The organism is Halomonas sp. Y3, from assembly GCF_024137965.1.
Lineage (GTDB): Bacteria > Pseudomonadota > Gammaproteobacteria > Pseudomonadales > Halomonadaceae > Halomonas > Halomonas mongoliensis.
Window position 1 is genome coordinate 1516186 of sequence record NZ_CP099975.1, and the last position, 111959, is coordinate 1628144.

The window sequence follows — 111959 nt, forward strand, 5'->3', positions numbered from 1 at the left end:
CGCCCAGCCGCACCAGGTAGCCGTCGGCGCCCTGGGTGAGGGCCAGGCGCTCGAAGTCATCCGGTTGGTTGAAGCTGCGCGGCAGGCGCACGATGAACTGACGCTCTTGGGACTCGATGGAGCCGGCCGGGAGCTCGACGTTCTCGGCACGCAGGGCGCCCTCCACGTCGCTCACCGTGAGGTTGCGAGCGGCCAGGGCGTTGCGGTCGATCCACACCCGCATGGCGTACTCGCGACCGCCGCCGATGCGCACCCGGGCCACCCCGGGCTGCACCGAGAAGCCGTCCACCAGGTAGCGGTCGGCGTAGTCGGTGAGCTCGGGGATGGTGTAGCCGTCGCCGGTCAGCGAGAGCCACAGGATCACCTCCTCGCTGGAGTCGGCCTTCTGCACCTCGGGCGGGTCGGCCTCGTCGGGCAGGTTGCGCAGGGCCCCGGAGATGCGGTCGCGGATGTCGTTGGCGGCGGCATCGATATCCATGTCGAGGCGAAACTCGATATTGATGCGCGAGCGGCCATCCTCGCTTGAGGAGGTGATCAGCTCGATGCCCTCGACCCCGGCGATGCGGTCCTCCAGCACCTGGGTGATGCGGGTCTCCACCACGCTGGCGGAGGCGCCGGGATAGCGGGTGTCGATGCTGACCACCGGCGGGTCGATGGAGGGGTACTCCTGCAGCGGCAGGCGCTGCAGGGCCAGCAGGCCGAAGGCGACGATCAGCAGTGCCAGCACGGTGGCCAGCACCGGGCGCTGTACGGAGAGATCGGAGAGGCGCATCAGTCACGCTCCCCGCGGCTCGCCTCGAGGATCTCGGGCACCGAGGTGTCGGCATCCGCGACCCCGAGCAGGGTCACCTGGTCCCGCGGTTGGACGCGCTGGACGCCATGGGCCACCAGCAGCTCCTCCGCCTCGAGGCCCTCGAGGATCTCCACCTGGCCGGTGCGCCGCTCGCCCACCTTCACCTCCCGGCGCTCGACGCGATTCTGGTCATCCTCGTCGATCACCAGGACGTACTGGCGATCGCCGCTGGGGATCAGCACGCTCTCCGGCACCACCACGGCCTCCCGCGGGCTGCGCTGGACGATGACCTCCATCAGCATGCCGGGGCGCAGGCGCCGCTCGGGGTTGGCCAGCTCGGCGCGCACGCTGACGCTGCGGCTCACCGGGTCGACCCGGGAGCCGACGCTCTCCACATGGCCCTCGAAGCGCTCGTCGGGGAAGGCCACGCTGCGCGCCGTCAGGGGCAGGCCGGGCTCGAGCAGGGCCAGGAACACCTCGGGCACGCTGAAATCGAGCTTCATCACGTCGACCTTGTCGAGGGTCACAAGCTCGGTGCCCGGGGTGACCAGGCTGCCGAGGCTGATATTGCGAAAGCCCACCACGCCGTCGAAGGGAGCGCGCAGCCGGTAGTTGCGCAGCCGCGCCTCCAGCCCCTGGATCTCCGCCTCCACCTGACGCAGCCTGGCCCGGGCGTCCTCCACGTCGGCCCGCGGGGCCAGGTTGCGGCTCTGCAGCTGGGCCAGGCGATCCACCGTGGCACGGCGCTCGTCGCGCAGGGCCTGGGCGGCGCGCAGCTGCGCCTGCTGCTCGGCATCCTCCAGGCGAATCAGCAGCTGGCCCGCCTCCACCACCTGGCCGTCGCGGAAGTTCACCTCGGCGACGATGTCGGTGACCGTGGCCGAGAGCGTCACGCTCTCGTCGGCGCGCAGGGTCCCCAGCGCCTCCAGGGGGTCGGACCAGGGGGCCAGGGTGGCCCGGGCGCCGATCACCGGCGTGCGCTCCTGGGCAGCGGCGGGTGGACTGGAGAGTAGGGTGGCCAGCAGCAGCACCACCAGCAGGGCGGCCAGCAGGCGTGGGGTCAGGCGAGACGAAGAGGGGGTCATGAGAGCTCGGGTCTGGTCCAGGGTGGCGGAGGCGCGATTCTGCGGGCGTCCAGCCCGGCAGGGGTGCCTATCAGGCTACCCATGATACGCCGCGCGAGTGTGACAACAATTCACAATCTTGAGGAGAACACCGGTTAGTGTACAAATATTGTACATTTGTTCAATGCGCGTTCAGGGAGGGCGTCATCAACAGTCGGGCTCGGGCCTGCTAGAATGCGCCTCCCTTTCACAAGCGGCCCGACCTGACCATGACCTATGACACGGTGATTCTCGGCGCCGGCGCCGCCGGCCTGATGTGTGCCCTGACCGCGGGCTATGCCGGTCGGCGGGTGCTGGTGATCGACCATGCCAAGCGGCCCGGGCGCAAGATCCTGATGTCCGGGGGCGGGCGCTGCAACTTCACCAACCTCAACTCCACGCCGGCCAACTTCTTCTCCGCCAATCCGCACTTCTGCATCTCGGCGCTGAAGCGCTATCGCCCCGAGCACTTCGTGGAGCTGGTGGAGCGCCACGGGGTGGAGTATGTGGAGAAGGCGCCGGGCCAGCTCTTCTGCGCCGACTCCGCCAAGGAGATCGTCCGGGTGCTGCTCACCGAGTGCGAGTGGGCCGGAGTGGAGCTGCGCCTCAACACCTCGGTGGAGCGCCTCGAGCGCCATGGCGAGGGCATGCGAGTGGTGACCTCCCGGGGCGCCATCGACTGCGGGGCGGCGGTGGTGGCCACCGGTGGTCTCTCCATTCCCACCATGGGGGCCACCGGCTTCGGCTTCGAGCTGGCCCGCCAGTTCGGCCTCGAGGTCACCGAGACGCGCCCGGCGCTGGTGCCCTTCACCCTGACCTCCCAGTGGAAGGCCCGGGCCGAGGCGCTCTCCGGGGTCGCCTGCGAGGTGGCGGTGCGCGTCCTCCAGGCGGGCCGGCCTCGCGGCCACTACCGCGAGCCCATGCTCTTCACCCACCGTGGCCTTTCGGGGCCCGCCATGCTGCAGATCTCCAGCCACTGGCGGCCCGGCGACGAGCTGGCCATCGACCTGCTGCCGGGCATCCAGGCCTTCGAGGCGCTCTGTGTCGCCCGGCGGGAGACGCCGAAGCGTCGGCTCTCTTCCTGGCTGGGGGAGCAGCTGCCCCGGCGCCTGGCCCAGGCGCTGATCGAGTGGCACGGCGGCGATGGCGTGCTGGCCGAGCGCAGCAACGCCGAGCTTGCAGCCTGGGCCGAGCGCCTCGGCGACTGGCGGCTCAAGCCCGCCGGCACCGAGGGGTGGCGCACCGCCGAGGTGACCCTCGGGGGCGTGGATACCCGGCGGATCTCGTCGCAGAGCTTCGCGGTGGAAGGGCTGCCCCAGCTGCGCTTTATCGGCGAGGTGCTCGACGTCACCGGCGAGCTTGGCGGCCACAACTTCCAGTGGGCCTGGGCGAGCGGGGTGGCCTGCGGCAGCGCTCTCTAGCCGGGGCCCGGCCCCTCTGCCTACTGCAGGCGCTGGGCGATCTCCTGCCACAGCGCCCGGTAGGCGCCGGCGGCAGGGGAGGTGCGGGCAAACTGGCCTAGGGGGGCGCGCTCGACCCCCATGCGCTCCACCACGCTGGCGCTGGGAATGGTGGTGGAGAGGCGCAGCGGCCACTGCCTGGGGAGTTCGGCGATGGTGTCCCGGTGCAGGTGGCGGCGACGGTCCGCCAGGGTCACGAAGGGCCATACCTGGCAGGGGATGTCGTGCCGGTCGAGGAAGTCGCGCAGCTGCTCCAGGGTGCGCAGGGAGAGCACCGTGGGTACGATGGGTACCAGCAGGGCGTCGACGCTGGCAAAGACGCTCTCGGAGAGGGTCGAGAGCGTCGGCGGGCAGTCGAGGATCACCAGGTCATAGTCGTGACGAACCGGTTTCAGGATGCGCCGGAGCTGGTTCTCCTGCTGTTCGGCCAGCAGCTGGTCCATCTCCCGGGAGGCCAGCGCGGCGGGCAGCAGATCGAGGTTCTCTACCTCGGTGGCCCGAATCACCTTGTCGAAGGCGGCCTTGCCCTTCACCAGCCTGGCCACGCCGCCGCGTATCTTGGGCTTGATGCGCAGGTAGAAGGTGGTGGCCGCCTGGGGGTCGAGATCCCAGAGCAGCACCCGCCTGCCCTGGGCGGCGGCCTCTGCCGCCAGGTTGACCGCCGAGGCGGTCTTGCCCACCCCGCCCTTGATGCTGTAGAGCGCCAGCATGCGCATGGCGTGCCTCCCTTCTTCCCTGGTGACGACCTCTTGCCGCACCTCATGGCGCCGTCAAGGCGTCGCCCGGCGGCGACGCCGTACCTTACCAGCTTAGGCCGTCTCTTCAGGTGACGGTTTCGTGACAGTCGCGGCGTCCCGCGTCCAGGGTCTATTCTGCTGGCAGAGTGCTTGCGCACGAATCCTCAGCCTGCCCCGGAGGTGCCCCATGACCCTGATTGCCGTTCATCACGAGCCCGGCGCCGATGAGACGTTGCTGCGCGACCGCGTCGTCGATGCGTCCCTGGGTGAGGCCGAGCGGCACGGCTGGGAGGCGGTCAGGCTCACCGAGGTCGCCGCGCGCCTGGAGGTGCCCATGGCGGCGGTGCTGGCGGAGTTTCGCGATCTGGACGCGGTGGCCAATGCCTGGTTCCAGCGCGGCCTGGAGGCGATGCTGGCCGAGAAGCCCGAGGGCTTCGAGCACTGGCCGGAGGTCCAGCGACTGGCGCACTGCCTGCTCGCCTGGTTGGATGCGCTGGCGCCCCATCGCCGGGTCACCGTGGAGATGCTGCGCACCAAGGCCCATCTTCCCCACCTGCATACCTGGGTGCCCATGCTCTTCGATCTGTCGCGCACCGTGCAGTGGTGGCGGGAGGCGGCGCGGCTGCCGGCACCCTACGGCACCCGGCGCGCTCAGCTGGAGGAGGTGGCCCTGACCGGGCTCTTCCTGTCCGCCCTGGGAGTCTGGGCTCGGGACGACAGCCACCGGCAGGAGCGGACCCGGCGCTTTATCGAGAGGCGCCTGGCCCGGGGCGAGCGCTGCCTGCGCTGGGTGCCCGACGGCAGGTCAGAGCCCCGGGAGGCACCCGCTCAGAGATAGCGGCCACCGGAGGCGATGGCGGTGGTGAGCAGGCCGAGGATCAGGTTGATGCCGACCAGGCGGCGAATCTGCGCCAGCTGCCGGCCGCCTTCGGGCCAGTCGCTGGCCTCCACGGCGCGGCAGAGCCGGCGGTAGGGAGCGAACCAGAGGTGCAGGTAGATGGCCATCATGGCAAGGCCCGAAAGCAGCATCAGGTGGATGTGCCAGCGCGCGCCGGCCATGCCGCCGAAGACCGCGAACAGCATCCACAGCCCGGTGACCAGCAGCACCGCCACCGCGGCCCACACCCAGGGGAAGAAGCGGTCGAAGACGCCGCGCCACAGGGTGAGGCGGGCCGGTGGCTCCAGCTGGCCGGCGGCCACCGGGCGCAGGATCATCCAGGCGAAGAACATGCCGCCCACCCAGAGGACGGCGGCGATCACGTGCAGGGTAATGGCGATGGCCATGGGGGCTCCTCGCGTCGGGGAAGGGTCAGCGCAGCAGGCGGCGGGCCCGGCGCAGCAGCAGGGCGCCGGCAGCCAGGCGCTTGCTGACGCGCAATAGCGAGCTGGGGTGGCGGGCGCTCTTCATCAGCAGCACGCCGCCCAGGGCGTAGAGCGGCGCCTTGAAGCGCATCAGCGCCCGCCAGCCGTCATCGATGGGGCGGCTCGCCTCCCGGTAGCGGCTCGCCTCCACCAGGATATCGATGCGCTGCTGCTCGATGCGGGCGTTCAGCTGCGCCTTGCGCTCGGCATGGGACGGCGGTGGGCGCCGTGCGGGAAGATCAGCGCTCATGGTGCTCCTCCCGGCGCTCGCGCTCCATCAGGTCGCGGTCGGTGGCCAGATGCTTGAGGGTGCTGACCAGCAGGGTGCGGCGTTTAGCCAGCTGCAGGGCCCGCAGCGCCAGCAGGGCGCCGCCGCCCAGTAGCACCCCGGCGCTGACGGCAATGGCGGTGAGCCGGTAGCTGTCCCAGAAGGCGACGATCACCAGGGTGGTCAGCACCCCGATGCCGAGCATCAGCAGGATCAGGCTCAGCCCCACGATCAGCAGCAGGCCCACCAGCCGAACGCGCTCCTCCTCCAGCTCCAGAATGGCGAGACGCAGGCGCGTCTCGCCGGTGGCCAGCAGGCTGCCGAGCAGGCGCTTGGCGGCGGAAAACAGGCGCTGCGCCGGTCCCTGGCTCTCCTGCATCAGCGACGCCCGATCAGCATGCCGACGACTACGCCCACGGCGGCGCCGATGCCGATGCTGGTCCAGGGGTTCTCGTGGACGTAGCGGTCGCAGGCGTCGGCCTGGTGCTCCATGCTGTCGCGGGCCTCGCCATAGAAGCGCTCGCCGCGGCTCTCGAGGCGGTCGCGGGTCTCCTTGAGGCGCTTCTCGGCCCGGTCACGCAGCTCCTTGATATTGCTGCGGGAGTCGTCGGCGGTAGCGCTGACCAGCTCCTCGATGGTCTGGGTGAGGTGGTGCAGGTCTTCCTTGAGCTGCTGGGTGGTCTCGTGGGACTGGGGGGCACGGTTTGCCATCGGGTCTTCCTCTGACGGTGAATGACAGCCACAGCATAGCAGCCAGGGCAGCGCTTGCCACGGCGGCGGCCGTCACGCTGCCTGCTGCATGGAAGGTGCGTCAGGGTCAGCGGGTCATGCTGCCGCCGCTGAACAGCGGATTGAGGCTGAAGCCCAGGCTGAGACGGTGATTGCGGTGGTCGTAGTCGATCATGCTCTCGCCGTAGCCGTAGTAGTACTGCACGTGGCCGCGCACGTTACCGTTGAAAAGCGGCCAGGAGTAGTCGACCTGGGTGCCCATGTTGCCGGCGCTGGGATTGCCCCGCCACAGCAGGCTGAGCTCGTTGTCGCCCAGGCGGCGAGCCAGGGTGACGTCGCCGTAGCCCATGTAGCGGTCGATATCGGGGTTGTCGTCCTCGCTCTTGGACTCCGGGATGCGCCAGTGGGGGGCCAGGCTGAAGGCCCAGTCGCCGCGCTGGAAGATGCTCTCCACGTAGACCCGGTTCCAGCTGCGCGACAGCGGGTCGGAGCGGCCGTTGGAGAGATGGTTCAGCGCCAGGCGGTTGCGCACGTTGGTCCAGCCGAGCGTCCGCCAGGCGTTGTCGAAGGTCATGAAGACCTCGGGCTCGTAGTTGGTCTCCCGGAAGGGCGAGGAGGAGTCGGTGTTGTAGGCCTGCCACCAGCTGCGCTGGGTGTAGGCAAAATAGAGGTCGCCGGTATCGCCGAACACTCCCTCGAGCAGATTGACCTTGGCGCTGAACTGGAACTTGACCTCGGCATCTCGAGGGCCGTTATCCGGAGTGATCTCGCGAAAGGCGTCGCGATTGGGGTTGGCGGTATAGCTGACCGGAAACAGATAGTTGCGCCGGTAGGTGGTGATGGCAAAGGGGTTATGGTTGGACTCCAGCTCCAGCTGGCGGCGCTCGGTGGCCTCGAGTGCCGCCTGAAGGTCCGGGGCGATGGGCGCTTGCTCCTCGTCGGCGGGCAGCTCGGCAAGCTCGCTCTGCAGCGACTCGAGCTCCGCATTGAGGGCCCGGATGCGGGCTTCGAGGGCGCGGCGTTGTGCAGCCGAGGCATCGGCGACTTCCCCATGGCGAGCCCCGCTGCTCGGCTCGGAGTGTGGCGTATCCGCCTGGAGGGCGGCGCCATGCAGCAGCAGGGCCAGGGCGGCGCCGGTGAGGGCGGCAGGGCGGGAGAGGCACGTCATGGCGAGATCCGGAGGTGAGGAGGTACAGACCGCCGTTCTACCATGCCGGGGGCCCAAGTCAACCGCCAGCGGCGTTGTTCCTTGGTGATTGCCTTGGCGGCGCGAGGGGCCGAGAATCGAACCCTGGGCATTTCCCTGCGAAGCGAGGTAGTCGGTGAAGAGAGAGGCGGGTGCCAGGGCGAGAATCGCGACTGCGACGAAGTGTCAGGGCGGGGGCCAGGCCTGGTACCGGCTGCCCCTGATCCTGCTCCTGCTGCTGGTGCTGCTGCCGGCCCAGGCGGAGGAGAACCTCCCCGATCGCGACGCTGTCGAGGCGCGCCTGGAGGCTCTGACCCCGGCGGAGGGGGAGAGCCTGAGTGCGGCTGAGCGTCGGGAAGCGGAAGCCCTGGAAGCGACGCTGGCGGGCCTGGAGGGCCTCTCGGAAGTGAGGGAGCGCCTGGATGCCCTGGAGGTCCGGGTCGAGCAGGCCCCCGCCGAGCTGCTGCGTCTGGAGCGGGAGCTGGTGGCCGAGGAGGAGGCGGCGCTGTCGCTGTCGGCCACCGACCTCGACGGCCTGGAGGTGGATGAGCTAGAGCAGCGCCAGCAGGAGGCGGTCCTGGAGCTGCAGCGCCTCCAGGACCGCCTCGCCGAGGTCAACGCCCAGCTGCTGGCCGCCCAGACCCTGCCCGAGCGCGCCCAGCAGGCGATCTCCGAGGCGATGCAGGCGGTGGAGCGTGCCCGGCGCAGTCAGGATGAGCTCGAGGCCCGGGGCCTGCCCGGCGATGATGCGCGGCGCCTGCAGAGCCAGGTGGAGCGGCGCCTGGCCGAAGTGACCCTGCTTTTCCATCAGCGCGAGCTGGGCACCAACACTCGGCTGCGCGAGCTCGACCAGCAGCGCCGCGACCTGCTCAACCAGCAGCAGGTGCGTCAGGAGGCGGAGCTCTCGCTGCTGCAGGACGTCATCGACCGCAAGCGGCGCCTGGCATCGGAGCAGGCCATCGCCGACGCCGCCCGGGACGACCCCCTGCTGGAGGCGGGGCATCCGGTGCTGGAGCGCGCCCAGCAGGTCAACCGCGACCTCAGCCTGGAGCTGCTGCGCGCCAACGACCGCAACAACGCCCTGGTGCGCGAGAGCCTGGCGGTGCGTAGCCAACTCGACCATGTCCGCCAGCTGCAGCGCAGCCTCAACGAGCAGATCGAGGCGATCCGCGGCTCCATGCTGCTGTCGCGTATCCTGCGCGAGCAGCGCCGCTCGCTGCCCCAGGTGGCCCCGCGCCGGGATCTTCAGGACGAGATCGCCGATTTGCGCCTGCGCCAGTTCGACCTGGTGCGCCAGCGCGACGCCCTGCGCCAGAGCGAGCGGCTGGCCAACCAGCGTCTGGAGGAGGCCGGTGTGGAGGTCAGCGATGCCCTGGTGGAGTCGTTGCAGCGGCTCTACCAGTCCCGCCGCGAACTGGTCGATCGCCTGGAGCAGACCTATGGCAGCCTGCTCAGCACTGCCGTGGAGCTGCAGCTCAACCAGCAGCAGCTACTGGAGACCTCCCGGGAGCTGCGTGGAACCATCGACGAACAGCTCTTCTGGGTGGCCAACACTCGACCGCTGGATATCGGCTGGGCACGCCAGCTGCCGGCCAACCTGGTGCTGGAGTGGCAGGAGGGGGAGTGGCGGCAGGTTCTCCCCGGGCAGTGGCGCCTGCCCTCCACGGCAGCGCTGGCGGGGCTGCCCCTGCTGCTGCTGGCCGCCGGCCTGGTGTGGGGGCGGCGGCGCATCAAGACGCGCCTGGCGGTGATTCATGAGCAGATCGGTCGCCTGCGCAGCGATACCCAGCTGCATACCCCAAGGGCGGTGCTGCTCAATGCGCTGCTCGCCTCGCCTGGGCCGCTGAGCCTGGCGGCCCTCGGCGCCGCCCTGCTGGCCGAAAGCGACGGCATCGCCCATGGCCTGGGGCTGGCGGCCCTGCAGCTCGCCCTGGCCTGGGGCGTGATCGCCTGGGGGCGGCGCCTGCTGGTGCGCGACGGCGTGGCCACCAAGCACTTCTACTGGCCGGCTGACTATGTGGCTCGCCTGCGCTGGCTGTTGGGCTGGCTGGCCCTGGCCCTGGTGCCGGTAGTGTTCATCGCGACCCTGGCTCGGGACGCCGAGCTCGGGCTGACTCATCGGCCGGTGGCCCTGGGGCTGCTGGTGGCCGGGCTACTGGGCATGAGCCTGGGGCTGGCGCGCCTGATCCTGGCCCATACTCCCTTCTTTGGCGTCAAGCTCTTCCGGCTGGCGCTGGGACTGGCCATGGCGGCGGTGCCCCTGGTGCTGCTGGGGCTGATCGCGGCGGGCTACGAGTACACGGCGCTGAGCCTGGTGGGGCGCTTCGCCGCCACCCTCTATCTGCTCGGCCTCTGGATCCTGGTGGAGGCCAGCGTGGTGCGGGGGCTGGCCGTGGCCGCCCGGCGACTGGCCTTCAAGCGGGCCCTGGCCCGGCGACGCGCCGAGGTCAAGGAGGGCGCCGAGGGTGGCATCGAGGTGGTCGAGGAGCCCCCCCTGGACATGGAGCAGATCAACCAGCAGTCGCTGCGGCTCTCCAAGCTGATCCTGATGGTGGGCTTCGTACTGCTGCTCTATCTGGTGTGGGCCGATCTGCTCACCTTGCTGGGCTACCTGGAGCGGGTGGCGATCTGGGAAGCCGAGGGCGATGTGGGCAGCGAGCTTGTGACCGGTGCGCTCTCGGTGGCCGATATCATCACGGCGCTGTTGATCTTCGGCTTCACCCTGATGATGGCGCGCAACCTGCCTGGCCTGCTGGAAGTGATGGTGCTGTCACGCCTGGAGCTCAAGCAGGGCAGCGCCTATGCCATCGCCTCGCTGCTCTCCTATGCCATCGTGGGCAGCGGCCTGGTGGCCTCCCTGGCCACCCTGGGCGTGGCCTGGAGTCAGCTGCAGTGGCTGGTGGCGGCGCTGGGCGTGGGCCTGGGCTTCGGCCTCCAGGCGATCTTCGCCAACTTCGTCTCGGGCCTGATCATCCTCTTCGAGCGGCCGGTGCGCATCGGCGACACCATCACCCTGGGGTCTCTGACCGGCACGGTCAGCCGCATCCGCATTCGCGCCACCACGGTGACCGACTTCGACCGCAAGGAGATCATCATTCCCAACCAGACCTTTATCACCGACCAGCTGATCAACTGGTCGCTCTCCGATACGGTCACTCGGGTGGTGCTCAACTACCGGGTCGCCTACGGTTCCGACCAGGCGCTGGTGCATCGGCTGCTCTACCGGGCCGCCCATGAGAACGAACGGGTGCTGGCCGACCCCGAGCCCCAGGTATTCTTCATGGCCTACGGGGAGAGCACCCTGGAGTTCGAGCTGCGGGTCTTCGTCAACGCCCTGGGGGACCGCCTCTTCGCCACCGACGAGCTCAACTGCCGGGTGGGGGAGCTATTTGCCGAGCATGGGGTCGATATCGCCTTCAATCAGCTGGAGATCTGGCTCAAGCGCCCGGGTGAGACGCGCAAGGTAGTGGAGACCGGCGGCAAGGGCAGGCTGCGCCAGCATCCGCCGCCGGGCAGCCACGGCGACCCGGGTGAGATCGACGTCGGGGATGGGGGCGACAGCGGTCGCTGAACGGCCGGCGCAGGGGGCTGGCTAGGCCTGGCGCACGGCGTGGAGCAGGAATTCGCGGTTGCCGTCGCCGCCCAGCAGCGGGCTCTCCTGCCAGTGGCGCACCGCGAGCCCGTGCTCGGCGCAGCAGGCACGGATCTTCGCCTCCACCTCGCGGTAGCGGGCGGGGTCGGTGACCAGCCCCCGGGCGTTGACGCTGCCGGGGCCCACTTCGAACTGCGGCTTGACCAGGCTGGCGAGCTCGGCCCCCGGCGCCAGCAGGGCGGCGATCTCGGGTAGGATCAGGCTCTGGGAGATAAAGGAGACGTCCATCACCGCGACATCCGGCCCCGCGGCGCCCTGGGCGGCCAGGGCCTCCCGCAGGCGGGGCTCGCGGGCCATGGCCCGGGCGTTGAGTCCCTCCAGGCAGGTGACCCGCGGATCCTCGCGCAGGCTCGGGTCGAGCTGGTCGTGGCCCACCTCCACGCCGATCACGTGGCGTGCGCCGCAGCGCAGGGCACAGTCGGTGAAGCCGCCGGTGGACTGCCCCACGTCGAGCACCAGCCGGCCCTCGAGGTCCAGCCCCAGCGTTTCGATCAATGCCTCGAGCTTGAGCCCCGCCCGGGAGACATAGCGCTCCTCGGGGTCCTCCGCCACCGTCAGCCGGGTATCGTCCGGCAGCTTCTCGCCGGGCTTGGTGAGCACCCGGCCGCTATCGGCCAGGGCGACCCGCCCATGACGGATCAGCCGCTGGGCGCGGGTGCGGGAGCGGGCCAGGCCCTGGGTGACAAGAAGCTGGTCGAGACGCGTCATGGCGGCTCCCGGGGCAAGAGAAGGGGGCTAAGGGGCTGGCAGTATAGCGTCGCGAGGCGCGTCGTGCAGCGCTCATCCTGATATGCTATCGGGCGAGATAACGCCATGGCAGACATGGCCTTGATGGACAGAGTGCGCCCGCCGGGCGACCAGGGAAAACGGTAATGCTGGAACAGGCGCTGGTACAGATGCTGCTGCTCTTGGGGGCCACGGTGGCCGTGGTGCTGGTCTTCCAGCGCTTCAGGATTCCCCCGAGCCTGGGCTATCTGCTGGTGGGGGTGCTGCTGGGCGCCCATACCGCCGGGCCCGTGGTGGCCGATGAGTATATTCGGGTGATCGCCGAGTTCGGCATCGTCTTTCTGCTCTTCACCATCGGGCTCAGCTTCTCGATGCCCCAGATCTATGCGCTGCGCCACACCATTCTCGGCCTGGGCACCGCCCAGGTGGCCCTGACCACGGCGGTGGTGGGCGGCCTGGCCTGGGCCATGGGGCTGCCCGGTCCGGCGGCCTTCGTGGTGGGGGCGGTGTTTGCCCAGTCCTCTACCACCGTCATCACCAAGCAGCTGATGGAGCAGGGCGAGAGCCAGACTCGCCACGGGCGGCTCGGCACCACCATGTCGGTGTTTCAGGACATCACCGCGGTGCCCTTCGTGGTGGTGATTCCGGTGCTGGGAGTGGCGGCGGCCCAGGAGGTGGCCGGGGCGCTGGGGCTGGCGCTGGCCAAGGCGCTGCTCGCCTTCGTGATCGTGCTGATCTCCGGGCGCCTGCTGCTGCGCCCGCTCTTTCAGCTGGTGGCGGAGCGGCGCTCCGCGGAGCTCTTCACCCTGACGGTGCTCTTCGTCTCCCTGGTGGCGGCCTGGACCACCAAGACCCTGGGGCTCTCCATGGCCTTCGGGGCCTTCCTGGCCGGCATGGTGCTGGCCGACACCGAATTCCGCCACCAGGTGGAGTCGACCATTCGCCCCTTCCGGGACGTGCTGCTGGGGCTCTTCTTCGTCAGCATCGGCATGCTGGTGGAGCCGGCGCTGCTGCCCGAGATCTGGTGGGAGGCGCTGCTCGGCGCCGTGGCGCTGCTGGGTATCAAGCTGCTCCTGGTCACCCTGATTGTGCGCCTCTCCGGCGTGGAGCTGCAGACGGCCTTCCGTACCGGCCTGCTGCTGGCGGTGGGTGGCGAGTTCGGCTTCGCCCTGCTGGCCATCGGCCTGGAGGGCGGGGTAATCGCCAGCCAGCCGGCCCAGGTAGTGCTCACCTCGGTGCTCTTCTCGATCATCCTGGCCCCCTTCCTGATCCGCTTCAACCAGCCCCTGGCAAGCTGGCTGTTCGGGCGTCCGGCGCGGCGACCGGATGAGTCGCTGCCGGCGCCTCGCGAGCTCGACGAGCAGGGGCACGTGGTGATCTGCGGGTTCGGCCGCACCGGCCAGACGGTGGCGCGCTTCCTGGAGAGCGAGGGCGTCGAGTACATCGCCCTGGACCTGGATCCCGCCATCGTGCGCGAGGCGCGCCTGGCGGGCCAGCCGGTCTACTTCGGTGACTCCTCGGATGCCGCCGTGCTGGAGAACGTGGGGCTGGCTCGGGCCAGGCTGTTGATCATCAGCCATGAGGATCGCCCTGCCGCGCTCAAGACCCTGCGCCATGCCGCCCAGCTGAAGGCCGGTATTCCCGCCGTGGTCCGCACCCGGGACGACTCCACGGTGGTAGAGCTCTGTGAGGCGGGGGCGACAGAGGTCATTCCCGAGACCCTGGAGGCGAGCATGATCCTGACCTCCCATGCGCTGCAGGCCCTGGGAGTGCCTCTCCATCGGGTGACCCGCCACCTCCAGGAGCAGCGCGCCGGCCACTACCAGATGCTGCGCGAGCTCTTCCGGGGCTCCCTGGACAACATCCAGGATCCGCGCCCGGCGGGGGAGCAGGAGCGACTGCACTCGGTGGTGCTGCATGAGGGGAGTCCGGCCATCGGCCAGCGCCTGGCGGAGTTGAATACGGAGCGAGATCAGGTGTCCGTGACGGCGCTGGTGCGCAACGAACAGCGTCGGCGCTACCCCGAGGCGGATACCGAGGTTCGGGCCGACGATGTGCTGGTGCTGCTCGGCACCCAGGATAGCCTCGAGAAGGTGGAACGCCGGCTGACAGGGGCCGGGCGCCCCACCACCGAGGACTAGCCGCCTGTCAGCGGGTGTTCGCGGCTGAGCGTCCTGATGTGCTCGCTGAGGCCCACCGCCTGACTGACGTCGAGCTCCAGGGCGATGCCGGTATTCAGGCTCTCGTCTAGCTCTCCGGCCAGGCTCACCGCATTCAGCACCTCGCTGGAGCGGCGCGCCTCCACCAGAATCAGGATCACGCTGCGGGAGGCCATGAACTCCAGGCCGAAGAAGGTCAGATGGGGCTTGAGCCCCTGGCCCTGGGCGTTGTTGATGATGGTGGCACCGGTGGCGCCGGCATTGCGGGCGGCGTCCAGCACCTTGTCGGTCCTGTCCTGGTCCACGAAGACCATCAGCAGCTTGAAGTCCATGCGTATCTCCCTGTATCGCCTGAGTGGCGAGCCGGTGGCTCTCAGCTCTCCATTCTGGCAGAGCCGGCCAGGGAAGTCCTGACCGGCATCAAGGCGCGCCGGTGGGGCCCGCGTCGGCCTGGAGGTCGGTGGGCGGAATGCGGTCGGCGCCCCAGCTGCGGTGAATATAGCCGATCACCCGATCCAGCTCCGCCTGGGTGATCTGGGCCAGCTCGCCGCGCTCCAGCGGGTCGTAGTGGAAGATATAGAGCCTCGAGGCGAACTGTTCGAAGGGCAGGGAGGCCTCGCCGGCGCGCTCGCCGCAGCCGGCGGTGCTGACTTTCACCCCGTCGCCCCAGTCCTGGCCGCTGTCGTTGTTGGGGTTGTAGAAGTAGACCCGCATCACGTCCGAAGGGTCCAGGGAGACGCGCAGCACGGTGATGGCGTGCCAGCCGATGAAGCGCGCCGCGCTGTCGGTGACGGCGATGCCCGCCGGCTGGGGGTGGATCAGCGGCTGGTTGCCGTTGTAGTAGGGGTGGTAGCTGGCGTAGAAGTGGCGCAGGAAGGTGTCCAGCTCTTGGAGCTGGCCGCTGGCCACGTCGACGTTGATGCGAAAACCGCGCCCGGACCACCAGCCGTGGAACTCCGGATTGACCCAGCGGTGGGGGTCGCCCTCGCGGCCGATGCAGCGCCGCCCCATCTCCGCATAGATACGGTCCAGATGAGGCACCACGATCAGCGAGACGGGGTCGAGGTCCATGCGCAGGGCCTGGGCCACGCCGCCGCTGCTCGCCATGGAGGAGATCGGCTGCCCCTCGAAGTGCATGATGATCTCGTCGTCCCGGGCCGCCCAGGCGACCATCTGCAGCAGGTAGTCCGGGTCGTTGTAGGCCCACATGGAGAGCGCCCGGGCCGACTGGCAGGTGGGGTTATTGCCCTGGCCCACGCCCAGCGGCTGGCCGAGCATGCAGAGCACCCCCTCCAGCAGCCGCGCCCGGGGCGAGATCGCCTCGCCGAAGGCCAGGTTGAGCCGCGCCTGGGACCACTCGGAGAGCGTCAGGCCCAGCTGGCGCCACATGGCCGGGGCCACCGGCGGCTGGTAGAGGATGCCGCGCTCCAGCAGCAGCGCCAGGCCATAGACCGCCTGAGGGGTGGCGGGGTGGACGCCGCCGCGGATCAGGGCCGAGACCAGCTCGCGGTAGCAGAGCAGGCAGTCGCGGCCGGTGGCGGAGAGCCCCAGCGCCTCGGCCAGCAGGTGATCGCCATAATCCAGCAGGTGGCGCAGCAGCACCGGGTGGTAGGGCGAGACCAGGCCGGTATCGTGCATGGCCCGGGCGAAACCGGTGGCCTCACCCTGCAGGGCGGCGCTGTCCATGCTGGCCAGCCGCTCCCGGTAGGCCTCGACGCCTGGGTCCTCCCGGCAGGCCCGGGTGGGGCCGTAGAGGGAGCTGACCAGGCGATCCGCCCCCTGGCCGCTGGCGCCCAGGTCGATCTCCGGGTTGGCCTGGCAGATGGCGATCTGGGTGATCATCGCCTTGACCGGCTCCACCTGGATGGGACGCTGCTGCAGGATCCGCCAGATCTCGTCGATCAGCCGGTCGATGATGTGCTCGTAGCCGATGCGCTCGGCCAGGTGGCGAAACAGGTGGCGAGGAATCTGTGCCAGGCGCCCCTGGGTCTCGCGCTCGGCTTCGCTTGGGGCGCCGAAGAGCAGCCAGAGGTTGATCGCCATCACCTGGGTCAAGTAGTGGTGGGCCTGCTCCGCGGAGATCTGGGGATGGAGGTACTCGCCCTTGGCTACGGCCAGCAGGCGCAGCTCGCTGAGCGCTTCGATCACCACCATGCTGGGGTCGGGGCTCTTGAGGGCGTGGGTGGTCAGCGACGGCACCAGGTACTGGGGGGTCTCCCAATCGGAGCCGAGAAAGACCCCGGCCTCCTCGAAGACCTGAGAGCGACGCTCCACCTCCGCCGCGCCGCCCTCCTGGAGCAGCACCCGGCGGGCAGTATCGAGTACCCGGGGCAGCTTGCCTGGCTTGGCAAACTCCCTGGCATCGGCCAGCAGGGTGATGGCGTCGTCCAGTTTGCTGCACAGGCCAGCGAGCTTTTCGCTGGCCGCGGGCAGGGCGCTTGTGTCTTGCGTCTGTCGGTGCGTGGTCACGCCGACTCCTTGTCGTCAGGCTGTCACCTTTCCATGACGCCTGTCTCAGACATAGAAATCAAGCTCTTCCATATGCTTGAGCAGTTCCTTCATGCGCGCCGCCTCATCGCCCTTGAAGTAGACCAGGCCCCAGTGGGTACCGAAGGCGGTGCGCTTGGTGACGGTCTCCTCGACCGGCGGGGTGAGCTCGTGGGACTCGAAGTAGGGGTCGTCTTCGACCTCCTCGGGGATCTCCAGCTTGCTCACCACGCGGCGGCGCGGGTAGACGCCGAAGCAGCCGGCGAAGCCGTCGGCATCGACGATCTCCTGCGGGAAGAAGGCGGCGACCTCCTCCGGGGTGCTCTTGGGGTCGAAGACCAGCATGGAGGCCTGGTAGGCGTTGAAGCCGTAGACCCGCTCGAGCAGCTCGAACACCTTGAAGCCCGGCGGACGGTAGGCTACCTCGCCGAAGTACATCTCGCCGTCGCTGGTGACGAAGTACTCGGGGTGGATCAGGCCGAACTCGATATCGAAGGCCTTGATCAGCTTCTCGATCTGGGCGGTGATCTGGGGGCGATACTGCTCGAGTTCCGGGGAGGCGGGCACGAACACCGAATAGCCCAGGGTCACGTACTCGGAGATATTGAGGAAGGCGATCTTGCCGTCGTGGATCCACGCCTCCACGGCGAACTCCCAGCCGTCCAGGTGCGACTCCATCAGCACCGGGAACTCCTCGTCGGGGATGGTATCGACCTCGTCCGGGGTGCGAATCACCCGGTGACCCAGGCAGCCGGCCTTGTCGAAGGCCTTGAGATGGATGGGATCGTTGGGGTCGCCGTCGAGCTTGAGCAGGGTCTGGTTGACCCGCTTGAGGAAGCGCACGACGTCCTCCTTGTCGTGGGCCTCCTCGAAGATGCCCACCCGGATGCCGCCGAGCTGGGCGCGGCGCTTCATCAGCGCCTTGTCGCGCAGCAGCAGCGACTGGCCGTAGAGGCGGGGGTTGTCGAGCAGCACCGAATTGATGGCGCCGGCCCACTCCACGGTCTCCTCGAACAGCGGGATGGCGACGTCGACCTTCATCTCCTGGAGGGTATGGGCGATCTCCAGGGAGCGGTCGTTGAGGCGTTCGAAGTTCCAGGGTACATAGGGGATGTCGTGCTTCTGGCAGTACTCCTCGGCCCACTCCGGGGCAACCACCACGTAGCGTCGGTCGAAGTTCTCGGCGGCTTCGATGGCGTTCAGGCTCCAGCCCAGCAGGGCGATGTAGCCCTTGTTCGGATCCTTCTTCATGGTGCGCCTCCCGATGTGGCGTGATGGATGAGTCTGCATTGACGTTCAATCCACGATACAGCAACGCCGGGCCCGTAGCATCCTGCCGCCGTCGGGCGATGCCCCTTGCCGGCCGGCTCCGGCGTTGATATAGTGCTCACGCACTCGGCAAGTCATTGATCGCTCGCCGGGTTTGACGCCCAGCGCGTCATGTCGTGGTGGCCCCGTCGGTCCTCCCGCAACGCTAAACCGCAAACCCCGCCAGGCCCGGAAGGGAGCAACGGTAGTGGTGGACGCGTGTGCCGGGATGTGGCTGTCGGGGCCGCCTCCATTTGCGGCCTGCCTTTTTCGCTCTACCTTTCCTCTGCCTTCCTCCCGCTGCCCCGGGGCAGCGGGTTTTCGCGCTGGAGCTAGTCTCGTTCCTGCTCGCCCTGAGGGCGCATGCTGCGCTGACGCTGCTGTACCTGCAGGGCATCCATCCGTGACTTGAGCGCCGCCTGAGTGGCCTGCAGCGCCTCGGCGCGGATCTCCGCCTTGGAGGCGCGCTGGGAGGCCTCCTGGGCCTGCTTCTGGGCTTCCTGGCGGGCGCGCTCGGCGGCATCCAGCCGCTCCTTGTGTTCGGCTCGCAGCTCCGCGACCTCCTGCCGCTGGCGGGCGCGTTCGGCCTGCAGTTCCTTCTGCAGCGCGGCCTGCTGCTCGGCCTTCTCGCGCACCTGCGCCAGGGCGCTGTCGCGCTGGGTCTCGGCCACCGCCTGGCTGCGCTCCGCCTTGACGCGTTCGGCCTCGGCTCCCCGGGCCTGGCGCTCGGCGGCCGCCCTGGCCTGGGCCGCCTCCTCGAGCTGTTCGCGCAGCATCTCCACCTGCTGGCGGGCCTGCAGCAGGGCCTCCCGGTGTTCCCGGGACTCCCGCTGCTCGCTCTCCAGGCGTTCGCGCAGCTGGTTCAGTTCGCCCTGCAGCTGGTCCCGGTGGCTGCGGGCCTCCTCGGCGGCCTTCTCGGCGGCTTCCAGTCGAGCCGCCTGCTCGAGCACCCGCTGCTCCAGGGCCTCGCCCAGCTCCGCCAGGGAGGCGGCATCGGCGCGGGCCTCCTCGGCCAGCTGCTGTCCCCGGGCCAGGGCGCTGTCGGCATGCTGGGCAAGCTCGCGCTCCAGGGCCTCGATCAGCGCCCCGGGCAGGCGTGGGGCAGGCAGCGGCGCCGGCTCTCGGGCGGCACGCCAGGCGCTGAGATGGCGCTGGATGCGGTTGGGGGAGCCGGCCCCCAGGTGCTCGCAGACCCGCGGTAGGGTGGGCTCGGCTCCGCGCCCCTCGAGGTTCTCGGCGGCGGCGGCGACCTGTTCGAAGGTGATCTCCGCCGGAGGCGGCGCAGTGGGGTGTCGGCTCATTCGGATATCGTCCCTGGCTGGCATGGCACTTGGATGGGTGCGAGCCTAACATAGCCGTCGGACGGGAGTGAGCCACCCGGCGCTTTTCCGGGCCGTCACCGCCTTGCTTTCCGCCGCGGGCCCCAATCGCTAGAATGAGGGGTTCTGTCGGCCGTGCGCCGATTCAATTCCGGGCGCCGGCACCGCGCCGACATCCGACCAACGCAAGGACTCCGCGCTGCATGAGCTATCAGGTTCTGGCCCGCAAGTGGCGGCCGCGTACCTTCCATGAGCTGGTGGGCCAGGAGCACGTTCAGCGTGCCCTGGTCAACGCCCTGGACCAGGGGCGCCTGCACCACGCCTACCTGTTTACCGGCACCCGCGGGGTCGGCAAGACCACCTTGGCGCGAATTCTCGCCAAGTGCCTCAACTGCACCGCCGGGGGGCAGGGCGACGAAGGGGTGACCTCCACGCCCTGCGGCCAGTGCCCCAGCTGCGTGGCCATCGACGAGGGGCGCTTCGTCGACCTGATCGAGGTGGACGCCGCCTCGCGCACCAAGGTGGAGGACACCCGCGAGCTGCTCGACAACGTGCAGTACGCGCCGACCCAGGGGCGCTACAAGGTCTACCTCATCGACGAGGTGCACATGCTCTCCACCAGCAGCTTCAATGCGCTGCTCAAGACCCTGGAAGAGCCGCCGCCCCACGTGAAGTTTCTGCTCGCCACCACCGATCCGCAGAAGCTGCCGGCCACGGTGCTGTCGCGCTGCCTGCAGTTTACCCTCAAGCACATGCCCCCGGAGCGTATCGTCGAGCACCTCGCCAAGGTGCTGGGCGCCGAGGGGGTGCCCTTCGAGGAGAGTGCACTCTGGCTGCTGGGGCGTGCCGCCGAGGGCTCCATGCGCGACGCCATGAGCCTCACCGACCAGGCCATCGCCTTCGGCCAGGGGCGGGTCGAGCATGGCGACGTCGCCGCCATGCTCGGTACCCTGGACCAGCGCCAGGTGCTCTCCCTGGTGGAGGCCCTGGCCGAGGTGGACGCCGCCCGGGTGCTGGCCGAGGTGGCCGCCCTGGCCGAGCGAGGCCCCGACTTCGGCGGCGTGCTCGACGAGCTCACCGGGGTGCTGCACCGCCTGGCCATCGCCCAGATGGTGCCGGATGCCCTGGATAACGGCCACGGCGACCGCGACGCTCTGCTGGCGCTCGCCGGCCGCCTCACCGCCGAGGACGTCCAGCTCTACTACCAGATCGGCATCCAGGGGCGCAGCGACATGGAGCACGCCCCGGACCTGCGCACCGCCCTGGAGATGACTCTGCTGCGCATGCTGGCCTTCCGCCCCCAGGGGGTGCCGGCACCGGCGAAGACGCCGTTGCCGCTGCGCGGGGCGGGGGAGGGTGGTGCCGGGCCAGGGGCCGGCACGGTCGCTCCGCCTGCGGCGCCGTCCGCTCCCGCCCAGGCGAGCGGACGGCCCGAGGTCGAGAGGCAAGCGCCCGCCGTCGAGCCCCCCGCCGCTGCCCGATCGCCTGAGCCGCCGCCCCCGGCGGCGCCGGTTTCCCCTGCCGCTGCCGAGGCGCCGCCGCTGCCCCAGGAGCCGCCGCCACCCTGGGAGGAGGCCGCCCCGGCGCCCTCTGTCCATGCCCCCAAGGGCGCACCTGCGCCCGAGCCGTTTCAAGAAGCAGGGCCGGCAGCGGAGTCTTCGGCGGAGCCGCCGCCTGAGCCTGCCCAGGCCGAGCCGTCGCCTGAAACGCCTTCCGAGCCCGGCATGGCCGGCCTCTTCGGCCACGCCGACTGGCTCGCCTGCTTCGAGTCCCTGGGGCTCGGCGGCCTGACCCGCAACCTGGCGGCCAACTGCGTGGTGGAGCACGATGATGGTCAGGTGCTCCGGCTGCGCCTGGACCCGGCGCTCTCCGCCATGCGGGCCGAGATCCATATCGAACGCACTCGGCAGGCCCTGGCCGAGCACGGCGTGGTGCGGCGCCTGGTGGTCGAGGAGGGGCCGCTGCCCGAGCGGGTCGAGACGCCCCGCCAGCAGGCCGAACGCCTGGCCGCCGAGCGCCACGCCGAGGCGGTGGCGGCGCTCAGGCGCGACCCCAACGTGCAGAAGCTCGAACAGGCCTTCGGGGCACGGCTGATCGAATCCACGGTGAAGCCCGCCGAGACCGGGGCCGGCTCCTGACCGGCCCTGCGTTCGGTCTACCGAACCGGGAGCTCACCGCGACGTCATACTCAGGACTTATCACATCACCATAGAGAGGACTCACCATGTTCAAGGGTGGAATGGGCAACATCATGAAGCAGGCCCAGGAGATGCAGGAGAAGATGCAGCGCGTCCAGGAGGAGATCGCCCGCGCCGAGGTGCAGGGCGAGGCGGGCGCGGGCATGGTCAAGGTGACCATGAACGGCCGTCATGACGTCAGCAAGGTCGATATCGACCCGAGCGTCATGGAGGAGGACAAGGAGCTGCTCGAGGATCTGCTGGCCGCGGCGGTCAATGACGCCGTGCGCAAGGTGGAGGCCAACTCCAAGGCGAGGATGGAAGAGGTGACCTCGGGCATGAATCTGCCGCCGGGCTTCAAGATGCCGTTCTGACGATGAGTTTTTCCCCCCTCGTCGAGAAGTTGATAACGTCGCTGCGGGTGCTGCCCGGCGTCGGGCCCAAGACCGCCCAGCGCATGGCCATGCACCTGCTCGAGCGCGACCGCGACGGCGGCCGGCGCCTGGCCGCGGTGCTCGATGAGGCGCTGGAGCGGGTAGGCTACTGCCGGCGCTGCCGCACCCTCACCGAGGAGGAGGTCTGTGCGCTGTGCGAGAGCGCGCGGCGCGACGACACCCTGCTCTGCGTGGTGGAGTCCCCCGCCGACCAGCTCGCCATCGAGGAGGCCGGCGGCTACCGCGGGCGCTACTTCGTGCTCCACGGCCACCTCTCGCCGCTGGATGGCATCGGCCCGGAGGACATCGGCCTCGACCAGCTGGAGGCGCGAGTGGCCGAGGGAGGCATCGAGGAGGTGATCCTCGCCACCAATCCCACGGTGGAGGGGGAGGCCACCGCCCACTATATCGCCGCCCAGCTCTCGCCCCACGGCGTGGGGCTGTCGCGGCTCGCCTACGGCGTGCCCATGGGCGGCGAACTCGAATACGTGGACGGCGGCACCCTGAGCCGCGCCTTCAACGGCCGCCTGCCCTTCCGGGGCGACTGAGCCTCGGCCACTTCCCCTTTCCCGACGACCCTTCATTTGCCGGAACCCCAATGCCCCTGAATCCCGAGATACGCTGGATCGATACCCCCGAGGCCCTGGATGCCGCCTGCGCCGAGGTGGCCCAGGCGGAGGTCATTGCGCTGGACACCGAGTTCTTCCGTGAGAACACCTTCCTTCCGGTCCCGGCCCTGATCCAGTTCTCCGCCGGCGGCCCGGCCTGGCTGGTCGACCCCCAGGCGGTGGCCTGCACCGACGCCTTCCGGCGGCTGCTCGCCGAGGGGCCGCTGAAGCTTTTGCACGCCGCCAGTGAGGACCTGGAGGTGTTTGCCGCCTGGGCCGGCGTGGTGCCCAGCCCCCTGGTCGATACCCAGCTGGCCCAGGGCCTGCTCGGCGAGACCCCCTCCATGGGCTACCAGAAGCTCGTCGAGCACTGGACCGGCCACACCCTGCCCAAGGACGAGACCCGCTCCGACTGGCTGGTGCGCCCGCTCAGCGAGGCCCAGCAGACCTATGCGGCCCTGGACGTCATCTACCTGGTGGAGGTGTGGCAGCAGCAGCGTGAGGCCCTGGCGCGCCTGGATCGCCTGGCCTGGCTCCAGGCGGACTGTGCCGAGGTGGTGGCCCAGGCCGGCCGCAACGGTGAGGACGACGCCCAGTGGTACCTGCGTCAGCGCCAGCTGTGGCGGCTTACCCCGCGGCAGATCGAGGCCTACCGCCGTCTTACCACCTGGCGGGAGGGCGAGACCCGGGCGCGCAACCTGCCCCGGGGCTGGCTGGTCCACGACCGGGTGCTCTACGCCATCGCCGAGGCGATGCCGGAGAACCGCTTCGAGCTCTCCCGGGTGGAGGAGGTCAAGCCGAGCCTGATCAAGCGCGACGGCGACACCCTGCTGGCCCTGGTGGCCGAGGCGCGCCACCTGGACGAGGATGCGCTGCCCCCGGCGCTGCCGTCTCCCATGGCGCCGGAGTTCAAGCGCGTGCTCAAGGCCCTCAAGAAGGTGGTCAACGCCGAGGCCGAGACCCTGGGGCTGGCCCCGGAGGTGCTGCTGCGCCGCCGCGACCTGGAGGCGCTGGTGACCGCCCACCTGGATGATGAACCGCTGCCCTTGCCCACCGGCTGGCGCGGCGAGCGACTGAATGCGGGCCTGGTCAAGGCCCTGGAGGAGTGCCCCCGATGAGCGATGACCGGATGCGCGGTAACAAGCTGCTGTGCGAAGTGTTCAAGAGCCCCCGCAAGGAGGAGATGTACCTCTACGTGGACAAGCGCGAGGGACTCGCCCGGGTGCCGGAGGTGCTGCTCGAGCGCTTCGGCAAGCCGGTCTCGACCATGACCCTGATCCTCTCCGCCGAGAAGCGCCTGGGTCGCGCCGAGGCCGGCGACGTCATGGCCGCGATCCGCGAGAAGGGGTTCTACCTGCAGATGCCCCCGGCCAAGGAGGAGTACCTCCTCGACCTCTACCGCACCCCCACCGAGGCGCGCTATTGATGCGTGAACGCTTCTGGGAGCAGTACCCCCTGGAGGAGCTGACCGCCGAGGAGTGGGAGGCGCTCTGCGACGGCTGCGGCCAGTGCTGCCTGCTCAAGTTCCAGGACGAGGAGAGTGGCGAGCTGGCGGTGCTCAACCTGGCCTGCGAGCTGCTCGACGTTCACAGCTGCCGCTGCAGCGACTACGAGCACCGCCTCGAGCGGGTGCCGGAGTGCACCCGGCTGACGCCCGAGCGTGTGGGGGAGTTCCGCTGGCTGCCTCACTCCTGCGCCTACCGCCGGGTGGCCGAAGGGCGCAAGCTGGCCCGCTGGCACCCGCTGCTCTCCGGGGACCCGGAGAGGGTCCACCGCAAGGGGATCAGCGTGCGCAGCTTTGCGGTCACCAGCCGCGGGGTCCCCGAGGAGCAGTACGAGGACCATATCATCGCGGTGATTCCCATCGATTGACGGCCCTTGCGGGTGGTAAGGGCTACGCCTCGCGGTTTTCCACCCCCAGCGCCCAGAGGATAAAGGCGTCCTGGCGGGCGCCGTCGTGCCAGGCCTTGAAGCGTCCCGAGGCGCCGCCGTGGCCGGCGGCCATGTCGGTGCGCAGCAGCAGCGGTCCCCGGGCCGTGCCGAGCTCGCTCAGCCGGGCATAGAGCTTGGCCGGCTCCCAGTAGGGCACTCGGGTGTCGTGCCAGCTGCCCTGCAGGAAGAGGGTCGGGTAGGGGGCCTTCGCCAGGTTGTCCAGCGGCGAGTAGGCGCGGATGCGCTTGCGGGCGTCGGGCTCGTCGGGATTGCCCCACTCGGTGTATTCGGCGGTGGTCAGCGGCAGGTCGGGGTTCTCCATGGTGCGCAGCACGTCCACGAAGGGGACGTCGAGCACCGCGGCGCAGAAGGCCTCCGGGTCCAGATTGAGGCTGGCGCCCACCAGCAGCCCGCCGGCGCTGGCGCCGTAGGCGGCGATGCGCTCGCCGTCGCTGATGCCGTGCTCCACCAGACACTCCCGGGCGGCCAGGAAGTCGCGGAAGCTGTTGGCCTTGTGCTCGAGCTTGCCGGCCAGGTACCAGGGCTCGCCGCGGTCGCCGCCGCCGCGCACGTGGGCCACGGCGAAGGCCGCGCCCCGGGCCAGCAGCTCCAGGCGCGCCACCGAGAACCAGGGGTCGAGCACCTCGCCATAGGCCCCATAGCCGTAGAGCAGGGTGGGCAGGGGATGGCCGACGAGATCGGCTCGCATCACGACCGAGACCGGGATGCGCTCGCCGTCGTGGGCGGTGGCCCAGAGCCGCTCGCAGGCGAGCTGTTCGGGCCTGAGGTCGCCATGGATCGGCTGCTGCTTGATCAGGGTGCGCTCGCCGCTGTCCAAGTCGTGTTCGATCCAGCTCACCGGCAGCACGAAGGACTCCTCCCGCAGCCGCAGGCACCGGGCATCGAAGTGGGGAGCGTCGCCCAGGGCGAGGCTGCAGGGGGTCTCCGGCAGCGGCAGGCGCTCGTCCCGGGTGACGCTATGCTCGGCATCGAACTCCAGCACCCGCAGCCGCACCTGGGCCTCGTCATGGTCGCGCTCGGTGAGCACCAGCCCCCAGGCGAAGGCGTCGACCCCCTCCAGGGTATCGTTGTCCCGGTGGGGCACCAGTGGCTGCCAGGCGTCGGCATCCGCGGCCCGATCAAGTCGTGCCTCCTCGATCACGTCGAGGCAAAAGTGGGTCGCGCCGCGGTTGTGGAGCAGGTAGAAGTGGCCGGGGCGATGGTCCAGGGAGAGCTCCACGCCGCTCTCCCGGGGACGGAAGCAGCGGGGCGGCGTGGCCGGAGCCCGAGCCGGGATCAGGTGGCACTCGCTGGTGTCCTTGGAGGCGCTCTCCAGCACCAGCCACTCCCGGGAGCGGGTCTTGCCCAGCCCCAGCCAGAACTCCGGGTCCTCCTCCCGCAGCACCAGGTCGGGCTCCCCGGCCACGCCCTCGGCCAGGGGCAGGCGCCAGACGCTCTCGGGGCGCTGGGTGGCGTCGTAGCGGGTGAAGAGCAGGGTGGCGTTGTCCTCGGCCCAGGTCAGTTCCGGGCCGATGCCCTCGAGCAGCCGCACCGCCTTGCCGTCGGGCAGCGCCTTGAGGAAGAGGTCGAACTGCTCGTCGCCGCTGGTGTCCTCGGTCCAGGCCAGCCAGCGCTCGTCAGGCGAGAGCGCCATGTCGCCGAGCTCCAGGAAGTCGTGGTCGGCGGCGCGGGCCTCCAGGTCGAGGAAGGGAGCGGCACGGTCCGGCTTGCCGTTGGGGTGGCGCCACCAGACCGGATAGTCCGCCTCGGCGGCGGTCTCGCTCCAGTAGGTGTAGTGGTCCAGGGGCGTGCGCAGGCCGTGCACGGCCAGCTCGCGGCGTGCCAGGTGGCCGTGGTAGAGCCGCTCGACCAGCCCCTCCAGGGGGGTGAACCACCGGTCGAACTCGGCGTTGGCGGCCTCCAGAAAGGCGGTGACCTCGGGGTCGTCGCGGTTCTCGAGCCAGTGCCACTCGGGATCATCGGCGCGGCGGAAGCGGTTGACCGGTGGGGCGTCGGGCTGCTCGGGAGTGCGGGGCGGCTGTGCTTTCATGGCGCGGGATGTACCATACTCCAGATTGTGAAATGAGAGGTGGCAATGCCAATTACCGAATCGATGACCCTACTATGGCTGGTCTACGGCTTCCTGTCGCTGGTGGTGCTGCTTACCGGCTACCTGGGACTGGCCTTCCTGCCGCGACTGCTGCGGCTCACCCTGACCTGGCTGGTGGCCGGCGTGATGTGGACGCCGACCCGCTTCCAGATGCCGCTGCTGGAGGAGGGGGAATTCTACACCGGCCTGGCGCCGGCGGTGGTGGTGGCGCTGGTGGGCTTTCTCGAGCGCAGCAGCGAGGTGATGATGCCGGCCCTGCTGCTGACCCTGGTCGGGGCCGTGGCGGGGGTGGCCTTCGGGCTGCTGCTCTGGTGGCGCGGCCGCCACGATGACGACTATGTCGACATGGATGACCCTGAGGATGACGTGGCGCCGCGGCGTGGCGCCGAGCGTCGGGAGCCGGTAATCGGCTGATTCAGAAGCCGGCAATCGGCTAAGGAGCCGCAATGGCCTGGTGGCGAAGCAAGGGGCAGGAAGGCGGCCCGCCGGGCCGTCCTGGAGCGTGGCTGGGACTGCTGCTGCCGGCCCTCGCCCTGGCCCAGCCCCACCCCCCTGCGGCCTCGCCCGAGGTGCGGGTGATCGTCGATGTCTCCGGCAGCATGCGCAGCAACGACCCGGAGCAGCTCGCCGCCAGCGCCGTGGAGCTGCTTGCCGCGCTACTGCCCGACGGGGTGACGGCGGGGGTCTGGACCTTCGGTGAAACGGTGGCGGCGCCCCTGTCCCTGGCCGAGGTCGACGACGCCTGGCGCGAACAGGCCATGGCGCTGCGCCCGGCCCTGGTGGAGTACCAGCCCTTCACCGACATCGAGGCGGCGGTGGCCGCCGCCGCCGAGCCGTCGGCCGTCGGCGAGCCTCACCTGCTGCTGCTCACCGACGGCGTCGTCGACCTCCCTCCCGCCCGAGGCCCCAAGCCTGCCATCGATGACGCCTCCCGCCGCCGCCTGCTCGAGGCGCTGGCCCCCGACCTCGCCCGCCAGGGGGTGGTGGCCCACGCCATCGCCTTCTCCGAGGAGGCTGACCTGGCGCTGGTGGCCCAGCTTTCCCGGCTGACCGGTGGCCTGCCGCTCCAGGTGGCATCGCCGGAGCAACTGCCGGGCGCCTTTCTGGATATCGTCGAACGGATCTTTCCCACCGACCAGATCCCGCTGGTCGACGGCCGCTTCCTGATCGAGGCCGGCGTCGAGTCCTTCTCGGCCCTGCTGTTTCCGGGGGAGGGCGGCGAGCCGCTGGCCCTGGTGGCCCCTGATGGCACCCGCTACGCGCCGGACAGTCCGCCTGCCGGCGCTCGCTGGCAGGTGGAGTCCCTGTTCAGCCTGCTGCGGGTGGCCGAACCCGCCCGGGGCGAATGGCGCCTGGAGGGAGCGCTGGGGGCGCAGAGCCGTATCGGCGTGCAGGGCGCCGTCGGCCTGCATGTCGGCCCCCTGCCCGCGACCCTCTACCCCGAGGTGGGGGTGCCCCTGGAGGCCTGGCTGGTGCGGGGCGGGGAGCCCTGGGAGGGGGCACCGGAGGATCTTGCCATCGATGCGACCCTGCTGGACGACGCGGGGCGTGTGCTGGCCGAAGCTCCCCTGCAGAGGGACGGCGAGCGCTTTGTCGGGGAGCTGGTGCCTCCGGCATGGCTCGGGCCGGCCCGCCTGCGCCTGCGCGCCGAGGGTGAGGGCATCCTTCGCCAGCGGCTCCAGGCCGTCAGCGTACAGCCGCTGCTGGGGCTGCTGCCGGAGGCCGAGGAGGGCGCCGGGGCGGTGGCGCCCGGTCGGCCGAAGGGGGAGCGCTTTCACGAGGACCTGGCCACCGGCCGCGACGGCGGGGAGCTTGTCGACAGCCCCGCCGACCGCTTTATCGATTTCATTCACGACCTGCCGTCCCGCGCCGCGGCCCTGGGGCGGGAGGCGCTGCCCTGGCTGGAGCAGCGCCGCCGGGCGCTGGTCGCCTCGCCCGGCCAGCAGGCGGTGGCCGGCGGGCTGGCCATACTGCTGCTGGTAGCGCTGATGCTGCTGCGCCGGACGCTACGACGGCAGCGGCGGCGGGTCGTTCACCGGGAGGATCCCCATGTGTGAACTGCTGGGCATGAGCGCCAACGTGCCGACGGATATCTGCTTCAGCTTTACCGGCTTTCTCCACCGCGGCGGTGGCACCGGCCCCCACCGCGACGGCTGGGGCATCGCCTTCTACGAGGAGGGGGGCTATCGCGACTTCCGTGACCCCCACCCCTCGGTGCACTCGCCCATCGCCCGTCTGATCACCGACTACCCCATCAAGTCGAATATCGTCATCAGCCATATTCGCCAGGCCAACGTGGGCCAGGTGCGCCTGGCCAATACCCACCCCTTCGTGCGCGAGATGTGGGGGCGGCCCTGGTGCTATGCCCACAACGGCCAGCTCGCGGGGTGGCAGACGCTGCCGCTCAGCTTCTATCGCCCGGTGGGGGATACCGACAGCGAGCACGCCTTCTGCTGGCTGCTTGGCGAGCTGCGCGGCCGCTTTCCCGAGCGCCCGGCCAGCGACGCCGAGCGCCAGGGGATGTGGCGGCTGCTGCACCAGCTCTGCGAGCGGCTGCGCGGCCTCGGGGTCTTCAACCTGCTGCTGGCCGATGGCGACTACCTCTACACCTTCTGCTCCACCAAGCTGGCCCATATCACGCGCCGGGCCCCCTTCGGCCGGGCGAGCCTGTCGGACGCCGAGCTCACGGTGAACTTCGCCGAGCACACCACCTCCGACGATATCGTCTCGGTCATCGCCACCGAGCCCCTCACCGACAACGAGGCCTGGGAGCGCATGGCACCCGGGGAGCTGCTGGTGTGGCGCGACGGCAGGATCCTGGCGCGCTACGGCCGCTGCCCTGCGTGAAAGGAGCCGGCTCGCAGGGGGAGGCCGAATAGGGCAGGCTGGCGAGCAGAGGCTGGGGTGCGTTCAGGCGCAAACGATAGTTTCAATCGATCGTTTTACAGCCTGGGCCGGTCGGTTTAAGGTAGGACCCCGGGAAAACAACAAGCGCCGATGGCAGATCGGCAACGTCGTGGAGATACGTCATGAGTGAGCACGCCAACGCCCCGGTTCTTTCAGGTCCCGAGCTCACGGGGCTGGACGAGTACCAGTCGGTTACCGATGTCTTTCACAAGGCGGTCAAGCGCTACGCCGACCGGCCGGCCTTCAGCTGCATGGGGCAGACGCTGAGCTTTGCCGACCTGGACCGCCTCTCCGGTGATTTCGCGGCCTGGCTGCAGCACGAGACCACCCTGCAGCCGGGCGACCGCATCGCCATCCAGCTGCCCAACGTGCTGCAGTTTCCGGTGGCGGTATTTGGCGCCATGCGCGCTGGCCTGGTGGTGGTCAACACCAACCCGCTCTACACCGAGCGGGAGATGGCCCACCAGTTCAAGGACTCCGGCGCCAAGGCGATCGTGATCCTGGCCAACATGGCCGACAAGCTGGAGAAGATCCTCGATCGCACCGATATCCAGCACCTGGTGGTGACGGAGCTTGCCGACCTGCACGGCTTCCCCAAGCGCCAGCTGATCAACCTGGTGGTCAAGCACGTCAAGAAGATGGTGCCCGCCTACCGGCTGCCCGGTCATACGCCGTTCCGCCAGGCGCTCAAGGAGGGGGCCGCCCGCCAGCACAGCGACGTGTGGCGCGGGCTGGACGACATCGCCGCCCTGCAGTACACCGGCGGCACCACGGGCCTGGCCAAGGGGACCATGCTCACCCATCGCAACCTGGTCGCCAACATGCTCCAGGCCGGTGAGGCAATCGGCAAGGGGCTCAACAACGGCGAGGAGGTGGTGATCGCGCCGCTGCCGGTCTACCACATCTACACCTTCACGGTGAACTGCCTGTTCCTGATGGAGACCGGCAACCACTCCATCCTGATCACCAACCCCCGGGACCTGCCCAACTTCGTCAAAGAGCTCAAGGGGCTCCAGTTCACCGCCTTTATCGGGCTCAATACCCTGTTCAACGCCCTCTGCAACCGCGAGGATTTCCGCGCCCTGGACTTCTCGAAGCTGCACCTGACCATCTCCGGGGGCATGGCGCTCACCAAGGCGGCGGCAGAGCGCTGGAAGGAGGTCACCGGCTGCGACATCGCCGAGGGCTACGGTCTTACCGAGACCTCGCCGGTGGTCAGCTTCAACCCGGTGGACGCCATCCAGCTCGGCACCATCGGCATGCCCGTGGCCGGCACCCGGGTCAAGGTGGTGGACGGCGATGGCAACGACCTGCCCTACGGCGAGCCGGGTGAGCTCTGCGTCCAGGGCCCCCAGGTGATGAAGGGCTACTGGAACCGCGATGACGAGACCATCAAGGTGATCGACGACGACGGCTGGTTCCATACCGGCGATATCGCCGTGCTCCAGGAGGATGGCTATATCCGCATCGTCGACCGCAAGAAGGACATGATTCTGGTCTCCGGCTTCAACGTCTATCCCAACGAGGTGGAGGATGTCGTCGCCACCCACCCAGGCGTGCTGGAGTCCGCCGCGGTCGGCGTGGAGGACGAGAACAGCGGCGAGGCGATCAAGCTCTTTGTGGTGCCCCGTGGCGACGACCTGGATCCCGAGGAGCTGCGCGCCTGGTGCAAGAAGGAGCTGACCGGCTACAAGGTGCCCAAGTACGTGGAGCTGCGCGACGAGCTCCCGAAAACCAACGTGGGCAAGGTGCTGCGTCGCCAGCTGCGCGACGAGGAGCGCGAGAAGGCCAAGGCCGACGCCTGACCCGGCGATAGCCGCATTCTCTTTGGGTCATAGCCAGCCTCAATGGCCCGGATTAGGCGCCGCCCCCGGGGCGGCGGTACAATGAGCTGCCCGCACCGATTCCGGTGCGGGCAGTTTTCCGTCTCTTGCCCCTTCCCTCTCTACCGGAGCCGCCGTGTCCCACGCGATCCCCGACGCTGTCCCCGCCCATGCTCGAACCGACTCCCAGCGCCTGAGCGCCCTGCGCCAGGGGCTGGACGGCGTGCTGCTGCGCGACCGGCCGGCCCTGGAGAAGCGCCTCGGGGGCCTCGCCCGGCGGCTGAAGGAGGGCAAGCCGGTGGATCGCGGCCTGGGTGAGGTGGAGCAGGCCGTCGCGCGCTCCCGGGAGGCGGTGGCGCGCCGCGCGGCCCGCCCGGTGACCCTCAACTATCCCCCCGAGCTGCCCGTGGTGGAGCGCCGGGAGGATATCCTCGCGGCCCTGCGCGACCACCAGGTGGTGGTGGTGGCCGGCGAGACCGGCTCCGGCAAGACTACCCAGCTGCCCAAGCTCTGCCTGGAGCTGGGGCTGGGGCGCCGCGGGCTGATCGGCCATACCCAGCCGCGGCGGCTGGCGGCGCGCTCCGTGGCCGCGCGGCTGGCCGAGGAGCTCCAGACGCCGCTTGGGGAGCAGGTGGGCTATCAGGTGCGCTTCACCGACCAGAGCAGCGACGAGACCCTGGTCAAGCTGATGACCGACGGCATCCTGCTGGCCGAGACCCGCCACGACCCCGAGCTGCGGCGCTACGAGGCGATCATCATCGACGAGGCCCACGAGCGCAGCCTCAACATCGACTTCCTGCTCGGCTACCTGAAGCGGCTGCTGCCGCGGCGCCCCGACCTCAAGGTGATCATCACCTCGGCCACCATCGATGTGGAGCGCTTCGCCGCCCACTTCGCCCGGCCCGCCGCCGGCGGCGACGAGGCCAGGCCGGCCCCGGTGGTGGAGGTCTCTGGGCGCACCTATCCGGTGGAGGTGCACTACCGCCCCCTGGTGCGCGACGCCGAGGACGAGGAGGATCGCACCCTTCAGGAGGGGATTCTCCACGCCGTGGAGGAGATCGAGCAGATCGAGCGCGCCAAGGGCTGGCGCCACGGCCCCCGGGATATCCTGGTCTTCCTGCCCGGGGAGCGGGAGATTCGCGAGACCGCCGACACCCTGCGTCGGGCCGACCTGCGCGGCACCGAGATCCTGCCCCTCTACGCCCGGCTCTCCAACGCCGAGCAGAACCGGGTCTTCGCCCCCCACCGGGGGCGGCGCATCGTGCTGGCCACCAACGTGGCCGAGACCTCGCTCACCGTGCCCGGCATCCGCTACGTGATCGACCCGGGCCTGGTGCGCATCAGCCGCTACAGCTACCGGACCAAGATCCAACGCCTGCCGGTGGAGGCGGTGAGCCAGGCCAGCGCCAACCAGCGCATGGGGCGCTGCGGCCGGGTGGCCGAGGGGGTCTGCATCCGCCTCTACGACGAGGAGGGCTTCCTCGCCCGGCCGGCCTTCACCGACCCCGAGATCCGCCGCACCAACCTCGCCTCGGTGATCCTCTCCATGCTGTCGCTCAGGCTCGGCGACATCGAGGCCTTCCCCTTCGTGGATCCGCCGGACTCGCGCTTTATCACCGACGGCTTCAAGCTGCTCTTCGAGCTGGGGGCGGTGGACGAGGCCCAGCGGCTCACTCCCGTGGGACGCAAGCTGGCCCGGCTGCCCATCGACCCGCGCCTGGCGCGCATGGTGCTGGCCGGCGCCGAGCAGGGCGGGCTTCGCGAGGTGCTGATCGTGGTGGCGGGCCTCGCCGTCCAGGACCCCCGGGAGCGCCCGGCGGAGAAGCGCCAGGCCGCCGACCAGGCCCACCGCCGCTGGCAGGACCCCGACTCCGATTTCCTGGCGCTGCTCAACCTCTGGGACGGTGTCGAGGCGGCCCGGGAGGCGCTCTCCGGCAACCAGCTTCGCCGCTGGTGCAAGGAGCACTACATCAACTACCTGCGCATGCGGGAGTGGCACGATACCTTCCGCCAGCTGCGCCAGCTGCTGCGCGACATGCAGGTCGAGGTGCCGCCGCCGGCGCCCTGGCCGTCTCCCGAGGCGGGTAGCGCCGAGGAGGGCGATGCCGAGACGGCGCGCAAGGAGGCCCGTCGCCGCCAGGCGGCCACCCTGCACCGGGCGCTCTTGCCCGGGCTGCTCTCCCACCTGGGGCTTCTCACCGAGAATCGCGAGTACCTGGGGGCGCGCAACCGCAAGTTCGTGATCCACCCGGGTTCGGGACTCGCCAAGAAGTCGCCCAAGTGGCTGATGGCCTTCGAGCTGGTGGAGACGACGAAGCTCTTCGCCCGCACCGTGGCGAAGATCGATCCCCAGTGGATCGAGCCCATGGCGGAACACCTGGTCAAGCGCAGCTATGCCGAGCCCCACTGGGAGATGAAGCGCGCCCAGGTGGTCGCCAAGGAGCAGGTGACCCTCTTCGGCCTGCCCATCGTGACGGGGCGGCGAGTGCACTATGGCCCCATCGCGCCCGCCGAGGCCCGCGAGCTCTTTATCCGCCGCGCCCTGGTGGAGGGGGAGTTCCGTACCCGGGGCGACTTCTTCGCCCATAACCGGGCGCTGGTCGAGGAGGTCGAGGACCTGGAGGACCGCGCCCGGCGCCGGGATATCCTGGTGGACGAGGAGACCCTCTTCGCCTTCTACGACGAGCGCCTCCCCGAGGGCATCCACAACGGCAAGGGGTTCGAGGCGTGGCGCAAGAGCGCCGAGGCCGAGAATCCCGCTATTCTCAAGTTCGACCGCGCCGCCCTGCTGGCCCGGGAGGCCAGTGAGGTCACCGAGGCGGACTACCCGGACGAGCTGGTGCTCGGCGGCGTGCGCTATCCGCTCGCCTACCACTTCGAGCCCGGCGCCGAGGATGACGGCGTCACCCTCACCGTGCCCGCCGCCATGCTGCCCCAGCTGCCGGCGGCGCGCCTGGAGTGGCTGGTGCCGGGGCTTCTGCGCGAGAAGTGCATCGCCCTGATGAAGTCGCTGCCCAAGGCGATCCGTCGTCAAGTCGTGCCGATCCCCGACTGGGTGGATGCGGCCCTGGAGACGATCGTCCCCGACGATATCCCCCTCACCGAGGCCCTGGGCGAGTTCCTGCGCCGCCGCACCGGGGTGCGCGTGCACCCCGACGACTGGCAGCGGGACCAGCTCGAGCCCCACCTGGTGATGAACCTCAGGGTGGTGGACCACGAGGGGAGGATGATCGGCCAGGGGCGTGATGTCCGCGAACTGGAGCGGCGCTTCGAGAAGGCGGCGGGGCAGGGGGCCCGAGCCCTGGCCGCCGAGGCGCGGCTGGAGGCGCCGGTGGCGGGGCTACCCGAGGAGGGGCTGCCCGAGTCCCGGGTGACCAGCCAGGCGGGCATCCGCGTCGAGGCCTTCCCGGCCCTGGTGCCCGAGGGCAATGCCTTCCGGGTGGAGCTCTTCGACCATCCGGACAAGGCCCGGGAGGCCCACCGGGATGGCGTGGTAAGCCTGGCCATGCGCCGGCTGCCGGACCAGGTGCGCGCCATCGAGCGCCTGGGGGGGCTCAACACCTGTGCGCTGCTCTTCGCCAAGGTGGGCAGCAAGCGCCAGCTGATCGACGACGTGGTGCGGGCGGTCTTCCTCCAGGTGGCGGCGGTGGACCCGCTGCCCCGCTCCGCCGCCGAGCTGGAGGCGCGCCTGGCCGAGACCGGCGCCGCCCTGGTGCCCCGGGCCGAAGCCCTGGTCGTGACCCTGGAGGCCGCGCTCAAGGGCCACCTGGCGATCACCAAGGCGTTGAAGGGCAACCTGAACCTGGCCCTGGCCCTGGTATACAGTGACCTCAAGGCCCAGATGGCACGTCTGGTGCATCCCGGCTTCGTCAGCGAGGCGGGGGAGTGGCTGGAGGAGTATCCTCGCTACATGGAGGCGGCCCTGATCCGCCTGGAGAAGGCCCCCCGGGAGCGCCTGCGCGACCAGATGCATATGCAGGAGGTCCAGGCCCTGGAGGCCAGGCTGGCGGCCCGCCTCGAGAGCGAGCGCCGCGGCGGCATGGCCCCGCCGGCGCTGGAAGCCTTCCGCTGGTGGATCGAGGAGCTGCGCGTCTCGCTCTTCGCCCAGCAGCTGGGCACCAAATTTGCGGTCTCCGCCAAGCGCCTCGAGAGGCGCTGGGCGGAGATCACCGGGCGCCCCTGAGCGCCCCGAACAGCAAGCGGTCGCCGCGGCGGCCAGGGCGGCCCGGACGCCGCGAAAGGGAGATACCGATGACCAACGTCGTGATTACCGGCACAGGACTCTTCACGCCGGAGCACACCATCGACAACGATGCTCTGGTGGCCTCGTTCAATGCCTGGGTGGATACCGAGAACGCGCGCCGCGCCGAGGCCGGCATCGAGGCGCGCCTGGCGCACTCCAGCAGCGAGTTCATCGTCAAGGCCTCGGGCATCCACAGCCGCCACGTGCTCGATGCCGAGGGCATCCTCGACCCTGAGCGCATGCGGCCCCGGCTGCGCGAGCGGAGCAACGACGAGCCCTCCATCCAGTGCGAGATGGGCGCCGTGGCCGCCCGCCAGGCCCTGGAGGCCGCCGGGGTGGCGGCCGCCGATATCGACCTGGTGATCGTCGGCTGCTCCAACCTGGAGCGCCCCTACCCGGCGGTGGCGGTGGAGCTGCAGGCGGAGCTGGGCGCCGGCGGCTACGCCTTCGACATGAACGTGGCCTGCAGCTCGGCCACCTTCGCCATCGAGACCGCCGCCAACGCCATCCGCTCCGGCAGCGCGCGGCGGGCGCTGGTGGTCAACCCCGAGATCTGCTCGGCCCACCTCAACTTCCGCGACCGGGACAGCCACTTCATCTTCGGCGACGCCTGCACCGCCGTGGTGCTGGAGCGCGACGACCTGGCCACCAGCGAGGCGCGCTTCGAGATCCTCGGCACCCGCCTGGTGACCCGCTTCTCCAATGCCATCCGCAACAACGCGGGTTTCCTCAATCGGGTCACCGACGCCGATCCCCAGGCCCTGGACAAGCTCTTCGTCCAGGAGGGGCGCCGGGTCTTCAAGGAGGTGTGCCCCCTGGTGGCGGCACTGATCGGGGAGCATCTGCAGGCGCTGGGCTTCGCCGGCGACGATCTGGCGCGGATGTGGCTGCATCAGGCCAACCGCCACATGAACGACCTGATCGCGCGGCGGGTGCTGGGCCGCGACCCCAGCGAGCAGGAGGCGCCGATCATCCTCGACCGCTATGCCAACACCAGCTCGGCGGGCTCCATCATCGCCTTCCACCTGCACCGCGACGACCTGGCCGTCGGGGCCCTGGGGGTGATCTGCTCCTTCGGGGCGGGCTACAGCGCCGGCAGCGTGGTGGTGAAGCGTGTCTGAGCACCAGCCCACCGAGTGCACGGAGGAAGGGACCATGCAGCAAGCGAAGGGAACTCGTGCCGGCGTCCGGGGGGCCGGGCTCGCGGCCCTGATGGCGGCAGCGCTGCTGGCGGGCTGCGCCAGCACCTCCGCCATCGAGGAGCGCCACCCCGATGACCCCTGGGAGGGCTTCAACCGCCAGGTGTTCGCCTTCAACGACGCCGTGGATCGCGCCGTGCTCAAGCCGGTGGCCCGGGGCTATCGGACGGTGACGCCCCAGCCGGTGCAGACCGGGGTCGGCAACTTCTTCTCCAACCTGGGGGAGCCGCGCACGGCGCTCAATAGCCTGCTGCAGGGCAAGCCGGGCAATGCCGGCATCGCCCTGTCACGCTTCGCGATCAACACCACCATCGGCATCGGCGGGCTCTGGGATTTCGCCACCCATATGGAGATCACCGGCCGGGACGAGGACTTCGGCCAGACCCTGGCGGTCTGGGGCTGGGAGGAGTCGCGCTACCTGGTGCTGCCCTTCCTGGGACCGAGCACACTGCGCGATACCAGCGGCCTGCCGGTCGATGCCGAGACCTACCCGCTCTACTACTTTGGCGACGTCGAGCTGGAGGTGGCGCTGACGGCCCTGAGGATCGTGGATATGCGTGCCGGCCTGCTCGATCAGGAGGCGCTGATCACCGGCGATCGCTACAGCTTCATCCGCGATGCCTGGCTGCAGCGTCGCCGCTTCGAGATCAGCGACGGCGAGATGGGCGACGACCCCTTCGCCATGGATGATTTCGACTTCGATGATGCCGACTTCGACGACGCCTTCTCTGACTGAGGCCAGTGCCATGGACAGTCCCAAGCAGCTGATCGGTGTGATTGACGAGCCGGGCCCGGCCCGCAATGCCCTGGCCGAGACCATCGCCAGGGACGGCCTGGCGGTGATCGCCGTCGACACCCCCGAGGCCCTGCCGGCGGAGGTCTCGCTGGTGGTGGCCCATGTCCGGGCGGTGCCCGGCGAGCAGTGGGCGGCGCTCTGCGAGCGGCTGCCGACCCTGGTGGTCAGCGACAGCCGTGCCGCCCCGGGGCTGCTGGAGGCGGTGGATGCCGGCCTGGTCGACTACATCGTCGAGCCCCTGCGCCATGGCCAGCTGCTGCGGCGCATGATCCGCAAGGTGATCAAGCTGCGTCAGCTGGAGGAGGCGCGCCGTCAGGATCAGGAGCGCCTGGAGGAGCTCAACGAGAGCCTGGAGACCCACCTGGCCATGCTGCGCCTGGACCAGCAGGCCGGCGGTCAGATCCAGCGCAAGCTGCTGCCGGCGCGGCCCCAGACCTCCGGGGGCGTCAGCTGCGACTACTGGTTCGCCCCCTGGCTCTACCTCTCCGGCGACTTTCTGGACTTCCAGCGCCTCGACGAGCGCCACCTGCTGTTCTACTTTGCCGATGTCTCCGGCCACGGGGCCTCCTCGGCCTTCGTCACCGTGCTGCTGAAGTACCTCACCAATCGCTGGCAGGGGGAGTGGGACGGCAGCGCCCCGGAGGCGCTGCCGCCGCGCTGGCTGGCGGACCTCAACCGCGAGCTGCTCGACACCGGCATCGGCAAGCATGCGACCCTCTTCGTCGGGGTCATTGACCTGGAGCGTCGCTATCTGCACTATTCGCTGGGCGCACAGCTGCCCATGCCGCTGCTGGTGGCCGACGGGGAGGTCACGCCTCTCGCCGGCCAGGGCATGCCGGTGGGGCTGTTTCCCGGGGCGGAGTACCCCTCCCTGGGCTGCTTCCTGCCCGAGAACTTCCGCCTCTGGCTGTGTTCGGATGGAGTATTGGAGTGCCTGCCGGGCGATACGCTCGACATGCGGCTCAGGGAACTCGAGCGGCGGGTCCTGGCCAGCGAGACGCTGGAGGACCTGCGGGCCAGCCTGGCCCTTGGCCAGCTGGCCAGTGGGGACGAGGCTGGCTCCGACGCGGGCATCGAGGCGCTGCCCGACGACCTGACCATCATGCTGTTGAGTGGATTTGGCAATGTTGATTCATGAAGGACGCATCAAGGCGGCATTCGAGGCGGGCGTCTTCGTCCTCAAGCTCTGTGGCGATGTGCGTCTCACCCTCTGTGCGACCCTGGATCGTCAGGCCCAGCAGCTGGCCGAGACCCCCGGGCTTGCCAGCCTGATCATCGATCTTCGCGACGCCACCAACGTCGACTCCACGGCGCTTGGCTTTCTGGCCAAGGTCGCCATGGCGGTAGAGGGGCGCCTGCCCGAACGTCCTACCATCGTGGCCGACAGCCCCGACATTCGCCAGATGCTCGACGTCATGGGATTCGCCCGCTTCTTCACCCTGGTGGAGGCGCCCATTACCGAGGTCTGCGAGCTCTGCGACCTGCCCGAGATTCCCTGTGACGTAGAGGAGACGCGCCAGCGCATCCTCGAGGCTCATCGTATCCTGATGCGGATGAACGAGCACAACCGGGAGGAGTTCCAGCCCCTGGTGGAGATGCTCGAGGGCCAGGAGGCCGTTCCCCACCAGCAGTGATTCGAGTTCCCCTGGGGCCGGGCAGCGCCCGGCCCGCCCCTTGCCTTACCTCTGGCGCAGCTCGCCCAGCAGCGCCTCCAGCCTGCGCTGATCCTCCATGAACTTGCGGATCCCCTCGGCCAGCTTCTCGGTGGCCATGGCGTCCTCGTTCATGTGCCAGCGGTATTCCGCCTCGTCGAGGGGCTCGAGGGCGCCGGTCTCCGCATCCTCGGGGCTGAGGCGGCGTTCGAGGGCGCCACGGCTCTCGGCCAGCTCGCCGAGCAGGGCAGGGGAGATGGTCAGGCGGTCGCAGCCGGCCAGCGCCAGGATCTCGCCGGCGTTGCGGAAGCTCGCTCCCATCACGACGGTGTCATAGCCGTGCCCCTTGTAGTGCTCGTAGATGCGCCTGACCGACTGCACGCCGGGGTCGCGCTCGCCGCTGAAGTCGGCCTCCGGCGCCTGGGCCCTGTGCCAGTCGAGGATCCGCCCCACGAAGGGGGAGATCAGGGTGACGCCGGCATCGGCGCAGGCCCGGGCCTGGGCGAAGCTGAAGAGCAGGGTCAGGTTGGTGCGGATGCCCTCGCGCTCGAGCTGCTGGGCGGCGCGAATGCCCTCCCAGGTGGCGGCGACCTTGATCAGGATGCGCTCGGGGCCCACCCCGTGGCGGCCGTAGCGCTCGATCAGCGAGCGAGCCCGGGCCAGGGTGGCGTCGGTGTCGAAGGAGAGCCGGGCGCTCACCTCGGTGGAGACGTAGCCCGGCACCAGCTCGCTGATCTCGCTGCCGATCTCCACGGCCACGGCGTCCAGGGCGTCGTCCAGGTCCCCGGCGCGGCGGGCGATCTCGGCCAGACGCTCCCGGCGCGCCGGCTGCTGGGCCGCCTGCAGGATCAGCGAGGGGTTGGTGGTGGCGTCGGTGGGCTGGAAGCGGCGAATCGCCTCCAGGTCGCCGGTGTCGGCCACGACGGTGGTCATGTCGCGCAGCTGCGTCAGCAGGTCCTTGGCCATGATGAGGGCTCCCTGTCTAGGTGGTAGATGGTGTTGCCCCTCAGTATGACAGGGAATCATGGCCGGCAGGGACCGCGACGATCGGCTATGATTAGCCGCCTATCGAAGATCCTCGCAAGGAGTCGCCTTGACCCTGAGTACCCGACGCCTGGCGCTGCTGGTGGCCGCCAATACCGCCCTGGCCCCCTTCGCCATCGACGCCTACCTCCCCGCCATGGCGGCCCTGGCCGCTGCCGTGGGGGCCAGCATCCACCATGCCGAGCTGTCGCTCTCCGCCTTCCTGGCCGGCTTCGCCCTGGGCCAACTGCTGTTCGGGCCGCTCTCCGACCGCATCGGTCGCAAGCCGGTGCTGCTCGGCGGCCTGGTGGTCTTCCTGTTGGCGAGCCTTGCCATCACCACGGTGGGCTCCCTGCCGGAGCTGCTGGCCTGGCGCTTCGTCCAGGCCCTGGGCGGCGGGGCCACGGTGGTCAACTCGGCGGCCATCGTGCGCGACTGCTTCAGCGGCCGGGAGGCGGCCAAGGTGATGTCGACCATGGCGATCATCATGCTGCTGGCCCCGCTGGTGGCGCCCGTGGTGGGCAGCGGCCTGCTCTATCTGGGCGACTGGTGGCTGATCTTCGTCTTTCTGGCCGGCTATGCGGCCTTCCTGCTCTGGCTGCTGGGCACCCGGCTGCCGGAAACCCGGGCGCCGGGCTCGCCGACGGCCTCGCTGCGCCAGGTGTTGGCCAACTACGCGAGCGTGCTGCGCCACCGCGAGGCGATGGGCTATATCTGCGCCGCCTCCATGTCCTTCGCGGGGCTCTTCGCCTTCATTACCGCCTCGCCCTTCCTCTATCTGGAGCACTACGGGCTGGGTCCCGAGCTTTATCCGCTGGTGTTCGGTCTCAACGTGATCACCATGGCGGCCTCCAACCGGCTCAATATTCGCCTGCTGGGGTGGCGCTCGCCCCAGCAGAACCTGCGCCTGGGGCTCGCCATCCAGCTGGGGGTGGCACTTGGCCTGGTGCTGGTGCTGGTCAGCGGCATGGAGTCGCTGTGGACCATGGTGCCGCTGATCATGGTGTTCGCCGGCACCATCGGCCTGGTGGCCCCCAACGCCATCTCCGCACTGCTCGACCACTTTCACCACATGAGCGCCACCGCGGCGGCCCTGCAGGGCAGCATCCAGTTCTCCTGCGGGGCGCTGGCCGGCGTGCTGGTGGGTGCCTTCGAGGTGGATAGCGCCTGGCCCATGGTGGGCACCATGCTCGGGGCGGCCCTGCTGGGCAACCTGGGGCTGCGCCTGCTGGCGGGGCGGGCCGGCCATGCCTGAGGCGCTGCTGGCTTGGCTCGATATGGGCCTCGGCACCTGGCTCGGCTGCGCCGTCACCTTAGCGCTGGGGGCCTGTCATGCCTGAGGCGCTGCTGGTCTGGTTCGACATGAGCCTTGCCGTCTGGCTGGGCTGCGCGGCAACGCTGGCCCTGGGGGCCTTTGTGCAGCGGGCCACCGGCTTCGGGCTGGCCGTGGTGGGGGCGCCGCTCTTGCTGATGCTGGAGCCGCGCCTGGTGCCGGTGGTGCTGGTGCTGTTCGGCTTCACCGTGGCGCTTACCACCCTGCGCCACTACTGGCGCGAGGTGCAGTTTGGCGAGATCGCCACGGCCCTGGTGGGGCGGATTCCCGGCAACGCCCTGGGACTCTGGCTGCTGCTGGCCGCGCCCATGGCGGTGCTGGAAAAGCTCATCGCCGGCAGCGTGCTCTTCGCGGTAGCGGTGACCCTGTTCCGCTTCCGGCTGCCGGTCAATCGCACCACCCTGTTCGGCGCCGGGGTCTTCTCGGGCATCTTCGGCACCATCGCCGCGCTGAGCGGCCCGCCCCTGGTGCTGCTGCTCCACGGCTTCTCCCCGGACCGCCTGCGCGGCACCCTCTCGGCCTTCTTCGTGGTCACCGCCCTGATGACGCTCGTCACCCTGGGCCTTGGCGGGCTGCTCCGCGCCTGGCACTTCGGCCTGGCGCTGACCTTCGCACCGGGGGTGCTGGCCGGCAGCTGGCTGGCCGGGCGCGTCGCTCACCGCCTCGACCGCCGCCTGCTCCAGGGGGCGTCGCTTGCCCTCTGCACCCTGGCGGCGCTGGGGCTGCTGGTCTGAGCCCCGGATGACACGCAACCGACATCTTGCCGTCACAGAACTGCAATCCATGACGCGCAAACTCCTCCCTGCAAACGGCCGTTAGTGCCGAACCAGAGCCCCTGGACCTACCGTCCCGGGGCCCCATGCAGAGAGGATCCTCAAGATGAACGTCAGCAAGCGTACCCTGGGCTTCGCCCTGGCCACCGGTCTGGCCGTCGGCTTCTCCACCGCCGCCATGGCGCGTGACACCATCCAGATCGCCGGCTCATCCACCGTCCTGCCCTTCGCCAGCATCGTGGCCGAGGAGTTCGGCAACAACTTCCCGCAGTTCAATACCCCGGTGGTGGGTTCCGGCGGCTCCGGCGGCGGCCTGCGTCAGTTCTGCCAGGGCGTGGGCGAGAACACCATCGACATTGCCAACTCCTCACGGGCCATTCGCAGCGGCGAGCTCGAGAACTGCCAGTCCAACGGCGTCAACGAGGTGCTCGAGGTGATGTTCGGCTACGACGGCATCGTCTTCGCCTCTCGCGCCGATCGGGGCGCCTTCGCCCTGACCCCGGCCCATGTCTTTGCCGCCGCGGCCCAGCAGGTGCGCGTCGACGGCGAGCTGGTCGACAACCCCTATACCCGCTGGTCCGAGATCGATGGCGACCTGCCGGATCAGGAGATCGTGCTGGTGATCCCGGCCTCCAACCACGGCACCCGCGAGGTGTTCGAGGAGAAGGTGCTGCACATCGGCTGCGACAGCTACGAGATGGAAGGCGACGCCTGTGACGCCCTGCGCGGCGATGGCCGGATCATCGAGATCGCCGGCGACTACACCGAGACCCTGGCCCGCCTGGATGCCCAGTCCGACGCCGTGGGTGTCTTCGGTCTGAGCTTCTACGACCAGAACCGCGACCGGCTCCAGGTGGCCACCGTGGATGGCGTGACTCCCTCCCTCGAGACCATCGGCTCCGGCGAGTACCCGGTCTCCCGTCCGCTGTTCTTCTACGTCAAGGGCGAGCACCTGGATGTGATTCCCGGCCTTGCCGAATACACCGAGTTCTTCTTGAACGAGATGGTCTCCGGCTTCGGTAGCCCCCTGGAGGACGCCGGCCTGATCCCGCTGGACGACGAAGAGCGTGCCGAGGCCCTGGAGCAGTTCCAGGCCCGCACCCTGGTCAGCGCCGAATAAGGGTCGTGATCGCCGGGGCAGGGATCACCTGCCCCGGTTTGTCCATGCGGGGAATCCATGAATAACCTTGCCTTGATCGCCATCCTGCTGATCGTCATGGCCCTGGCCTATCAGGTCGGCCTGACGCGCAGTCGCACGGTGGCAACCGACGGAGTGCGGCTGCACTCGCGTCCCGGATACTACGGCATGCTGGTGGCCCTCTGGTGCGGCCTGCCGGCCTTTGCCCTCTTACTGCTCTGGAGTCTGGCGGGCACCTCGCTGGTGGAGCTGCTGGTGGTGCGCCAGCTGCCCCCCGAGATCGCCACGCTAGGCGAGCGGGAGCTCTCCACCTTTCTGCGCCGCGTCTCGGCGCTGGCCGCCGACCGCGCCGTCTCCGGCACGCCCAGCGAGACGGAACTGGCCGCTGCCGCCCATATGGCGAGCCTGCAGACGCTGGGGCGCATGATCACCATCGCCGCCATGGCCGTGGCCGCCGTTGCCGGCCTGGTGCTGGCCCGGGGCCGCATCTCGCCACAGCTGCGCGCCCGCAACCAGGTGGAGCGGGTGATCACCATCGCACTGGCGCTCTGTTCCGGGGTGGCCATCCTCACCACGGTGGGCATCGTGCTCTCCATGGTGGGCGAGGCGATGAACTTCTTTCGCTTTATCAGCCCGGCGGAGTTCTTCTTCGGCACCACCTGGAATCCGCGCTTCAGCACCTCCGGAGATACGGGCCAGGGGGAGTTCGGCCTGCTGCCGCTGCTGTGGGGTACCCTGATGGTCAGTGCCATCGCCCTGCTGGTGGCGGTGCCGCTGGGGCTGATGACCGCCATCTACATGGCCGAGTACGCCCCGGCCTGGCTGCGCAACGTCGCCAAGCCGGTGATCGAGGTACTGGCCGGTATCCCGACCATCGTCTACGGCTTCTTCGCCCTGATCGTGATCGGTCCCTTCCTGTCCGACCTGGGCGACCTGGTGGGCATCAGCATTCGCACCACCAGCGCGCTCACCGCGGGCCTGGTCATGGGGATCATGATCATTCCCTTCGTCTCCTCGCTCTCCGACGACATCATCACCCAGGTGCCCAAGGCCCTGCGCGACGGGGCCCTTGGCCTGGGTGCCACCAAGTCGGAGACCATTCGTCAGGTGGTGCTGCCGGCGGCCCTGCCGGGGATCGTCGGGGCCTTCCTGCTGGCCGCCAGCCGGGCCATCGGCGAGACCATGATCGTGGTACTGGCAGCCGGCAACAATCCGGTACTGCACGCCAACCCCTTCGAGGCGGTCTCCACCATCACGGTGACCATCGTCAACCAGCTGACCGGTGATATGGACTTCGCCAGCCCCCAGTCGCTGGTGGCCTTCGCCCTGGGCCTGACGCTGTTCGTCATCACCCTGGGGCTCAACGTCATCGCCCTGGTGGTGGTGCGCCGCTATCGCCAGCAATATGAGTAATCGCCTGTGACCACTGACACGCTTACCATCGAAGAACGCAGCCGCCAGCGGCTGGCGACCATCGAGGCCTCCCTGGCGGGGCGCCACGCCCGGGAGCGGCGTTTCCGTCGCATGGGCCTGGGGGCCGTGGTCACCGGCATGGGCCTGGTGCTGATTCTGTTTATCAGCATCCTGATGCGTGGGGTGCCCGCCTTCTGGCAGGCTACCTTCTATCTGGACGTTCACTTCGACCCCGAGGTGATCCAGGTGGATGAAAAGCCGGTGCGCGAGTCCGGCGAGAGCGCCAGCGCCTTCCGCGAGCGCGAGCTGGCCTGGATGAGCCGGGTCGGCCTGGTCAACTGGCAGCAGATCATCGACGAGGCGCTCAAGGCCGAACTCGGCGAGATCGAGGCGCGCCAGACCCGTGACCTGCGGGCCCTGATCACCTCCGGCGAGCGTCACGCCCTGCGCGACCGCTTCATCGAGGACCCCTCGCTGCTCGGCGAGACGGTGCGGCTCAAGATGCTCGCCTCGGCCAACGTCGACGTCTGGCTCAAGGGCAATATCGACCGCAGCCTGCCGGACCGCCAGCAGCAGCTCAGCGCCCAGACCCGTGAGTGGGCCGATGAGCTCTATGCTCGCGGCGTGATCACCAACGCCTTCAGCACGGCGCTCTTCCTCAACACCGACTCGCGCAGCTCGCTCGCCTCGGCGGGCCTGGCCGGCGCCTTCATGGGCTCGCTGTTCATGATGCTGGTGGTGATCGTGCTCTCGGTGCCGATCGGGGTGGCCAGCGCCATCTACCTGGAGGAGTTCGCGCCCAAGAATCGCATCACCGATCTGATCGAGATCAATATCAACAACCTGGCGGCGGTACCCTCCATCGTCTTCGGCCTGCTGGGGGCGGCGATCTTTATCGGCTATCTGGGGCTGCCGCTGTCGGCCCCGCTGGTGGGCGGTCTGGTGCTGACCCTGATGACGCTGCCGACCATCATCATCGCCACCCGGGCCTCGCTGCGCTCCATTCCCGGCTCCATTCGCCAGGCGGCGCTGGGTATCGGCGCGTCACGGGTGCAGACGGTCTTCCATCACGTGCTGCCGCTGGCCCTACCGGGGATCCTGACCGGCTCCATCCTGGGGGTCGCCCAGGCCCTGGGGGAGACCGCGCCGCTGCTGCTGATCGGCATGAATGCCTTCGTCGCCAACGTGCCGGGTACCCCCCTGGAGCAGTCCACGGCGCTGCCGGTGCAGATCTATCTCTGGCAGGGCAACGAACTGCGCAACTTCTTCGAGGCGCGTACCTCGGCAGCCATCATCGTGCTGCTGGGCCTGATGCTGAGCCTCAACGCGCTGGCCATCTGGCTGCGCAAACGATTCGAGACGAGGTGGTAAATGAACATGGCAACCAGCACGCCGGTGCCCACCGGCCTCGGCGAGAGCCGCACCAGCAAGGCAAGCGACCGCATCAAGATGCAGGCGCGTGACGTCAAGGTCTACTACGGCGATAACGAGGCCCTCCACGGCGTCGACGTGGATATCTTCGAGAACGAGGTGGTGGCCTTCATCGGCCCCTCGGGCTGCGGCAAGTCCACCTTCCTGCGCTGCCTCAACCGCATGAACGACACCATTCCCGGCTGCCGGGTGGAGGGGGACGTGACCCTGGAGGGGCAGGACATCTATGCGCCCAGCCTGGACGTGGTGCTGCTGCGGGCCCAGGTGGGCATCGTCTTCCAGAAGCCCAACCCCTTCCCCAAGACCATCTACGAGAACATCGCCTACGGGCCGCGGCTCCACGGCCTCGCGAGGCGCCGCGCCGAACTGGACGATATCGTCGAAGGCAGCCTGCGCAAGGCGGGCCTCTGGGACGAGGTCAAGGATCGCCTCGACCAGCCGGGCACCGGTCTCTCCGGCGGTCAGCAGCAGCGCCTCTGCATTGCCCGGACCATCGCCGTCCAGCCAGAGGTGATCCTGATGGATGAGCCCTGTTCGGCCCTCGACCCCATCGCCACGGCGAAGATCGAGCAGCTGATCGACGAGCTCTCCGAGAGCTATACCATCATCATGGTGACCCACAACATGCAGCAGGCCGCCCGCGTGGCAGATCGTACCGCCTTCTTCCACATGGGCGACCTGGTGGAGGTGGACAGCACCGACAAGATCTTTACCAACCCCGGCGACCAGCGTACCCATGACTACATCACCGGACGCTTCGGTTGAGGAGAACGTGATGGGCAGGAAGCTTCAGGTGCTGTTTCTGTGCAACGCCAACTCGGCGCGCTCGCTGATGGGGGAGGCGCTGCTCAACCACATGGCCGGGGATCTCTGCGAGGCCTTCAGCGCCGGGGTGGAGCCCGATACGCCCCACGAGCACACCCTGGCGGCGCTGCGTGAGTTCGGTATCCCGACGGAGGGCCTGGCCAGCGAGCCCATCGAGCGCTATGCCGACCGCCACTTCGATTCCGTGATGATCCTCTGCGAAAAGGCTCAGCAGCGCTGTCGCGACTGGCAGGGCAGGACGGACGAGCTGATCTACTGGGATATCCCCGATCCGCGCCTGCACGAGGGACCAACGGCCTATACCCGGGCGCTGCGCGACATTCGCGGCCGCCTGGAGCTCTGGGTGGCGGTCAAGCGCCGCCAGCAGCGGCGCGCCGAGGGCAGCGGGGTGAGCGACGGCGGAATGCCTGGGGTACCATAGCGGGCATCCCCTGCCCGATATGGTGAGCCCTCGATGATTGCACCTTCTCGCCTGTTCAAGTGCCTCGGTGACGACACCCGCCTGCTGGTGACCCTGCTGATCCGCCGGGAGGGTGAGCTCTGCGTCTGCGAGATGACCCACGCCCTGGAGGAGTCGCAGCCCAAGGTATCGCGCCACCTGGCCCAGCTGCGCGCCTGCGGCCTGCTCAACGATCGCCGCGAGGGGCAGTGGGTCTACTATCGCCTGGGCGAGGGGCTGCCGGCCTGGGTCGAGGCGGTGCTCGCCGCCGCGGAGCAGGGCGAGGCCGGGCGGCTCGCCCTGCTGCAGCAGCGCCTGGCGGGCATGGGCAACCGTCCGGAGCGGTGTGCCGCGCTCTGCTGATCACCCCTTGAGGAGCGTCTCCAGCTCCTCGGCGCTGGCCACCTTGCCCTCGGTGACCAGCTCGCCGTCGATGGCGAGGGCCGGCGTATTCATCACGCCGGCATCGATGATGGCGTTCATGTCGGTGACCTTCTCGATCTCCACCGTCATGCCCAGGGCCTCGGCGGCTTCCTGGGCGTTGGCGGTGAGCTGGTCGCACTTCCTGCAGCCCTTGCCGTAGATGCTCAGTTTCATGGCGTTCTCCTCGGGGGATGTCGGTATCACGGCCACAGCTGGCCGTAGAGATAGCCGGTGAAGGTTGCCATGACCACCACCAGGGCACAGTAGACCAGGGTCTTCTGTGTGCCCATGATGGTGCGGATCACCAGCATGTTGGGCAGCGACAGGGCGGGCCCCGCCAGCAGCAGCGCCAGCGCCGGGCCCTTGCCCATGCCGTTGCCGATCAGCCCCTGGACGATGGGCACCTCGGTCAGCGTCGAGAAGTACATGAAGCCGCCCAGCAGCGAGGCGAGGAAGGTGGAGCGGAAGCCGTTGTCGCCCACCGCCAGCACCACCCACTCCGAGGGGATCAGCCCCTCCTCGCCGGGGCGGCCCAGCAGCAAGCCGGCCACGAAGACCCCGACCAGCAGCAGCGGCATGATCTGCTTGGTGAAGTCCCAGCTCTGCTCGGCCCACTCCCGGTCGTCGTCACGCAGGGTGGCGATCAGCATCAGGCCGATGATGCCCACCGCGAAGGCGAGCTCCGGCACGCCGGGCGCCAGCAGGGCGGCCAGCACCACAGCGCCGGCGAGGATCGCGACCTGACGCAGGGGCCAGCCCCAGCGGCGCATCAGCAGCAGGGCGAAGAGGCCGGCGAGCACGGCGGTGATCTGCCACTTCCAGCCGCGAATGGCCATCCAGGTCGGGCTGTCGGCGACGGCCCAGTTGGCGAATACCAGGATGCCCACCATCAGGCCGAAGAAGGCGGCGACCTGGCCCAGGGGGCGGGAGAGCTCCCCCTCGAAGCCCCGGGCGCTGGCCCTGGCCCGGGCCTGCTCCTCGCGGCGGTAGATCAGGTGCATGATCACCCCGATCACCACGGCGAAGATGATGGCGCCGACGGCCCGGGCCAGCCCCAACTCGAACCCCAGCACCTTGGCGGTGACCACGATGGCCATGATGTTGATGGCCGGCCCCGAGTAGAGGAAGGCCACCGCCGGGCCCAGGCCCGCCCCGCGCCGGTAGATGCCGCCGAACAGCGGCAGCACGGTGCAGGAGCAGACCGCCAGCAGGGTCCCGGAGACCGAGGCCATGCCGAAGGCCACCGGCTTGGGGGCGCTGGGCCCCAGGTAGCGCATCACCGCGCCCTGGCTCAGGTAGGTGGCCATGGCGCCGGCGATCACGAAGGCCGGGAGCAGGCAGAGGATCACGTGCTCCTGGGCGTACCAGTGGGTCAGCCGGATGCCCTCCAGCACGGCGTTGTCGAAGCGCGCCGTGCCGGCGGGCATGAAGTAGATCAGCAGGAAGATCCCCACCACGGCGCCGAGCCAGCGGACCTGCTCGGGGTTCTCCCGGGCCATGGCCAGCAGGCGGCGGGGGAGGGCGGTGTTAGCGGGCTCGGGTTCCGACATGCGAGGTCTCGTGACAACCTTAGGGGGGATGTCGATCAGGGTATATGTTTATGCATATGCTTCCTAGATGGAACTGCCGGGTGCTTGAGGTTGATCAAGTTCCCGGCAGCAGAAGTAGGGCGGAGGGTGACTTGGCCGGCGGGGGCCTAGAGCATTTCCAGTGCCAGGGCGATGCCCTGGCCGCCGCCGATGCACAGGGTGACGATGCTGCGACGCTCGCCGTTGCGCTGCATGGCATGCAGCAGGCGGGTGGTCAGCACCGCGCCGGCGACAGCGGGTGATCGCTGGCCTTCAGCCGCATCCGCAGCACTCGGTAAAGCACCAGAGCGAGGAAGCAGATCAGCGCATGGGCACGGATACGATCCGGTAGTCGGTGGTAGACCGGCGCGATCTCGATGTCACTCTTCAACACCCGGAAGCCGCGCTCGATATCAGCCAACGACCGGTAGCGCTCGACGATCTCCGGCGGCTCGTGATCGGTCATGTTGGTGACCAACAGCAGCTTGCCATCCATCATACGGGCGCGATCAAGGGCCCGCTGATCGAGTACGTAGTTGAACGTCTCCGCAGTCAGATCGACCTTGAGAATATGACCGAGGTGAGCATCAGTGACCGCCTTGTAGAACCTGGCGGTGACGCCGGCATCGGAGAGCTTTCTGCCGCGATAGCGAAGCCCGACATCCTGGTTGTCCAACTTTTCGAACCATTGACGAGCATCGGCCTGTATCGCCTCAATTTTCTGGTCTCGTGCGGCTGTCTGCACCTTGGCGACTTCCGGCCGGTGCGCCGCGATCAGTCGATGCTCCTGCCAGGCCATCTCACCGTAGGCTTCGCTATCGGCGTCCTGGCAGTGCGTCTCATGGAAGGCCTTCAGCAGGTCGTCAAACTCGCCGTAACGGCGGCCCGGCACGGCCAAGATGAATTCCAGGGGGCGACCCTCGGTGCGCACAGCGGACAGGGCTTCCAGGTTGTCCAGAGACAACAAACCACGGTCGGCCACCAGCACCACGCGGCGCACGTTGAAGCGCTGGGTCACGATCTCGATGGTCGGAAGCAGCGTCCGGGTTTCCGCGACGTTACCGTCGAAGACTTCGTGATGAATGGGTAATCCTTCCGCCGTCTGGACGACGCCCAACATGAACTGTCGGCCGATGCCGCCTTCCTTCGAAGGCCCGTAATGGCGCACATCACCCTCGAGAGACGTCTTGCCTTCTGCTCGGATCGTGGTGAGGTCGTAAAAGACGATCGACAGCTCTTGATCGATCAGCGGTTTGAGCTGCTGAGCCAGCACGTCATTGAGGGCTTCGCTGCAGTCCGACAGGGTATCCATAGTGCGCAGCAGATGCTGATGACTGATCAAGGCCGTGTCGACATCGGGCACCAGCACATCCTCCAGCCAGCGCAGCACACCGAGCTTGGATTCGGGATCGCAGAGGCGGTTGAACACCATGACCCGCAGCAGCCGCTCGGCATCGAACTGCCGCTTGCTGCGCAGCACCCGGCGGAAGGCGTCATCCAAGCCAAGCTCTGTACACCTGAATCCCGAGGGGGACCCAGTGCCGGAGGCAGCAGGATTTTAAAGAACCAGAACCATTTCATGTGCCATCTATGTTGACAGGCACCGGCTGGGTGCCGTCCATGATATGCCTCCTGTCGTCGTGGAGGTCCTATCCTGGCCCAGCTCAGAGGGCGAATTCCACACCCAGCGACGAAGAACCAAATTGTTATGGGTGCAATAAAAATCTTGACTGATATTTTGTCTCTATTTTAGGATTAATTGTATTGCATCACTTTAAGAATAAGGGGGTGTTTTTGTGGACAATATATTTATACAACCTAGCTCGGTACATGGAGCCAACGCAAAATGTACTCGCCGTGACTTCTAATGCAAAACTTCATTAGTGGTAAATGAGGTTGGGTGTTGGATATTAGTCAAAGGATGGGTTAAGGGTGTGGTGATATCAGGGAGGATTTGTGAGTTCTTATCGTCTTTTAGAAGGTAAAGTGGCAGTTATATCAGGAGTTACCTCTGGCATAGGGAAGGCCTGTGCTGAACTCCTTATTGAGAAAGGCTGCAGGGTGATTGGGATAGGTCGACGTGCTGATCGCTTAGATAAATTAAAAGAAGCATGGGGTGCTGAGTCTTTTTCTGGAATTGAGTGTGATCTAGAAGATAGTGAAAGTATACGGAGATTTCTTGATCAAATACCCAGTGGGTTTAGGCCAGTTAATGTTTTACTAAATAATGCGGGTCTTATCCAAGGGGATGGTCAGCTGACAAGCTTGGATCTGAAACAGATCGAGACAATGATAAACATAAATGTCAGGGGGCTCGTCTTATTAACTCAAGCTATGGTTGATGAGCTGGAAAAAGATGGGCAAATCGTAAATATTACATCTATCGGAGCTCATTATCACTATAGTAATGGCCATGTATATGCTGCGTCGAAGGCATTTGTTGATCATTTCGGGCGTTGCATGCAAGCTGAGCTCATTGACAGTCAAATCAGGGTGACAAACATTGCTCCTGGGAAAACTCTAACTGAGTTTTCATTAGTTCAGTTCAATGGTGATCATGAAAAAGCCGAGGCGCAATACAAGAACATGTGTCCTCTGTCGCCAGATGACGTGGCCAATGCAGTGTTATGGACACTGAGTCAGCCTACACACGTCAATGTTAACAGAATTGAACTGATGCCCTCAGGACAGAACCTAAGTTTTAGGTGATTGCAATGTTTGAAGAGCTGGAGCAGTTTAGTGTCAGGGGGAAGCTGACGCCTAAAATCATCAGCAAGAATATATTGCCTCACGTCGTTTCTGGCACATCTCCCTCAAAGGTTTTAGTTGAGAAGTTGAATATCGAAAATGATATAATAAGGCTTTCTAAGATATATAGGTCATATCAAGAGCCAAGTGATATGGATGAGGGAAGCCCTAGATATCTTCCATTCTATCGTTACATAAAGACAAAATTCCCGGAATTTGGTTGGAAAGTAATGATGAGAAATGAAAAGCCGATGGTGATTCTTGACTTACCATATATAGACCATCGCGAACCATCTCTTCTGAAGCTACTAATTTCTGCAATGAATGGTAATACTGAGACAACACCAGCGTTAGCAATTCGCTACCCTCGGTTAAGTGAGCTTCCAACAGGCTTGGTGGCGGATATTGAGCTCGTATTCAAGGATCTATCTGTTTCCTATTGTGCAAAGCATTTTATTGATGCCTTTACACAGTCCATTCAGGCTGGTCTGAATGGAAAAGAAGTGACGCTAGTCTCTCCTGTTTGCCCTGATTATGGGTATGAGAAAAAGGAAGGGAAGTACCGATATACATTTGAAGAACTTGGAGATGGAATAGGATTAGTCGCACAGCGAGTGGTGCGTGCGCTACCAAAACTAATGGAAGTATTGGTGCGTCACGGAATTAAAACAAATGTGGCTGTAGCTGCAGGTGACTTCGAAGGCTTTGATTCTGCAACCCTTCAGCGAGTTAGTGAAACCCATGAAACATTTAGAGCAAAAATTGTTTCCAGCCAAAGCAGGATATTGAAAGCCTTAGGAGGGAATGCTGAATCTATTATGATCTCTGATGAAGTGGGTGGAGAAAAATCATGGGAGAGACTAGTAAACGAAGCAAAGGGAAGATTGAAGGAGGGGGACTATGGGAGTATTGAAATTGGGGATGTCAATATACATGAAATATTGGACTCTAGGATTCCATTATATAGGGAGTGGCATGTTGGAAAAGATAGAAATCAGCTCTTAGATATCTTGCTTCAGCAAGCAGCTGAATATTCAGTCATGGGGAAGTTGTTCTCCGAAAGATGGGGAAACCCAATTGTGATCGGGGCTGACCATAACATGATGCAACCATTCTATTGGCTATACAAAAAAATTCCAGTTGTATATCTCAGTCGGGTGTACTGATGAGTCTTGGTAAGAGTGAAATAGGCAATACTCGCTACTGTAATTATGGATATCAATATAATGTAAGGGAAGCTTACAAGGGGCTCCCTTTTCAATTTCTATGGACTTGGGTGACAGGAAAAGGGGTTGAGCTAAATGATAGTGAGTTGTCTATTAAAAAATCAAGATCTAGTGAAGTTTTTTTAGTGTTTCATTTGATATATACATGGGCTTTATTGGCATTGTCTTTTCTACTAGGGGCTGCTGCCCTGACAAATATCTCCCTCTTTTGGTGGGTCATTCCTATTAGCTGGGTGATTTCAGTTAATAGGCTTAGGAGCTTGCAAGCCACATTTCATTACATGACACACGGCTCTGTTGTCAAAGATGTAGGAAGGGCCAAGTTGTATTCGTTGATCTTTCTTACCACACCATTGCTGTATGTTTGTTGGGATAGGTATAGAGTAAGTCATGTGAGGGAGCATCACCACTTGCGAGTTCTATGCACTGAGACTGATCCGGACCAAGAGTTTATCGCTCAACAAGGCTTTCGATTGGGAATGCCAGAGCGTGAATATTGGCTTAAGGTGTGGTTGACTCCATTAAGGCCTGACTATCTTGTAGAAGAGTGGTGGGGGCTGATAAAAGATAATTTTATATATCCTAGTCGTACAGAGGTCGTATATAGAGCTACTTTCTGGGGCTTGATTATAGCTATTGTGAGCTTTCTTGGCATATGGTTGGAATTCTGTTTGCTATTCTTAGTGCCGAGATTGATCATGTTTCCTCATTCTATGTGGCTGCAACTGATCACAGAACACCTTTGGTTTTACCAAAAAGGAAATCATCAGACTAGAAAGGAGCTTTATGGAAATTTAACCTGGGGCAGGTTTCAAGGTAGACCTGTGCCTGAAACAGGGATATTTAAAAAATTTGAATGGGTTGTTAAGATATTTATTCTGGATGTTCCGGTAAGGCTATATATATACCCTCAGGACCTGCCAAACCATGACTTTCATCATCGCATGCCATCAGTAAGCTATAAAAATATTGCTGATGTTAGGGCCTCATATGAGCTGAAACCCAGTGATTATGGCCCAATGTTAGAGGTGTGGGGGTTTATGTCAACGCTATACATGATAAGGGATCATCTCTGTCGAGGTTTAACTACTCCATTCAGGTTAAGCATTGACGGTGCTGACGTTGTTAATGTACAAGGAGAGAGGAAATGCAGCAGTTAATTGAAAAATCAAGATTTGGCCTAGCTTCAAAAGCATTTTTTGAGATGTCAGCCAAAGACATACTGGATGATGAAGAGCTGGGTTATTTAGAACGTTCGTGTGACGAAATACCTAAGGAAATAATAGAAATAGGTGATGTTGGGGAGAGTAATCGTCTTGCCGTTGGACGGTTTATGGAGGATAAGAAGGGTGAAGTTCCTGTGTATAGGAATGACCCAGTAGGAAAGGCGGTGGTAGATATTTTATCATCTGGTAAGTGTAAAGAATTTTTCTCTGGGATTATGGGTGGCGAGTATTTCATTCGCCGTTGTCAATCCAATATCTTGGATGAAGGTTGTTTCATTGGAAAGCATATAGACACGTATAGTAATTTTGAGTATAAGTATTCCGTGGTTGTCCAGTTTGGAAAAGACTATGAAGGAGGAGAGTTCTTCGTAGACTACGAGGGGAAAGAATACGTTACCAAGACATCTTATTTGGACGTTCTGGTTAATAAGTGTGAGGTCCCCCATGGGGTTCGCGCCGTGACTGAAGGAAAGCGTACCAGTTTAGTGTTTTTTCTAAGTAAATCTCCTTTGGGTCAGGCGAACTTGATTAATAAACAAATTTGATCATTGCAATCTATTCAGCCAGCTATGGCTGGCTGAACCACTGTAAGGCATAAGAAATGTCCATATCTAATACGCAACAAATAAGTCCAGATAACAGCCAGGACGTCCAAGCTTACCTGTTAGGTTTTATCTCTGTTGCAGCTTTTGCAATGACTCTGCCGGCAGCTAAAGCGTTGGTAGGACAACTTGGGTCGATAGAGATAGGTATATTTCGTTCGGTTTTAGCTGCAATCCCAGCGGTTTTAATTCTCATATTTTCAAAGGCGAAAATCCCGAGTTTTTCTCAGATAAAACGTCTGTTCTTAACATCTCTGGGTATAGTATATGGATTTCCTATACTAACTGCACTAGGGATGCAGTATGTGCCGGTTAGCCATGGAGGCGTAATGTTGGCAGCATTGCCGCTGTCTACTGCAATATTTGGTACTCTGATTACTGGTACTCGTCCCTCTTATAAATTCTGGGTGGTTGCGGTGCTAGGGTTTTTAGTGGTCTTTTTATACTCAGTAGTATACTCTGGTGCAACTGGTGTATATCTTGGAGATATCGCTCTTCTTGGTGCTGTTGTTTTAGCTGGATTTGGGTATGCCCAGGGTGGGGCTCTTTCCTCTGAAATGTCTGGATGGAAGGTTATGTGCTGGACGCTGGTTATCAGTCTTCCAATTTTGTTACCTGTTAGTATTTATATTTACGACAATGAGGCTTTTATATCGCTCTCTGTCAACGGAATGATGGCGCTAGGATTCCTTGCATTCATCAATTCCCTTCTTGGATTTTTCTCTTGGAATAGAGCATTAGCATTAGGAGGAATACAGCGCATTAGTCAATTGCAGCTATTGCAGCCATTTATCACTTTTGTCTTCGCCATCGTCTTGATGGGGGAGTCATGGGACTGGGTTACGGCTATAGTTTGTGTAGTTGTGGTTGGATTGGTTTATATATCTAAGAGAGTTTAGTTTAAGGTATTCGGCTGGTAATTTCTTTACCACTGGCTAAATTATTTTAGTGTTATTGTGAGCCGCATATTAATACTTTATGGTTGAAAAATCACATGAGAATTGCACCAAAAGTAGACCATCTTAGTGACATATTACCAGATGAACCCCTTCTCATGATGGGAGCTGGGCCTGTACCAATTCCAAATTCGGTTTCTTCGGCAAATGGTATTGTCATCAACCATCTTGGTGATGCGATGTCACGTGTCATAGAGCAAATTAAGGTGATGGGACGATACATTTTTCAAACTGATTCTCCATGGCTGATGGGCGTCGCTGGACCTGGGTCTGCAGCAATGGAAATGGCTGTGTCTAATCTTATATGGCCAGGCACGAAAGTATTGTGTGTATGTAATGGTTTTTTTAGTAAAAGACTTGCGGAAATGTCTCGTCGTGTCGGAGGAGTGGTTGAAATAATTACAGTTCCTGAAGGGGAGGGGGTAAATCCTGATGTCATATCTAAAAAGCTAGAAATCTTTAATCCCGATATTTTGACTATAGTGCAGGGGGAAACTTCTCATACAACTCATAATACTGATTTAGGTGAGGTGTCAAAGCTGGCTGGACAGATAGGGTGTTTGGTGATAGTTGATGCAGTATGTACACTCAGTACCATGGAGCTACCCATGGATGCATGGGGAGTAGATGCGGTGATAACTGGGGGGCAAAAAGGGCTAAGCTCTATTCCTGGTGTATCATTAGTCGCTTTCTCAGAGTGTGCATGGCGACGAGTTGAATCTCGTAGAGCTCCGATGGTACACTGGACCTTAGATGCTAAGTTAGCCACTAAATTCTGGCATGATGCATCCTACCACTATACTGCGCCGGTCTCGGGATTGTTAGCATTACACGAGGCTATGCGCTTAGTATGTCATGAAACACTTGAGTTGCGTTTTGAACGTCATCGAGTTAGTAGCCAAGCATTGCAGTCAGGAATTGAAGCTCTTGGTCTTAGGCTATACGTGCCTAAAGCATATAGGCTAAACTCTGTGGTTGGAGTGAAACTTCCTCAAAATATAGAAGCGAAAACCGTTTGTGCTCATATCGCCAAGAGGCATAGAGTGGAAATTGCGGGATCCTTTGGGCCTCCTATTATTAGAATTGGTCAAATGGGTGAGCAGTGCCGTGCTCATAATTTGTTTCGTACTCTGCATGCGCTGGGCTCTACATTTAATGAGTTGGGTTGTGATTTGAATGTTCCGGAAGGAATGGCCCAACTTGAGAACTACTTACTGAAGAGCGATTTTGCTTGAACTCTTTGTGTAGGTGAAGAGTGTACAGTGACAGTATTCACCTGACACAAGCCCCGTGGGCTCTCTATAGTTAAGCAGTGTTTTCTGCCATTTTCCTGGTTCTTTCTCCGTCGCTTTGGGGAGTCCTTTCTTGAAGAAGGCATCGGGTGTCATCCCCTTCATGTTGCGGCCTTGGTGGGGGGTGGCAGGGAGGAAACATTTTACCCCACCGATGGCTGCCAGGCAGATGTGGCGGGATTTATGCAGCGTTTCCCTAGAGTAGAGAAGGCATTTGTTTCCCTCAAAGCCAAACATCTTTTCCGTCACGAAATGCACTAAGCTTTAGAGAGCTATGATCGGAGAAAAATGGGTGACAATATAAAAGTCCTTACAATGGTCGCCACGTCAGAGAGCGGGGTTCCTGCAATGTATCATGAATTATATCAAGAGCCTTCGCTAACACTTTTCTACTAGAAGCAGCGCCTAAGCTTAACCGTACGGCCTGAGGCGCTGGTTCGCTCCCCACACAGAATGGTTCCGCTCCCGTTATACGGACATTTCGCTGCTCTAAAGTTGCGGTTAATGCCGAGGCGCGCACACCATCTGGCAATGGCAGCCAGAGGTTATTGCCGTGCGAACACCCTGTAGGGAAATATTTAGACAAGCGTTCTCGTGCCATACCCTGTCGCACGGACTGCTCTAATGTTTGCCAAGAAATTAGCTTATCTGCTTCCTCTCCTTCCACCCAGCGACAAACCGCTTCTACCATCAATGGAGGAACCATCCAGTTTTGAGCGCGTACAGCTGCGCTTAAACGCTCATGCATGGCTTTGGGAACCACCAGAGCTCCAACTCGCAACCCTCCTGCTAGCACTTTTGCTGTGCTGAAGATAAATAGAGTTCGATCTGGTGCCAACTTGTATATAGGAGTTCCGCAGTCTGCTTGTGGTAGATACTGCACCCCGTCTTCGATAATCCAAAACTCGTGACGATTAGCCAGCTCCGCTAATTGTTTCCGTTTTTCTTCACTGAGTGCTATCCCTGTAGGGTTGTTTTGATCAGGAGTAACATAAACTAATCGCGGAGGCTGCTGCGTACAGAGGCGCCTCAGTGCATCAATATCCATGCCGTCAGGCTCTAATGGGACTCCCATTGTTTTTAGATGTGCTTGGCGTGCTGCACCTATAAGGCCAGGATAAGTGAGAGAGTCGGCAACGATCCTCTCCCCGGGGCGGGTTAATGCTCGCAATGCTAGATCTATTCCATGCTGCCCACCCTGTGTCATTACTAAGGCCTCAGCCTCTACAGGCATTCCGAGTCTTGCCATCCAATCAGCAAAGCGAGCGCGGTAGAGGTGCACGCTTCGCTCGGGATGATACTCCACGGCCCGTCGTAATATAGTCTCGTCGCAAGAAATTTCACTCAGAATACGACCCAGTTCTGTAGCTCTTAAAGGGTGAGGTGGAGGTAGGCTTAAGCTAAGGTCAATTAAGCCGTCTTCACTGTCTGTAGGCGCCGCTAGGAAGCTCGGCGGCTCTTTGGCATCAGAATTACAGACATACGTCCCGCTCCCCATCCGACCAGCAACCCACCCCTGTCGTTCAGCCTCAGCATATGCGCGCGTAACGGTGCCCACTGTCACCCCCAGTTGCTCTGCTAAACGACGTTGAGGTGGAAGTCTCTGTCCTGGTGACAGTTCTCCTGCTTGTACAGCCTGCGCAATAGCATCGCTGATTGCACGGTAGAGAGCTCCTTTCCCATCTAGGGCTGGAATCCAAATTGACATGGGTACAATGCTCCTTTTCCTATAGATCACAACCATGACAATGACACACTGTATTGGCCAGTACAAAGCTCTCCAGAGGCGCATCTAAGGAAACGCTGCACAAATCCTGCCGGAGCTGCCTCGCAGCGACCGGCAGGGTCCCGGAGACCGAGGCCATGCCGAAGGCCACCGGCTTGGGGGCGCTGGGCCCCAGGTAGCGCATCACCGCGCCCTGGCTCAGGTAGGTGGCCATGGCGCCGGCGATCACGAAGGCCGGGAGCAGGCAGAGGATCACGTGCTCCTGGGCGTACCAGTGGGTCAGCCGGATGCCCTCCAGCACGGCGTTGTCGAAGCGCGCCGTGCCGGCGGGCATGAAGTAGATCAGCAGGAAGATCCCCACCACGGCACCCAGCCAGCGGACCTGCTCGGGGTTCTCCCGGGCCATGGCCAGCAGGCGGCGGGGGACGGGAAGGGAGTTGGGATCTGACATGGCAGGGGTCCTGGCCAGGGGAAAATATCACGCCCAGTGTATGCGGAAATCCATATATCTTACAGGTCCCTCTTGCCGCCGGGATGACGCCGGTCAAGTCTGCTGCCGACCGGCGCCTTTATGGTCCGCCGGCGTGTCCGGGAGTTCGCGCAGGCCGCGCATGGCCCAGAGCCCGAGCAGCGGGCCCGGCAGCAGCCACCACAGCACCCAGGTGCCCTGCAGCTGCCACAGGGTGGTGGTGATCGCGATGGCGGGAATGGTCAGGGCGAAGCCCACGGCGTTCATTATCGCCAGGGTCGACCCCACCCGCTCGCGCGGCGCGCTGGCCGCCGCCAGGGCGGAGAACTGCGGCGAGTCGGCGATCACCGTCAGCCCCCAGAGCGCCAGCAGCCCCAGCAGCAGGCCGGGCGGCGCCCAGGGCAGCAGCGGATAGGCCAGGCAGAGCGTGCCGGAGATGGCGAGTGCCCGGCGCGCCACCCAGAGGCTGCCGAGCCGGCGGCTGAGGACGCCACCGCCGACGCAGCCCGCCAGGCCGAGGGCGATCACCGCAAAGGAGAGCCAGGGGATGAGGTCGCTGGAGGCGCCGAGGCGTGCCACCTCCCGTGCGACCACGAAGGGCGTCAGCATCCAGAGCGCATAGAGTTCCCAGCAGTGGCCGAAGTAGCCCGCCGCCACGGCGCGAAAGCGCCGCTCACCAAGGGCCGCCAGGCCCTCCAGCAGCCGCGCCTTGCCGCTGGCCGGGGGCAGGTGGGGGCCGTCGCCCAGGCGCAGGATCAGGGCGCCGCCCAGCAGCGCGAGGGCCGAGGCGCCGAGCAGCGGCCACTCCCAGGGCAGGCCCAGGGTGGAGCCGCGCAGCAGGTGGGGCAGGGCGGTGCCCAGGGTCAGCATGCCGACGAGCCAGGCCAGCGCCGCCCCGGTATGCCTTGGCGTCCAACCGATCACCAGCTTCATGCCCAGGGGGTAGATGCCGGCCAGGCAGAGCCCGGTGGCGAAGCGCAGCAGCAGACTCAGGGGCGGATGGGCGGCGGCGAGCACGAAGCCGGCATTGGCCAGGGCGCCGAGCAGGCAGGAGAGGGCGAAGATGCGGCTGGCGCGAAAGCGGTCGGCCAGTCCGGTGGCGGCCAGGGTCAGGGTGCCGACGATGAAGCCCGCCTGGACGCTCAGGGTCAGGCGGCCCAGGTCCGCCTCGGAGAGGCCCAGGTCCCGGGTAAGCGACAGGCCTACTCCGTTCACCGAGAACCACAGCGAGGTGCCGCAGAGCTGGGCCAGCACGATGAGCACCAGGGGGTGACGCTGCCAGAGGGAAGAGGTCATGCCTCGATCCTCGTTCGCCGGACGGGCCCAGCGCAAGCCTTGGCGGCTCAGCGCTTCAACGGTGCGCCGTCCACGTAGAGATGGCGGAAGATCCCCCAGCCCTCCAGGTCGACGGAAAGCCCCTCGTCAACGAGCTCCGGCGCGAGATAGACCCTGATGCCTTCACGCTCGAGATGCCGGTAGCCGGCGGGATCGTCGGGCTCGACGGCATCGGCCACCGCAAGGCTCGCCATGCCGCCGCAGCAGCCGTGGCGGGGGGCGAGGCGCACCGTCACCACGCCCCCCTTGCGCTGGATGAACTCCCTTGCCCGTCGGCTGATCGCGATGGCCATGCTCTTCTCCCTACCGGGTCAGGGTGCCGCCTCGGCGGCGGCCGGGAAGTGGTGGCGGGTCTTGTTGGCGATGCGCACCAGCGCGAGCATCAGCGGCACCTCGACCAGCACCCCCACCACGGTGGCCAGTGCCGCGCCGGACTGCAGGCCGAACAGGGCGATGGCGGCGGCCACGGCGAGCTCGAAGAAGTTGCTGGCGCCGATCATCGCCCCCGGGGCGGCGACGTTGTGGGGCACCTTCCAGGCCTTGGCCCAGCCGTAGGCGATAAAGAAGATCAGCACCGTCTGGATGATCAGCGGGATGGCGATCAGCACGATATGCAGCGGGTTAGCCAGTATCACGTCGCCCTGGAAGGCAAACAGCAGCACCAGGGTGATGATCAGCCCGATGGGGGTGATCGGCCCCACCTTCTTCATGAAGACGTTGTCGTACCACTCGGCGCCGTGGCGGGCGATCAGGGTGCGCCGGGTCAGGTAGCCGGCGGCGAGCGGAATCACGATGTAGAGGAAGACCGACAGCGCCACCGTGTCCCAGGGCACCTGGATATTGGAGATGCCGAGCAGGAGGACCACGATGGGGGCGAAGGCGAAGAGCATGATCAGGTCGTTGAGCGACACCTGCACCAGGGTATAGGCGGCGTCGCCCCGGGTCAGATAGCTCCAGACAAAGACCATGGCGGTACAGGGTGCGGCCCCCAGCAGGATGGCGCCGGCCAGGTACTGGCTGGCCAGGGGCTCGGGGATGAAGGGGCGGAACACCACCATCAGGAAGAACCAGGCGATGGCGAACATGGTGAAGGGCTTGATCAGCCAGTTCACCGTGGTGGTGATGACCAGCCCCTTGGGCTGGCGGCGCACCCCCAGCACGGCGGAGAAGTCGATCTGCGCCATCATCGGGAAGATCATCGCCCAGATCAGGATCGCCACCGGGATCGACACCTGGGCGACCTCGAAGCGCGACAGTGTCTCGGGCACCGCCGGGGCGAACTGGCCGAGCAGTACCCCGGCGACGATGGCCAGGGCCACCCACAGCGAGAGGTAGCGCTCGAAGCGGCCCATCCCCTCGGCGACACTGGGTGCCTGGGAATCCTTGGAGGTGGTCATGTACAAGATCCTTTGGCCGGGAACTCTATATATGGATTTCCGTATATCTTACGGACCATGGCGCTACTTGGCCAATCGATAGGGGCCAATCGAGAGCGGTGAACCGCGAGCGGTCAAGCGAGCGCTCTCTTGCGCCCGCTCAAGGCGCGTTGCGCTGGGCCGGGGCGCGTTGGAAGGCCGGGGAGATCTCGCTCGGGTCCTGCTTCTCACGCTGCTTGGCGGCGGCCTCGGCCCACCAGCTGAGTTGGCCCAGGGTGCGCCCGAAGTAGCCGGCCCAGCGGTCCGGATCGTCCTGGAAGCGGCCCTCCTCGTCGAGGGCCTCCTGGGCCTTGGGCACGTGGATCATCGCCGAGACCGGCAGGCAGCCTAGCTCCGAGAGGAAGGTGCGCATGGCCACCGCCGCCCGAGTGCCAATGAGTGCGTTGGGAGGCGCCCCCGAAAGGCCAGGGGCCGTTCGAGACCCCTGGTGGATGCGGACGCGTCAGCGACTGGCGGAGAGGAACTCGGCCACGATGGCGGCGAGCCGCTCCGGGCACTCCCGGTGGGGCACGTGACTGCAGGGCAGGATGACGGGGTCGGCGGGGCCCGGGGTGAGCGCCGCAATGCGCCGGGGCTGGGCCAGGGAACCGTACTCGTCGTGCTCGCCGTGGATGGCCAGGGCAGGGCAGGAGACCCGCGCCAGGGCGGCGTCCAGCTGCCAGCCCTCGAAGGCCTCGGAGTGCCAGTTCTCCACCCAGCTTCGCAGCACCCACTCGGCCTTGTCGCCGTGATGGCGCTCAAGCCGCCCCAGGGCACCGGGCTCGGCGAAGGCGGCCTCGGCCTCGCGGATGCCGGCCAGGGTGCGCGGCTCGATGAAGGCCTGAGCCGCCACGGTGATCAGCGCCTCGCAGCCGTCGGCGTGCTGGCCGGCCACTTCCACCGCCATTCCGCCGCCCACGCTGTGGCCTAGGGCCACGAAGCGCTCCAGGGCGAAGTGCTCGCGCACACGGGCGAAGGCGTCGCGGGGCTCATCGGCGATGAAGCTGGCCGGCTGGGGCCCCGGATACGGCGCCGAGCGCCCGTAACCGCGGCGGTCGTAGGCGATCACCTCGCGGTCGGTGGTGAGGGCGAGCAGGGTAGGGAAGTCCCGCCACAGCCCCACGCAGCCCAGCGAATCGTGCAGCAGCACGATGGGGGGCGCAGCCGGCTCGGGCGTTTCCGACCGCCAGCGGGCGACGTGAAGGTCGCCCGCCGGGGTCTCGAGGGTCACGGCCTGCATCAGTCGATCAGCTCGATGGCCACCGCGGTGGCTTCGCCGCCGCCGATGCAGAGGCTGGCGATGCCGCGCTTGCCGCCGCGGGTGCGCAGGGCGTGGATCAGGGTGGCGATGATGCGCGAGCCGGTGGAGCCGATGGGGTGGCCCTGGGCGCAGGCGCCGCCGTAGACGTTGACCTTGTCATGGGGGATGTCGAGTCCGTCCATGGCCAGCAGGGTGACCACCGCGAAGGCCTCGTTGATCTCGAACAGGTCGACGTCCTCGACCGTCCAGTCGAGCTTCTTCATCAGCTTGTCGATGGCGCCCACCGGGGCGATGGTGAACTCGCTGGGGTGCTGGGAGTGGGTGCTATGGCCAAGCATGCGCGCCAGGGGCTTGGCGCCGAGGCGATCCGCTGCTGCCTGGCTGGCCAGGATCAGCGCCGATGCGCCGTCGGAGATGGAGCTCGAGTTGGCCGCGGTGATGGTGCCCTCCTTGGCGAAGGCGGGGCGCAGCGAGCGGATCTTGTCCAGCTTGGCCTGGAATGGCTGCTCGTCATGCTCGACGACGCTCTCACCCTTGCGGGTGGTGACGGTGACCGGGGCCATCTCGGCGTCCAGGTGGCCGGCGTTGGTGGCCGCCATGGCGCGCTCCAGCGACGCGATGGCGAAGTCGTCCAGGCGCTCGCGGCTGTAGTCGCGGGCGGTGGCGATGTCCTGGGCGAAGACCCCCATCAGCTTGCCGGTCTCGGCGTCCTCGAGGCCGTCCAGGAACATATGGTCCTTGAGCTCGCCGTGGCCGAGGCGATAGCCGGTACGCGCCTTGGTGAGCACGTGGGGGGCATTGGACATGGACTCCATGCCGCCGGCCAGCATCACCTCGGCGCTGCCGGCGCGGATCAGGTCGTGGGCCAGCATGGTGGCCTTCATGCCGGAGCCGCACAGCTTGTTGATGGTGGTGGCGCCGGTGCCATCGGGGATGCCGGCCTGGCGCATGGCCTGGCGGGCCGGGCCCTGCTTGACGCCGCCGGGCAGCACGCAGCCCAGGATGCCCTCGTCGATGCTGGACGCCTCGATGCCGGCGCGCTCGATGGCGGCACGGATGGCGACGGCGGCGAGCTCCGGCGCGGTCATGCTGGAGAGGCTGCCGAGCATCCCGCCCATGGGGGTGCGAGTGGCGGCGAGGAAGACGATATCGTTGGCGTGGCTCATGGTAATTCTCCCGGTGTGGCGTCGTGCGGCGTGCGCCGCCCTGTGATTATGATTGTAGGTTGGCCCGCGCCGCGTTGACCCGCCGGCGGGGCTGTGCTTTTCTCAGGGTCAACCAAGCAAGCGCTAGTGTAAACGTTGATGAATGTAATGAATGAGTCACCGCGCCGCAAGGAGCTTACCCGACTGGCCGCCCAGCTGTTCGTCCAGGAGGGCTTCGACCGCACCACGGTGCGCATGCTGGCCCAGGAGATGGGCATCAAGTCAGGCAGCCTCTTCCACCACTTCCGCGACAAGCAGGAGATCCTCGCGGCGGTGATCGAGGAGGGGACCCACAACGCCCTGGCCATGGCCCGCCAGGCGCTGGTGGAGTGCGGCCCGGATGCGGAGTCGCGGCTGCGCGCCATGGCCCGCGCCCACCTGGAGACCCTGCTCACGGACCGCAACGCCCACGTGGTGGCCCTCTACGAGTGGCGGCGTCTCGACCCCGAGGCCCGCGCCCACCTGAGCCACCTGCGCGACGCCTACGAGGCGCTCTGGGAGGAGGTGATCGATGCCGCCCTGGCCGAGGGGCTGATCCACGGCGATCGCTTCCTGGTCTCGCGCTTCGTGATGGGCGCGCTCAACTGGACCGTGCGCTGGTATGACCCCAGGGGGCCGCGAACCCCGGACGACCTGGCCGACGAGCTGGTCGCCATGATCACCCGGCATCCCGCCTGAGGCGCCGGGCCGCTTCCGCTTCACCGCTCTTTCCGCGCTGTTGACCGGCGGGTTCTGCCCGCCGGGGCGCCTCCTGTCCGGCGTCCGCGCGGCGACTTCCAAACCGACTCTGCGCCTTGTTACCCCCAGGCCGCTTCTGCTCGATGCTACCCCCTCAGCGCGCTTCTGTGGGCCCGCTCGACCATGGTCTAGTCGCCAGGGGGCTTCCCGGGCTTGCCCTGCGGCCCCCGACTCGCTAGCTTGAACCTAGCGCTTGTTAGGTTGACGCTTACGTCAACTGAATGTCCCGAGCCCACAATAACCACAATAGTGTCAAAGAGGATTGTCATGAGCCCGCAAGCCGGCCTGCCCGAGTATCGTACCTACCTCGAAAACTTCTCCATCGATGACGTCATCGCCCGCCTGGATGACCACCGGGACGGCAAGGCCAACGCCTTCGAGTCCTGCTGCGGCCGCCATCTGCGCGCCGGCCGCGGTGAGGTGCTGGCCCTGGTCCAGGAGGACACCCAGGGCAACGTCAACACCCTGACCTACGCCGAGCTGGAGGCCGAGAGCGCCAGGCTTGCCGGCTGGTTCGCCGAGCGAGGCCTGGGCGTGGGCGACCGCATCGCCTGCATGCTGCCGCGCTCGCCGGCGCTGCTGGTCGCCATCCTGGCCACCTGGCGTATCGGCGCCGTCTACCAGCCGCTGTTCACTGCCTTCGGGCCCGATGCCGTGGACTACCGCCTGGGCCGCGCCGACACCAGGCTGGTGATCACCGATCACGCCAACCGCTTCAAGTTCGACGGCCTGACCCAGTGCCCGCCGGTGCTCGCCGTGGGCGGCCCGGATGCCGAGCACGCCGAGGATCTGGATTGGGCCGAGGCGCTGGCCCACTCGCCGATCGAGGCCACCCCGCCGCGCCTTGGTCGCGATGCCCCCTTCCTGCAGATGTTTACCTCCGGCACCGTGGGCAAGCCCAAGGGGGTGGCGGTGCCGCTCTCCGCCATGCCCGCCTTCGCCCTCTATATGGAGCTGGCCGTCGACCTGCGCGAGAGCGACCGCTTCTGGAACATGGCCGACCCGGGCTGGGCCTATGGCCTCTACTACGCCATCGCCGGCCCCCTGCTGCTGGGCGTGACTACCCACTTCTGCGAGGCGGGCTTCTCCGCCGAGGGCGCGATGGCCTTCATGAAGCGCCACCGCATCACCAACTTCGCCGCCGCCCCCACCGCCTACCGCCTGATGAAGGCCTCGGGGCTCTTCGATGACGCCCACCAGACCCTCGAGCTGCGCGCGGCGAGCTCCGCCGGCGAGCCCCTCAACACCGAGGTGGTCAGCTGGGTGGAGAAATCCCTGGGCTGCCCGGTCATGGACCACTACGGCCAGACCGAAACCGGCATGACCTGCAACAACCATCACGCCCTGGGTCATCCCAAGCACGTGGGTGCCATGGGGGTGCCGATGCCGGGCTACCGGCTGGCGATCCTCGACGCCGAGTACAAGGAGCTGCCTCCCGGCGAGCCGGGCGTGCTGGCGGTGGATATCAAGAACTCCCCGGCCTTCTTCTTCCCCGGCTACACCTGGCAGGAGAAGCACCCCTTCGCCGAGGGGTACTACCTGACCGGCGACGTGGTGATCCACAATGAGGACGGCACCTTCCAGTTCGCCGGCCGCGACGACGATATCATCACCACCGCCGGCTACCGGGTGGGCCCCACCGACGTGGAGAACAGCGTGATGACCCACCCGGCGGTGGCCGAGTCCGCCGCCGTGGGACAGCCCGACGAGATTCGCGGCGAGATCATCAAGTCCTACGTGGTGCTGCGTGAGGGCTTCGAGGCGAGCGATGCCCTGGCCGAGGAGATCCGCCAGCAGGTGCGCGAGCGGCTCTCCACCCACGCCTTCCCGCGGGTGATCGAGTTCGTCGAGGAGCTGCCCAAGACCCCGAGCGGCAAGATCCAGCGCTTCAAGCTGCGCGCCGACGCCGTCGACAAGGCCGAGACGCCGGCCTGACGCCCGACTTCAACAAGGAAATCCACGATGCACGTCAAGGACCATACCTTTCTGATCACCGGTGCCGCCTCCGGGCTGGGGGCGGCCACCGCCGAGCGCCTGGTCGCCGCGGGCGGCCGGGTGGTGCTCTGCGACCTCTCCGACGCCGTGGAGGCCCACGCCGAGCGCCTGGGCGAGGCCGCCCGAGCGGTGCGCGGGGATGTCACCTCCGGTGACGACATCCAGGCCGCCGTGACCGCCGCCGTCGAACTCGGCGGCGACCGTGGCCTGGCCGGGGTGGTGCACTGCGCCGGGGTGGTCAGCGTGGCCAAGCTGGTCGACCGCGAGGGCAACCCCGCCGATCTCGAGGCCTACGCCCGCACCATCAACATCAACCTGGTGGGCACCTTCAACGTCATGCGCCTGGCCGCGGCGGCCATGGCGAAGAACGCCCCGGGCGAGGACAACGAGCGCGGGGTGATCATCAACGTCGCCTCCATCGCCGCCATGGATGGCCAGGTGGGGCAGTGCGCCTACAGCGCCTCCAAGGCCGGCGTGGTGGGCATGAGCCTGCCGGCGGCCCGAGAGCTCTCCCGCCACGGCGTGCGGGTGATGGCGATCGCCCCCGGGGTCTTCGAGACGCCGATGATGAGCGAGATCCCCGACGAGGCCGCCCAGGCCCTGGCCGCCGCCGTGCCCTTTCCCAAGCGGCTCGGCAAGCCCAAGGAGTTCGCCCGCCTGGCCGAGCAGATCATCACCAACCCCATGCTCAACGGCGAGGTGATCCGCCTGGACGGCGGTATCCGCATGCAGTAAGGCCCTCGGCCAACCCCAAGGCAGCAAGGGGTCAAGGAGCAAGGGGAGCTTCCCTTGTGCCTTGACCCCTTGATCCTTTGTGCCTATTGAAACGAACGCTTGACTCTCGTCCTTGTGGCGGCTAATTTCAAACACATGTTTGAAAGCGGCCGCCGCCGCCTTCCTGCGCCCGACGACCGGCGACATTGATTGTGGAGAGTTGAGATGCCCGACTATCAGGCCCCCCTGCGCGATATCCGTTTCGTCATGGACGAGATGCTGGACTACCCGGCCCACTACGCCGGCCTGCCCGGCGGCGAGGAGGCCAGCCCCGACGTGGTGGCCGCTATCCTGGAGGAGGGCGCCCGCTTCGCCCGCGAGGTGCTGCTGCCCCTGAACCAGAGCGGTGACCAGGAGGGCTGCCTGCTGGAGGGCGGCGAGGTGAAGGCGCCCAAGGGCTTCAAGGCCGCCTACGCCCAGTACGTGGAGGGCGGCTGGCCGAGCCTGGCCGCCGACCCCGAGCACGGCGGCCAGGGCCTGCCCCATTCGCTTGCCATGGTGCTCAACGAGATGGTCTGCGCCACCAACCTGGCCTGGGGCATGTACCCGGGGCTCTCCCACGGCGCCGCCGACGCCCTGCGCCACCACGGCACCGAGGAGCAGAAGGCCACCTACCTGACCAAGCTGGTGGAGGGCACCTGGACCGGCACCATGTGCCTCACCGAGCCCCACTGCGGCACCGATCTCGGCCTGATCAAGACCCGTGCCGTGCCCACTGATGACGGCGCCTACGACATCACCGGCACCAAGATCTTCATCTCCGCCGGCGAGCACGACCTGGCCGAGAACATCGTCCACCTGGTGCTGGCCAAGCTGCCCGACGCCCCCGAGGGCTCCAAGGGTATCTCGCTCTTCGTGGTGCCCAAGTTCCTGCCGGATGCCGATGGCAATCCGGGCGAGCGCAACGGCGTGGTGTGCGGGTCGCTCGAGCACAAGATGGGCATCCACGGCAACGCCACCTGCGTGATGAACTTCGATGCGGCGAAAGGCTATCTGGTGGGCGCGCCCAACAAGGGCCTGGCCTGCATGTTCACCATGATGAACGCCGCCCGCATCGGCGTCGGCATCCAGGGGCTGGGCCTCACCGAGGCGAGCTTCCAGAACGCCCTGGCCTATGCTCGGGACCGCCTGCAGATGCGCGCGCTCTCCGGTCCCAAGGCACCGGAGAAGGCCGCCGACCCCATCATCGTCCACCCGGACGTGCGCCGCATGCTGCTGACCCAGAAGGCCTTCGCCGAGGGCGGCCGGATGCTGGTCCTCTATACCGCCCAGATGATCGATATCGTCGAGCACGGCAGTGACGCCGCCGAGAAGGAGCGCGCCGAGACCCTGCTGGGGCTCTTGACCCCCATCGTCAAGGCGTTCCTGACCGAGGTGGGCTTCGAGGCGACCAACGAGGGCGTTCAGGTCTTCGGCGGCCACGGCTTCATCCAGGAGTGGGGCATGGAGCAGCTGGTGCGCGACGCGCGCATCACTCGCCTCTACGAGGGCACCACCGGCATCCAGGCCCTCGACCTGCTAGGGCGCAAGGTCCTGATGAGCCAGGGCGAGAGCCTCAAGGTCTTCACCAAGGAGATCCACAAGTTCTGCCAGGCCGAGGAGGGCAACAGCGAGCTGGCCGAGTTCGTCCGTCCGCTGGCCAAGCTCAACGCCGAGTGGGGCGAGCTGACCATGAGCATCGGCATGAAGGCGATGACCGACCGCGAGGAGGTAGGGGCGGCCAGCGTCGACTACCTGATGTACGCCGGCTACGTGACCCTGGCCTACCTCTTTGCCCGTGCGGCGAAGCAGGCCCGCGCGGCGCTGGCCGAAGGCAGCAACGAGGCCGCCTTCTACCGGGCCAAGCTCGATACCGCCCGCTTCTTCTACCAGCGCCTGGTGCCGCGCACCCGCGCCCACAAGGCCGCCATCGAGGCCGGCGCCGAGCCGCTGATGGCGATCAGCGCCGAGGACTTCGGCCTCGGCTTCGAGATCTGATGGCCTAGCCTTTTGGCATAGCGAGCACTCTCTCGGTCGGGAACGATCGTGGCTTGGCGGCGGGGGTTACCCCCGCCGCTTTTTTGTGGCTCTTCGCACATCGGCGTGAATCTGATCTGCAGGAACTGACCTGTGGGAGGCCGGCTGTGCCGGGCGAATGGAGGCCGACGGCCTCCCGGGCGGCATGCGCCAACGCTCGTAACACCGCCGGGGCGCCTGCGGCGCCATTCGCCCGGGGAACCCGGCCTCCCACCATGCAACTTGCCTAACAGGTTCACGCCAAAGCGTGAAGAACCTTTTTTGTGGGCGGGCGCTGGTTCAGGCCGCGGGGGCCAGGCATCATGTTTGCCCGCTCCTGACCCGCTAGGATATCTCCCACGCATGACAGTGACTTCCCAGCTAGATGATGCCCTGGCCTCCCTGTCAGAGGATAACCGCCTGGAGACCTGCCTGGATGCGCTGTTCGGCTGGCTGCGCGCGGGCAGCCCTGACGCGGCCCCCGAGCGTCTCGAGGCGCTGGTGCGCTATCTCGACGAGAACGCAGACAGGGCCCGGCAGCTGGCCGAGGGCATTCTCGGCCGCTTTTCCGAACTGGAGGTCTACCCGGCCCTGGTGCGCCTGGGGATCCTCTCCCGGGAGGGGCTCTTCCGGGAGATGTCCACGCGGCTCTATGATCGCCTGAACCCGCCGCCGGTGGACGCCGAGGACTCCAGCGACCTGCTGGCCAGTCTGATCACTCGCCACGACAAGCCCTGGCTCGAGGCCCTGCCGGCCCACGGCTGGCTGCGGCTTGGCCGCGTGCTCATCTCGGCGCTGGATGCCGACGCCCGGCAGCAGGTTCGGATACATCTGCAGGAGGAGTGCCTCTATGCCCTGGAGATGCTGGCCATCTGGGTGGCGGCGGAGGAGCTCGACCCCGAGCTGATGCGCATCGATGAGCGGCTGACCCGTATCGACTCCCCCTTTATCGCCCTGCAGCGGGAGGTACACGCCTTCGTGGAGTTCAGGGCCACGCCGGCGGGGGAGATGCGCCGGGACGACTATCCGGCCCTGGATCACCTCTGGGTGATGCTCGACCAGTGCAACGACCAGGTGGCTCGCTTCCGGCGGCGGGGGGCGGGGAGCCTGGGCTCCTCGGTCAACGCCTCCCACCTGATCGAGCGCCTCGAGGACACCCTGAGGCGCATCGAACGGCTTATCGTGCTCACCAGCCCGACTGCCAGGATTCCCTGCGCCCGAAGCGGTCTCAGGCTCTGGCAGGAGCTGCTCCTGGCAACGGCGGAGAAGGGCAGCCTGGGGGCGGTGTGGAAGAAGAGTACCCGCATGGTGTCGCGCAGCATCACCCAGAACAAGAGCGACCATGGCGAGCACTATATCTCCCGGGATCTGCCGAGCTACCTGCGCCTGGTGGCCACGGCAGCCGGCGCCGGGGTGATCATCGCCGTGATGGCGCTGATCAAGATCACCATCGAGTCCTGGGGGCTCTCCCCGCTGCCCCAGACCCTGCTGGTGAGCTTCAACTATGGGCTGGGCTTCGTGCTGGTCCACCTGCTGCACTTCACCATCGCCACCAAGCAGCCCGCCATGACGGCCGCCAGCTTTGCCGCCGAGGTGGAGCGCAACCGCAGGGGGCGCTCCGTCAGCCGCAAGCTGGCCAGGCTGCTGCTGGACGTGAATCGCTCCCAGTGGGCCGCCGTGTGGGGCAACGTGGCTGCGGCGCTGCTGACCGCCTTTGCCATCACCTGGCTGGCACTGGCGGCGCTGGGTACGCCGCCCCTCGATGCCGAGCAGATCGCCTATCAGCTCAGGGCCATCTCTCCCGTCCAGAGCCTCGCTCTGCTTTACGCCGCCATCGCCGGCCTCTGGCTCTTCTGCTCCGGGATCATCGCCGGCTTCTTCGACAACCGGGCGGATCATGTGCAGCTGGAGCGGCGGCTGGTGAGCCATCCGGCGCTCCAGCGCATCCCGCGCCACCGGCGAGAGCGGCTGGCCCACTACCTTCACGAGAACTACGGCGCCCTGGCCGGCAACTTCCTGTTCGGCGTGCTGCTGGGCATGACCGGCTATGTGGGCTACCTGCTGGGGCTGCCCCTGGATATCCGCCACGTGGCCTTCTCCTCGGCCAACCTGGGGTTTGCCAGCTTCAGCGACTTCCAGGGCTGGCCCACCTTCCTCCTGGGCCTGCTGTTCGTGATGCTGATCGGCTTCGTCAACCTCTGGGTCAGCTTCGCCCTGGCCCTGATGGTGGCCCTGAGATCGCGGGGCTGCCGGGTCGAGCCCGGCATCCTGCTGGCCGGGGTAAAGGATGAGTTCTTCAGAAATCCGCTGAGATTCTTCATCCCGACGGTGCTCTCCAGCAGGAAGAGTGGCGCCGGCGATGGGCGACAGGAGCGCGGCTGACTGGCAGGCCGGCAGGGGGCGGACCATGCTGTTGGTGCGTCCCTGCCCAGCCGGCGGGGTCCGCTTCCTGAATGAGGAAACCGCCCATGGCCCCAACGACCCGCCCACCGCCCAGGTCCAGCCAGCCGGATGATGGCGGCCCCGCCGAGCTCATCTTCTACACCCATCCGCTCTCTCGGGGTGGCATCGTTCACTGGATGTTGGAGGAGGTCGGCGCCAGCTACCGCATGGTGACCCTGGAGTACGGCCACGCCATGAAGGCGCCCGAGTATCTCGCCATCAACCCGCTGGGCAAGGTGCCGGCCATCCGCCACGGCGAGACCGTGGTGACCGAGGCCGCCGCCATCTGCACTTACCTGGCCGATGCCTTCCCCGAAGCGGGCCTGGCGCCGCCGCCGGCGGCGCGGGGCGACTACTACCGCTGGCTGTTCCTCGTCGCCGGCCCCCTGGAGAGCGCCATCGCCCTGAATGATCTGGGTGTTGTGACCACGCCGGAGCAGACGATGCGCCTGGGCTGCGGTGACTTCGAGATCCTGGTCGATACCCTGGCCGCCGCCGTCGAGGGGAAGCCCTATATCGCCGGGGATGCCTTCAGCGCAGCGGATGTCTACGTGGGCTCGCACATCGGTTGGGGCATGCAGTTCGGCACCCTGCCGCGCCGCCCGGAGTTCGAGGCCTACTGGGCCGGGCTGCGCGAACGCCCGGCCCATCGGCGCTGCGAGGCGTATATCGCTCAGCTGCTGGCGGATGGGTAATGACTCAGTCTATCGCTATCTGCCGGTGGTCAACCGAAGCCCGCTGAGCTAGGCTGGATAAATTATAAATGGAAACAGCCTGGTGCCAGGGGCTGTACCAGGGAGCAGGGAAGGTGATATGGCAGCGAGATTTGCCGAATCGTTATCGATCGACCGGCATGATTGGCGGAAATGGCAGAGCACCATTTCCGCCAATCATGCCGGTTTTTCTATGGCCGGTTTCGACCCATAGCGGACGTGCCGGAAAAAGCAGCAGGCGCGCGAAAATTTGGATATGTTGCCTAATTTACATTAGTAGCTATGTATATCAACGACATACCATGGATTTTGTAGGCTGCATTTGTTGGATAAACGTGCAGGCACGTTTATCCAATCATAGGTTGAGCAGTCTAATACCTGTTGAACTAAACCGCTTCGCGGTAGCTGTCGTCGAATCCTGTCTCTCGCTTTACCGAACCACACTGTTCATTGACCCCCGAGGGTCACTGAACAGGAGTGACGACGATGACTGCCTTACGACAGGCGATGATTGAGGCCATGCGTCAGCATGGCTTCGCACAACGCACCCAGCATACCTACCTGATGGTGATCACTGACCTGGCGCGCTATTTCCACCGACCGCCAGACACGTTGAGCCCTGACGACCTGCAGCGCTTCTTCAACCACCTGGTTCAAGAGCGCGGTTTGTCAGCCGCCAGCTGCCGCGTCTATCTGCACGGCGTGCGATTCCTGTACCTCCAAGTGTTGCACTGGCCGTCGGTTGAGGTATCGCCCGTGGTGCCGAAGACACCGCAACGGATTCCGGAATTGCTGACTCGCGACGACGTCCGGCGGATCCTGGCCGCGTGCCAAAACCCCAAGCATCGCATGATGCTCGAACTGTGCTATGGCTGCGGGTTGCGCGTGAGTGAGGTCTGCCACCTGCGGGTCCGCGACATCGACAGCCAGCGTGGCCAGCTACGTGTCACCCAGGGCAAGGGCGCGAAGGATCGCATGGTCTTGCTCTCGGTGACCCTGCTCGATCGCCTGCGTGATTACTGGCGTGCCTACCGGCCGCCGACTTGGCTGTTTCCGAGCGCGCTGTTCCCGGATCGCGCGCTGCATCCGAGCGCGCCGCAGAAGGCCTTTACCCAGGCCAAGCGCCAGGCTGGTATAGAACGGGTCGGTGGCATTCACAGCCTGCGCCATGCCTACGCCACGCATGTCCTGGAGCAGGGTATGCCCGTCCATCAGCTTCAACGGTTGCTGGGCCACCGAAGCGTCCAGTCGACGATGCGCTACCTGCACTGGCTGCCGGGCCAGCAGGGGATGAGTCAGGGCCCCATCGACCTGGTGGCCGGCCTGGAGGTGGCCCATGACTGAGACAGCCACCCTCCAACAGGCCCTGGCTCGCTTTTTCAATCCGGCCGGCCTGGATCGTCAGCGCCAACGCGTATGCCGCCATCTACTCGCCTGTCGCACCGAGGCGATGGGCGGGACGGTCTTGCAGTGTACGGACTGCGACCACACCCAGCCGCACTACTTTGGCTGTCGCGATCGCCACTGCCCGCAGTGCCAAGGCCGCGCCATGCATCAGTGGGCCGAGCGTCAGCAGGCGAACATCCTGCCGGTGCGCTACTACCACGTCGTGTTCACCCTGCCGCACAGCCTCAACGGCTGGGTCCAGCTTCACCCCGAGGTGATTTACCGGCTGCTGTTCCAGAGTGCCTGGCACACCCTCAGATCCTTCGGTCGCGATCCCAAGCGTCTCGGCGGCGAGATGGGCATGAGCGCCGTGCTTCACACCTGGGGCCAGAACCTGAGCCAGCACGTGCACCTGCATTGCCTGGTCCCGGGCGGTGCGCTGGGCGACGATGGCGGCTGGCATGGGGCTCGCAGCCATTATCTGTTCCCGGTCCGAGCCCTGTCGCGCCACTTTCGCGGGCACTTGGTCAGTGGGTTGCGTCAGGCCGCCACGGCTGGCGAACTCCACCGAGTCACCCGGCCCGGTGACGTGGATGACCAGCTCAACGCCCTGATGGCCACCGAGTGGGTGGTTTACAGCAAGGACTGTCTCGAACACACCGACACGGTGGTGCGCTACCTGGCGCGCTACACGCGACGTATCGCTATCAGCAACGCCCGCATCCTCGCGGTGGACGACCGCCAGGTGACCCTGCGCTACAAGGACTACCGCGACCGTGATCGGCGGAAACAGCTCGTCCTCGATGGCGAGGAGTTCGTGCGCCGCTTCCTACTCCATGTCCTACCCAAGGGGCTGATGCGGGTCCGTCACTACGGCTTTCTGGCCAATCGTTGCCGGCGACGACGCCTGGCACAGATCCGCCAAGCGCTGGCAGTCGCTGAGGTGACGCCGGATGCCGATTCTGCCGCCAGCGACCCGGAGCCGACCTACACCTGCCCGCACTGCCGGCAACCGACACTGCGGGTGATCGGGACCCTCGCCCCGCGCAGACCCACATGTGGCCGACCACCGAACCACAGGGAGCAACGTTATCGAGCATGAAGTAACGCCATAACCCACAACGGACTCGACTATCCGGCCCGCTCGCGGGTTGCGACGGCGCTCGTCCCGGTGATGGATGTTGGCGAGCAGGCGCGCTACATTGGGGCAAATTGGCCCCAGAGGGGACGGTGATCATGGTCAACATCACGGCTCGAACGCGTCACCACAGGTCTGTATCTGCGCGACCGGATGCCCCAGGCCGCACTCCGAAGAATACAATACCCTATAGAAGCTGCAGAGCAGCCTGATGGGCGGCTTAGTCCAACAGGCATTTATACGCCATGCTCCGCACGGCGAAGAAATGCTGAACAGTTAGCCATAAAATGATTTTCAGGATTTAAAGGGATTGCTATGAATGATCTAGTGAAAAAGCAAGATGTGGCTTTGCCCGCCTTGCCTGAAACTGTTCTTCCGGCTATTTCACAGTTGACCACTTCTCTGGGAATCCCTAGAGAGATGCTTGCCAGTGATGAAGAGATTCAGTATGCGTGGCGGGATTTGCCCAGAGAGCTTCGAGAGATCCCTGCAATTCTGCGTGGTGAATTAGTCGCTCGAATGTGTGTAGCTGTAAGTACCGGCTTATTCGACGGCGCAATGAACTATATTTGGAACGCTGCAATACTACAGTTGAGAACTAAGGTTCGTAACTTCGGACTGGCGGTGGTTGCTCAGATCAAACAATCTGATTTTGAAGAGAAACATCTTCTTGAACTTCAAGATAGCCGGCTTCTTGAGCTATGCCTCAAGTTGAATATAGTCGATGAAGATGGATTTTTCTTTCTAGATCAGTGCCGAGAGGTTAGAAACAACTTCTCAGCAGCACACCCGACCCTTGGAAAGATCAACGATCGAGAGTTCACCACATTCTTAAATCGCTGTATCAGATATGCGCTCGCAGACTCGTCATCGCCGAAGGGTGTAGATATCGGGGCCTTTATATCCGCTGTGAAAGGTCTGAGATTTAATGCTAATCAATGCCAAATATGGGTGCAGCGGATCAATGAAACGCATGACGCGCAAAGGCAGATGCTGGTTGGAATGGTGCATGGAATCTATTGCGATCCTAACACATCGGAGCCAGCAAGGCTCAATGCATTGGACCTCTGCGGAGGGCTGAAAGATGTTTTTACCGCAGCCATAAAATCTGACCTCATTAACAGGCACTCCGAGTACGTAGCTAAAGGAGAGCAAGACAAACATACCGCCTCCCTTCAATTCTTTGAAAAACTCGGACTTCTGTCACTACTTAATGAGTCAGAGCAGCATTTTGTATTCTCTCGATCAGTAGAGCGGCTCTGGAATGTTCATAACGGGATGAACAATTTTTACAATGAGCCTCCATTTGCTGACAGACTCTTAGAGTTGTCTCAGCAGGGTGCTATCCCAGAAACCGTGCAAGAGCAGTTCGTTCAAACAGTGCTTTGCTGCCGAGTAGGGAATGGCTATGGCATATCGAATGCGGCGGTACCTGCGTACGACCAGATGATTCGTGGCTTCTCTCCAAGAGAGATTGCAACAATGATTAGGTCGGCCATGGTCAAAGATAACCCTCTGGGTAATCGCCTTGCAAACAATGCTTCTTGTAGGAGAAACTTCAAAGAAGTGCTTGGTTACATAGATCCCGCAAGCGTTGCAAGCGGGGTAAAAGCTGATTACGACAAACTCATGAGGTGAGAGCGGAGCAAAGGCTAACAAGTGCCAGCAAACGGACTTGGGTAAACTGTCACCATTTTTGCAAAAAGACGCAAAAATGCCGCCAATTCACCCAAGCCGTTGTGGCAGGCGTTGAACTAAATAGGATACGAGTAATTGGAGGTTGAATGAAAGTAGGGTTTTTCTTCGGGGCAGGAGCTGAGATAGGTTATGGACTTCCAAGTGGTGGGAAATTCGCCATCGACCTATTTCGACAGGATGTGAGCGAGCATAAGAAAAAGCTGCGTGAGCAGCTTGGGAAGATTGATCCACGAACCAATTATGCGACTAGTTGGCTTCCAGATAATTATGCCACACAACGAATTCATGCATTCGGGAAAAATGAATTTACAGCGTTAATTGAATCCTCAATTGAATACAGGAAAAACGAAATAATACGCAGGCTTAATGCTTTTGATGAAGAGGTCGAATACGCTCTTTCTCAATTAGATATAGAAAAAGGTGCTCTAATTGATAAATTCAATGAGCAGATGGATACTGATTTCGGCGAACATCTGTATTCAACGGCAATAAGAATGAATCCAATCCTCGCCAATGAGGTCAGACTTTTTGGAAGTGAGTCGTATTCCGCGATTTTAAGTGTCATTAGTGGTGGGCAAAATTCTGCTGATCTTCAGCGTTACGCAGGGGCTTTTCTTCAGCTACTTGTTGGGGCGCATGGTCAGCACTTAGTGCAACGACTAAATCAAGAGCTGTTTGAGGCGGCTCCAGATGATATTCCGATTTTTGATGATGTTACGGGCATGTTTAAGCTTGAGTTCAGCCGAGCTGGCCTGACCGCTTTGGAGTTGCTTCTTGAAAAGCGCCGTGATTATGATCTTGAAAACGGGAATGTTTCTGAAATCTTATGTGCTGTTTCTCAGCAGGTGTTGGAAAATATATTTACCACAGTCCTCGATTACCAGTCGTTAATAGATAGTCATTTCAGATACCTATTTTCACCCAGAACAGAGTGGGCAAAGTTTTCTAAAATGGTGATTTTTCTGTAACTGTTTAGCTCACGCCGCCTGATCCGTGGCTGTAGGCTGCATGAAGGATGGCACATCACCCGCAAACAGTTGCTCCAGTGCGGTATGCGCCGCCACCCCTTGCTTGACGGCGGTCGAGAGGAAGCTGCGCATCCGGCAGAAGATCTCCGCCCCCTCCCAGGAGCGGAAGCAGCCCGAGATTTTCTGCTGGACCTTGGTCATTCGCAGATCGCGTTCCCCCTGGTTGTTGGTGAAGGGAGCGGCAGGGTCGTCGAGGAAGCGCAACACGTCGTCCTCGTACGCCTGGAGGCGTTCCAGGAGGTTGCGCGACTTGGTGCGCTTGGCCCGGCCTCGCGTTCCAGGTGGCGGTTTCACCGGCGGGGGGCACTCGGCGTCCCCTTTCGCCAGGCAATCTCGATAGCGCTGCCGCCAGGCTCGGGTCTCATCGGCCGAGAGGCAGCCGTCGGCCACCTCCACGGCGCGATGCATCTCCAACAACAGGTCATGCAAGGCCTTGGCCCATGCCTGGCCATCGTTCTCCCAGGCCGCTGTCAGCTCCCGAAGGTGGTGCGCATTACAGAGCGCGTGCCGGCAATCCGGATAGCGGTAGTAGGGCTTCCAGTGATCATGCACCAGCACGCCACGCACGAAGGGCAATACGCCGATGGCGTCCATCGCTTCCTGGCCGCGCTTGGGGTGCGGGGCCAACCAGGTCAGGGCCTCGTTGGAGGCGCTGTGTAGCCAGTAGCGTTTGCCACCGACCTGCATTCCGGTTTCATCGGCATGGACGGTGGCTGCTTCACGTAGCGCCGGGATCACCCACTCGGCGAACGCCTCGGCCCGCTGGTAGGCCTCCTGGTTGAAGGCGAACAGGGTGCCGGTGCTCAGCGACAGGCCGCACTGCGAGGTGAGCAACTCGCGGATACGCGCATAGGGCAACAGCTGATACTGGGAGAGATAGACGACATGCGCCTTGAGGCGAGGGCCATACTGGATGGGGCGAGTCACGCCCTCGGGGAATGGCGCCACGTAGCGTTGCCCCTGATCATCTTCGAGGACCTCAGCCTGATATTCGGTGACCACGGCCTGGATTACGATGTCCTGCACTTGGCGCGTTTCGACGCCGACCGGGCGGTAAGAACGCCCCTTGGGGAGTTGCCGACGATCGACACGGAGCTTGACCACCTCGTCGGGGTCCGTCACCGGCGCCAACGTCTTACCCTCATGCCCTGGCTGTCCGCCGGGGCGCCGCTCGCCTTTGGCGCGCGAGCGGCGCTGGCGATTGGGATCCTGGGACGGTGGCTTGCTGCTGTTGCGGCTACTGGTGGCCAGGCGATCGGCCATGAGCTTGACCAGCAACATCAGCACATCGATGGCCGCACGCAGCGACGGAGAGACCGTCTGGTCTTCCTTGAGCTGCTGTCGGACCCGCTCCAGAGCCTCGTCGACGTTGATATCGCTGATGGTCATGTCACCGCATAGATATGCCGAAGGATTAGGCACACTATGCCAGAAAAATCAGGTGGTTGGCGACAGGCTATCCGCAACCACCTGAATAGTTACATTTTTCTTAGAGCAACTCGAGATTACATAGTTAAGCAATTAGATGAAATTGGTGACCTTCCAGAAAGTGGTTATTATCATGACCTAGAAAAATGTGAACAGCTAGAGCTTGAGATTTCGGCGATTGGAACTTCGAACTATAACAGTTTGGTTGAAAAGATATCCCAAGACCTTGATTTTGAAATACCTGTCGTCCAGCACTTGAATGGCGGTGTGACTGATTACTATAATCCATACAAGAATTCAGTGATTTCAGAAGGTGATCCTGATCAGGTTCCTGAGGATCAGATACACGTACCTTTTGTTCTTACCCAAAGCGGGTTAAAGCCGTTAACGTCTGTAGATATGTCTCGTAGGTATGTTGGGCTATACGATGAATATGTCGCGTGTGATCGTTTAGTTGTTGTCGGATATGGGTTTAATATAGACGACAGCCACATTAATGGCCTTTTCAGGAAGCTTATCGAGGAATCTGGAAAACCAATGGTCTGGGTCTGTTTAGATAAAGACGGTCCAGCAGAATCTCAGAAAAGAGCCTTGGTAAAGCGTTTACGTATAGCCCCTGAGCATCGTGAGCTAATAACGGTAATTCCTGTAGACGCAAACACTAGATCGATCGGTGATGAAGGATGGTTGAATCTCGTGGCACAGGACAGTGAGGAGATGTAACAATACATTGCACCGGACAAGCCGGTGAATGCGGCGTTATGCATACTCAATAAGGAGGTTGCATGGATTTCGATTTTGACAATTTGTCTTATCCTGAAACGGTTGTTATTGATGGTGTCGAGTACAAGGCACAGAGGGATACCTCCAAAGGGAAAATGAAAATCCCATATTCAGAAGAACCCGATGTGGGAATTGGAGATGTGATAGTTCAAAAGGCAGGAAAAAGAGAGATCCACCTCAAGGTAACTGATGTTCAGTTTCTAGAAGGCGGCAGCCTGAATGTTGGCACCAATCATCCCAATATGCTCACTCTGAATGTTCAAAACACAACAGCAGAGCCACACTTAACGAACAGAGTCTCCTCGACAATAAACATCGGCTCTGTTTCCGGCGAAATGGTGCAAATCGGCGATCAGAACGTTCAGGTCGCAAATGTCAGTATTAAGCAGCTTGTCGAGCATGTGGCTAAAAGTGACGACAGGGAAGCAAAATCAAAACTTAAAGCATTGCTCGAGAATGGCACTGTGGCTAGCTTGGTTGGCGCAGGGGCAACCGCACTCCTCGGACTACTCTAATGCATAATAATTCGCGTCACACGAATGCTCTTTACGCTGCTTCGCTCTGTAAAGGTCGCCGGTGCCTCCGCGTTATATATCAGGAAAATCTCAATGGCCGCTTTTGGCCGATAGCTGACATCCGATATGCTGCTAGTTTCTGAAGCAATCGCCCCGCCAGGGTCCTGGTGGGGCGACGTTACAAAATGAGACGGTTTACCCCAAGGCGTCGAATGACTCCGGCAAGATCTGCCCGCCATCCACGATCAGCGTCTGTCCGGTGATAAAGCGCGCCTCGGGGGAGGCCAGGAAGCAGGCGGCATGGCCAATGTCGCTGGGTTCACCCAGGGTGCGCGTCGGGATCGACTCGGCCATCTGGCGAAGGTAGTCGTCGCCCTGGGCCTGCAGGCCTTCGGTGAGGATATTGCCGGGCATCACCGCATTGATGGTGATGCCATCCCGTGCAACTTCCAGCGCCGCCGAGCGCATGAAGCCCAGCTGTCCGGCCTTGCTGGCACCGTAGTGCGCCCAGCCGGGGAAGCCGGTAACGGGCCCGGTAATGGAGGAGGTCAGCACGATCCGGCCATAGCGCTGCTGGCGCATGGTGGCCAGAGAGGCCTGCACCATGAAGAAGGCACCGCGCAGGTTGACGGCCATCATGCCTTCCCAGTCGCTCTCGCTCATGGTGTCGAGAGCGGCCTGGGGAAAGATGCCGGTATTCGAGCAGAGGATGTCCAGCCGGCCGTGCCGTGCAACGACGGCGTCGACCACTGCCTGGCAGCGGGTCTTCGAGGTGACATCCAGTGCTTCGAACTCGGCGCCCAGCGCTTCGGCTGTCTCACGCCCTGCCGCTTTATTGATATCGGCAATGACGACGTTTGCGCCTGCTGCGCCCAGTACCTCGGCAATGCCCTTGCCGATTCCCTTGGCACCCCCTGTGACAATGGCAACCTGCCCGTCGAGTGTGAACATTGTGCCTCCTTGGAAGCCTGCGAATGAATGGCTGAGAGTGGCCCGTGCGTCTCCATGGCAGCATACCATCGGTGGGCCGTTTCTTGGCGGGTTGCAGGGGGCGGCATCAACCTCAGTCGGGGGCGATGGGGCCCCAGTCCCGGAGCACGTCGGCGCCGATGTCAAAGGCGCACGCGGTCGATCTCGCGGCGGAAGTACATCTCCAAGCGCAGGTCCAGGGCCCAGCGGGGCTCGCGGTCGGCCTCCCGGGGAAAGTGCAGGGCCGGGGCCACGTCCAGGAAGAGGATGCCGCGGTGCAGGTCGCGCCGATAGCGGGTCTGCAGGTAGGTGTCCTCGATGGCGGGGCTGGAGGCGCTCTCGCCGAGCACCACCGCGCTGTAGCGAATCGCCCGGCGGCGATCGATGCGGCGGTTGAGCTCCACCGCCTGGCTGGCCTCCAGGGTATCGATCGGCTCGCGCCACTGGAGGTTGCTGATGAAGCGCAGGTGGCGGTTCTCGTCAATGGGACGGCCGACGTCCCAGCGGGTGCGCGTCGAGTAGCCGTCCTTGTTGAACCAGGAGAGGCGGTTGTCGCTCTCCAGCTGCCAGGGGCCGTCTCCCAGGGTCCAGAGGCGCTGGGTGATCACTCGGGCATAGGGGTCCAGCGGCAGGCGCACCCGGATGCCGGCGCCCACCTGGGTATTCCACTGCTCGGTCTTGTCGCGGCGGCTCAGGCGGTTCAGGCCGATGCGCAGGCTCTCCACGCCGCTGGGGCTGTCGTCCACCAGCTGGCGGTCCTGCTCGGCGAGGGTGCCCTGGGTCTCGTCGGCATCGCTCTCGATGACCAGGCGCAGGCGCTCTTCGGTGGTGGGCAGGTCGAGGCGAAAGCGGGCGCCGAGGTCCTGCTTGAAGGCCTGTCCTTCCTTCCAGCGCCAGCCCTGGCTGATGCGCAGGTAGGAGTCGTTCTCGATGCTCAGGGCGTCGGTGGTGCCGAAGAAGCCGTCGATTTGCCGGGAGGTGGTTTCCACCCAGCGCGAGACGCTGTCGTGAAACGGCTCGATCTGCTCGTCGGCCCAGGGGGGCAGGTCGCTGTCATTCTCGGGCTCGGTAGCCGGCGACGCTCCCGTATCGGCCTGGGCGGTTAGTGCCATACAGGCCGCCAGGGCCATGAGCAGCTTCTTCATCCGTGGCACTCCCCTCGGTTTCCTTGGGAACAGTGTAACCACGAATGAAGCGGGAGTCGCCAGGCGCCTGCTCAGGGGCAGAGTCGGCGGAGAACCTCGGCTCGGGTCCGCTCGTGACCGGAAGGCAGGGCCGCGGCGGGATCGACCAGCCAGGCGGCCAGATCGGCCTCGGTCAGCGCGCGCCCCGTGTAGCGGGTCAGCATATGGTACCCCTCGGGATAGAGCGCCAGGCGCAGGCCGGGCGTCTCGCCCTGCTCGGGCAGCCGTTCCAGCAGGGCGCAGATCGCCTCCGGGGGAATGACCTGGTCCTCCTCGCCGTAGAGGATCAGCGCCGGCTCGGGCAGTCGCCCGGCCGCCGCCAGGGCCAGGCTCATGGTCTCGGTCACGCCGTGAAGGGTATCGACCCGGGCTCGGCGCAGGATCAGCGGGTCTTCCGCCAGGCGCGCCATGATCTCCGGGTCGTCGGTGGGTTCGATGCCCAGGCGGCGCACGCTGCTCGCCGAGAAGCTCAGCGAGGGGGCGAGTCGCACGCCGAGCCAGAGGGCCGCGCGCTGATACCAGGGCATGGCATCGAAGCCCCAGACCGCGGGGGCGATCAGGACGCTGCCGGCCACCGGCAGGTCGGGGTACTCCGCCAGGGTCAGCAGCACCACGGCAGCCCCCATGCTCTTGCCCACCAGGTAGACGGGGGTGTCGGGGTAGCGCCCGGCGAGCAGCCTGGTCAGCAGCGCCGCGTCCTCCACCAGGCGGCCATGGCCAGGCCAGATCCGGCGCTGATCGGTAAGCCCGAAGCCGCGCTGATCGAAGGCGTAGGTGGTGATGCCCCGGGGCGCCAGGGCCTCGGCCATGACCTCGAAGCTGCCAGCGTGGTCGTTGAAGCCGTGCACGGCCACCACGACGGCGCGGGGCGCCTCGCCCGCGGCGGGCCAGTGGCGCAGCGGCAGGCGGTAGCCATCCTCGGCGACCACCCGGTCAGGCTCCAGCCGAGCGGTTTCGACGCCGGTCCCCGGCAGCTGACGGGCGGCCTGGGCGCAGCCACCCACCAGCCCCATCAGTAGTATCACCATGAGCCCGGCGGCGACCGGGCCTCTCCCTGCAAGCACCATGAGCGTCTCCGCTTCTGGATAGAGACTTCGACACCCAGATACTACGCTGAGTGGCGTGGCCGGGTCGCGATGGAGGCGACCCGGTGTGGGCCAGGGAGGGGTGAATGAGTCAGGTAACGCGACGGGCGCTGGGCTGGGGCGCCCTCTATCTGGGCATGGCGCTGCTGCCCATGGGCATCGCCCTGCTGCGGGCGCCGGTCGAGGGCCGCGGCCTCTGGGTGGAGTTCGGCGCCATGCTGGGCCTGCTGGCCCTGGGCGTGATGGCCCTGCAGGCGGTGGTCTCGGGGCGCCACCGCTGGTTTGCCGAGTCGCTGGGGTTCGACAACCTGCTGCAGTTCCATCGCCGCATGGGCAATGCCGCCCTGGTGCTGGTGCTGCTGCACTCCCTGGTGCTCCTGACCGCGCGGCCGGAGTGGCTCGGCTACCTCGACCCCCGGGAGGAGGCCGCCCGGGCCCTCACCCTGTGGGGACTGCTGGCCGGCACCCTGCTGCTGGTGGTCAGCTCGGTGTGGCGCGGCCGGCTGGGGCTCTCCTACGAGCGCTGGCGTCTGCTTCACGGCCTGCTCGCCTTCGGCGTGGTGGCCGGGGGGCTCGGCCATGCGCTGATGGTTGGGCACTACACCGCGGGGGTGCTGACCGGCCTGGCCCTGGTGGGGGTGATCGGCCTGGCCCTCGTGGCCCTGCTGGAGTCGCGGCTGCTGCGGCCCTGGCGGCTGCGCCGGCGCCCCTGGCGCGTGGTGGAGGTGGCGCCGGTGCGCGGCGACGCCACCACCCTGGCGCTCGAGCCGGTGGGCGAGCATCGCCTCGACTTCGTGCCGGGGCAGTTCATCTGGATCACCCTGGGGGAGACCCCCTTCCGGCTGCAGCAGCACCCCTTCTCCCTGGTGTCATCGGCGGAGCGCCCCCGGCTCGCCTTGACCGCCAAGCGGCTGGGCGACTTCACCGAGACCCTGCCCGAGGTGCCGGTGGGCACCCGCGCCTTTGTCGAGGGGCCCTACGGGGCCTTCCTGCCGGATGTGGACAATCCCTCCGGGGCCGTGCTGATCGCCGGCGGCATCGGCATTACGCCGATGATGAGCATGCTGCGCACCTTCGCCGATCGGAAGGAGCGGCTGCCGCTCTGGCTGGTCTACGCCAACCCCCGCTGGGAGGAGGCGACCTTTCGCGAGGAGCTGGAGGCCCTGGCCGGGCGGCTGTCCCTGACGGTGATCCACGTGGTCGACGATCCGCCGGCGGGATGGCAAGGGGAGAGCGGCAAGCTGGACCGCGACCTGCTGGCGCGGCGCCTGCCCTCCGACGATGGCCGGCGGGACTACTTCATCTGCGGCCCCGGCCCGCTGATGGACGCCGCCGAGGGGGCGCTCATCGAGCTCGGCGTGGCGTCCACCCGCATCTATTCGGACCGTTTCGACATGGTATAGGAGGCATCATGCTGCACCGCTATGCGCGCCACGCCGCCACCCTCTGCGCCGTGCTGCTGGTGGCCATCGCCCTGCTGGCGGCCCTGTGGCGGGGGTAACGCCCCGCTAACGCAGAAACCACCCCTTCATCACCGTGGTGATGCGACGCAGCTCCGCCTCCGTGGTGACGTAGGCGGGCATGGTGTAGAGCCAGCGGCCGATGGGGCGCAGCCAGACCCCCTGCTCCCGGGCCCAGTCGGCGACCCCGGCGAGGTCCGTGGCGTCGCGGGTCTCGATCACCGCGGTGGCGCCCAGGGCGCGCACGTCCGCCACCGCCGGGTGGGCCGCCAGGGCGTCGTCCTGGACCAGCTCCTGCTCCAGCACCCGGTTGAGCCCGGCGATCCGCTCCAGGTACCCCTCCTCCTCGAACACGGCGAGGCTCTCCAGGGCCACGGCGCAGGCCAGCGGGTTGCCCATGAAGGTGGGCCCGTGCATGAAGGCGTGCCCGGGCGAGTCCCCGATAAAGGCGTCGTGCACCCGGTCCGTGGCCAGCGTCGCCGCATGGCCCAGGTAGCCCCCGGTCAGCCCCTTGGAGAGCACCATGATGTCCGGTGTGACGTCGGCGTGGTCGGCGGCGAACATCCGGCCGGTGCGGCCGAAGCCGGTGGCCACCTCGTCGAATACCAGCAGCACGTCGAACTCGTCGCACAGTTCGCGCGCGCCCTGAAGGTAGCGGGGCGAGGTCATGTTGAGCCCGCCGGCGGCCTGCAGCAGCGGCTCCATCAGCAGGGCGGCGATCTCGTCGCGGTGGCGCTCCAGCACCGCGCGCAGGGCGGCCAGGTCCTGGGCCACCGCCTCGTCGTCGGCGTGAAAGGGGGCGGTGGGGGCCGGGGCGAAGTGGTGGCGGGGCAGGTACCCGGCGAAGAGCGAGTGCATCCCCTCCTCGGGGTCGCACACCGCCATGCAGCCGGCGGTGTCGCCGTGGTAGGCCTTCATCAGCGAGAGCATGCGGTGCTTCTCCGGCCGGCCCCGCAGCCGGTGGTACTGCACCGCCATCTTCATGGCGACTTCCATGCCCACCGAGCCGCTGTCGGAGAAGAAGACGTGGTCGAGGCCCGCAGGGGTGATGCGCACGAGCTCCCTGGCCAGGCGGTCGGCGGGCTCGTGGGTCAGGCCGCCCAGCATCACGTGGCAGAGTTCGTCCGCCTGCTGCTGGATGGCCCGCACCAGGCGCGGGTGGCGGTAGCCGTGGATCATGCACCACCAGGAGCAGGTGGCGTCGAGCAGGGTCTCGCCGCCCTCCAGGGTGAAGCGGGGCCCCTCGCCGCCGATCACCTTCGGTGCCGGGCGCTGGGTCTTGAGGTGGGCATAGGGGTGCCAGACAGGAGAGGGGGGCCAGACGGGAGAGCGGTCGCTCGGGGTCATCACGGGCTCCAGCAGGAAACGGGAAAAACGGACGGGCACGCGAAGACGCCGTTCATCTCGGCGAGACGACGGTCGCGGGCGCGTCGGGGCAGCGTCTTGAGGTGACGCAGGGGCTCAGGGTGACGCAGAGTCTTGCGATGGGGGATCTTGCGACGGGGGTCTTGCGATGGTGCGGATGGGGAGACTTGAACTCCCACGCCCGAAGGCACCAGAACCTAAATCTGGCGTGTCTACCAATTCCACCACATCCGCACGAGTAGGCAGGCGCGATCATTTTACGGACGGCGCCTCCCAAGTCAATGAACATCGGGAAGTTCCAGGCAGCCGGCGGCGGATTCGGCCATGGCCCGGGGCGTGCCGGCGGGCAGCCGGGGAATGACCCCGAGGCAGGGAGCGGGCAGGGCGCTCGCCAGGGTGGCCAGGTTGTCGCGGTAGAGGGCGCCGTCTTCGGCAAAGGCCGGCTCCACCAGGCTGCCGATCCAGCCGGCCAGGCGCAGCCCGTCGTGGGCGATCGCCTCGGCGGTCAGCCGCGCCTGGCTGATGCAGCCGAGCCGCAGCCCCACCACCAGGATCACCGGCAGCGCGTGGGCGGCGGCAAGGCCCGCGAGGTCCTCCCGGGCGCTGAGCGGCAACCGCCAGCCGCCGGCGCCCTCCACCAGGGTCAGGTCGCACTCCAGGGCCAGCAGGGGGCGCAGCCAGCCGCTGAGATCGGCCAGGCGCACCTCGACCCCGGCGCGCCGGGCGGCCAGGTGGGGGGCGATGGCAGGGGCGAAGGCGTAGGGGTTGATCGTTGCGTAGTCCACGGCCTGGCCCCCGGCAGCGCCCGCCTGGGGCCGGCTCTGGGCCTGCAGGGCCAGGGCATCGGCGTTGCGCAGGCCCCCGGGGGTGGCGTCGCTGCCGGAGGCGACGGGCTTCAGGCCCAGGGTGGTGAGCCCGGCGCGGCGGGCCAGGGCCAGCAGGCCGCAGGCGGCGAGGGTCTTGCCGGCGTCGGTATCGGTGCCGGTCACGAAGTAGGCGGGCATCTCAGCGGATCAGCTCCAGGGTCAGCAGTTGGTAGGTGACGGGCAGCCCTCGGGGCTCGCGCAGCGCCTCATACCGGCGCCGGGCCCGGGCCACCTCGGCGCGGCTCAGGCGCGCGCCGGGGCGGGCGGTCTGGGCGCCCACGCCCTTGATGGAGGCCATCACCGCGGCCAGGTCGGGGTAGTGGAAACGCCTGGCTCGGGCGTCGACGGTGACCTCGCGAAAGCCGGCCAGGCGCGCCGCGGCCAGGTGCCGCTCGCGGCTTTGAAAGGGGAGCAGGGCGTCGGGGCGCGACCAGGCGTGGCCCACCTCGGCCAGGGTGCCGGGCCCCAGGGTGTTGATCAGGGCGCGGCCACCCGGGCGCAGCACCCGGGCCAACTCGGTCAGCGTGTCCGCCAGATCGGGGCACCACTGAATCGCCAGGTTGGAGAAGACGAGGTCCAGGCCGGCGTCGGGCAGCGGCAGGGCGGCGGCGTCGGCGCAGAGCCAGCGCACCGCATCGCCATGCAGGCGGTGCGCTTCGCTCAGCATGCCGGGGGCCAGGTCCAGGCCCAGCACCCGGGCGTCGCGGCCATAGCGCTCGGCCAGCCGGACGCTCCAGTGGCCGGGGCCGCAGCCCAGGTCGAGCACGGCGTCGGCCCGGGGCGGCAGGCGCGTCCAGAGGGTGTCGCCCATGCGCTGCTGGGCGGTCGCCAGGCGCACATAGTCGCCGGCGGCCCGGGAGAAGGCGTGGGCCACCCGGCGTCGCCAGGCGTTGCGCTCATCTGCTTCGGGGGCGCGGTGGTGCTCCAGCAGGGCGCTCATACGGGGCTCTCCTGCCGGGTGGGGTCGGCTTCCGGCGCCCGGCCCGCCCCGGCCGCGCAGCGCCGGGCGAGCGTCGTCAGGGCCGCGGCCAGGTCGCCCGGTCGCGACAGCATCGGGCAGTGGCCGGCGTGCTCAAGAACCCGGTCGGCGTCGGTGACGGCGGCCTGTGCCAGCAGGGGGTCGCGCTCGCCGGCCAGGCGGTACACCGGGCAGGGCGGTGCGGCCAGCGCCGCCGTGGCGTCAAGCTCGGCCAGCCAGCCGAGGCCGGCCGCCAGGGTGGCGCGGTCCGGGGCGGGCCCGTCGCCCAGCAGCGCCTGCAGCCTGCGGTGGGCCTCCCGGGGGGCGGGTTCGCCGTCGAGCTGCCAGCGCCGGAAGTGGGCCAGGGCGGCAGCCGGCGCCCGGGCGAAGGCGCGGCGAAAGTCGGCCAGCGCCTCGCGGCTGATCCCCTCGGGGTGGCAGAAGCGCGGCCCGGCGCCGAGCAGCAGCAGGCCGCGCGGCGCGGTGGGCGCTTTCTCGAGCAGGCTGGCGGCCAGCAGGCCCCCGAGGGACCAGCCGACCCAGACCGCATCGGCCGGCAGCGCGGGGGCCATGGCCTCGGCCAGGGCCTCCAGGCAGGCGGGCTTCGCCAGCGCCGGGCGGGTGCCGTAGCCGGGCCAGTCCGGGGCGCTGACCTCGATACCATCGGGCCAGCGGTCGGTCAGCGGCTGCCAGATACGCGCGTCGCAGCCCCAGCCGGAGAGCAGCACCAGGCGGGTCACGGGGTCGCCTCCGCCGCGGCACTGGCCTCGGCGGCCTGGCACTCGGCCAGCCCCGCCAGCAGCCTTTCCAGGTCGTCATCGGCGTGAGCCGCAGAGAGGGTGATACGCAGCCGCGCCTGGCCCCGGGGCACGGTGGGCTCGCGAATGGCGCCCACGTCGATGCCGCGGGCGTCGAGCCGTGCCGCCCAGGCCATCACCCGGGGGCTCTCGCCCAGCACCAGGGGCTGGATGGGCGTGTGGCTCTCCGTCAGCGGCAGCCCCAGGCCCGCGGCCTCGGTGCGGAAGCGCGCGATCAGGCGGGCCAGGCGCGCGCGCCGCTCCGGCTCCGCGGCGAGAATGTCGAGCGCCGCGAGGGTGGCTGCGGCGACGCCGGGCGGCTGGGCGGTGGTGTAGACATAGGGGCGGGCGAACTGGATGAGGTGGTCGACCAGCTCATGGTTTCCGGCCACGAAGGCGCCGGCGGTGCCGAGCGCCTTGCCCAGGGTGCCCACCAGGACGGGCACCTCCTCCACGCCGTGGGCGCGGCCCACGCAGCCGTCTCCGCGCTCGCCGAGCACCCCGAGGCCGTGGGCGTCGTCGATCATCAGCCAGGCGTCGTGGCGGCGCGCCGCCGCGGCGAGGCCGGGAATATCGGCCACGTCGCCATCCATGCTGAAGACGCCGTCGCTGACCACCAGCTTCGGCGCTGCGGCGGGGGCGCGGGCCAGCAGCCGCTCGAGGTCGCCCAGGTCGCCATGGTGAAAGCGCCGGGAGGGGGCGCCCGAGAGCGTGGCGCCGTCGAGCAGGGAGGCGTGGTTCAAGCGGTCCTGGAAGAGCCGGGCGTCGGTTTCGCAGAGCGCCTGCAGGGTGCCCAGGTTGGCCATGTAGCCGGTGGAGAAGAGCAGGGCCCTGGGGCGGCCGGTGAGCTCGGCCAGCCGGCCCTCGAGGGCCTCGTGCACGTCGCGATGCCCGCAGACCAGGTGCGAGGCGCGGCCCCCGGCGCCGAAGCGGCGGGCGCCGCGGGCCATGGCCTCGGCCAGGCGAGGGTCGCCGGCAAGTCCCAGGTAGTCGTTGCCGGCGAAGTCTAGGCGCGGGGCTCGAGAGCCCAGGGTGCGGCGCTGTCGCCACAGGCCCTGCGCGCGGCGCTCGGCGGCGCGGGCCGCCAGGCGCTGGGTCCAGGAGGCGGTCGCCATGGCTCAGGCGCCGGCGTCGTAGGCGAGTTCGCCAGCCCTGGCGGCGGCCTGGCGGGCGAGATCTGCCTCGACGTTCGCCTGCACCCTTGTCGTCACCCTGGCCTGCATCTGGGCGTCGTCGGCGCAGGTCTCCCGGCGCTCCGGGTGCAGGCCCAGCCTTGCGAACAGCGCCCGGTCACGCTCCGCCTGGGGGTTGGCGGTGGTCAGCAGCCGCTCGCCGTAGAAGATGGAGTTGGCGCCGGCCAGGAAGGCCAGCGCCTGGGTGGCATCGTCCATCTGCTCGCGGCCGGCGGAGAGGCGCACGTGGCTCTTCGGCATCAGGATGCGCGCCACGGCGATGGCGCGGATGAAGTCGATGGGGTCCAGGTCCTCCACGTTCTCGAGGGGCGTGCCCGGCACCTTGACCAGCATATTGATGGGCACCGACTCCGGGTGCGGCTCGAGCCTCACCAGCTGCTGGAGCAGGGCGGCGCGGTCCCGGGGCGCCTCGCCCATGCCCAGGATCCCCCCGGAGCACACCTTCATGCCGGCGTCGCGCACATGGCCCAGGGTTTCCAGGCGGTCCGCGTAGCTGCGGGTGGTGATGATCTCGCCGTAATACTCGGGGGAGGTGTCGAGGTTGTGGTTGTAGTAGTCGAGTCCCGCCTCGGCCAGGCGCCCGGCCTGGTCGCCGTCCACCATCCCCAGGGTCATGCAGGTCTCGAGCCCCTGCGCCTTGACCCGGCGCACCATCTCCAGCACCAGCTCGAGGTCCCGCTCGCGGGGGCGCTTCCAGGCCGCCCCCATGCAGAAGCGGCTGGCGCCGGCGGCCTTCGCCGCCGCGGCCTGCTCCACCACCTTCTCGATCTCCAGCAGCTTCTCCCTGGGGAGGCCGGTGTTGTAGTGGCCCGACTGGGGGCAGTACTTGCAGTCCTCCGGGCAGGCGCCGGTCTTGATGGAGAGCAGGGTGGAGACCTGCACGGCGTTAGGGTCGAAGTGGGCCCGGTGCACCCGCTGGGCCCGGAACAGCAGGTCGTTGAAGGGCAGGGCGAAGAGCGCCTCGATCTCCTCGAGGGTCCAGTCGTGGCGAACCGGCGCCTCGGCGTCTAGGGTCTGGGTATCGGCGGGGTGAGCCGTTGGGGGCGTCGCTTGGGTCATCGGGGGAGGGCTCGCTTATGGTCAACCTGGGGTCGTTGGAGAAGTTGACGGAAAGCCTACCGCAGTGGCGCTCTCTGTCAACCCGTGTGATTTCCGTGGTTGACGGCGCCCTGCGTCGGGCGCTCCCCGGCCGCTGTGCCTTCTGCCTGGAGGCGGCAGCGCCTGCTGCACCCTGGTGCTCGTCCTGCTTCTCGGCGCTGCCCTGGAACCTTGCGGCCTGCCCGCACTGCGCCGAGCCCCTGCCCGAGGCGCTGGCGGGGGAGCCCTGCGGCCACTGCCTGGTGGCGCCGCCGGCCTTCGGGCGCAGCCGGGTGCCGCTGCGCTACGAGGCGGAGGTGGCGGGCCTGATGCGCCGCTTCAAGTTCCACGCTTCGCCCCGGGCGGGGGCGGTGCTGCTGGCGCTGCTGGAGGCGGGGCTTCCGGCCGAGGCCCGGGGCTGGCCCGAGGCCATCGTGGCGGTGCCGCTGCACCCGCAGCGGGCCCGGGAGCGCGGCTTCGACCAGGCCGGCTGGCTGGCAAGGCGCCTGGCGCGGCGGCTGGGAGTGCCTCTGGTGCGAGCCGAGCGGCACCGGGATACCCCGAGCCAGCGCGGGCTCGACCGCGACGAGCGGCAGCGCAACGTGCGCGGGGTCTTCCGGGTGGGCGTGCCGCTGCCGGCCCGGGTGGCGCTGCTCGATGACGTCATGACCACCGGGGCGACCCTGAACGCCCTGGCGCTGGCCTGCCGCCGGGCGGGGGCTCGGGGGGTAGAGGCCTGGGCGGTGGCGCGCACGCCGCTGCTGCCCTGAAGGGGGCTGGGCCTGTTAGCATGGAGGCCCTTGAACACCGAGAGGCGCCGCGCTGCCATGGACCCCCAACTGCATCCCTATGCCACCCTCTCGCCGGCCAAGGTGGTGGCGGCGGTAGAGTCGCTGGGCTTCTGGCTGCCAGGCGAGCCCTTCGCCCTCAACAGCTACGAGAACCGCGTCTATCTGGTGCACGACGACGACCGGCGCCGCTGGGTGGTGAAGTTCTACCGTCCCGAACGCTGGAGCGATGCGGCCATCCAGGAGGAGCACGACTTCCTGGACGAGCTGGCCGCGGACGGGGTGGCGGTCTCCGCCCCCTGGCGCGACGCCGAGGGCGTGAGCCTGCACCGTGCCGAGGGCTTTCGCTTCGCGCTCTTTCCCCACCTGCCGGGGCAGGCGCCGGAGCTGGAGAATCCGGCGCACCTCTTCGCCCTGGGCGAGCTGATCGGCGCTACCCATGCGGTCGGGGAGCGAGGGCGTTTTCGCCACCGTCCGGTCATGGACCTCGACGCCATGGTCCTCGAGGCCCGGGATCGGGTACTGGCCAGCGACTGGCTCGACGGACGCCGCCGCGTCGCCTACGAGCGCCTGGTCGCGGCCCTGCACGAGCGCCTGGCGGACCACGCCTGGCCCGCCGAGCGGGCGATTCGGGTGCAGGGAGACTGCCATATCGGCAACATGCTGGGGCGCGACGAGCACTTTGCCCTGGTGGATTTCGACGACTGCCTGATGGCGCCGGCGGTGCAGGACCTCTGGATGCTGATCACCGCCCAGCACGACGAGGAGCGCCATATGCAGCTCTCCGAGGTGGTCGAGGGGTATGAGCAGCATCGCGACTTCGACCGCCGGGAGCTGGCGCTGATGGAGCCCCTGCGCACCCTGCGGCTGCTGCGGCACAGCGCCTGGCTGGTGGCGCGCTGGGACGACCCCGCCTTTCCGCCGGCCTTCCCGTGGCTCGCCGAGGCGGGCTACTGGGATGGCCAGCTGCGCCTGCTGGAGCAGCAGCGCCTGGTGCTGGAGCGGGAGTCCCGCTGGCTCGCCTGACGGGTGACCCCGCAAACGCGAAACGCACCCTCGAGAGGGTGCGTTTCGCGTTGGGACCTTGGCGTCGGGCCTACTGCTGGTCCGGGTTCGGGCGCTCGGCGGGGATCGGGTTGGCGACGCCGGCACCGTTGGCCTGGCGGCGCTGGATATTGATCTGCTCGGAGGGGTTCTCCTGCTCCTCGATGCTCAGGCCGCTGGCCAGGCGCAGCTCGAAGGTCTGCTCCGGGGTCAGCTCGCAGCGGCCGTCCTGGCAGGCAGGGATGCCGAAGCTGCCGTCGGCGCCATAGCCGGCGGCAGACATCTCGCCGCTGTAGATCTCGCTGTCGCCGCCGTCGGTGGCGATGCAGGTGACCGAGCTGGTGGTGATGCGCACCCGGTCGCCTTCCAGGCGGGCGTCGCCCACCATGACGCAGTGGTCGGGGAGCTGGTGCGTGCCCTGGCCGTTGGCCGCCGGGCGCAGCAGGATATCGTCGCGGCGCGGCGTCTCCTGGTCCAGCACCAGGGTGTCGATCACCTGCACCTCGAGGTTGGCATCGGCGGGAAGTTCCAGGGTGGCGGCCAGCACCAGAGAAGGCGCCAGCAGGGTGGCCAGCAGCAGAGTCACGGGGGTCTTTAACATGTCGGGCTCTCGAAAAGGGTCGTGCACAGCATGAGAGCCATGATTCTAGCACAGCGCGGAAGGTGGCTCCCATGCGCGCTTGGTCCCGGGTGCGGCAGGATGTCACGCACGGCGCCTGCCTGGCGGAGCCGGGTAGGCTAGAATACGGGATTCACGATGAATTGACTTGTACAATATTTTTTTCGTGTATATCTTCTGTACATGAGTGTGGGATATACACGACGAGACGATGAACAGGACGGGCCCGACGATGACCGAAGAAATCGCCAACCACTACCGGCAGATCCTCCAGGCGCTGGGGGAGGACCCCGAGCGCGAGGGCCTGCGCGATACGCCCAAGCGGGCGGCCAAGGCGATGCAGTTTCTCAACCGCGGCTATCTGCAGTCGCTGGAGGAGATCGTCAACGGCGCTGTCTTCGAGTCCGAGACCGACGAGATGGTACTGGTCAAGGATATCGAGCTCTACTCCATGTGCGAGCACCACCTGCTGCCCTTTATCGGCAAGTGCCATATCGCCTACCTGCCCAGCGGCAAGGTGCTGGGACTCTCCAAGTTTGCGCGCATCGTGGACATGTACGCCCGGCGCATGCAGATCCAGGAGAACCTGACCCGTCAGATCGCCGAAGCGGTGCTGCAGGTCACCAATGCCCGCGGCGTGGCGGTGGTGGTAGAGGCCAAGCACCTCTGCATGATGATGCGCGGCGTGGAGAAGCAGAACTCCAGCATGACCTCCTCGGTGATGCTGGGCGCCTTCCGCGACAATATCTCGACCCGCCAGGAGTTCCTGACCCTGGTCAACGGACGCTGAGGCTCAACCGCCAAGGAGAACGGCCATGCCGATGCATGCCATCGACGACCAGCACTTCGACCACGACCTGGCCACCATTCGGATCAAGAACCTCCGGCTGCGTACCTATATCGGCATCAAGGAGGAGGAGATCCAGAACCGCCAAGACGTGGTGATCAACGCGGTGATTCGCTACCGGGCCGACAAGGCGGTGGCCTTCAACCATATCGAGCAGGCGCTCAACTACCGCACCATCACCAAGGAGGTGATCGCCCACGTGGAGGAGAACCGCTTCCTGCTGCTGGAGCGCATGACCCGGGAAGTGCTCGACCTGATCATGTCTCACGAGCAGGTGCTTACCGCCCAGGTGGAGATCGACAAGCCCCACGCCCTGCGCTTCGCCGATTCGGTATCCATCACGCTCTCCGCCACCCGGGAGCCCCGTCGCGGCTAGCGCCCCGTCCGTTTGCCGAAAGCCCTCCTGAAGGCCCTGTCGCTTTGAGCGCCGGGGCCTTTGCCCTTAGGATGGGACCTCCCCGAGGCGGTCGATCGAACAGGAGTGACCTTGAACACCGACAGCGATTCCCCGCGCCCCGCCCGCAGGCGCTACTCCCCCCTGGCCATGAGCGCCATCGTCACGGCGCTGCTGGCCCTGCTGCTGCAGGGCGGTTTCGTGCCGCTGAACCTGGCCGCCGCCGTGCTGGCGCTGCTGGGCCTGCGCCAGATCCGCCGCGAGCCGGAGCGCTATATCGGCCGCGCCTTCTGCTGGCTGGCCATCGCCCTGGTGCTGGTGCTGGCGGTCCTGACCGCTCTGGTCGAGCCGACGCCATCGGCGCCGCCCGCCGAGTTCATGGTCCCGGAGCAGAACGCCACCGAGCGTTGAGCGAGCTCGTCATCAAGCCTTTCACGGGCGTGGCGCCGGAGAGCCCGGCTCCCTTATCCTAGATGGCAAATCCGGCCGCCATGCCCCGTCCACTACAACACTGCCCCGTGCCCAGGAGATCTCCATGGAAGCCCTCAAGGAAACGCAGCTCTACTGCCCCTTTGCCTATATCGACGGCAGCTGGGTCGCCGCCGACAGCGGTGAACAGATCCAGGTGGTCAATCCGGCCACCGGCCAGCCCATGGGGGATGTGCCGCGCCTGGGGCGTGCCGAGACCGAGCGCGCCATCGACGCCGCCCATGCCGCCCTGCCGGCCTGGAAGGGGCTGACCGCCCAGGAGCGTGCCGACATCCTGATGAAGTGGCACGACCTGATGCTCGAGCACCAGGACGACCTGGCCATGATCATGACCTTCGAGCAGGGCAAGCCGCTCAAGGAGGCCGCCGGCGAGATCGCCTATGCGGCGAGCTTCCTGCGCTGGTTCGCCGAGGAGGCGCGGCGCGTCTACGGCGAGACCATTCCCGCCGCCAAGGCCAACCAGCGCATCCTGGTCACCAAGCAGCCGGTGGGCGTGGTGGGCGCCATCACGCCCTGGAACTTCCCCTCGGCGATGATCACCCGCAAGGCGGGGGCGGCGCTGGCCGCTGGCTGCACCATCGTCATCAAGCCGGCCAGCCAGACCCCCTTCTCGGCCACCGCTCTGGCCCTTCTGGCCGAGCGCGCCGGCGTTCCCCGCGGCGTCTTCAACGTGGTACCGGGGCGCGCCGGCGAGATCGCCGCGGCCATGACCGAGTCGCCCCTGGTGCGCAAGATCACCTTCACCGGCTCCACCGAGGTGGGCCGCGAGCTGATGGCCAAGGCGGCTCGGCATGTCCAGAAGATCTCCCTGGAGCTGGGCGGCAATGCGCCCTTCATCGTCTTCGAGGATGCCGACCTGGATGCCGCCGTGGAGGGGGCCATGGCCGCCAAGTTCCGCAACGCCGGCCAGACCTGCGTCTGCACCAACCGCTTCCTGGTGCAGTCCAGCGTGGTCAACGCCTTCTGCGAGAAGCTGGCCGTGGCCATGCACAGCGAGCTCAGGGTGGGGGACGGCACCGAGGCGGGGATCAATATCGGCCCGCTGATCGATGACAAGGCGGTGGCCAAGGTGAGCGAGCACATCCAGGACGCCGTGGACAAGGGCGCCGAGCTGCTGATGGGCGGCCATCCCCACCCCCTGGGGGGCAACTTCTTCACCCCGACCCTGATCAGCTTCGCCAACGAGCGCATGAAGGTGGCCAAGGAGGAGACCTTCGGGCCCCTGGCCGCGGTCTTCCCCTTCGACGACGAGGAGACCGCCGTGGAGATGGCCAACGACACCGAGTATGGCCTCGCCGCCTACTTCTACTCCCGGGACCTGGGCCGCGTCTGGCGCGTCGCCGACGCCCTGGAGTACGGCATGGTGGGCATCAATACCGGGCTGATCTCCAACGCCGCCGCCCCCTTCGGCGGGGTCAAGGCCTCGGGCCTCGGCCGCGAGGGCGGCCACCAGGGGCTGGAGGAGTTCCTGGAGACCAAGTACCTCTGCATGGATCTTGGGTAACAAACGGGCTGCGCTCGGTCATACGGCGTTGAAAACTGGCTCAGAATGCTCACTTACGGACGTAAGCTCGAAGGCGAGCCCCGTCCGTTCTTCGCCAGTTTTCGCCTTGTCTGACCTTCGCTCGCACCGTTTCGCGAGGTAGACAAGCATAAAGCGAAAACCCCATCGGTCATGACCGATGGGGTTTTCTTATCTGAGCTGCTTGAGAAAACGGCTGGGCGATGGCCAGGCTAGGCGAAAGTCGGCGAAAGAGCGGAGTTTGCTGTTGCAAATGAGCATCTTGATCGGACTCGCGCACGAGCCGACTTTCAACGACGCATGGTCGAGATCCAGCGTTTTCCCCACCTTAATGGCGGAAGTGGCGCATGCCGGTGAAGACCATGGCGATACCCGCCTCGTTGGCGGCGTCGATCACCTCCTGGTCGCGCATGGAGCCGCCGGGCTGGATCACCGCGGCGATGCCGGCGGCGGCGGCGGCGTCGATGCCGTCCCGGAAGGGGAAGAAGGCATCACTGGCCATCACCGAGCCGGGCACCGAGAGCCCCTCGTCGGCGGCCTTGATGCCGGCGATCTTCGCCGAGTAGACGCGGCTCATCTGGCCGGCGCCCACGCCGATGGTCTGGCCGTCCTTGGCGTAGACGATGGCGTTGGACTTGACGTACTTGGCCACCTTCCAGGCGAAGGCCAGGTCGCGCAGCTCCTGCTCGGTGGGCACCCGCTCGGTGACCACGGTGAGCTCGTCGCGGCTGACCATGCCGAGGTCGCGATCCTGGACCAGCAGGCCGCCGGTGACGCGCTTGACGTCATGGGCGTGCTCGCGCTGGCCGGGCCAGCTGGCCCCCACGTCGAGCAGGCGCACGTTCTGCTTCGCGGCGACGATCTCGACGGCCTCGGGGGCGACCCCGGGGGCGATGATCACCTCCACGAACTGGCGGTCGATGATGGCCCGGGCGGTGTCGGCGTCCAGCGGCACGTTGAAGGCGATGATGCCGCCGAAGGCGCTGGTGGGGTCGGTGGCGAAGGCCTTGTCGTAGGCCTCGAGCGCCGTGGCGCCCACCGCCACGCCGCAGGGGTTGGCGTGCTTGACGATCACGCAGGCGGTCTCGGTGAAGGCCTTGACGCACTCGAAGGCGGCGTCGGTATCGGCCACGTTGTTGAAGGAGAGCGCCTTGCCCTGCAGCTGGGTGGCGGTGGCCACGCTCGGCTCGCGGGCATCGGCCTCGACGTAGAAGGCCGCATTCTGGTGCGGGTTCTCGCCGTAGCGCATCGCCTGCTTCTTGACGAACTGCAGGTTGTAGGTGCGCGGGAAGCCCGCCTCGCCGCCGGGGGCGAGCTGGCCCAGGTAGTCGGCGATGGCGGCGTCGTAGCCGGCGGTGTGCTCGAAGGCCTTCACGGCCAGGTCGAAACGGGTGGCGTCACTCACGGCGCCGTCCTGGGAGGCGATCTCGGCCAGTACCCGGGCGTAGTCGCCGGCGTCCACCACGATGGTGGTGTGGGCGTGGTTCTTGGCGCAGGCGCGCACCATGGTGGGACCGCCGATATCGATGTTCTCGATGGCGTCTTCCAGGGTGCAGTCCGGCTTCGCCACGGTCTGGGCGAAGGGGTAGAGGTTGACCACCACCATGTCGATGGGAGCGATGTCGTGCTCGGCCATCACGCCGTCGTCCTGGCCGCGGCGGCCGAGGATGCCGCCGTGGATCTTCGGATGCAGGGTCTTGACGCGGCCGTCCATGATCTCCGGGAAGCCGGTGTGCTCGGAGACCTCGGTGACGGCGATGCCGCTCTCCTGAAGCAGGCGGAAGGTGCCGCCGGTGGAGAGCAGCTCGACGCCGCGCTCGCTGAGTCCACGGGCGAAATCCACGATGCCGGTCTTGTCGGAAACGCTGATCAGGGCCCGGCGAACCGGGGTGGGAGAGGCTTGGGCCATGGGGGTCACTCTCTGCTGACGGGTGGGACGGAAGAAGCCGGGTCGGCATGGGCAGGACATGCCGAAGGGAGCCCTGGGGCTCCCTTCTCGAATCGGATCAGATCAGGTCGTACTGCTTGAGTTTCTTGCGCAGGGTGCCGCGGTTCAGGCCGAGCATCTCGGCGGCGCGGGTCTGGTTGCCCTGGGTGTGGTCGAGCACGGCGGCCAGCAGCGGCGCCTCCACCTCGGCCATCACCATGGCGTAGAGGCCGGTCACCTCGCCACCGTCCAGGTGGGCGAAGTAACGGCGCATGGCGAGGTCCACGGCCTCGCGCAGGGGGCGCTGGCCGGCGGATTCGTCGAGGGCCGGTTGGTGCTCACCGTCCAGCCCGGCGAGCTCCTGGCGATGGCCGGCGAGCTCGGGGTTGGGGGGAAAGGCTTGGCTGGTCATGCGGCACGTGTTCCTTTCGACGCCACGCCCGTGCCTCGCGGCTCGCTGGCCGCGCCACGGAGGTGGCGAAAGTATTCGTCAATGAAGCGATGCTGGGCATCAACGCATTCGAGGCCGTTGAAGGTGCCCTTGAGCCGGCGCTGCGCCTCGGGGGCCAGGCGGCGGTCGGCGGCCAGATACCAGCCGACATGCTTGCGCGCGATGCGCACCCCCATGTAGTGGCCGTAAAAATCATGCAGCGCCGTCAGATGGCCCTGCAGCACGGCCGTGCGCTCCTCGTCGTCCGAGGGTGCCAGGCGCTCCCCGTGGCGCAGGTAGTGATCGATCTCGCGAAAGATCCAGGGGTTGCCCTGGGCGCCGCGGCCCACCATGACGGCATCCGCACCAGTATAGTCCAGGACGGCGGCGGCCTTCTCGGCCGAGTCGATATCGCCGTTGGCAAAGACGGGAATGCCCACCGCCGCCTTGATCTCGGCGATGGTGTCGTACTCGGCCTGGCCGGTGTAGCGCTGCTGGCGATGGCGTCCGTGCACGGCGAGTGCCTGGATGCCGGCGGCCTCGGCCAGGCGGGCCACGCGCACGCCGTTGTTGCTCTCGGCGCACCAGCCGGTGCGGATCTTGAGCGTCACCGGCACCTCCACCGCGGCGACCACCGCCTCGAGGATCTCGGCCACCAGGGCCTCGTCGCGCAGTAGCGCCGAGCCGGCCGCCTTGTTGCACACCTTCTTGGCGGGGCAGCCCATGTTGATGTCGATGATCTCGGCGCCCATCTCGGCGTTGCGGCGTGCCGCCTCGGCGAGCATCTCGGCGTCGCCGCCGGCGATCTGCACGGCACGGGGGCCGGGCTCGCCCCGGTGGTCCATGCGCAGCCGCGACTTGCGGGTATGCCAGAGGCTGGGGTCCGAGGTCACCATCTCGCCCACCACCAGCCCGGCGCCCAGCCGCCGGCAGAGCTGCCGGAAGGGGCGATCGGTCACGCCGGCCATGGGCGCCAGGATCACCCGGCTGGTGAGGGCGTGGGTACCGATGCGGGGAAGGGATGAGGTGGTATCGGACATGGGCAGCAGGCTAGGAGCAAGGGGGGCATATCATACGCCCCCAGCCGGATGGGGTGAAGTGCTGGAGGGTCGCGTCTAGCGCGGACGCCGCCCCGTCAGCCGCACCCATCCTTCGCTGACCACCGGCTCCTCCATGATGAGCCCCTGGGCGCGATAGGCGTCGAGCACCTCCTCGGCCTGGTTGGCGAGGATGCCGGAGAGCGCCAGGCGACCGCCAGGGGCGACATGGCCGGCGATCATCGGCGCCAGCTCCACCAGGGGGCCGGCGAGGATATTGGCCACCACGATGGGGAAGGACTCGTCGTCGTCGAGCTGCTCGGGGTAGCAGAGGCGGAGGCGGGCCTCCTCGATGGCGTTGCGCTCGGCGTTGTCGCGGCTCGCGGTGAGCGCCTGGGGGTCGATATCGGTGCCGATGGCGCTGGCCGCGCCGAGCCTGAGCGCGGCGATGGCCAGTATCCCGGAGCCGGTGCCCACGTCGAGCACCCGCTGGCCGTCGAGGGCCTCGGTCACCGCCAGGCCGTCGAGCCAGGCCAGGCAGAGAGCGGTGGTGGGGTGGGTGCCGGTGCCGAAGGCGAGCCCCGGGTCCAGGTGCAGGTTGACCGCACCGGGCTCCGGCGGCTCGTGCCAGCTAGGCACGATCCACAGCCGCTGGCCCATCTGCATGGGCTTGAAGTCCTCCATCCACTCTCGCTCCCAATCGCGGTCGGCGAGCAGCTCCGTCTCGATCTCGGGGCAGGGCTCTTCCGGCACCACGCTGGCCCAGGCCTGGCGAACCCGCTCAAGCATGGCATCGACCCCCTCCAGGTCGTCGTAGAGGCCGGTGAGTACCGTCTCGTTCCAGAGTGGCGTGCTGCCGCGCTCGGGCTCGAACACCGGGTCGTCGTGGGCATCCTGCAGGGTGATGGCGGTGGCACCCTCGGCGAGCAGCAGCTCCTCGAGAGTCTCGGCCTGTTCCGGGGCGATATGGGCCTTGAGTTGCAGCCAGGGCATGGCGGTGTTCCGTGATGTGGGAGGGAGGGGGCAACGCAAGCGGGGCAGCCGAAGCCGCCCCGCGGAAGTCACCGGGGCGCGTCACAGCCCCAGCTTCTTCTCCAGGTAGTGGATATTGACACCACCCTGCTGGAAGTAGCCGTCGCGCACCAGGTCCTTGTGCAGGTCGGTATTGGTCTTGATGCCTTCCACCAGCAGCTCGTCCAGGGCGACTCGCATGCGGGTCAGCGCGACCTCGCGATCGGCGCCCCAGGTGATCAGCTTGCCGATCAGCGAATCGTAGTGGGGCGGCACCGTATAGCCGGTATAGACATGGGAATCCATGCGCACGCCCAGGCCGCCCGGCGGGTGGTAGAGGGTGACCTTGCCGGGGGAGGGCAGGAAGGTGCGGGCGTCCTCGGCGTTGATCCGGCACTCGAAGGCGTGACCGGAGAGCACCACGTCCTCCTGGCGCAGGGAGAGCGGCAGGCCGGAGGCGATGCGCAGCTGCTCCTTGACGATGTCCACGCCGGTGACCATCTCGGTGACCGGATGCTCCACCTGCACGCGGGTGTTCATCTCGATGAAGAAGAACTGGCCGTCCTCGTAGAGGAACTCGAAGGTGCCGGCGCCGCGGTAGCCGATGGTGAGGCAGGCCTGGCGACACGCCTCGAGCACCTCGGCGCGGGCGGTCTCGTCGATGCCCGGGGCCGGGGCCTCCTCGATCACCTTCTGATGGCGGCGCTGCAGGGAGCAGTCGCGGTCATAGAGGTGGATGGCGTTGCCCTGGCCGTCGGCCAGCACCTGAACCTCGACGTGGCGGGGGTTCTCGAGGAACTTCTCCATATAGACGGTGCCGTCGCCGAAGGCCGAGTGGGCCTCGGTGCGGGTGACGTTGACCGCGGAGAGCAGGTGCGCCTCGGTGTGTACCACACGCATGCCGCGCCCGCCGCCGCCGGCGGCGGCCTTGATGATCACCGGGTAGCCGATGCGCTTGGCGATGGCGACGATCTCGCCCTCGTCATCCTCGGGCAGCGGGCCGTCGGAGCCGGGTACCGTGGGCACGCCGGCCTTCTTCATCGACTCGATAGCGCTGACCTTGTCGCCCATCAGGCGAATGGTCTCGGCTCGCGGGCCGATAAAGGCGAAGCCCGAGCGCTCGACCTGCTCGGCGAAGTTGGCGTTCTCGGAGAGAAAGCCGTAGCCGGGGTGGATGGCGCTGGAATCGGTGACTTCCGCGGCGCTGATCAGCGCCGGGATATTCAGGTAGGACTGGGCCGAGGGAGCCGGGCCGATGCAGACGGCCTCGTCGGCCAGGCGCACGTGCATCAGCTCGCGGTCGGCCTTGGAGTGAACCGCCACCGTCTTGATGCCCAGCTCCTTGCAGGCGCGCAGGATGCGCAGGGCGATCTCGCCGCGGTTGGCGATAAGTACCTTGTCCAGCATGATGAATCCGCCAGTGTCAGGTGAATGAAGAGACGCGGGGCGCTCAGCCGATCACGAGCATCGGCTGGTCGAATTCCACCGGCTCGCCGTCCTCGACCAGGATCGCCTCGACCACGCCGTCGCGGTCGGCTTCGATCTGGTTCATCATCTTCATCGCCTCGACGATGCAGATGGTGTCACCCTTCTTGACGCTGGAGCCCACTTCCACGAAGGGCTTGGAGCCCGGGGCCGGGCTGCGGTAGAAGGTGCCTACCATGGGGGAGGTCACGGCATGGCCCTGGAAGCCCGGCTCTTCGGCGGCGGGCTCGGCCGGGGCAGGGGCCGCCGGCGCCTGGGGGGCCGGCTGCTGCGGAGCGGCATAGCCCTGGGGCATGGGGGCCTGCCAGCTGACGCCGTTGGGGTGACGGCTGATGCGGACCGACTCCTCACCCTCCTGGATCTCGATTTCGCTGATGTTGGACTCTTCGAGCAGCTCGATCAGCTTCTTGACCTTGCGGATATCCATGACGTTGTCCCGATCGCTTGGGTGCAGTGAATGTGGGTCGGCTCGGCGGCGCTGTCAACCCGAGCCAACTTGCCAGAGATCGCGGCAAGATGACGACTCTTACCGCGCTATTGGCCTTGAAAAAGGGGATGACGCCGGAGTTTGCCGAAAATCAGTAGGGATGTCCAGTGGTGCGGAGAATGCCGTGAGAAGCGGGGGTTTAAACGGCCGTTTGACGACGTTCGCGACGACTCGCCGCCCGGCAGGCGGCGGCGATATCAGCCCTGCTGGCTCTCCAGCCAGCCCAGCACACCCTCCAGGTGCGAGGCGAGCCCGGGGGCGCGCATCTCGCCCTGGATACGCGCCTCGCGGATCTCCTCCTCGCCCTGGAAGAAGAGCAGGCTGGGGGGGCCGAACAGGCCGTAGTGGTCGAGGAGCTCCCGGGTAGCGCTGCCGGAGTTCGTCACGTCGACGTCGATGCGGGCGAAGGCGGAGAGCGATTCGGCGACCCTGGGGTCGGGGTAGACCTGTCGCTCCATCTGCTTGCAGGAGATGCACCAGTCGGCGGTGAAGTGCACGAAGGTCGGGCGGCCGTCGTTCACCGAGGCGAGCGCCCGCTGCAGGTCGTCGAGGCCCGTCACGGTGGTGACCTCGGCGGGCTCCACCGCCGCCGCGCCGCCGCCACCGCCCAGGGTGGCCAGGGGGCGCAGCGGGTCATGGGCGCCGCTGGCGGCGCCCAGCACCAGGGCCAGGCCCCAGGCCATCAGCAGCAGGCCGGCGGCCTGGCGCACCCGGGGCCAGCCCTGGGGCAGGTTGACCGACATGGCACCCAGCGCCAGGGCGCTGCCGATGGCCAGGCCCGCCCACAGCAGCAGTGCCACCGCCGAGGGCAGCAGGCGCTCCACCAGCCAGATGGCCACGCCCAGCAGCAGGATGCCGAAGGCGATCTTGACGCCGTTCATCCAGGCGCCGCTGCGCGGCAGCAGGGTGGTGCCGAAGGTGCCCACCAGCAGCAGCGGTACCCCCATGCCGAGCCCCAGGGCGAGCAGCGCTGCGCCGCCCATCATGGCGTCGCCGGTGGTGGAGATGAATACCAGGGCACCGGCCAGGGGGGCGGAGACGCAGGGGGAGACCACCAGCACCGACAGCGCGCCGGCGAGGGCCAGCCCGGCGGGGCCGCTTTGCTGGGCGCGGGCCTGCCAGGCGTCGATGCGTCCGGAGAGCCGAGGCGAGGTGCGCAGCTCGAAGGCGCCGAACATGGCCAGGGCGAAGAGGGCGAAGAGCAGCGCGAAGGTGATCAGTACCGGGGCGGACTGCAGCCGCGCCTGGAGGTTGAGGCCGGCGCCGAAGAGCCCCATCAGCACCCCCACGGCGGCATAGGTGAGCGCCATGCCGGCCACGTAGCTGGCGGAGAGCACGAAGGCCCGGGGGCGCCCGGGGTTCTGGCCGACGATGATCGAGGAGAGGATCGGCACCATGGGCAGCACGCAGGGGGTGAAGGTCAGCCCCAGGCCGGCCAGGAAGAAGAGCCCCAGGGCCAGCGGCAGGCTGGCATCGGCCATCAGCCGCTGGAAGCGCCCGTCATCGCTCTGGGGTGCGGCAGGGGCGGCGCCGGCGGCATCCTCGCCTGGGCTGGCGCTGTCTCCGCCGCCCGGGGCGCTGCCGTTGCCGCCCGCCAGGGCGGCGAAGGCCGCCGGGGCGGCGCGCTCCGGCGCCTCCAGAGCGACCCACTCCGGCGGATAGCAGAGGCCGGCGTCGGCGCAGCCCTGGAAGGTGAAGGTCAGCGGGAAGACGCCGCTGGCCCCCTCCTCAAGGGGCACCTCGATGACCATGGTGTCGCGGAAGACGTAGACGTCGCCCATGAACTCGTCGCTGGTGAACTCGCCCTGGGGGATCTGCGGCTCGCCCAGGGCCACCGCCTCGGACGCCACCGCGAACTGATGACGGTAGAGGTAGTGCTCGGGCGTGACCTCCACGCCCACGTAGAGCGTCTCGCCGTCGTGCCAGGCGTCGGGCTGGAAGGCCTCCAGCACGGGCAGGAACTGCTGGGAGCTGGAGGAGGAGAACCACTGCGCCTGAGCGGCCAGGGGCAGCAGCATCATCAGGAGCAGCGGGGCGAGGCGTCTGGCGATCAAGTGGGGCATCCTTATCCTGCGGGTGTCGGGGCGAGCTCGGACTAGAGACCCATGGCCGGCGGCGCGGTTCCCCGCGAGCGCGGCCGGGGCGCTGGAGTTCGCAGTGGTGCTAGGATAGCGCAGAAGCACGCGGCAGTCAGCGTGCCGAGTCCTGCGTCGTCTGCGCCCCATTGTCGCATCGCGCGGGCCTACCTTCATTAGACAGGGATTATCACGACATGGCCTGGAAAAGCTGGCGCGCCGCCCGGCGCCGCAGGAAGGAGGAGGCGCTGGAGCGCCCCCGCTATGGCTGGATCTGGAAGCCGCTGCTGGCGCTGGCGGGGCTCTACCTGCTGGTCACCATCGCACTGGGGGTCTGGTGGAGCCAGCCGCCAGCCGCCTTCGACGTGGAGCAGGCGACCTTGGAGCGCCGCGGCGAGGCGGCCTATGCGCCCGGCGCCAGAGGGACGGTGAGCGTGGCGACCCTGGCCCAGAGCGTGGCCACCCTGCTGGAGAAGCCCGGCGGCTACCTGCGCAACGATATCGCCCCGCCGGGGATCTGGCTCGACAATATGCCCAGCTGGGAGCTCGGCGTGCTGGAGGAGTCGCGGCGCCTTGCCCTGGCCCTGCCGCAGATGGCCGGCGGCGACTCGGCGGCGCTCGTCGAGGCGCGGGAGGCGCTGCTGGGCGATGATCGCGACTGGCTCTACCCCTCCACCGAGCAGCGCCTGGAGGAGGCGGTGGCCGCCCTGGATCGCAAGCTGGCCGCCCTGGATGACCCGGAGGCGGGCTTTCCGCCCGGCGCCGGCCTCGGCAGCTGGCTGGCGTCGGTGGCCGAGGGGCTCGATGACCTGGCCCTGCGCCTGGCGGCCAGCGTCGGGGGGCATGAGGCGCTGACCGAACTGGCCGTGGATACCGAGTCGCTGCCGCCGCCCACGCCCTGGTACCGGGTCGACAATATCTTCTTCGAGGCCCGGGGCAGCGGCTGGGCCCTGGCGCAGCTGCTGGAGGGCGTGCAGCGTGACCAGGCCGACGTGCTGGACGAGGCGGGCGTGCGCGGCGAGTGGGAGCGCCTGCTGGCCGAGCTGGAGATGACCCAGCGGCGCCTGTGGAGCCCGGTGGTGCTCAACGGCTCCGGCTTCGGCGTCTTCGCCAACCACTCCCTGGTCATGGCGCTGCATATGACCCGCGCCCGGGATCTGGCGGCGTCGCTGGCCGAGCGGCTGGCCGAGCCGCCGGCGGCCCTGGCGGCGCCGGCAGAGATCACCGAGACGCAGCCCGGCGAGGCGCTGCTCGAGGACTCGGTGGAGCCGTCCGAGCCCGTCGAGCCGCCGGTGGAGGCGGTGGAGCGCCTCGAGGAGGAGGTCGTCGAGCCGCCCCCCGAGGCGCTGGCTGCCCCGGAGGCCTAGGCCGGCCCGCCTGGGCCCACGCCTGAATGCAGCAGGGCCGCCCGGATGGGCGGCCCTGCTGGGTCTGGCGGCTGGCGCCGACAGCGAAGTGAGAGGGGTACTCTCAGGCCTTGGCGTAGGCGGCGGCGGCCTTCTCGATGGCCTTGCGGGCGGCCTCGGCGCCTTCCCAGGACTCCACCTTCACCCACTTGCCCTTCTCGAGATCCTTGTAGTTCTCGAAGAAGTGGGCGATCTGCTGGCGCAGCAGCTCGGGCAGGTCGGTCACCTCCTGGACGTCGTCATAGAGGCTGGAGAGCTTGGGGTGGGGTACGCAGACCAGCTTGGCGTCCTCGCCGGCCTCATCGGTCATGTTGAGCACGCCCACCGGGCGCGCGCGGATGACGCTGCCGGCCTGCACGGGGACGGGGGTCACCACCAGGGCGTCCAGGGCATCGCCGTCGTCGGCCAGGGTGTGGGGGATGAAGCCGTAGTTGGCCGGGTAGAACATCGGCGTTGCCATGAAGCGGTCGACCAGCAGCGCGCCCATGTCCTTGTCGATCTCGTACTTGATCGGTGCGCTATGCGCGGGGATCTCGATCGCCACGTAGACGTCGTTGGGGAGGTCCTTGCCGGCGGGGATGTTATCGAAGTTCATCGTCGCTTCCTTGGGTTGGAAATCAGCCTGGTGTATCGCTGAGCGAAAATCCGCGAAATTATACGGAGCGGGGGCGGCGATTACCAATGCGACATAGGTGACGGGCCGCTGCGGCTTTGGTTGACACCACGCGGGCGGCACAGACGTGTATCATGGGCGCCGGCGGGGTCCGCCGGCTGGCGAGAGGTCGGCGTGAGGCCCCAGGGAAGATCCACCTTGCGGGTAAGGAGATGCCTCTTGGGATCTGCGCAGCTGTCCTTGAGTTACGGTCAGGCCTATGTGGCCCCGGAGCGCCGCCACCATCGCAGCTCCATGTCGGTGCGCTACCCGGACCTGGGGCAGCTCAACGCCAAGGGCGCCTGTGCGGTGATCAGCGACTCGATCCGCCGCAACTCCATGGCCAAGCAGGCCGGCGATCTCAGCGTGCGCGGCTTCCTGGCCGACTACTACTCCACCCCGGACCACTGGGACGTCAAGACCTCGGCGACCCGGGTGCTGCGCGCCCTCAACGGCTGGTGCTACAGCCAGAGCCAGTGCGTCGCCGAGGGCGGCTACGTCTCCTCGCTCTCCGCCATGGTCTACCGCGGGCGCACGGCGCATCTCTTCCACCTCGGCGATACCCTGGTATTTCGCCTGCGCGGGGCCGAGTTCGAACAGCTCAGCCGCGACCATGTCACCGACCTGGGCGGCTACCGCTACCCCTCCCGGGCCCTGGGCATGGATAACAGCATCGATATCGACTACGCCCAGTTCCCGATCAAGCAGGGCGATATCTTCCTCTTTACCACCCAGGCGGTGCTCGGCACCCTGATGCCCTCGGAGTACGTGCAGCTGATCCGCCAGGATGCCAGCGACCTCAACGCCGCCTGCGACCGGCTGGCCGGGGCTGCGGTGCAGCGGGCCCAGTCCCGGGGCTATGGCGCCGAGCAGTTCTGCTTCCAGCTGGTACGCATCGACGAGCTTCCCGACGAGCAGCCCGACCACCCCGGTCGCGCCTACGGCGACCTGCCGATTCCCCCCGAGCTCTCGCCGGGGGATCGTCTCGACGGCCTGGAAGTGCAGGCGGTGCTGTCGCGCACGGCCCAGTCCCGGGTCTACCGGGTCCGCGATATCCAGACCGAGCGCGAGATGGTGATGAAGGCGCCGAGCCCGGAGCTCTCCAACCGCAACGTCTACCTGGAGCACTTCCTGCTGCAGCAGTGGGTGGTGGAGCGGGTCAAGTCCCCCTTCGTGGTGCGGATCATGGAGTCCTCCCGGCCGCGTCGCTACCTCTACTACCTGATGGCCTACGTGGAGGGGGAGACCCTGACCGAGTGGGCAAGGCGCCACCCCCAGGCGACCCTGGTGCAGCGGCTGGACATCGTCAACCAGCTGGGCAAGGCCATCCAGGCCCTGCACCATCGCGACATCCTTCACCAGAAGATCTACCCGGGCAACGTGCTGATCGACACCCACGGACAGGTGCTGCTGACCGACTTCAGCGCCTGCCGCACCCGCGACGGCGGGAGCCATGGCGACGCCAGGGACCTGCTGCGCCAGGTGGGACTGACCGAGCACAGCGCGCCGGAGTACGCCCTGGACGATTCGGTAGGGCGGCGCAGCGACCAGTACTCCTTTGCCTCCACGGCCTACTGGCTGCTGACCGGCGAGCTGCCCTACGAGCTGACGCCCAATCGGCTGCGCAGCCATACGGATCTCGAGCAGCTGGTCTACCGCAGCGCGCGCACCCGCAACCCGGAGGTGACGCCGGCCCTGGACGAGGCCTTGCGCCGCGCCCTGGATCCCCAGCGCTCGCTGCGCTTTCGGCGCATGTCGGAGTTCCTGCGCGAGCTGCGTCAGCCCCTCGCCGCCGTGCGCAAGGAGGAGCGCCCGGGGCCGCGGGTCTTCCGCGACTCCGGTCAGTTCTGGCAGGGCATCGCCGCCATCCTGCTGCTGCTGCTGGTGCTCTCCTGGCTGCTGCGTTGATGCCCTTCGGGCCGGTGCGAGGTTCGAGGCGCGGGAACCTGGATCCTCGCACCTCGCACCTCGCACCTCGCACCTCGTCCCTGTCAGAGCGTAAACGCCGGCAGCTTGCGCTCGACCCGGTGAAGCGCCAGCTTGGCGACCCTCGGCAGGCCGTTCTCGAAGGGAGGGAAGTCCTCGCCCTGGATCAGCGGCGAGAGGTACTGGCGGCACGCCTCGGTGATGCCGAAGCCATCCTCGCTGATGTACTCGGCGGGCATGAACTTCTCGCGGTTGGCGATCTCGGCCAGGGGCGCGGGCTCGATGGTCCAGGCGTAGGGGGCGTCGGAGGTGCGCTTGATGGCGGGCATCATGGAGTTCCTGCCGGCCACCGCCAGCTCCACCGCCTTCTGGCCCACGGCGTAGGCCTGCTCCACGTCGGTCCGAGAGGCCAGATGGCGGGCGGCGCGCTGCAGGTAGTCGGCCACGGCCCAGTGGTACTTGTAGCCGAGGTCCTGCTTGACCATGCCGGCCAGGGTCGGGGCCACGCCGCCCAGCTGGCGGTGGCCGAAGGCGTCGGTGTTGCCGGAGTCGGCGAGGAAGGTGCCGTCCTCGTAGCGGGCGCCCTCGGAGACCACGATCACGCAGTAGCCGTACTTCTTGACCGCCTCGTCGACCCGGGCCATCACCGCGGAGCGATCGAAGGCCACCTCGGGGAAGATGATCAGGTGGGGCGGCTCGCCCTCGCCCTGGCCGGCGAGTCCGCCGGCAGCGGCGATCCAGCCGGCGTGGCGACCCATCACCTCGAGCACGAACACCTTGGTGGAGGTGGCGCACATGGAGGCGATGTCCAGGGAAGCCTCCAGGGTGGAGGTGGCGATGTACTTGGCCACGCTGCCGAAGCCCGGGGAGTTGTCGGTGATCGGGAGGTCGTTGTCCACGGTCTTGGGCACGTGGATGGCGGTGAGCGGGTAGCCGAGCTTCTCGGAGAGCTGGGAGACCTTGAGGCAGGTGTCGGCGCTGTCGCCGCCGCCGTTGTAGAAGAAGTAGCGGATATCATGGGCGCGGAACACCTCGATCAGCCGCTCGTACTGGGCGCGGTGGGTCTCGATGTCCTTGAGCTTGTAGCGGCAGGAGCCGAAGGCGCCGCCCGGGGTGTGACGCAGGGCCGCGATGGCCTCGTCGGACTCCCGACTCACGTCGATCAGGTCCTCGGTGAGGGCGCCGATGATGCCGTTGTGGCCGGCGTAGACCTTGCCGATCTGGTCCGGATGACGG

General features: G+C 66.5%; 100 protein-coding genes, 1 tRNA gene, 1 other RNA gene and 1 pseudogene (2 of these 103 only partly in view). 55 read left to right on the top strand and 48 right to left on the bottom strand.

Annotated features, from left to right (window positions below):
- Window positions 1-772: the start of an efflux RND transporter permease subunit gene (locus NHL60_RS07270; RefSeq protein WP_253450809.1), read on the bottom strand. It extends 2342 nt beyond the left edge of the window; the window shows 772 of its 3114 coding nt (coding positions 1-772); its start codon is at window positions 770-772; its stop codon lies beyond the left edge, outside the window.
- Window positions 772-1878, bottom strand: coding sequence for an efflux RND transporter periplasmic adaptor subunit (locus tag NHL60_RS07275; RefSeq protein ID WP_253450812.1), 1107 nt, complete (start codon window positions 1876-1878; stop codon window positions 772-774). Before NHL60_RS07275 ends, NHL60_RS07270 begins: the two co-directional genes overlap by 1 nt.
- 248 nt (window positions 1879-2126) lie before the next feature.
- On the opposite strand from NHL60_RS07275, the gene NHL60_RS07280 reads away from it, so the two are divergent.
- Window positions 2127-3317 (top strand): NAD(P)/FAD-dependent oxidoreductase, encoded by a 1191-nt coding sequence (locus NHL60_RS07280; RefSeq protein WP_253450815.1) that lies wholly within the window; start codon window positions 2127-2129, stop codon window positions 3315-3317.
- A 20-nt stretch (window positions 3318-3337) separates the two neighbouring features.
- Here NHL60_RS07280 and NHL60_RS07285 read toward each other — a convergent pair whose 3' ends face one another.
- Window positions 3338-4072, bottom strand: coding sequence for a ParA family protein (locus NHL60_RS07285; protein ID WP_253450818.1), 735 nt, complete (start codon window positions 4070-4072; stop codon window positions 3338-3340).
- Between the two features lie 208 nt (window positions 4073-4280).
- Here NHL60_RS07285 and NHL60_RS07290 point away from each other — a divergent pair, with 208 nt between their 5' ends.
- The gene (locus NHL60_RS07290) at window positions 4281-4931 is read left to right on the top strand and encodes a hypothetical protein (protein ID WP_253450821.1); all 651 of its coding nucleotides are present in this window, start codon (window positions 4281-4283) and stop codon (window positions 4929-4931) included.
- On the opposite strand, the gene NHL60_RS07295 is transcribed toward NHL60_RS07290, so the two are convergent.
- The 5 genes from NHL60_RS07295 to NHL60_RS07315 form a co-directional block, all read right to left on the bottom strand.
- Window positions 4922-5377, bottom strand: a complete 456-nt coding sequence (locus NHL60_RS07295) for a DUF4149 domain-containing protein (RefSeq protein WP_253450824.1) — start codon at window positions 5375-5377, stop codon at window positions 4922-4924. The two genes, NHL60_RS07290 and NHL60_RS07295, sit on opposite strands and share 10 nt — an antisense overlap.
- 25 nt (window positions 5378-5402) lie before the next feature.
- Entirely contained in the window at window positions 5403-5705 is a 303-nt protein-coding gene (locus NHL60_RS07300; protein ID WP_253450827.1) for a YqjK-like family protein, read from the bottom strand.
- Window positions 5695-6102, bottom strand: a complete 408-nt coding sequence (locus NHL60_RS07305; protein WP_253450829.1) for a phage holin family protein — start codon at window positions 6100-6102, stop codon at window positions 5695-5697. The genes NHL60_RS07300 and NHL60_RS07305 overlap by 11 nt, the downstream gene beginning before the upstream one ends.
- Entirely contained in the window at window positions 6102-6434 is a 333-nt protein-coding gene (locus NHL60_RS07310) for a YqjD family protein (protein ID WP_253450832.1), read from the bottom strand. Before NHL60_RS07310 ends, NHL60_RS07305 begins: the two co-directional genes overlap by 1 nt.
- Window positions 6435-6540: 106 nt before the next feature.
- Window positions 6541-7620, bottom strand: a complete 1080-nt coding sequence (locus NHL60_RS07315; RefSeq protein WP_253450835.1) for a phospholipase A — start codon at window positions 7618-7620, stop codon at window positions 6541-6543.
- Between the two features lie 232 nt (window positions 7621-7852).
- On the opposite strand from NHL60_RS07315, the gene mscK reads away from it, so the two are divergent.
- The gene (mscK, locus tag NHL60_RS07320) at window positions 7853-11209 is read left to right on the top strand and encodes a mechanosensitive channel MscK (protein ID WP_301271109.1); all 3357 of its coding nucleotides are present in this window, start codon (window positions 7853-7855) and stop codon (window positions 11207-11209) included.
- Window positions 11210-11230: 21 nt separating this feature from the next.
- Here the strand turns inward: mscK and NHL60_RS07325 are convergent, their stop codons facing one another.
- A complete protein-coding gene (locus NHL60_RS07325) occupies window positions 11231-11998 on the bottom strand; it encodes a TlyA family RNA methyltransferase (protein ID WP_253450838.1) in 768 nt (255 codons plus the stop codon).
- Between the two features lie 164 nt (window positions 11999-12162).
- Between NHL60_RS07325 and NHL60_RS07330 the strand changes: the two genes are divergently transcribed.
- On the top strand, window positions 12163-14157 hold the full coding sequence (locus tag NHL60_RS07330) for a cation:proton antiporter (protein WP_253450841.1): 1995 nt from the start codon (window positions 12163-12165) through the stop codon (window positions 14155-14157).
- On the opposite strand, the gene NHL60_RS07335 is transcribed toward NHL60_RS07330, so the two are convergent.
- The 3 genes from NHL60_RS07335 to NHL60_RS07345 form a co-directional block, all read right to left on the bottom strand.
- Window positions 14154-14507 (bottom strand): P-II family nitrogen regulator, encoded by a 354-nt coding sequence (locus tag NHL60_RS07335; protein ID WP_253450844.1) that lies wholly within the window; start codon window positions 14505-14507, stop codon window positions 14154-14156. The genes NHL60_RS07330 and NHL60_RS07335 overlap by 4 nt on opposite strands.
- 88 nt (window positions 14508-14595) lie before the next feature.
- Entirely contained in the window at window positions 14596-16644 is a 2049-nt protein-coding gene (locus NHL60_RS07340) for a hypothetical protein (protein ID WP_253450847.1), read from the bottom strand.
- A 45-nt stretch (window positions 16645-16689) separates the two neighbouring features.
- Complete coding sequence (locus NHL60_RS07345) at window positions 16690-17913, bottom strand: acetyl-CoA carboxylase biotin carboxylase subunit family protein (RefSeq protein ID WP_253450850.1); 1224 nt, start codon at window positions 17911-17913, stop codon at window positions 16690-16692.
- 204 nt (window positions 17914-18117) lie between these two features.
- Between NHL60_RS07345 and ffs the strand changes: the two genes are divergently transcribed.
- Window positions 18118-18214: signal recognition particle sRNA small type (gene ffs / locus NHL60_RS07350), an RNA gene on the top strand.
- An 88-nt stretch (window positions 18215-18302) separates the two neighbouring features.
- On the opposite strand, the gene NHL60_RS07355 is transcribed toward ffs, so the two are convergent.
- Window positions 18303-19271: a DNA-binding protein gene (locus tag NHL60_RS07355; RefSeq protein WP_253450853.1), complete on the bottom strand. Its 969-nt coding sequence runs from the start codon at window positions 19269-19271 to the stop codon at window positions 18303-18305.
- 221 nt (window positions 19272-19492) lie between these two features.
- Between NHL60_RS07355 and dnaX the strand changes: the two genes are divergently transcribed.
- The 6 genes from dnaX to NHL60_RS07385 all read left to right on the top strand — a co-directional run bounded on the left by dnaX (window position 19493) and on the right by NHL60_RS07385 (window position 24380).
- Entirely contained in the window at window positions 19493-21427 is a 1935-nt protein-coding gene (gene dnaX / locus NHL60_RS07360) for a DNA polymerase III subunit gamma/tau (protein WP_253450856.1), read from the top strand.
- Window positions 21428-21513: 86 nt separating this feature from the next.
- Window positions 21514-21840: a YbaB/EbfC family nucleoid-associated protein gene (locus NHL60_RS07365; protein WP_253450859.1), complete on the top strand. Its 327-nt coding sequence runs from the start codon at window positions 21514-21516 to the stop codon at window positions 21838-21840.
- Between the two features lie 2 nt (window positions 21841-21842).
- Window positions 21843-22448 carry a recombination mediator RecR gene (gene recR, locus NHL60_RS07370; protein ID WP_253450861.1) on the top strand — a complete coding sequence of 202 codons (606 nt, stop codon included), beginning with the start codon at window positions 21843-21845 and terminating at the stop codon, window positions 22446-22448.
- 50 nt (window positions 22449-22498) lie between these two features.
- The gene (gene rnd / locus NHL60_RS07375; protein ID WP_253450863.1) at window positions 22499-23626 is read left to right on the top strand and encodes a ribonuclease D; all 1128 of its coding nucleotides are present in this window, start codon (window positions 22499-22501) and stop codon (window positions 23624-23626) included.
- Entirely contained in the window at window positions 23623-23934 is a 312-nt protein-coding gene (locus tag NHL60_RS07380; RefSeq protein WP_253450865.1) for a YcgL domain-containing protein, read from the top strand. Before rnd ends, NHL60_RS07380 begins: the two co-directional genes overlap by 4 nt.
- Window positions 23934-24380, top strand: coding sequence for a YcgN family cysteine cluster protein (locus NHL60_RS07385; protein ID WP_253450867.1), 447 nt, complete (start codon window positions 23934-23936; stop codon window positions 24378-24380). Before NHL60_RS07380 ends, NHL60_RS07385 begins: the two co-directional genes overlap by 1 nt.
- Window positions 24381-24402: 22 nt before the next feature.
- Here NHL60_RS07385 and NHL60_RS07390 read toward each other — a convergent pair whose 3' ends face one another.
- A complete protein-coding gene (locus NHL60_RS07390) occupies window positions 24403-26490 on the bottom strand; it encodes a S9 family peptidase (RefSeq protein ID WP_253450869.1) in 2088 nt (695 codons plus the stop codon).
- Window positions 26491-26535: 45 nt separating this feature from the next.
- Here NHL60_RS07390 and NHL60_RS07395 point away from each other — a divergent pair, with 45 nt between their 5' ends.
- From NHL60_RS07395 to NHL60_RS07435, 9 genes are all read left to right on the top strand, one after another.
- A complete protein-coding gene (locus NHL60_RS07395; RefSeq protein ID WP_253450871.1) occupies window positions 26536-26964 on the top strand; it encodes a hypothetical protein in 429 nt (142 codons plus the stop codon).
- A gap of 32 nt (window positions 26965-26996) precedes the next feature.
- Window positions 26997-28607, top strand: coding sequence for a vWA domain-containing protein (locus NHL60_RS07400; RefSeq protein ID WP_253450873.1), 1611 nt, complete (start codon window positions 26997-26999; stop codon window positions 28605-28607).
- A complete protein-coding gene (locus tag NHL60_RS07405; RefSeq protein WP_253450876.1) occupies window positions 28600-29397 on the top strand; it encodes a class II glutamine amidotransferase in 798 nt (265 codons plus the stop codon). Before NHL60_RS07400 ends, NHL60_RS07405 begins: the two co-directional genes overlap by 8 nt.
- Before the next feature lie 182 nt (window positions 29398-29579).
- Complete coding sequence (locus NHL60_RS07410; RefSeq protein WP_253450878.1) at window positions 29580-31262, top strand: AMP-binding protein; 1683 nt, start codon at window positions 29580-29582, stop codon at window positions 31260-31262.
- 154 nt (window positions 31263-31416) lie between these two features.
- Complete coding sequence (gene hrpA, locus NHL60_RS07415) at window positions 31417-35463, top strand: ATP-dependent RNA helicase HrpA (RefSeq protein ID WP_253450881.1); 4047 nt, start codon at window positions 31417-31419, stop codon at window positions 35461-35463.
- 68 nt (window positions 35464-35531) lie between these two features.
- Window positions 35532-36644, top strand: a complete 1113-nt coding sequence (locus NHL60_RS07420; RefSeq protein ID WP_253450884.1) for a beta-ketoacyl-ACP synthase III — start codon at window positions 35532-35534, stop codon at window positions 36642-36644.
- A gap of 34 nt (window positions 36645-36678) precedes the next feature.
- Window positions 36679-37458 carry a VacJ family lipoprotein gene (locus tag NHL60_RS07425; RefSeq protein ID WP_253450887.1) on the top strand — a complete coding sequence of 260 codons (780 nt, stop codon included), beginning with the start codon at window positions 36679-36681 and terminating at the stop codon, window positions 37456-37458.
- A 10-nt stretch (window positions 37459-37468) separates the two neighbouring features.
- A complete protein-coding gene (locus tag NHL60_RS07430; protein WP_253450890.1) occupies window positions 37469-38656 on the top strand; it encodes a PP2C family protein-serine/threonine phosphatase in 1188 nt (395 codons plus the stop codon).
- A complete protein-coding gene (locus tag NHL60_RS07435) occupies window positions 38643-39152 on the top strand; it encodes an STAS domain-containing protein (RefSeq protein WP_253450893.1) in 510 nt (169 codons plus the stop codon). The genes NHL60_RS07430 and NHL60_RS07435 overlap by 14 nt, the downstream gene beginning before the upstream one ends.
- Window positions 39153-39197: 45 nt before the next feature.
- Here NHL60_RS07435 and tal read toward each other — a convergent pair whose 3' ends face one another.
- Window positions 39198-40136 carry a transaldolase gene (tal, locus tag NHL60_RS07440; RefSeq protein WP_253450895.1) on the bottom strand — a complete coding sequence of 313 codons (939 nt, stop codon included), beginning with the start codon at window positions 40134-40136 and terminating at the stop codon, window positions 39198-39200.
- Between the two features lie 127 nt (window positions 40137-40263).
- On the opposite strand from tal, the gene NHL60_RS07445 reads away from it, so the two are divergent.
- The 8 genes from NHL60_RS07445 (at window position 40264) to NHL60_RS07480 (ending at window position 47908) form a co-directional block, all read left to right on the top strand.
- Window positions 40264-41448 (top strand): Bcr/CflA family multidrug efflux MFS transporter, encoded by a 1185-nt coding sequence (locus NHL60_RS07445; protein WP_253450899.1) that lies wholly within the window; start codon window positions 40264-40266, stop codon window positions 41446-41448.
- 77 nt (window positions 41449-41525) lie between these two features.
- Window positions 41526-42260: a sulfite exporter TauE/SafE family protein gene (locus tag NHL60_RS07450; protein WP_253450902.1), complete on the top strand. Its 735-nt coding sequence runs from the start codon at window positions 41526-41528 to the stop codon at window positions 42258-42260.
- A gap of 145 nt (window positions 42261-42405) precedes the next feature.
- Window positions 42406-43419, top strand: a complete 1014-nt coding sequence (locus NHL60_RS07455) for a PstS family phosphate ABC transporter substrate-binding protein (protein ID WP_253450906.1) — start codon at window positions 42406-42408, stop codon at window positions 43417-43419.
- Window positions 43420-43476: 57 nt separating this feature from the next.
- Window positions 43477-44850 (top strand): phosphate ABC transporter permease subunit PstC, encoded by a 1374-nt coding sequence (gene pstC, locus NHL60_RS07460; RefSeq protein WP_253450908.1) that lies wholly within the window; start codon window positions 43477-43479, stop codon window positions 44848-44850.
- Between the two features lie 6 nt (window positions 44851-44856).
- Window positions 44857-46221 (top strand): phosphate ABC transporter permease PstA, encoded by a 1365-nt coding sequence (gene pstA / locus NHL60_RS07465; protein ID WP_253450911.1) that lies wholly within the window; start codon window positions 44857-44859, stop codon window positions 46219-46221.
- Window positions 46222-46299: 78 nt separating this feature from the next.
- Window positions 46300-47046 carry a phosphate ABC transporter ATP-binding protein PstB gene (pstB, locus tag NHL60_RS07470; RefSeq protein ID WP_253452067.1) on the top strand — a complete coding sequence of 249 codons (747 nt, stop codon included), beginning with the start codon at window positions 46300-46302 and terminating at the stop codon, window positions 47044-47046.
- A gap of 10 nt (window positions 47047-47056) precedes the next feature.
- Window positions 47057-47527, top strand: a complete 471-nt coding sequence (locus tag NHL60_RS07475; protein WP_253450915.1) for an arsenate reductase ArsC — start codon at window positions 47057-47059, stop codon at window positions 47525-47527.
- A 33-nt stretch (window positions 47528-47560) separates the two neighbouring features.
- Entirely contained in the window at window positions 47561-47908 is a 348-nt protein-coding gene (locus tag NHL60_RS07480) for a metalloregulator ArsR/SmtB family transcription factor (RefSeq protein ID WP_110069789.1), read from the top strand.
- Here NHL60_RS07480 and NHL60_RS07485 read toward each other — a convergent pair whose 3' ends face one another.
- The 4 genes and pseudogenes from NHL60_RS07485 to NHL60_RS07500 form a co-directional block, all read right to left on the bottom strand.
- Window positions 47909-48142: a thioredoxin family protein gene (locus NHL60_RS07485; protein ID WP_253450918.1), complete on the bottom strand. Its 234-nt coding sequence runs from the start codon at window positions 48140-48142 to the stop codon at window positions 47909-47911.
- Window positions 48143-48168: 26 nt separating this feature from the next.
- A complete protein-coding gene (locus NHL60_RS07490; RefSeq protein ID WP_253450921.1) occupies window positions 48169-49518 on the bottom strand; it encodes a permease in 1350 nt (449 codons plus the stop codon).
- Between the two features lie 146 nt (window positions 49519-49664).
- The gene (locus NHL60_RS07495) at window positions 49665-49778 is read right to left on the bottom strand and encodes a hypothetical protein (protein WP_253450924.1); all 114 of its coding nucleotides are present in this window, start codon (window positions 49776-49778) and stop codon (window positions 49665-49667) included.
- 23 nt (window positions 49779-49801) lie between these two features.
- Window positions 49802-50992: pseudogene (locus NHL60_RS07500) on the bottom strand (IS1634 family transposase); the annotation flags it as partial.
- A gap of 500 nt (window positions 50993-51492) precedes the next feature.
- On the opposite strand from NHL60_RS07500, the gene NHL60_RS07505 reads away from it, so the two are divergent.
- The 6 genes from NHL60_RS07505 to NHL60_RS07530 all read left to right on the top strand — a co-directional run bounded on the left by NHL60_RS07505 (window position 51493) and on the right by NHL60_RS07530 (window position 57529).
- Window positions 51493-52245, top strand: coding sequence for an SDR family NAD(P)-dependent oxidoreductase (locus NHL60_RS07505; RefSeq protein WP_253450927.1), 753 nt, complete (start codon window positions 51493-51495; stop codon window positions 52243-52245).
- A gap of 5 nt (window positions 52246-52250) precedes the next feature.
- Window positions 52251-53450, top strand: a complete 1200-nt coding sequence (locus tag NHL60_RS07510) for a hypothetical protein (protein WP_253450930.1) — start codon at window positions 52251-52253, stop codon at window positions 53448-53450.
- Window positions 53450-54670, top strand: coding sequence for a fatty acid desaturase (locus NHL60_RS07515; protein ID WP_253450932.1), 1221 nt, complete (start codon window positions 53450-53452; stop codon window positions 54668-54670). The genes NHL60_RS07510 and NHL60_RS07515 overlap by 1 nt, the downstream gene beginning before the upstream one ends.
- Window positions 54658-55281 (top strand): 2OG-Fe(II) oxygenase, encoded by a 624-nt coding sequence (locus NHL60_RS07520; RefSeq protein ID WP_253450934.1) that lies wholly within the window; start codon window positions 54658-54660, stop codon window positions 55279-55281. The genes NHL60_RS07515 and NHL60_RS07520 overlap by 13 nt, the downstream gene beginning before the upstream one ends.
- 56 nt (window positions 55282-55337) lie before the next feature.
- Window positions 55338-56237 (top strand): DMT family transporter, encoded by a 900-nt coding sequence (locus NHL60_RS07525; RefSeq protein ID WP_253450937.1) that lies wholly within the window; start codon window positions 55338-55340, stop codon window positions 56235-56237.
- A 95-nt stretch (window positions 56238-56332) separates the two neighbouring features.
- Window positions 56333-57529, top strand: coding sequence for an alanine--glyoxylate aminotransferase family protein (locus NHL60_RS07530; protein WP_253450940.1), 1197 nt, complete (start codon window positions 56333-56335; stop codon window positions 57527-57529).
- Window positions 57530-57896: 367 nt separating this feature from the next.
- Here NHL60_RS07530 and NHL60_RS07535 read toward each other — a convergent pair whose 3' ends face one another.
- The 8 genes from NHL60_RS07535 to NHL60_RS07570 all read right to left on the bottom strand — a co-directional run bounded on the left by NHL60_RS07535 (window position 57897) and on the right by NHL60_RS07570 (window position 64958).
- Window positions 57897-59378: a PLP-dependent aminotransferase family protein gene (locus tag NHL60_RS07535; protein ID WP_367399347.1), complete on the bottom strand. Its 1482-nt coding sequence runs from the start codon at window positions 59376-59378 to the stop codon at window positions 57897-57899.
- Window positions 59314-59763, bottom strand: coding sequence for a permease (locus NHL60_RS07540; RefSeq protein ID WP_253450946.1), 450 nt, complete (start codon window positions 59761-59763; stop codon window positions 59314-59316). The genes NHL60_RS07535 and NHL60_RS07540 overlap by 65 nt, the downstream gene beginning before the upstream one ends.
- Window positions 59764-59856: 93 nt before the next feature.
- Window positions 59857-61077 carry an MFS transporter gene (locus NHL60_RS07545; RefSeq protein WP_253450948.1) on the bottom strand — a complete coding sequence of 407 codons (1221 nt, stop codon included), beginning with the start codon at window positions 61075-61077 and terminating at the stop codon, window positions 59857-59859.
- Between the two features lie 47 nt (window positions 61078-61124).
- Window positions 61125-61409 (bottom strand): iron-sulfur cluster biosynthesis family protein, encoded by a 285-nt coding sequence (locus tag NHL60_RS07550; protein WP_253450951.1) that lies wholly within the window; start codon window positions 61407-61409, stop codon window positions 61125-61127.
- Window positions 61410-61427: 18 nt separating this feature from the next.
- The gene (arsB, locus tag NHL60_RS07555; RefSeq protein WP_253450954.1) at window positions 61428-62513 is read right to left on the bottom strand and encodes an ACR3 family arsenite efflux transporter; all 1086 of its coding nucleotides are present in this window, start codon (window positions 62511-62513) and stop codon (window positions 61428-61430) included.
- A gap of 139 nt (window positions 62514-62652) precedes the next feature.
- Entirely contained in the window at window positions 62653-62904 is a 252-nt protein-coding gene (locus NHL60_RS07560) for a hypothetical protein (RefSeq protein WP_253450958.1), read from the bottom strand.
- A gap of 90 nt (window positions 62905-62994) precedes the next feature.
- Complete coding sequence (locus tag NHL60_RS07565; RefSeq protein WP_253450960.1) at window positions 62995-63771, bottom strand: alpha/beta fold hydrolase; 777 nt, start codon at window positions 63769-63771, stop codon at window positions 62995-62997.
- Window positions 63771-64958, bottom strand: coding sequence for an acetyl-CoA C-acyltransferase (locus NHL60_RS07570; RefSeq protein ID WP_253450963.1), 1188 nt, complete (start codon window positions 64956-64958; stop codon window positions 63771-63773). The genes NHL60_RS07565 and NHL60_RS07570 overlap by 1 nt, the downstream gene beginning before the upstream one ends.
- Before the next feature lie 147 nt (window positions 64959-65105).
- Here NHL60_RS07570 and NHL60_RS07575 point away from each other — a divergent pair, with 147 nt between their 5' ends.
- The 10 genes from NHL60_RS07575 (at window position 65106) to NHL60_RS07620 (ending at window position 78844) form a co-directional block, all read left to right on the top strand.
- Window positions 65106-65675: a TetR/AcrR family transcriptional regulator gene (locus NHL60_RS07575; RefSeq protein ID WP_253450966.1), complete on the top strand. Its 570-nt coding sequence runs from the start codon at window positions 65106-65108 to the stop codon at window positions 65673-65675.
- A 327-nt stretch (window positions 65676-66002) separates the two neighbouring features.
- Complete coding sequence (locus tag NHL60_RS07580; RefSeq protein WP_253450969.1) at window positions 66003-67670, top strand: AMP-binding protein; 1668 nt, start codon at window positions 66003-66005, stop codon at window positions 67668-67670.
- A 27-nt stretch (window positions 67671-67697) separates the two neighbouring features.
- Window positions 67698-68465: an SDR family NAD(P)-dependent oxidoreductase gene (locus tag NHL60_RS07585; RefSeq protein WP_253450972.1), complete on the top strand. Its 768-nt coding sequence runs from the start codon at window positions 67698-67700 to the stop codon at window positions 68463-68465.
- Between the two features lie 204 nt (window positions 68466-68669).
- Window positions 68670-70481, top strand: a complete 1812-nt coding sequence (locus NHL60_RS07590) for an acyl-CoA dehydrogenase C-terminal domain-containing protein (RefSeq protein ID WP_253450975.1) — start codon at window positions 68670-68672, stop codon at window positions 70479-70481.
- Window positions 70482-70862: 381 nt separating this feature from the next.
- A complete protein-coding gene (locus tag NHL60_RS07595) occupies window positions 70863-72881 on the top strand; it encodes a site-specific recombinase (protein ID WP_253450978.1) in 2019 nt (672 codons plus the stop codon).
- A gap of 86 nt (window positions 72882-72967) precedes the next feature.
- Window positions 72968-73636 (top strand): glutathione S-transferase family protein, encoded by a 669-nt coding sequence (locus NHL60_RS07600; protein WP_253450981.1) that lies wholly within the window; start codon window positions 72968-72970, stop codon window positions 73634-73636.
- A gap of 504 nt (window positions 73637-74140) precedes the next feature.
- Complete coding sequence (locus NHL60_RS07605; protein WP_253450984.1) at window positions 74141-74998, top strand: site-specific integrase; 858 nt, start codon at window positions 74141-74143, stop codon at window positions 74996-74998.
- The gene (locus NHL60_RS07610) at window positions 74991-76142 is read left to right on the top strand and encodes an IS91 family transposase (RefSeq protein WP_253450987.1); all 1152 of its coding nucleotides are present in this window, start codon (window positions 74991-74993) and stop codon (window positions 76140-76142) included. Before NHL60_RS07605 ends, NHL60_RS07610 begins: the two co-directional genes overlap by 8 nt.
- A gap of 351 nt (window positions 76143-76493) precedes the next feature.
- Window positions 76494-77816 carry a hypothetical protein gene (locus NHL60_RS07615; RefSeq protein ID WP_253450990.1) on the top strand — a complete coding sequence of 441 codons (1323 nt, stop codon included), beginning with the start codon at window positions 76494-76496 and terminating at the stop codon, window positions 77814-77816.
- Between the two features lie 146 nt (window positions 77817-77962).
- Window positions 77963-78844, top strand: a complete 882-nt coding sequence (locus NHL60_RS07620; RefSeq protein WP_253450993.1) for a hypothetical protein — start codon at window positions 77963-77965, stop codon at window positions 78842-78844.
- Window positions 78845-78853: 9 nt separating this feature from the next.
- Here the strand turns inward: NHL60_RS07620 and NHL60_RS07625 are convergent, their stop codons facing one another.
- The gene (locus NHL60_RS07625) at window positions 78854-80293 is read right to left on the bottom strand and encodes an IS66 family transposase (RefSeq protein WP_218314611.1); all 1440 of its coding nucleotides are present in this window, start codon (window positions 80291-80293) and stop codon (window positions 78854-78856) included.
- A 36-nt stretch (window positions 80294-80329) separates the two neighbouring features.
- Here NHL60_RS07625 and NHL60_RS07630 point away from each other — a divergent pair, with 36 nt between their 5' ends.
- Together NHL60_RS07630 and NHL60_RS07635 are read left to right on the top strand one after the other, a co-directional pair.
- A complete protein-coding gene (locus NHL60_RS07630; RefSeq protein WP_253450996.1) occupies window positions 80330-81055 on the top strand; it encodes a hypothetical protein in 726 nt (241 codons plus the stop codon).
- Window positions 81056-81117: 62 nt separating this feature from the next.
- Complete coding sequence (locus NHL60_RS07635; RefSeq protein ID WP_253450998.1) at window positions 81118-81630, top strand: hypothetical protein; 513 nt, start codon at window positions 81118-81120, stop codon at window positions 81628-81630.
- Window positions 81631-81825: 195 nt separating this feature from the next.
- Here the strand turns inward: NHL60_RS07635 and fabG are convergent, their stop codons facing one another.
- From fabG to NHL60_RS07650, 3 genes are all read right to left on the bottom strand, one after another.
- Window positions 81826-82581 (bottom strand): 3-oxoacyl-ACP reductase FabG, encoded by a 756-nt coding sequence (fabG, locus tag NHL60_RS07640; protein ID WP_253451001.1) that lies wholly within the window; start codon window positions 82579-82581, stop codon window positions 81826-81828.
- 161 nt (window positions 82582-82742) lie between these two features.
- The gene (locus tag NHL60_RS07645) at window positions 82743-83744 is read right to left on the bottom strand and encodes a hypothetical protein (RefSeq protein WP_253451004.1); all 1002 of its coding nucleotides are present in this window, start codon (window positions 83742-83744) and stop codon (window positions 82743-82745) included.
- A gap of 71 nt (window positions 83745-83815) precedes the next feature.
- The gene (locus NHL60_RS07650) at window positions 83816-84850 is read right to left on the bottom strand and encodes an alpha/beta hydrolase (RefSeq protein WP_253451007.1); all 1035 of its coding nucleotides are present in this window, start codon (window positions 84848-84850) and stop codon (window positions 83816-83818) included.
- Window positions 84851-84954: 104 nt separating this feature from the next.
- Between NHL60_RS07650 and NHL60_RS07655 the strand changes: the two genes are divergently transcribed.
- Window positions 84955-86271, top strand: a complete 1317-nt coding sequence (locus tag NHL60_RS07655; protein WP_253451010.1) for a ferric reductase-like transmembrane domain-containing protein — start codon at window positions 84955-84957, stop codon at window positions 86269-86271.
- 105 nt (window positions 86272-86376) lie between these two features.
- Here the strand turns inward: NHL60_RS07655 and bioA are convergent, their stop codons facing one another.
- From bioA to bioB, 7 genes are all read right to left on the bottom strand, one after another.
- A complete protein-coding gene (gene bioA, locus NHL60_RS07660) occupies window positions 86377-87675 on the bottom strand; it encodes an adenosylmethionine--8-amino-7-oxononanoate transaminase (RefSeq protein WP_253451013.1) in 1299 nt (432 codons plus the stop codon).
- A 167-nt stretch (window positions 87676-87842) separates the two neighbouring features.
- Window positions 87843-87927 (bottom strand) — tRNA-Leu (locus NHL60_RS07665).
- 44 nt (window positions 87928-87971) lie between these two features.
- Window positions 87972-88697, bottom strand: a complete 726-nt coding sequence (gene bioD / locus NHL60_RS07670) for a dethiobiotin synthase (protein WP_253451015.1) — start codon at window positions 88695-88697, stop codon at window positions 87972-87974.
- Window position 88698: 1 nt separating this feature from the next.
- On the bottom strand, window positions 88699-89499 hold the full coding sequence (locus NHL60_RS07675) for a methyltransferase domain-containing protein (protein ID WP_253451017.1): 801 nt from the start codon (window positions 89497-89499) through the stop codon (window positions 88699-88701).
- On the bottom strand, window positions 89496-90257 hold the full coding sequence (locus NHL60_RS07680) for an alpha/beta fold hydrolase (RefSeq protein ID WP_253451020.1): 762 nt from the start codon (window positions 90255-90257) through the stop codon (window positions 89496-89498). Before NHL60_RS07680 ends, NHL60_RS07675 begins: the two co-directional genes overlap by 4 nt.
- A complete protein-coding gene (bioF, locus tag NHL60_RS07685; RefSeq protein WP_253451023.1) occupies window positions 90254-91429 on the bottom strand; it encodes an 8-amino-7-oxononanoate synthase in 1176 nt (391 codons plus the stop codon). Before bioF ends, NHL60_RS07680 begins: the two co-directional genes overlap by 4 nt.
- 3 nt (window positions 91430-91432) lie before the next feature.
- A complete protein-coding gene (bioB, locus tag NHL60_RS07690; RefSeq protein WP_253451026.1) occupies window positions 91433-92566 on the bottom strand; it encodes a biotin synthase BioB in 1134 nt (377 codons plus the stop codon).
- A 95-nt stretch (window positions 92567-92661) separates the two neighbouring features.
- Here bioB and NHL60_RS07695 point away from each other — a divergent pair, with 95 nt between their 5' ends.
- Both NHL60_RS07695 and NHL60_RS07700 read left to right on the top strand, forming a co-directional pair.
- Window positions 92662-93354 carry a ComF family protein gene (locus NHL60_RS07695; RefSeq protein ID WP_253451028.1) on the top strand — a complete coding sequence of 231 codons (693 nt, stop codon included), beginning with the start codon at window positions 92662-92664 and terminating at the stop codon, window positions 93352-93354.
- A 57-nt stretch (window positions 93355-93411) separates the two neighbouring features.
- Window positions 93412-94398: a serine/threonine protein kinase gene (locus NHL60_RS07700; protein WP_253451031.1), complete on the top strand. Its 987-nt coding sequence runs from the start codon at window positions 93412-93414 to the stop codon at window positions 94396-94398.
- A gap of 70 nt (window positions 94399-94468) precedes the next feature.
- Here NHL60_RS07700 and NHL60_RS07705 read toward each other — a convergent pair whose 3' ends face one another.
- Window positions 94469-95017, bottom strand: a complete 549-nt coding sequence (locus NHL60_RS07705) for a hypothetical protein (RefSeq protein WP_253451034.1) — start codon at window positions 95015-95017, stop codon at window positions 94469-94471.
- 250 nt (window positions 95018-95267) lie between these two features.
- On the opposite strand from NHL60_RS07705, the gene folE reads away from it, so the two are divergent.
- The 4 genes from folE to NHL60_RS07725 all read left to right on the top strand — a co-directional run bounded on the left by folE (window position 95268) and on the right by NHL60_RS07725 (window position 98269).
- On the top strand, window positions 95268-95825 hold the full coding sequence (folE, locus tag NHL60_RS07710; RefSeq protein ID WP_253451037.1) for a GTP cyclohydrolase I FolE: 558 nt from the start codon (window positions 95268-95270) through the stop codon (window positions 95823-95825).
- A gap of 25 nt (window positions 95826-95850) precedes the next feature.
- Window positions 95851-96258 (top strand): dihydroneopterin triphosphate 2'-epimerase, encoded by a 408-nt coding sequence (folX, locus tag NHL60_RS07715; protein ID WP_253451040.1) that lies wholly within the window; start codon window positions 95851-95853, stop codon window positions 96256-96258.
- 111 nt (window positions 96259-96369) lie between these two features.
- Window positions 96370-96687, top strand: coding sequence for a hypothetical protein (locus NHL60_RS07720; RefSeq protein ID WP_110069703.1), 318 nt, complete (start codon window positions 96370-96372; stop codon window positions 96685-96687).
- A 124-nt stretch (window positions 96688-96811) separates the two neighbouring features.
- Window positions 96812-98269 (top strand): NAD-dependent succinate-semialdehyde dehydrogenase, encoded by a 1458-nt coding sequence (locus NHL60_RS07725; RefSeq protein ID WP_110069704.1) that lies wholly within the window; start codon window positions 96812-96814, stop codon window positions 98267-98269.
- A 346-nt stretch (window positions 98270-98615) separates the two neighbouring features.
- Here NHL60_RS07725 and purH read toward each other — a convergent pair whose 3' ends face one another.
- From purH to dsbD, 7 genes are all read right to left on the bottom strand, one after another.
- A complete protein-coding gene (gene purH, locus NHL60_RS07730; protein ID WP_253451043.1) occupies window positions 98616-100196 on the bottom strand; it encodes a bifunctional phosphoribosylaminoimidazolecarboxamide formyltransferase/IMP cyclohydrolase in 1581 nt (526 codons plus the stop codon).
- Window positions 100197-100293: 97 nt separating this feature from the next.
- On the bottom strand, window positions 100294-100626 hold the full coding sequence (fis, locus tag NHL60_RS07735; RefSeq protein WP_253451046.1) for a DNA-binding transcriptional regulator Fis: 333 nt from the start codon (window positions 100624-100626) through the stop codon (window positions 100294-100296).
- Window positions 100623-101684 (bottom strand): tRNA dihydrouridine synthase DusB, encoded by a 1062-nt coding sequence (dusB, locus tag NHL60_RS07740; RefSeq protein WP_253451049.1) that lies wholly within the window; start codon window positions 101682-101684, stop codon window positions 100623-100625. Before dusB ends, fis begins: the two co-directional genes overlap by 4 nt.
- Before the next feature lie 75 nt (window positions 101685-101759).
- Window positions 101760-102674, bottom strand: a complete 915-nt coding sequence (gene prmA / locus NHL60_RS07745; protein WP_253451052.1) for a 50S ribosomal protein L11 methyltransferase — start codon at window positions 102672-102674, stop codon at window positions 101760-101762.
- Window positions 102675-102755: 81 nt separating this feature from the next.
- A complete protein-coding gene (accC, locus tag NHL60_RS07750) occupies window positions 102756-104099 on the bottom strand; it encodes an acetyl-CoA carboxylase biotin carboxylase subunit (RefSeq protein WP_253451055.1) in 1344 nt (447 codons plus the stop codon).
- A 43-nt stretch (window positions 104100-104142) separates the two neighbouring features.
- The gene (gene accB, locus NHL60_RS07755) at window positions 104143-104604 is read right to left on the bottom strand and encodes an acetyl-CoA carboxylase biotin carboxyl carrier protein (RefSeq protein ID WP_253451058.1); all 462 of its coding nucleotides are present in this window, start codon (window positions 104602-104604) and stop codon (window positions 104143-104145) included.
- Between the two features lie 257 nt (window positions 104605-104861).
- Complete coding sequence (gene dsbD / locus NHL60_RS07760; protein ID WP_253451061.1) at window positions 104862-106727, bottom strand: protein-disulfide reductase DsbD; 1866 nt, start codon at window positions 106725-106727, stop codon at window positions 104862-104864.
- Window positions 106728-106936: 209 nt separating this feature from the next.
- Here dsbD and NHL60_RS07765 point away from each other — a divergent pair, with 209 nt between their 5' ends.
- Window positions 106937-108106, top strand: a complete 1170-nt coding sequence (locus NHL60_RS07765; protein WP_253451064.1) for a DUF2333 family protein — start codon at window positions 106937-106939, stop codon at window positions 108104-108106.
- A 103-nt stretch (window positions 108107-108209) separates the two neighbouring features.
- Here the strand turns inward: NHL60_RS07765 and ppa are convergent, their stop codons facing one another.
- Window positions 108210-108740 carry an inorganic diphosphatase gene (ppa, locus tag NHL60_RS07770; RefSeq protein ID WP_253451068.1) on the bottom strand — a complete coding sequence of 177 codons (531 nt, stop codon included), beginning with the start codon at window positions 108738-108740 and terminating at the stop codon, window positions 108210-108212.
- A 237-nt stretch (window positions 108741-108977) separates the two neighbouring features.
- On the opposite strand from ppa, the gene NHL60_RS07775 reads away from it, so the two are divergent.
- Complete coding sequence (locus NHL60_RS07775) at window positions 108978-110705, top strand: bifunctional protein-serine/threonine kinase/phosphatase (RefSeq protein WP_253451071.1); 1728 nt, start codon at window positions 108978-108980, stop codon at window positions 110703-110705.
- A gap of 83 nt (window positions 110706-110788) precedes the next feature.
- Here NHL60_RS07775 and NHL60_RS07780 read toward each other — a convergent pair whose 3' ends face one another.
- On the bottom strand, window positions 110789-111959 hold the 3' portion of the coding sequence (locus NHL60_RS07780) for a 6-phosphofructokinase (RefSeq protein ID WP_253451075.1). It continues 86 nt past the right edge of the window; 1171 of the gene's 1257 nt are visible here — the last part of the coding sequence; the start codon falls outside the window, past its right edge; its stop codon occupies window positions 110789-110791.

Excerpts from the sequence above, each read along its gene's own strand:
- NHL60_RS07275 (WP_253450812.1), bottom strand. The coding sequence starts at position 1,878 with ATGACCCCCTCTTCGTCTCGCCTGACCCCACGCCTGCTGGCCGCCCTG.
- NHL60_RS07280 (WP_253450815.1), top strand. The coding sequence starts at position 2,127 with ATGACCTATGACACGGTGATTCTCGGCGCCGGCGCCGCCGGCCTGATG.
- NHL60_RS07285 (WP_253450818.1), bottom strand. The coding sequence starts at position 4,072 with ATGCGCATGCTGGCGCTCTACAGCATCAAGGGCGGGGTGGGCAAGACC.
- NHL60_RS07290 (WP_253450821.1), top strand. The coding sequence starts at position 4,281 with ATGACCCTGATTGCCGTTCATCACGAGCCCGGCGCCGATGAGACGTTG.
- NHL60_RS07295 (WP_253450824.1), bottom strand. The coding sequence starts at position 5,377 with ATGGCCATCGCCATTACCCTGCACGTGATCGCCGCCGTCCTCTGGGTG.
- NHL60_RS07300 (WP_253450827.1), bottom strand. The coding sequence starts at position 5,705 with ATGAGCGCTGATCTTCCCGCACGGCGCCCACCGCCGTCCCATGCCGAG.
- NHL60_RS07305 (WP_253450829.1), bottom strand. The coding sequence starts at position 6,102 with ATGCAGGAGAGCCAGGGACCGGCGCAGCGCCTGTTTTCCGCCGCCAAG.
- NHL60_RS07310 (WP_253450832.1), bottom strand. The coding sequence starts at position 6,434 with ATGGCAAACCGTGCCCCCCAGTCCCACGAGACCACCCAGCAGCTCAAG.
- NHL60_RS07315 (WP_253450835.1), bottom strand. The coding sequence starts at position 7,620 with ATGACGTGCCTCTCCCGCCCTGCCGCCCTCACCGGCGCCGCCCTGGCC.
- NHL60_RS07325 (WP_253450838.1), bottom strand. The coding sequence starts at position 11,998 with ATGACGCGTCTCGACCAGCTTCTTGTCACCCAGGGCCTGGCCCGCTCC.
- NHL60_RS07330 (WP_253450841.1), top strand. The coding sequence starts at position 12,163 with ATGCTGGAACAGGCGCTGGTACAGATGCTGCTGCTCTTGGGGGCCACG.
- NHL60_RS07335 (WP_253450844.1), bottom strand. The coding sequence starts at position 14,507 with ATGGACTTCAAGCTGCTGATGGTCTTCGTGGACCAGGACAGGACCGAC.
- NHL60_RS07345 (WP_253450850.1), bottom strand. The coding sequence starts at position 17,913 with ATGAAGAAGGATCCGAACAAGGGCTACATCGCCCTGCTGGGCTGGAGC.
- NHL60_RS07355 (WP_253450853.1), bottom strand. The coding sequence starts at position 19,271 with ATGAGCCGACACCCCACTGCGCCGCCTCCGGCGGAGATCACCTTCGAA.
- dnaX (WP_253450856.1), top strand. The coding sequence starts at position 19,493 with ATGAGCTATCAGGTTCTGGCCCGCAAGTGGCGGCCGCGTACCTTCCAT.
- NHL60_RS07365 (WP_253450859.1), top strand. The coding sequence starts at position 21,514 with ATGTTCAAGGGTGGAATGGGCAACATCATGAAGCAGGCCCAGGAGATG.
- recR (WP_253450861.1), top strand. The coding sequence starts at position 21,843 with ATGAGTTTTTCCCCCCTCGTCGAGAAGTTGATAACGTCGCTGCGGGTG.
- rnd (WP_253450863.1), top strand. The coding sequence starts at position 22,499 with ATGCCCCTGAATCCCGAGATACGCTGGATCGATACCCCCGAGGCCCTG.
- NHL60_RS07380 (WP_253450865.1), top strand. The coding sequence starts at position 23,623 with ATGAGCGATGACCGGATGCGCGGTAACAAGCTGCTGTGCGAAGTGTTC.
- NHL60_RS07385 (WP_253450867.1), top strand. The coding sequence starts at position 23,934 with ATGCGTGAACGCTTCTGGGAGCAGTACCCCCTGGAGGAGCTGACCGCC.
- NHL60_RS07390 (WP_253450869.1), bottom strand. The coding sequence starts at position 26,490 with ATGAAAGCACAGCCGCCCCGCACTCCCGAGCAGCCCGACGCCCCACCG.
- NHL60_RS07395 (WP_253450871.1), top strand. The coding sequence starts at position 26,536 with ATGCCAATTACCGAATCGATGACCCTACTATGGCTGGTCTACGGCTTC.
- NHL60_RS07400 (WP_253450873.1), top strand. The coding sequence starts at position 26,997 with ATGGCCTGGTGGCGAAGCAAGGGGCAGGAAGGCGGCCCGCCGGGCCGT.
- NHL60_RS07405 (WP_253450876.1), top strand. The coding sequence starts at position 28,600 with ATGTGTGAACTGCTGGGCATGAGCGCCAACGTGCCGACGGATATCTGC.
- NHL60_RS07410 (WP_253450878.1), top strand. The coding sequence starts at position 29,580 with ATGAGTGAGCACGCCAACGCCCCGGTTCTTTCAGGTCCCGAGCTCACG.
- NHL60_RS07420 (WP_253450884.1), top strand. The coding sequence starts at position 35,532 with ATGACCAACGTCGTGATTACCGGCACAGGACTCTTCACGCCGGAGCAC.
- NHL60_RS07425 (WP_253450887.1), top strand. The coding sequence starts at position 36,679 with ATGCAGCAAGCGAAGGGAACTCGTGCCGGCGTCCGGGGGGCCGGGCTC.
- NHL60_RS07430 (WP_253450890.1), top strand. The coding sequence starts at position 37,469 with ATGGACAGTCCCAAGCAGCTGATCGGTGTGATTGACGAGCCGGGCCCG.
- NHL60_RS07435 (WP_253450893.1), top strand. The coding sequence starts at position 38,643 with ATGTTGATTCATGAAGGACGCATCAAGGCGGCATTCGAGGCGGGCGTC.
- tal (WP_253450895.1), bottom strand. The coding sequence starts at position 40,136 with ATGGCCAAGGACCTGCTGACGCAGCTGCGCGACATGACCACCGTCGTG.
- NHL60_RS07450 (WP_253450902.1), top strand. The coding sequence starts at position 41,526 with ATGCCTGAGGCGCTGCTGGTCTGGTTCGACATGAGCCTTGCCGTCTGG.
- NHL60_RS07455 (WP_253450906.1), top strand. The coding sequence starts at position 42,406 with ATGAACGTCAGCAAGCGTACCCTGGGCTTCGCCCTGGCCACCGGTCTG.
- pstC (WP_253450908.1), top strand. The coding sequence starts at position 43,477 with ATGAATAACCTTGCCTTGATCGCCATCCTGCTGATCGTCATGGCCCTG.
- pstB (WP_253452067.1), top strand. The coding sequence starts at position 46,300 with ATGCAGGCGCGTGACGTCAAGGTCTACTACGGCGATAACGAGGCCCTC.
- NHL60_RS07475 (WP_253450915.1), top strand. The coding sequence starts at position 47,057 with ATGGGCAGGAAGCTTCAGGTGCTGTTTCTGTGCAACGCCAACTCGGCG.
- NHL60_RS07480 (WP_110069789.1), top strand. The coding sequence starts at position 47,561 with ATGATTGCACCTTCTCGCCTGTTCAAGTGCCTCGGTGACGACACCCGC.
- NHL60_RS07485 (WP_253450918.1), bottom strand. The coding sequence starts at position 48,142 with ATGAAACTGAGCATCTACGGCAAGGGCTGCAGGAAGTGCGACCAGCTC.
- NHL60_RS07490 (WP_253450921.1), bottom strand. The coding sequence starts at position 49,518 with ATGTCGGAACCCGAGCCCGCTAACACCGCCCTCCCCCGCCGCCTGCTG.
- NHL60_RS07510 (WP_253450930.1), top strand. The coding sequence starts at position 52,251 with ATGTTTGAAGAGCTGGAGCAGTTTAGTGTCAGGGGGAAGCTGACGCCT.
- NHL60_RS07515 (WP_253450932.1), top strand. The coding sequence starts at position 53,450 with ATGAGTCTTGGTAAGAGTGAAATAGGCAATACTCGCTACTGTAATTAT.
- NHL60_RS07520 (WP_253450934.1), top strand. The coding sequence starts at position 54,658 with ATGCAGCAGTTAATTGAAAAATCAAGATTTGGCCTAGCTTCAAAAGCA.
- NHL60_RS07525 (WP_253450937.1), top strand. The coding sequence starts at position 55,338 with ATGTCCATATCTAATACGCAACAAATAAGTCCAGATAACAGCCAGGAC.
- NHL60_RS07530 (WP_253450940.1), top strand. The coding sequence starts at position 56,333 with ATGAGAATTGCACCAAAAGTAGACCATCTTAGTGACATATTACCAGAT.
- NHL60_RS07535 (WP_367399347.1), bottom strand. The coding sequence starts at position 59,378 with ATGCGCCTCTGGAGAGCTTTGTACTGGCCAATACAGTGTGTCATTGTC.
- NHL60_RS07540 (WP_253450946.1), bottom strand. The coding sequence starts at position 59,763 with ATGTCAGATCCCAACTCCCTTCCCGTCCCCCGCCGCCTGCTGGCCATG.
- NHL60_RS07545 (WP_253450948.1), bottom strand. The coding sequence starts at position 61,077 with ATGACCTCTTCCCTCTGGCAGCGTCACCCCCTGGTGCTCATCGTGCTG.
- NHL60_RS07550 (WP_253450951.1), bottom strand. The coding sequence starts at position 61,409 with ATGGCCATCGCGATCAGCCGACGGGCAAGGGAGTTCATCCAGCGCAAG.
- arsB (WP_253450954.1), bottom strand. The coding sequence starts at position 62,513 with ATGACCACCTCCAAGGATTCCCAGGCACCCAGTGTCGCCGAGGGGATG.
- NHL60_RS07560 (WP_253450958.1), bottom strand. The coding sequence starts at position 62,904 with ATGCGCACCTTCCTCTCGGAGCTAGGCTGCCTGCCGGTCTCGGCGATG.
- NHL60_RS07565 (WP_253450960.1), bottom strand. The coding sequence starts at position 63,771 with ATGCAGGCCGTGACCCTCGAGACCCCGGCGGGCGACCTTCACGTCGCC.
- NHL60_RS07570 (WP_253450963.1), bottom strand. The coding sequence starts at position 64,958 with ATGAGCCACGCCAACGATATCGTCTTCCTCGCCGCCACTCGCACCCCC.
- NHL60_RS07575 (WP_253450966.1), top strand. The coding sequence starts at position 65,106 with ATGAATGAGTCACCGCGCCGCAAGGAGCTTACCCGACTGGCCGCCCAG.
- NHL60_RS07580 (WP_253450969.1), top strand. The coding sequence starts at position 66,003 with ATGAGCCCGCAAGCCGGCCTGCCCGAGTATCGTACCTACCTCGAAAAC.
- NHL60_RS07585 (WP_253450972.1), top strand. The coding sequence starts at position 67,698 with ATGCACGTCAAGGACCATACCTTTCTGATCACCGGTGCCGCCTCCGGG.
- NHL60_RS07590 (WP_253450975.1), top strand. The coding sequence starts at position 68,670 with ATGCCCGACTATCAGGCCCCCCTGCGCGATATCCGTTTCGTCATGGAC.
- NHL60_RS07595 (WP_253450978.1), top strand. The coding sequence starts at position 70,863 with ATGACAGTGACTTCCCAGCTAGATGATGCCCTGGCCTCCCTGTCAGAG.
- NHL60_RS07600 (WP_253450981.1), top strand. The coding sequence starts at position 72,968 with ATGGCCCCAACGACCCGCCCACCGCCCAGGTCCAGCCAGCCGGATGAT.
- NHL60_RS07605 (WP_253450984.1), top strand. The coding sequence starts at position 74,141 with ATGACTGCCTTACGACAGGCGATGATTGAGGCCATGCGTCAGCATGGC.
- NHL60_RS07610 (WP_253450987.1), top strand. The coding sequence starts at position 74,991 with ATGACTGAGACAGCCACCCTCCAACAGGCCCTGGCTCGCTTTTTCAAT.
- NHL60_RS07615 (WP_253450990.1), top strand. The coding sequence starts at position 76,494 with ATGAATGATCTAGTGAAAAAGCAAGATGTGGCTTTGCCCGCCTTGCCT.
- NHL60_RS07620 (WP_253450993.1), top strand. The coding sequence starts at position 77,963 with ATGAAAGTAGGGTTTTTCTTCGGGGCAGGAGCTGAGATAGGTTATGGA.
- NHL60_RS07625 (WP_218314611.1), bottom strand. The coding sequence starts at position 80,293 with ATGACCATCAGCGATATCAACGTCGACGAGGCTCTGGAGCGGGTCCGA.
- NHL60_RS07630 (WP_253450996.1), top strand. The coding sequence starts at position 80,330 with ATGCCAGAAAAATCAGGTGGTTGGCGACAGGCTATCCGCAACCACCTG.
- NHL60_RS07635 (WP_253450998.1), top strand. The coding sequence starts at position 81,118 with ATGGATTTCGATTTTGACAATTTGTCTTATCCTGAAACGGTTGTTATT.
- fabG (WP_253451001.1), bottom strand. The coding sequence starts at position 82,581 with ATGTTCACACTCGACGGGCAGGTTGCCATTGTCACAGGGGGTGCCAAG.
- NHL60_RS07645 (WP_253451004.1), bottom strand. The coding sequence starts at position 83,744 with ATGAAGAAGCTGCTCATGGCCCTGGCGGCCTGTATGGCACTAACCGCC.
- NHL60_RS07650 (WP_253451007.1), bottom strand. The coding sequence starts at position 84,850 with ATGGTGCTTGCAGGGAGAGGCCCGGTCGCCGCCGGGCTCATGGTGATA.
- NHL60_RS07655 (WP_253451010.1), top strand. The coding sequence starts at position 84,955 with ATGAGTCAGGTAACGCGACGGGCGCTGGGCTGGGGCGCCCTCTATCTG.
- bioA (WP_253451013.1), bottom strand. The coding sequence starts at position 87,675 with ATGACCCCGAGCGACCGCTCTCCCGTCTGGCCCCCCTCTCCTGTCTGG.
- bioD (WP_253451015.1), bottom strand. The coding sequence starts at position 88,697 with ATGCCCGCCTACTTCGTGACCGGCACCGATACCGACGCCGGCAAGACC.
- NHL60_RS07675 (WP_253451017.1), bottom strand. The coding sequence starts at position 89,499 with ATGAGCGCCCTGCTGGAGCACCACCGCGCCCCCGAAGCAGATGAGCGC.
- bioF (WP_253451023.1), bottom strand. The coding sequence starts at position 91,429 with ATGGCGACCGCCTCCTGGACCCAGCGCCTGGCGGCCCGCGCCGCCGAG.
- bioB (WP_253451026.1), bottom strand. The coding sequence starts at position 92,566 with ATGACCCAAGCGACGCCCCCAACGGCTCACCCCGCCGATACCCAGACC.
- NHL60_RS07700 (WP_253451031.1), top strand. The coding sequence starts at position 93,412 with ATGGACCCCCAACTGCATCCCTATGCCACCCTCTCGCCGGCCAAGGTG.
- NHL60_RS07705 (WP_253451034.1), bottom strand. The coding sequence starts at position 95,017 with ATGTTAAAGACCCCCGTGACTCTGCTGCTGGCCACCCTGCTGGCGCCT.
- folE (WP_253451037.1), top strand. The coding sequence starts at position 95,268 with ATGACCGAAGAAATCGCCAACCACTACCGGCAGATCCTCCAGGCGCTG.
- folX (WP_253451040.1), top strand. The coding sequence starts at position 95,851 with ATGCCGATGCATGCCATCGACGACCAGCACTTCGACCACGACCTGGCC.
- NHL60_RS07725 (WP_110069704.1), top strand. The coding sequence starts at position 96,812 with ATGGAAGCCCTCAAGGAAACGCAGCTCTACTGCCCCTTTGCCTATATC.
- purH (WP_253451043.1), bottom strand. The coding sequence starts at position 100,196 with ATGGCCCAAGCCTCTCCCACCCCGGTTCGCCGGGCCCTGATCAGCGTT.
- fis (WP_253451046.1), bottom strand. The coding sequence starts at position 100,626 with ATGACCAGCCAAGCCTTTCCCCCCAACCCCGAGCTCGCCGGCCATCGC.
- dusB (WP_253451049.1), bottom strand. The coding sequence starts at position 101,684 with ATGTCCGATACCACCTCATCCCTTCCCCGCATCGGTACCCACGCCCTC.
- prmA (WP_253451052.1), bottom strand. The coding sequence starts at position 102,674 with ATGCCCTGGCTGCAACTCAAGGCCCATATCGCCCCGGAACAGGCCGAG.
- accC (WP_253451055.1), bottom strand. The coding sequence starts at position 104,099 with ATGCTGGACAAGGTACTTATCGCCAACCGCGGCGAGATCGCCCTGCGC.
- accB (WP_253451058.1), bottom strand. The coding sequence starts at position 104,604 with ATGGATATCCGCAAGGTCAAGAAGCTGATCGAGCTGCTCGAAGAGTCC.
- dsbD (WP_253451061.1), bottom strand. The coding sequence starts at position 106,727 with ATGCCCCACTTGATCGCCAGACGCCTCGCCCCGCTGCTCCTGATGATG.
- NHL60_RS07765 (WP_253451064.1), top strand. The coding sequence starts at position 106,937 with ATGGCCTGGAAAAGCTGGCGCGCCGCCCGGCGCCGCAGGAAGGAGGAG.
- ppa (WP_253451068.1), bottom strand. The coding sequence starts at position 108,740 with ATGAACTTCGATAACATCCCCGCCGGCAAGGACCTCCCCAACGACGTC.